Annotated in this window: 111 protein-coding genes, 2 pseudogenes and 1 riboswitch (1 of these 114 running past the window's edge); of the genes and pseudogenes, 26 read left to right on the top strand and 87 right to left on the bottom strand. The window is 44.4% G+C overall.

Annotated elements, in window-relative coordinates; all coding sequences use genetic code 11:
• The 35 genes from ACGTNI_RS09320 to ACGTNI_RS09150 all read right to left on the bottom strand — a co-directional run.
• Positions 1–839 carry the 5' portion of an NADH-quinone oxidoreductase subunit D gene (locus ACGTNI_RS09320; protein WP_394461833.1) on the bottom strand. The gene continues 262 nt to the left of window position 1, outside the view, so only the first 839 of its 1101 coding nucleotides appear in the window; its start codon is at positions 837–839; its stop codon lies off the left edge, out of view.
• A gap of 3 nt (positions 840–842) precedes the next feature.
• Entirely contained in the window at positions 843–1964 is a 1122-nt protein-coding gene (locus ACGTNI_RS09315) for an NADH-quinone oxidoreductase subunit C (protein WP_394461831.1), read from the bottom strand.
• Entirely contained in the window at positions 1961–2479 is a 519-nt protein-coding gene (locus tag ACGTNI_RS09310; protein WP_062442412.1) for a NuoB/complex I 20 kDa subunit family protein, read from the bottom strand. The genes ACGTNI_RS09315 and ACGTNI_RS09310 overlap by 4 nt, the downstream gene beginning before the upstream one ends.
• Positions 2470–2844: an NADH-quinone oxidoreductase subunit A gene (locus ACGTNI_RS09305; RefSeq protein WP_085506253.1), complete on the bottom strand. Its 375-nt coding sequence runs from the start codon at positions 2842–2844 to the stop codon at positions 2470–2472. The genes ACGTNI_RS09310 and ACGTNI_RS09305 overlap by 10 nt, the downstream gene beginning before the upstream one ends.
• A 484-nt stretch (positions 2845–3328) precedes the next feature.
• Positions 3329–3730 carry a F0F1 ATP synthase subunit epsilon gene (locus tag ACGTNI_RS09300; RefSeq protein WP_139823759.1) on the bottom strand — a complete coding sequence of 134 codons (402 nt, stop codon included), beginning with the start codon at positions 3728–3730 and terminating at the stop codon, positions 3329–3331.
• A gap of 96 nt (positions 3731–3826) precedes the next feature.
• Entirely contained in the window at positions 3827–5239 is a 1413-nt protein-coding gene (gene atpD / locus ACGTNI_RS09295; protein ID WP_085506255.1) for a F0F1 ATP synthase subunit beta, read from the bottom strand.
• Positions 5240–5281: 42 nt separating this feature from the next.
• Positions 5282–6145: a F0F1 ATP synthase subunit gamma gene (locus ACGTNI_RS09290; RefSeq protein WP_394461828.1), complete on the bottom strand. Its 864-nt coding sequence runs from the start codon at positions 6143–6145 to the stop codon at positions 5282–5284.
• A 39-nt stretch (positions 6146–6184) separates the two neighbouring features.
• The gene (gene atpA, locus ACGTNI_RS09285; RefSeq protein WP_085506257.1) at positions 6185–7693 is read right to left on the bottom strand and encodes a F0F1 ATP synthase subunit alpha; all 1509 of its coding nucleotides are present in this window, start codon (positions 7691–7693) and stop codon (positions 6185–6187) included.
• Positions 7694–7708: 15 nt separating this feature from the next.
• A complete protein-coding gene (locus tag ACGTNI_RS09280; RefSeq protein WP_062442425.1) occupies positions 7709–8257 on the bottom strand; it encodes a F0F1 ATP synthase subunit delta in 549 nt (182 codons plus the stop codon).
• A complete protein-coding gene (gene atpF / locus ACGTNI_RS09275; RefSeq protein WP_085506258.1) occupies positions 8254–8778 on the bottom strand; it encodes a F0F1 ATP synthase subunit B in 525 nt (174 codons plus the stop codon). Before atpF ends, ACGTNI_RS09280 begins: the two co-directional genes overlap by 4 nt.
• Positions 8779–8966: 188 nt before the next feature.
• Positions 8967–9179, bottom strand: a complete 213-nt coding sequence (gene atpE / locus ACGTNI_RS09270; RefSeq protein WP_062442430.1) for a F0F1 ATP synthase subunit C — start codon at positions 9177–9179, stop codon at positions 8967–8969.
• 51 nt (positions 9180–9230) lie between these two features.
• The gene (gene atpB, locus ACGTNI_RS09265) at positions 9231–9953 is read right to left on the bottom strand and encodes a F0F1 ATP synthase subunit A (protein ID WP_062442433.1); all 723 of its coding nucleotides are present in this window, start codon (positions 9951–9953) and stop codon (positions 9231–9233) included.
• Positions 9954–9975: 22 nt separating this feature from the next.
• Entirely contained in the window at positions 9976–10344 is a 369-nt protein-coding gene (locus tag ACGTNI_RS09260) for an ATP synthase subunit I (protein WP_085506259.1), read from the bottom strand.
• A 1-nt stretch (position 10345) separates the two neighbouring features.
• Entirely contained in the window at positions 10346–10564 is a 219-nt protein-coding gene (locus ACGTNI_RS09255; RefSeq protein ID WP_229717845.1) for an AtpZ/AtpI family protein, read from the bottom strand.
• Positions 10565–10816: 252 nt separating this feature from the next.
• Positions 10817–12994, bottom strand: a complete 2178-nt coding sequence (locus tag ACGTNI_RS09250) for a S8 family serine peptidase (protein ID WP_394461824.1) — start codon at positions 12992–12994, stop codon at positions 10817–10819.
• 177 nt (positions 12995–13171) lie between these two features.
• Positions 13172–13804: a uracil phosphoribosyltransferase gene (gene upp, locus ACGTNI_RS09245; protein ID WP_062442441.1), complete on the bottom strand. Its 633-nt coding sequence runs from the start codon at positions 13802–13804 to the stop codon at positions 13172–13174.
• A gap of 411 nt (positions 13805–14215) precedes the next feature.
• A complete protein-coding gene (gene glyA / locus ACGTNI_RS09240) occupies positions 14216–15451 on the bottom strand; it encodes a serine hydroxymethyltransferase (protein WP_394461822.1) in 1236 nt (411 codons plus the stop codon).
• A 35-nt stretch (positions 15452–15486) separates the two neighbouring features.
• Entirely contained in the window at positions 15487–16056 is a 570-nt protein-coding gene (locus tag ACGTNI_RS09235; protein WP_394461820.1) for a TIGR01440 family protein, read from the bottom strand.
• A gap of 250 nt (positions 16057–16306) precedes the next feature.
• The gene (gene rpiB / locus ACGTNI_RS09230) at positions 16307–16747 is read right to left on the bottom strand and encodes a ribose 5-phosphate isomerase B (protein WP_085506264.1); all 441 of its coding nucleotides are present in this window, start codon (positions 16745–16747) and stop codon (positions 16307–16309) included.
• A gap of 74 nt (positions 16748–16821) precedes the next feature.
• Complete coding sequence (locus ACGTNI_RS09225; RefSeq protein ID WP_394461818.1) at positions 16822–17445, bottom strand: low molecular weight protein arginine phosphatase; 624 nt, start codon at positions 17443–17445, stop codon at positions 16822–16824.
• 67 nt (positions 17446–17512) lie between these two features.
• Positions 17513–18061 carry a manganese efflux pump MntP gene (locus ACGTNI_RS09220; RefSeq protein ID WP_394461816.1) on the bottom strand — a complete coding sequence of 183 codons (549 nt, stop codon included), beginning with the start codon at positions 18059–18061 and terminating at the stop codon, positions 17513–17515.
• Positions 18062–18123: 62 nt separating this feature from the next.
• Positions 18124–19170, bottom strand: a complete 1047-nt coding sequence (locus ACGTNI_RS09215; protein ID WP_394461814.1) for an L-threonylcarbamoyladenylate synthase — start codon at positions 19168–19170, stop codon at positions 18124–18126.
• Between the two features lie 203 nt (positions 19171–19373).
• Positions 19374–19784, bottom strand: a complete 411-nt coding sequence (locus ACGTNI_RS09210; protein WP_394461812.1) for a hypothetical protein — start codon at positions 19782–19784, stop codon at positions 19374–19376.
• Positions 19785–19841: 57 nt separating this feature from the next.
• Positions 19842–20459, bottom strand: a complete 618-nt coding sequence (spoIIR, locus tag ACGTNI_RS09205; RefSeq protein ID WP_394461810.1) for a stage II sporulation protein R — start codon at positions 20457–20459, stop codon at positions 19842–19844.
• Positions 20460–20523: 64 nt separating this feature from the next.
• The gene (prmC, locus tag ACGTNI_RS09200) at positions 20524–21390 is read right to left on the bottom strand and encodes a peptide chain release factor N(5)-glutamine methyltransferase (protein WP_394461808.1); all 867 of its coding nucleotides are present in this window, start codon (positions 21388–21390) and stop codon (positions 20524–20526) included.
• Between the two features lies 1 nt (position 21391).
• Positions 21392–22462 (bottom strand): peptide chain release factor 1, encoded by a 1071-nt coding sequence (gene prfA, locus ACGTNI_RS09195; protein ID WP_394461806.1) that lies wholly within the window; start codon positions 22460–22462, stop codon positions 21392–21394.
• Between the two features lie 118 nt (positions 22463–22580).
• A complete protein-coding gene (locus tag ACGTNI_RS09190) occupies positions 22581–22976 on the bottom strand; it encodes a hypothetical protein (protein WP_394461804.1) in 396 nt (131 codons plus the stop codon).
• Between the two features lie 112 nt (positions 22977–23088).
• Positions 23089–23694 carry a thymidine kinase gene (locus ACGTNI_RS09185; protein ID WP_394461802.1) on the bottom strand — a complete coding sequence of 202 codons (606 nt, stop codon included), beginning with the start codon at positions 23692–23694 and terminating at the stop codon, positions 23089–23091.
• A 173-nt stretch (positions 23695–23867) separates the two neighbouring features.
• A complete protein-coding gene (locus tag ACGTNI_RS09180) occupies positions 23868–24113 on the bottom strand; it encodes a type B 50S ribosomal protein L31 (protein ID WP_394461800.1) in 246 nt (81 codons plus the stop codon).
• Positions 24114–24250: 137 nt separating this feature from the next.
• A complete protein-coding gene (gene rho, locus ACGTNI_RS09175; protein ID WP_085506274.1) occupies positions 24251–25552 on the bottom strand; it encodes a transcription termination factor Rho in 1302 nt (433 codons plus the stop codon).
• A gap of 356 nt (positions 25553–25908) precedes the next feature.
• Entirely contained in the window at positions 25909–26877 is a 969-nt protein-coding gene (gene glpX / locus ACGTNI_RS09170; RefSeq protein WP_394461798.1) for a class II fructose-bisphosphatase, read from the bottom strand.
• A gap of 57 nt (positions 26878–26934) precedes the next feature.
• Positions 26935–28221: a UDP-N-acetylglucosamine 1-carboxyvinyltransferase gene (gene murA / locus ACGTNI_RS09165; RefSeq protein ID WP_394461796.1), complete on the bottom strand. Its 1287-nt coding sequence runs from the start codon at positions 28219–28221 to the stop codon at positions 26935–26937.
• 171 nt (positions 28222–28392) lie between these two features.
• Positions 28393–29040, bottom strand: coding sequence for a fructose-6-phosphate aldolase (fsa, locus tag ACGTNI_RS09160; protein WP_394461794.1), 648 nt, complete (start codon positions 29038–29040; stop codon positions 28393–28395).
• A gap of 94 nt (positions 29041–29134) precedes the next feature.
• Complete coding sequence (gene fba, locus ACGTNI_RS09155; protein WP_394461792.1) at positions 29135–29998, bottom strand: class II fructose-1,6-bisphosphate aldolase; 864 nt, start codon at positions 29996–29998, stop codon at positions 29135–29137.
• Positions 29999–30180: 182 nt separating this feature from the next.
• A complete protein-coding gene (locus tag ACGTNI_RS09150) occupies positions 30181–30540 on the bottom strand; it encodes a response regulator (protein WP_394461790.1) in 360 nt (119 codons plus the stop codon).
• Between the two features lie 172 nt (positions 30541–30712).
• Between ACGTNI_RS09150 and ACGTNI_RS09145 the strand changes: the two genes are divergently transcribed.
• Positions 30713–31228 carry a DUF2529 family protein gene (locus tag ACGTNI_RS09145; protein ID WP_394461788.1) on the top strand — a complete coding sequence of 172 codons (516 nt, stop codon included), beginning with the start codon at positions 30713–30715 and terminating at the stop codon, positions 31226–31228.
• 77 nt (positions 31229–31305) lie between these two features.
• Here the strand turns inward: ACGTNI_RS09145 and pyrG are convergent, their stop codons facing one another.
• Entirely contained in the window at positions 31306–32907 is a 1602-nt protein-coding gene (gene pyrG, locus ACGTNI_RS09140; protein ID WP_394461786.1) for a CTP synthase, read from the bottom strand.
• A gap of 517 nt (positions 32908–33424) precedes the next feature.
• Positions 33425–33646 (bottom strand): annotated as a pseudogene (gene rpoE, locus ACGTNI_RS09135) (DNA-directed RNA polymerase subunit delta); the annotation flags it as partial.
• 283 nt (positions 33647–33929) lie between these two features.
• Here rpoE and ACGTNI_RS09130 point away from each other — a divergent pair.
• Positions 33930–34241, top strand: a complete 312-nt coding sequence (locus ACGTNI_RS09130) for a hypothetical protein (RefSeq protein ID WP_394461784.1) — start codon at positions 33930–33932, stop codon at positions 34239–34241.
• A 350-nt stretch (positions 34242–34591) separates the two neighbouring features.
• Here ACGTNI_RS09130 and icmF read toward each other — a convergent pair whose 3' ends face one another.
• From icmF to ACGTNI_RS09090, 8 genes are all read right to left on the bottom strand, one after another.
• Positions 34592–37837 (bottom strand): fused isobutyryl-CoA mutase/GTPase IcmF, encoded by a 3246-nt coding sequence (icmF, locus tag ACGTNI_RS09125; protein WP_394461782.1) that lies wholly within the window; start codon positions 37835–37837, stop codon positions 34592–34594.
• A 15-nt stretch (positions 37838–37852) separates the two neighbouring features.
• On the bottom strand, positions 37853–38494 hold the full coding sequence (locus tag ACGTNI_RS09120) for a TetR/AcrR family transcriptional regulator (RefSeq protein ID WP_394461780.1): 642 nt from the start codon (positions 38492–38494) through the stop codon (positions 37853–37855).
• Positions 38487–39437 carry a methylmalonyl Co-A mutase-associated GTPase MeaB gene (meaB, locus tag ACGTNI_RS09115; RefSeq protein ID WP_394461778.1) on the bottom strand — a complete coding sequence of 317 codons (951 nt, stop codon included), beginning with the start codon at positions 39435–39437 and terminating at the stop codon, positions 38487–38489. Before meaB ends, ACGTNI_RS09120 begins: the two co-directional genes overlap by 8 nt.
• Before the next feature lie 16 nt (positions 39438–39453).
• A complete protein-coding gene (locus ACGTNI_RS09110; protein ID WP_394461776.1) occupies positions 39454–40596 on the bottom strand; it encodes an acyl-CoA dehydrogenase in 1143 nt (380 codons plus the stop codon).
• Between the two features lie 21 nt (positions 40597–40617).
• Complete coding sequence (locus ACGTNI_RS09105; protein WP_394461775.1) at positions 40618–41763, bottom strand: acyl-CoA dehydrogenase; 1146 nt, start codon at positions 41761–41763, stop codon at positions 40618–40620.
• A gap of 21 nt (positions 41764–41784) precedes the next feature.
• Positions 41785–42639, bottom strand: a complete 855-nt coding sequence (locus tag ACGTNI_RS09100; protein WP_394461773.1) for a 3-hydroxybutyryl-CoA dehydrogenase — start codon at positions 42637–42639, stop codon at positions 41785–41787.
• 37 nt (positions 42640–42676) lie between these two features.
• Entirely contained in the window at positions 42677–43864 is a 1188-nt protein-coding gene (locus ACGTNI_RS09095; RefSeq protein WP_394461771.1) for an acetyl-CoA C-acetyltransferase, read from the bottom strand.
• 193 nt (positions 43865–44057) lie between these two features.
• The gene (locus tag ACGTNI_RS09090) at positions 44058–46190 is read right to left on the bottom strand and encodes a heterodisulfide reductase-related iron-sulfur binding cluster (protein ID WP_394461769.1); all 2133 of its coding nucleotides are present in this window, start codon (positions 46188–46190) and stop codon (positions 44058–44060) included.
• Between the two features lie 205 nt (positions 46191–46395).
• Between ACGTNI_RS09090 and cls the strand changes: the two genes are divergently transcribed.
• A complete protein-coding gene (gene cls, locus ACGTNI_RS09085; protein ID WP_394461767.1) occupies positions 46396–47586 on the top strand; it encodes a cardiolipin synthase in 1191 nt (396 codons plus the stop codon).
• A gap of 2 nt (positions 47587–47588) precedes the next feature.
• Here cls and ACGTNI_RS09080 read toward each other — a convergent pair whose 3' ends face one another.
• From ACGTNI_RS09080 to speE, 5 genes are all read right to left on the bottom strand, one after another.
• A complete protein-coding gene (locus tag ACGTNI_RS09080) occupies positions 47589–47768 on the bottom strand; it encodes a XapX domain-containing protein (protein ID WP_085506293.1) in 180 nt (59 codons plus the stop codon).
• 200 nt (positions 47769–47968) lie between these two features.
• The gene (gene argS, locus ACGTNI_RS09075; protein WP_394461765.1) at positions 47969–49639 is read right to left on the bottom strand and encodes an arginine--tRNA ligase; all 1671 of its coding nucleotides are present in this window, start codon (positions 49637–49639) and stop codon (positions 47969–47971) included.
• A complete protein-coding gene (locus ACGTNI_RS09070) occupies positions 49636–50079 on the bottom strand; it encodes a YwiB family protein (RefSeq protein ID WP_062442531.1) in 444 nt (147 codons plus the stop codon). The genes argS and ACGTNI_RS09070 overlap by 4 nt, the downstream gene beginning before the upstream one ends.
• Before the next feature lie 658 nt (positions 50080–50737).
• Positions 50738–51610, bottom strand: coding sequence for an agmatinase (gene speB / locus ACGTNI_RS09065; protein WP_394461762.1), 873 nt, complete (start codon positions 51608–51610; stop codon positions 50738–50740).
• A gap of 11 nt (positions 51611–51621) precedes the next feature.
• Complete coding sequence (gene speE, locus ACGTNI_RS09060; protein WP_394461761.1) at positions 51622–52449, bottom strand: polyamine aminopropyltransferase; 828 nt, start codon at positions 52447–52449, stop codon at positions 51622–51624.
• A gap of 198 nt (positions 52450–52647) precedes the next feature.
• Between speE and ACGTNI_RS09055 the strand changes: the two genes are divergently transcribed.
• Complete coding sequence (locus tag ACGTNI_RS09055; RefSeq protein ID WP_394461759.1) at positions 52648–54696, top strand: transglycosylase domain-containing protein; 2049 nt, start codon at positions 52648–52650, stop codon at positions 54694–54696.
• A gap of 158 nt (positions 54697–54854) precedes the next feature.
• Here the strand turns inward: ACGTNI_RS09055 and ACGTNI_RS09050 are convergent, their stop codons facing one another.
• On the bottom strand, positions 54855–55397 hold the full coding sequence (locus tag ACGTNI_RS09050) for a YwhD family protein (RefSeq protein WP_394461757.1): 543 nt from the start codon (positions 55395–55397) through the stop codon (positions 54855–54857).
• A gap of 160 nt (positions 55398–55557) precedes the next feature.
• On the opposite strand from ACGTNI_RS09050, the gene thmT reads away from it, so the two are divergent.
• A complete protein-coding gene (gene thmT / locus ACGTNI_RS09045) occupies positions 55558–55740 on the top strand; it encodes a 2-hydroxymuconate tautomerase (protein WP_394461755.1) in 183 nt (60 codons plus the stop codon).
• An 84-nt stretch (positions 55741–55824) separates the two neighbouring features.
• Here the strand turns inward: thmT and ACGTNI_RS09040 are convergent, their stop codons facing one another.
• On the bottom strand, positions 55825–56700 hold the full coding sequence (locus ACGTNI_RS09040) for a dimethylarginine dimethylaminohydrolase family protein (protein WP_394461753.1): 876 nt from the start codon (positions 56698–56700) through the stop codon (positions 55825–55827).
• Positions 56701–56916: 216 nt separating this feature from the next.
• On the opposite strand from ACGTNI_RS09040, the gene ACGTNI_RS09035 reads away from it, so the two are divergent.
• The 3 genes from ACGTNI_RS09035 (at position 56917) to ACGTNI_RS09025 (ending at position 57910) form a co-directional block, all read left to right on the top strand.
• Positions 56917–57114 (top strand): hypothetical protein, encoded by a 198-nt coding sequence (locus tag ACGTNI_RS09035; RefSeq protein ID WP_394461751.1) that lies wholly within the window; start codon positions 56917–56919, stop codon positions 57112–57114.
• A 104-nt stretch (positions 57115–57218) separates the two neighbouring features.
• Positions 57219–57431 (top strand): stress-induced protein, KGG, repeat-containing protein, encoded by a 213-nt coding sequence (locus ACGTNI_RS09030; RefSeq protein ID WP_394461749.1) that lies wholly within the window; start codon positions 57219–57221, stop codon positions 57429–57431.
• Between the two features lie 89 nt (positions 57432–57520).
• Positions 57521–57910, top strand: a complete 390-nt coding sequence (locus tag ACGTNI_RS09025; protein WP_394461747.1) for a KGG domain-containing protein — start codon at positions 57521–57523, stop codon at positions 57908–57910.
• 134 nt (positions 57911–58044) lie between these two features.
• Here the strand turns inward: ACGTNI_RS09025 and ACGTNI_RS09020 are convergent, their stop codons facing one another.
• Positions 58045–58548: a YwgA family protein gene (locus ACGTNI_RS09020; RefSeq protein ID WP_394461745.1), complete on the bottom strand. Its 504-nt coding sequence runs from the start codon at positions 58546–58548 to the stop codon at positions 58045–58047.
• A 13-nt stretch (positions 58549–58561) separates the two neighbouring features.
• Positions 58562–59857: an HD domain-containing protein gene (locus tag ACGTNI_RS09015; protein WP_394461743.1), complete on the bottom strand. Its 1296-nt coding sequence runs from the start codon at positions 59855–59857 to the stop codon at positions 58562–58564.
• A 242-nt stretch (positions 59858–60099) separates the two neighbouring features.
• Here ACGTNI_RS09015 and lipL point away from each other — a divergent pair, with 242 nt between their 5' ends.
• Together lipL and ACGTNI_RS09005 are read left to right on the top strand one after the other, a co-directional pair.
• Positions 60100–60939, top strand: coding sequence for an octanoyl-[GcvH]:protein N-octanoyltransferase (gene lipL / locus ACGTNI_RS09010; protein WP_394461741.1), 840 nt, complete (start codon positions 60100–60102; stop codon positions 60937–60939).
• Positions 60940–61059: 120 nt separating this feature from the next.
• Complete coding sequence (locus ACGTNI_RS09005) at positions 61060–61302, top strand: hypothetical protein (protein ID WP_394461739.1); 243 nt, start codon at positions 61060–61062, stop codon at positions 61300–61302.
• Positions 61303–61720: 418 nt separating this feature from the next.
• Here the strand turns inward: ACGTNI_RS09005 and pta are convergent, their stop codons facing one another.
• Positions 61721–62692, bottom strand: coding sequence for a phosphate acetyltransferase (pta, locus tag ACGTNI_RS09000; protein WP_394461737.1), 972 nt, complete (start codon positions 62690–62692; stop codon positions 61721–61723).
• Between the two features lie 220 nt (positions 62693–62912).
• On the opposite strand from pta, the gene hemQ reads away from it, so the two are divergent.
• From hemQ to ACGTNI_RS08985, 3 genes are all read left to right on the top strand, one after another.
• On the top strand, positions 62913–63656 hold the full coding sequence (gene hemQ / locus ACGTNI_RS08995) for a hydrogen peroxide-dependent heme synthase (RefSeq protein WP_394461735.1): 744 nt from the start codon (positions 62913–62915) through the stop codon (positions 63654–63656).
• Between the two features lie 209 nt (positions 63657–63865).
• Positions 63866–64465: a spore coat protein GerQ gene (gene gerQ / locus ACGTNI_RS08990; protein ID WP_394461733.1), complete on the top strand. Its 600-nt coding sequence runs from the start codon at positions 63866–63868 to the stop codon at positions 64463–64465.
• Positions 64466–64592: 127 nt separating this feature from the next.
• Entirely contained in the window at positions 64593–64841 is a 249-nt protein-coding gene (locus tag ACGTNI_RS08985) for a hypothetical protein (protein ID WP_394461731.1), read from the top strand.
• A 2-nt stretch (positions 64842–64843) separates the two neighbouring features.
• Here ACGTNI_RS08985 and ACGTNI_RS08980 read toward each other — a convergent pair whose 3' ends face one another.
• From ACGTNI_RS08980 to ACGTNI_RS08965, 4 genes are all read right to left on the bottom strand, one after another.
• The gene (locus tag ACGTNI_RS08980; protein WP_394461730.1) at positions 64844–65212 is read right to left on the bottom strand and encodes a DUF423 domain-containing protein; all 369 of its coding nucleotides are present in this window, start codon (positions 65210–65212) and stop codon (positions 64844–64846) included.
• A 12-nt stretch (positions 65213–65224) separates the two neighbouring features.
• On the bottom strand, positions 65225–65551 hold the full coding sequence (locus tag ACGTNI_RS08975) for a YwdI family protein (protein ID WP_394461728.1): 327 nt from the start codon (positions 65549–65551) through the stop codon (positions 65225–65227).
• A gap of 270 nt (positions 65552–65821) precedes the next feature.
• Positions 65822–66277, bottom strand: coding sequence for a GNAT family N-acetyltransferase (locus ACGTNI_RS08970; RefSeq protein WP_394461726.1), 456 nt, complete (start codon positions 66275–66277; stop codon positions 65822–65824).
• A 4-nt stretch (positions 66278–66281) separates the two neighbouring features.
• Positions 66282–67625: a sodium-dependent transporter gene (locus ACGTNI_RS08965; RefSeq protein ID WP_394461724.1), complete on the bottom strand. Its 1344-nt coding sequence runs from the start codon at positions 67623–67625 to the stop codon at positions 66282–66284.
• A 399-nt stretch (positions 67626–68024) separates the two neighbouring features.
• Here ACGTNI_RS08965 and ACGTNI_RS08960 point away from each other — a divergent pair, with 399 nt between their 5' ends.
• The gene (locus ACGTNI_RS08960; protein ID WP_394461723.1) at positions 68025–68741 is read left to right on the top strand and encodes a YwaF family protein; all 717 of its coding nucleotides are present in this window, start codon (positions 68025–68027) and stop codon (positions 68739–68741) included.
• A gap of 563 nt (positions 68742–69304) precedes the next feature.
• Here ACGTNI_RS08960 and ACGTNI_RS08955 read toward each other — a convergent pair.
• From ACGTNI_RS08955 to coxB, 3 genes are read right to left on the bottom strand one after another with little or no spacing between them, the layout of a single operon-like run.
• On the bottom strand, positions 69305–69880 hold the full coding sequence (locus ACGTNI_RS08955) for a cytochrome c oxidase subunit 3 (RefSeq protein WP_394461721.1): 576 nt from the start codon (positions 69878–69880) through the stop codon (positions 69305–69307).
• A complete protein-coding gene (locus ACGTNI_RS08950; RefSeq protein ID WP_394461719.1) occupies positions 69873–71798 on the bottom strand; it encodes a cytochrome c oxidase subunit I in 1926 nt (641 codons plus the stop codon). Before ACGTNI_RS08950 ends, ACGTNI_RS08955 begins: the two co-directional genes overlap by 8 nt.
• A gap of 23 nt (positions 71799–71821) precedes the next feature.
• Positions 71822–72499, bottom strand: a complete 678-nt coding sequence (gene coxB / locus ACGTNI_RS08945) for a cytochrome c oxidase subunit II (protein ID WP_394461717.1) — start codon at positions 72497–72499, stop codon at positions 71822–71824.
• Positions 72500–72841: 342 nt separating this feature from the next.
• Between coxB and ACGTNI_RS08940 the strand changes: the two genes are divergently transcribed.
• Positions 72842–73615: an STAS domain-containing protein gene (locus ACGTNI_RS08940; RefSeq protein ID WP_394461716.1), complete on the top strand. Its 774-nt coding sequence runs from the start codon at positions 72842–72844 to the stop codon at positions 73613–73615.
• Positions 73616–73654: 39 nt separating this feature from the next.
• Here ACGTNI_RS08940 and ACGTNI_RS08935 read toward each other — a convergent pair whose 3' ends face one another.
• Positions 73655–73963: a phasin family protein gene (locus ACGTNI_RS08935; protein ID WP_394461714.1), complete on the bottom strand. Its 309-nt coding sequence runs from the start codon at positions 73961–73963 to the stop codon at positions 73655–73657.
• The gene (locus ACGTNI_RS08930; protein ID WP_394461712.1) at positions 73963–75624 is read right to left on the bottom strand and encodes an ABC1 kinase family protein; all 1662 of its coding nucleotides are present in this window, start codon (positions 75622–75624) and stop codon (positions 73963–73965) included. The genes ACGTNI_RS08935 and ACGTNI_RS08930 overlap by 1 nt, the downstream gene beginning before the upstream one ends.
• A gap of 313 nt (positions 75625–75937) precedes the next feature.
• Here ACGTNI_RS08930 and ACGTNI_RS08925 point away from each other — a divergent pair, with 313 nt between their 5' ends.
• Positions 75938–78052, top strand: coding sequence for a peptidase M6 (locus tag ACGTNI_RS08925; protein ID WP_394461710.1), 2115 nt, complete (start codon positions 75938–75940; stop codon positions 78050–78052).
• A 93-nt stretch (positions 78053–78145) separates the two neighbouring features.
• Positions 78146–79024, top strand: a complete 879-nt coding sequence (locus ACGTNI_RS08920; protein WP_394461708.1) for a GNAT family N-acetyltransferase — start codon at positions 78146–78148, stop codon at positions 79022–79024.
• 85 nt (positions 79025–79109) lie between these two features.
• Here ACGTNI_RS08920 and ACGTNI_RS08915 read toward each other — a convergent pair whose 3' ends face one another.
• A complete protein-coding gene (locus ACGTNI_RS08915; RefSeq protein ID WP_394461706.1) occupies positions 79110–81404 on the bottom strand; it encodes a glycoside hydrolase family 65 protein in 2295 nt (764 codons plus the stop codon).
• A gap of 188 nt (positions 81405–81592) precedes the next feature.
• Between ACGTNI_RS08915 and ACGTNI_RS08910 the strand changes: the two genes are divergently transcribed.
• Both ACGTNI_RS08910 and ACGTNI_RS08905 read left to right on the top strand, forming a co-directional pair.
• On the top strand, positions 81593–82342 hold the full coding sequence (locus tag ACGTNI_RS08910) for a helix-turn-helix transcriptional regulator (protein WP_394461704.1): 750 nt from the start codon (positions 81593–81595) through the stop codon (positions 82340–82342).
• Between the two features lie 38 nt (positions 82343–82380).
• Positions 82381–83250 carry a fructosamine kinase family protein gene (locus tag ACGTNI_RS08905; RefSeq protein WP_394461702.1) on the top strand — a complete coding sequence of 290 codons (870 nt, stop codon included), beginning with the start codon at positions 82381–82383 and terminating at the stop codon, positions 83248–83250.
• A 4-nt stretch (positions 83251–83254) separates the two neighbouring features.
• Here ACGTNI_RS08905 and ACGTNI_RS08900 read toward each other — a convergent pair whose 3' ends face one another.
• Positions 83255–84226, bottom strand: a complete 972-nt coding sequence (locus tag ACGTNI_RS08900; protein WP_394461700.1) for a YbgA family protein — start codon at positions 84224–84226, stop codon at positions 83255–83257.
• 133 nt (positions 84227–84359) lie between these two features.
• On the opposite strand from ACGTNI_RS08900, the gene ACGTNI_RS08895 reads away from it, so the two are divergent.
• On the top strand, positions 84360–85709 hold the full coding sequence (locus ACGTNI_RS08895; protein WP_394461698.1) for a YjiH family protein: 1350 nt from the start codon (positions 84360–84362) through the stop codon (positions 85707–85709).
• A 65-nt stretch (positions 85710–85774) separates the two neighbouring features.
• On the opposite strand, the gene ACGTNI_RS08890 is transcribed toward ACGTNI_RS08895, so the two are convergent.
• The 8 genes from ACGTNI_RS08890 to ribD all read right to left on the bottom strand — a co-directional run bounded on the left by ACGTNI_RS08890 (position 85775) and on the right by ribD (position 94418).
• Positions 85775–86440, bottom strand: a complete 666-nt coding sequence (locus ACGTNI_RS08890) for a type 1 glutamine amidotransferase domain-containing protein (protein WP_085506329.1) — start codon at positions 86438–86440, stop codon at positions 85775–85777.
• A 131-nt stretch (positions 86441–86571) separates the two neighbouring features.
• Entirely contained in the window at positions 86572–87561 is a 990-nt protein-coding gene (locus tag ACGTNI_RS08885; RefSeq protein WP_394461696.1) for an acyltransferase family protein, read from the bottom strand.
• 220 nt (positions 87562–87781) lie between these two features.
• The gene (locus ACGTNI_RS08880) at positions 87782–89023 is read right to left on the bottom strand and encodes an aminopeptidase (RefSeq protein WP_394461694.1); all 1242 of its coding nucleotides are present in this window, start codon (positions 89021–89023) and stop codon (positions 87782–87784) included.
• Between the two features lie 358 nt (positions 89024–89381).
• Positions 89382–90776, bottom strand: coding sequence for an L-cystine transporter (locus tag ACGTNI_RS08875; protein ID WP_394461692.1), 1395 nt, complete (start codon positions 90774–90776; stop codon positions 89382–89384).
• Positions 90777–90960: 184 nt separating this feature from the next.
• Positions 90961–91431 carry a 6,7-dimethyl-8-ribityllumazine synthase gene (gene ribH / locus ACGTNI_RS08870; protein ID WP_394461690.1) on the bottom strand — a complete coding sequence of 157 codons (471 nt, stop codon included), beginning with the start codon at positions 91429–91431 and terminating at the stop codon, positions 90961–90963.
• A gap of 21 nt (positions 91432–91452) precedes the next feature.
• Complete coding sequence (locus ACGTNI_RS08865; RefSeq protein ID WP_394461688.1) at positions 91453–92646, bottom strand: bifunctional 3,4-dihydroxy-2-butanone-4-phosphate synthase/GTP cyclohydrolase II; 1194 nt, start codon at positions 92644–92646, stop codon at positions 91453–91455.
• Positions 92647–92660: 14 nt separating this feature from the next.
• On the bottom strand, positions 92661–93320 hold the full coding sequence (gene ribE / locus ACGTNI_RS08860) for a riboflavin synthase (RefSeq protein WP_394461686.1): 660 nt from the start codon (positions 93318–93320) through the stop codon (positions 92661–92663).
• On the bottom strand, positions 93321–94418 hold the full coding sequence (ribD, locus tag ACGTNI_RS08855) for a bifunctional diaminohydroxyphosphoribosylaminopyrimidine deaminase/5-amino-6-(5-phosphoribosylamino)uracil reductase RibD (protein WP_394461852.1): 1098 nt from the start codon (positions 94416–94418) through the stop codon (positions 93321–93323).
• A gap of 141 nt (positions 94419–94559) precedes the next feature.
• Positions 94560–94738, bottom strand: a riboswitch (FMN riboswitch).
• A 151-nt stretch (positions 94739–94889) separates the two neighbouring features.
• Between ribD and ACGTNI_RS08850 the strand changes: the two genes are divergently transcribed.
• Positions 94890–95204 carry a hypothetical protein gene (locus ACGTNI_RS08850; protein ID WP_062442641.1) on the top strand — a complete coding sequence of 105 codons (315 nt, stop codon included), beginning with the start codon at positions 94890–94892 and terminating at the stop codon, positions 95202–95204.
• Positions 95205–95246: 42 nt separating this feature from the next.
• On the opposite strand, the gene ACGTNI_RS08845 is transcribed toward ACGTNI_RS08850, so the two are convergent.
• The 4 genes from ACGTNI_RS08845 to ACGTNI_RS08830 form a co-directional block, all read right to left on the bottom strand.
• Positions 95247–95699: an OsmC family protein gene (locus ACGTNI_RS08845; RefSeq protein ID WP_085506336.1), complete on the bottom strand. Its 453-nt coding sequence runs from the start codon at positions 95697–95699 to the stop codon at positions 95247–95249.
• Positions 95700–95785: 86 nt separating this feature from the next.
• Positions 95786–96145 (bottom strand): DUF488 domain-containing protein, encoded by a 360-nt coding sequence (locus tag ACGTNI_RS08840; RefSeq protein WP_085506337.1) that lies wholly within the window; start codon positions 96143–96145, stop codon positions 95786–95788.
• 153 nt (positions 96146–96298) lie between these two features.
• The gene (locus tag ACGTNI_RS08835; RefSeq protein WP_085506338.1) at positions 96299–96487 is read right to left on the bottom strand and encodes an SE1561 family protein; all 189 of its coding nucleotides are present in this window, start codon (positions 96485–96487) and stop codon (positions 96299–96301) included.
• Positions 96488–96666: 179 nt separating this feature from the next.
• Positions 96667–97434: a TerC family protein gene (locus ACGTNI_RS08830; protein WP_394461683.1), complete on the bottom strand. Its 768-nt coding sequence runs from the start codon at positions 97432–97434 to the stop codon at positions 96667–96669.
• Positions 97435–97934: 500 nt separating this feature from the next.
• Between ACGTNI_RS08830 and ACGTNI_RS08825 the strand changes: the two genes are divergently transcribed.
• Entirely contained in the window at positions 97935–99026 is a 1092-nt protein-coding gene (locus tag ACGTNI_RS08825; protein ID WP_394461681.1) for an AI-2E family transporter, read from the top strand.
• Between the two features lie 74 nt (positions 99027–99100).
• Entirely contained in the window at positions 99101–100288 is a 1188-nt protein-coding gene (locus ACGTNI_RS08820; RefSeq protein ID WP_394461679.1) for an MFS transporter, read from the top strand.
• Positions 100289–100341: 53 nt separating this feature from the next.
• Here ACGTNI_RS08820 and ACGTNI_RS08815 read toward each other — a convergent pair whose 3' ends face one another.
• The 4 genes from ACGTNI_RS08815 to ACGTNI_RS08800 all read right to left on the bottom strand — a co-directional run bounded on the left by ACGTNI_RS08815 (position 100342) and on the right by ACGTNI_RS08800 (position 104448).
• Positions 100342–101418 (bottom strand): DctP family TRAP transporter solute-binding subunit, encoded by a 1077-nt coding sequence (locus ACGTNI_RS08815; protein ID WP_394461677.1) that lies wholly within the window; start codon positions 101416–101418, stop codon positions 100342–100344.
• A 36-nt stretch (positions 101419–101454) separates the two neighbouring features.
• Positions 101455–102720: a TRAP transporter large permease gene (locus tag ACGTNI_RS08810; RefSeq protein ID WP_394461675.1), complete on the bottom strand. Its 1266-nt coding sequence runs from the start codon at positions 102718–102720 to the stop codon at positions 101455–101457.
• A 49-nt stretch (positions 102721–102769) separates the two neighbouring features.
• Positions 102770–103333 (bottom strand): TRAP transporter small permease, encoded by a 564-nt coding sequence (locus ACGTNI_RS08805; protein ID WP_394461673.1) that lies wholly within the window; start codon positions 103331–103333, stop codon positions 102770–102772.
• Positions 103334–103608: 275 nt separating this feature from the next.
• Positions 103609–104448 (bottom strand): GNAT family N-acetyltransferase, encoded by an 840-nt coding sequence (locus tag ACGTNI_RS08800; protein WP_394461671.1) that lies wholly within the window; start codon positions 104446–104448, stop codon positions 103609–103611.
• Positions 104449–104531: 83 nt separating this feature from the next.
• On the opposite strand from ACGTNI_RS08800, the gene ACGTNI_RS08795 reads away from it, so the two are divergent.
• Positions 104532–104711 (top strand): SE1832 family protein, encoded by a 180-nt coding sequence (locus ACGTNI_RS08795; protein WP_062442668.1) that lies wholly within the window; start codon positions 104532–104534, stop codon positions 104709–104711.
• Positions 104712–104752: 41 nt separating this feature from the next.
• On the opposite strand, the gene ACGTNI_RS08790 is transcribed toward ACGTNI_RS08795, so the two are convergent.
• Positions 104753–106606, bottom strand: coding sequence for a cation:proton antiporter (locus ACGTNI_RS08790; protein ID WP_394461668.1), 1854 nt, complete (start codon positions 106604–106606; stop codon positions 104753–104755).
• A 397-nt stretch (positions 106607–107003) separates the two neighbouring features.
• Between ACGTNI_RS08790 and brnQ the strand changes: the two genes are divergently transcribed.
• Positions 107004–108302, top strand: coding sequence for a branched-chain amino acid transport system II carrier protein (brnQ, locus tag ACGTNI_RS08785; protein ID WP_394461666.1), 1299 nt, complete (start codon positions 107004–107006; stop codon positions 108300–108302).
• A 142-nt stretch (positions 108303–108444) separates the two neighbouring features.
• Here brnQ and ACGTNI_RS08780 read toward each other — a convergent pair whose 3' ends face one another.
• From ACGTNI_RS08780 to ACGTNI_RS08765, 4 genes and pseudogenes are all read right to left on the bottom strand, one after another.
• Positions 108445–109296 (bottom strand): transglutaminase family protein, encoded by an 852-nt coding sequence (locus ACGTNI_RS08780; RefSeq protein ID WP_254901751.1) that lies wholly within the window; start codon positions 109294–109296, stop codon positions 108445–108447.
• Positions 109297–109392: 96 nt separating this feature from the next.
• Positions 109393–110355: an alpha-E domain-containing protein gene (locus tag ACGTNI_RS08775; RefSeq protein WP_394461664.1), complete on the bottom strand. Its 963-nt coding sequence runs from the start codon at positions 110353–110355 to the stop codon at positions 109393–109395.
• On the bottom strand, positions 110348–111808 hold the full coding sequence (locus tag ACGTNI_RS08770) for a circularly permuted type 2 ATP-grasp protein (RefSeq protein WP_394461662.1): 1461 nt from the start codon (positions 111806–111808) through the stop codon (positions 110348–110350). The genes ACGTNI_RS08775 and ACGTNI_RS08770 overlap by 8 nt, the downstream gene beginning before the upstream one ends.
• A 99-nt stretch (positions 111809–111907) precedes the next feature.
• Positions 111908–112844: pseudogene (locus ACGTNI_RS08765) on the bottom strand (NADP-dependent oxidoreductase).
• A 100-nt stretch (positions 112845–112944) separates the two neighbouring features.
• Between ACGTNI_RS08765 and recQ the strand changes: the two are divergent.
• Positions 112945–115089, top strand: a complete 2145-nt coding sequence (recQ, locus tag ACGTNI_RS08760) for a DNA helicase RecQ (RefSeq protein ID WP_394461660.1) — start codon at positions 112945–112947, stop codon at positions 115087–115089.
• The last annotated feature ends 254 nt before the right edge of the window (positions 115090–115343 follow it).

Raw genomic sequence — 115343 nt, 5'->3', positions numbered from 1 at the left:
TCCGGAATCTGCTCGACAGCCTGTTCAATTATTTTCAAGGACTCTTCGATTTCTGCCAGCCGGCATTGGTAGCGCGCCCAGGCATCTCCTCCATCTCGTGTGATGACGTCGAAGTCGAAGCGATCATAGATGGAATACGGTTCGTGCTTCCTGAGATCCCAATCGACCCCGGTACATCTCAAGTTTGCTCCGCTTAGCGAATATTGCAGGGCATCTTCCTGGGTGTAGCGCCCGACCCCCTTCACGCGGTTTAAAAAGATTTCGTTGCCTGTCACCAGGTCATGATAGCCAGACAGCTGTTCTCTCATATAAGGAACGAAATCGCGTACTTTATCAATCCAGCCTTCTGGTGCGTCCCATTTGACCCCGCCGACACGCATATAATTGAATGTCAGCCTGCCACCGGAAAGTTCATTCAACAGGTTAATGATCGCTTCCCGTTCTCGGAAAGCATAAAGGAAAGGGCTTACCGCCCCGATATCCAATAAATATGTACCGAACCAGACCAGATGACTGGCTACTCTGCCGAGTTCCATTGCCAACACCCGTAAATATTCGGCGTGATCCGGAAGTTCAAGACCCATCATCGTTTCAACGGCGTGGCAAATGACATAGTTATTTGTCATTGCTGATAGGTAATCCATCCGGTCTGTATATGGAATGATTTGTGTATATTGTAAGTCCTCCGCAAGCTTTTCTGTCCCCCGGTGAAGATAACCGATGACCGGTGTCGCTTCCTTGATGGTCTCCCCATCGACTTTGATGACAAGACGGAACACACCATGGGTGCTCGGGTGCTGCGGGCCTACATTAAGCATCATTTCTTCTGTTCTGATCATTGCCTACACCTCCACATCATGGGGCTCGTAATCTTTTCTCATCGGATAGCCGACCCAATCTTCTCCAAGCAGAATCCGCTTTAAATCCGGGTGGTTAAGGAACTTGATTCCGAATAAATCGTATGCCTCGCATTCCGGCCAATTCGCACCCTTCCACAGGTCCGTCACCGACTCGATTTCCGGCTGGTCCCTGTCAATTTTTACTTTGAGGGCAACCGACTGTTTGTTTCGGAACGAGAAGAGATGTAAGTAAACTTCCATATGCGTTTCAAAATCGGTTCCATGCAGTTCTGATAGATAATCGAACCCAAGCTGTTCATTGAATTTTAGAAACTCCGCGATTTTATGATAGGTATCTCTTTTTGCTACCAATGTCGGTACGTGTTTGGATAAGCGATTGATATAGGCATCCTCAAATACACCTTCCCCGAGATGCTCCTTAATGACTTTCGTATATTTATCAAGGAGAGGCTGGTTCGGAGACGGCTTCTCTTCTTCGGTTTCCTCTTTTTTGTCAGCCCCTGCTTTTTTCTTAGCTCTGGCTGCCGCAGCTTTTGCTTTAGCGGCTGCTACTGCTTTTGCTTTTTCATCGTCTTCGGCCGACTCGCCGTCAGATGCTTCACGTTTTTTCCTGGCTGCTGCAGCTGCATTTGCTTTAGCAGCTGCTGCCGCTTTCTTCTTAGCTGAATCATCTTTATCAGAGGTTGAATCACTTTCGGTTTTCGATGACTCTTCCTGATTTCTTTTCTGTTTGGCTAAAGCAGCTGCTTTCGCTTTGGCTGCGGCCGCTGCTTTCTTTTTTGCTAGGTCATCCGGCTTTTCGGATGTCTTCTCTTCCGGATTAGCCGCTTCTTCCTGCTTTCGCTTCTGCTTGGCTAAGGCTGCAGCTTTTGCTTTAGCCGCGGCTGCTGCTTTTTTCTTTGCCAGGTCTTCATCAGTATCTGAGGTTTGCTTTTCCTGACTGTCTTTATCAGAGGTTTGGGATGCTTTTTCCTTATCTTTGACTGTGGCATCTTCTTCTCCCTCAGCCGCTTTTTCTTTCTCCTTCTTTTTCCTCAATGCCTCCGCCTTAGCTTTTGCCGCTGCGGCGGCTTTCTGCTTTTCCAAGTCTTTTTCATCACTCATCGACTGGTCACCCGCTTTCCGGTTTTGGCTTCATAGCGGATTTTCTCCTGTAATTTGTTGATTCCATAAATAAGCGCAGCTGGGTTTGGAGGACATCCCGGGATATATACATCAACTGGGACGATTTGGTCGACTCCTTTCACAACTGCATAGGATTTTATATAAGGGCCTCCTGCTGTTGCACAGGATCCCATGGCAATCACATATTTGGGTTCCGGCATCTGATCGTACAAACGGCGTAATACCGGCGCCATTTTTTTCGTAACGGTGCCCGATACTATCATGACATCCGAATGACGTGGAGATGTTCGGAAAAAGGATCCAAAACGATCCAGGTCATAATGTGAGGATCCGACCCCCATCATTTCAATCGCACAGCAGGCAAGACCGAAAGTCATCGGCCATAACGAATTGCTCCTTGCCCAGGCTTTGACTTGTTCTAATGTCGTCAAAAAGACATTTCGTTCCATTTCTGCTTTTTCTTGAGGGGAAACATTTTCTAAATTTAAATCCATCGTAGCACCTTCTTTTTCCAAGCATAGATGAGGCCAATCAAAAGCATGACGACAAAAATAAGCATTTCAATCAATGCGAAGACGCCCAGTTCTTCATAGGCAACGGCCCACGGGTACAAGAAAATGGTCTCCACATCAAATATGACGAACATCAAAGCGAAGATATAATAGCGGGCGTTGAACTGGACACGTGCATCCTGGAAAGGGTCAATCCCACTTTCATACGTCGTCCGTTTCTGTTCCGTCGGTTTATTTGGACGGAGCAGCCTCCCAAGTGATAAAGCCACAATCGGAAGCAAAATACCAAGCGCCAAAAAGATAGCTACCACTAAATAACTGTTCTGATATGTAAAAAGATCCGCCATTTCCCCTCCCCCTTCTAAATAAAAATTTTAGAAGATTAGCAATTTTGTAATCGCTATCATTATAGCAAATCCTGTATATAGTGTCGATATGACCCGAGTGATATATATCCAGAATTTACTATCTTTCGTTTTCTTCCCATCTTTACTTTAAATCAAATACAGTTTTCGTGCGATGACAAACGTGGTTGCCGGCAAAGGTTTTTTCAATTATAATGTTTGTTTAAGTTTTATGAGTTGTCCTGCTGAATCATGAATTATTCTTTTGTTATAAAACAAAGAAATCCTGCTGCTCTCCCAAAATATATCTGGCTCCTCACCTGTATATGCTACAGTTGGGGAGCCAGTTGCTTTTACCGAAATTAGAAATTCTATTAAATTTGCTGGATTGTCACAAAAAAGATAAGTAGTTTTCAAATCGATTTATATTAAAGATTTCTTAGACTACAAAAAAACTGCTTTCCAAATGGAAAGCAGCTTTTTGTTATTAATTATTTTGATATACATCTAAACGGTTGATCGCACGTTTTAGTGCCATTTCAGCCCGTTTGAAATCAACATCTTCCTGCTTCGTTTGCAGACGGCGCTCAGCACGCTCCTTCGCCTTCCGTGCACGTTCTACATCAATCTCAGAAGGCATTTCTGCCGATTGTGCCAGAATCGTCACTTTGTCCGGACGAACCTCTAAAAATCCGCCGTTGACAGCGATACGCTCGGAGCTGCCTTCTTTTTTCAGACGGACGGCACTGATCGTCAAAGGAGCGACCATTGGGATATGCCCAGGAAGCACCCCGAGTTCACCGCTTTCCGCCTTACAGCTCACCATTTCAAATGCATCTTCCAAAACCGGGCCATCAGGAGTGACAACACTCACCGTTAGTGTCTTCATGATTACCCCTCCTTGGGCTAACTCGACCTATAGGGATGGGCTGGCAAAGAGGCATCCGCACCCTTTTGCCTGCCCTTCCTTCAGGTAAGAAAATTCTTATTGCATCTGTTTCGCTTTTTCAACGACATCTTCGATACGTCCGACTAGGCGGAAAGCATCCTCTGGAAGGTCATCATATTTGCCATCGAGGATTTCTCTGAAGCCTTTGACCGTTTCCTGAACAGGTACATAAGAACCTTTTTGGCCTGTGAACTGTTCGGCAACGTGGAAGTTCTGAGAAAGGAAGAACTGGATACGACGAGCACGAGAAACTGTTTGCTTGTCTTCATCCGATAGTTCATCCATACCAAGTATCGCAATAATATCCTGAAGTTCCTTGTAACGCTGCAGGGTACGCTGCACTTCTCGAGCTACCTCATAGTGCTCCTGACCAACAATTTCAGGGTCAAGGGCACGGGAGGTAGATGCAAGTGGATCCACCGCAGGGTAAATACCTTGCTCGGAAAGTTTACGTTCCAGGTTAGTAGTTGCATCCAAGTGGGCGAATGTCGTTGCTGGTGCCGGGTCTGTGTAGTCATCGGCAGGGACATAGATCGCCTGAATGGATGTTACGGAACCTTTATCTGTGGATGTAATACGTTCCTGCAATTGACCCATTTCCGTCGCAAGTGTCGGCTGGTAACCAACGGCAGATGGCATACGGCCAAGCAACGCGGATACTTCCAGACCACCCTGGGTGAAACGGAAAATATTATCGATGAAGAACAATACGTCCTGCCCTTGTTCATCACGGAAGTATTCAGCCATAGTAAGACCTGTCAGCGCCACACGCATACGTGCTCCAGGCGGCTCGTTCATCTGACCGAATACCATCGCTGTACGGGAAATAACTCCGGAGTCCTTCATTTCAAAGTACAGGTCATTTCCTTCACGGGTACGCTCACCAACACCGGCGAATACGGAAATACCACCGTGCTCCTGGGCGATGTTGTTGATCAATTCCTGGATTAGTACAGTTTTACCTACACCTGCACCACCAAATAAACCGATCTTACCACCTTTAACGTAAGGTGCCAGCAAGTCTACGACTTTGATTCCTGTTTCCAGGATTTCCGTTTCTGTTGCCAGGTTTTCGAATTTTGGAGCCTGGCGGTGGATTGGATCGCGGCGAACGTCCGCTCCTAATGGCTCATCAAGGTCGATATTTTCACCTAACACGTTGAATACACGTCCAAGTGTTACTTCACCGACCGGCACAGAAATCGGGCCGCCTTTATCATTGACTTCCATTCCGCGCTGCACACCTTCAGTAGATGCCATAGCAACGGTACGGACTGCGTTGTCCCCTAAATGAAGGGCAACTTCCAATGTAAGGTCGACGTTTACTTCATATTCGTTTTGCGCGGGTGAATACACGTGCAAAGCGTTATTGATATCAGGGAGTTGTCCGTCTTCGAAAGAAACATCGACAACCGGTCCCATGACTTGGATTACGCGTCCTTTACTCATCGATTTCCCTCCTAACTAACTATTCGAAGTCCAGGAAGCTTACTACTCGAGAGCAGCTGCTCCACCGACAATTTCGGTGATTTCCTGGGTGATGGCTGCTTGACGGGCCCGGTTGTATTTAAGTGACAGGTCACCGATAAGATCATCGGCATTATCTGTAGCACTCTTCATAGCAGTCATACGGGCTGCATGTTCACTGGCTTTACCGTCGAGCAAAGCGCCATATATCAAGCTTTCAGCATATTGAGGCAGCAATACTTCCAGAATTTCTTCCTGGTTCGGCTCATATTCATAGGAGCTTGTCGTTGCTTTGACCCCTTCGCTCAAATCTGTCAACGGCAGAAGCTTTTTCTCAGTCACTTCCTGAGTAATAGCACTGACGTAGTGGTTGTAATAAAGATAAAGCTCATCGATCACTTCATCGGTAAATAGCTGCACCGTTTCCGAAGCGATATCTTTGATATCGGCGAAGTCAGGCTGATCTGCAATAGCAACAATCTCTTTATCGATCGGCATGTTTCGCTTACGGAAAAAGTCACGACCCATTTTCCCGATGGTGATAAGTGTATATTCATCAGCCGAAACGTGGCGCTTTTGGATCGTTTGATAAACAGCACGAAGAACACTGCTGTTATAGGCTCCTGCAAGGCCGCGGTCGGAAGTGATAACAACGTATCCAGTACGTTTTACGTCGCGTGACTTAAGCATCGGATGGTCAGCGTCACCGCCGCCAGTGGCGATACTTGCCACGACTTCCTGGATCTTTTCGCTATATGGTACGAATGCTTTGGCATTTTCTTCTGCACGATTCAATTTCGCAGCAGAAACCATTTCCATCGCCTTCGTAATTTGCTTCGTTTTTTTCGTGGAGTCTATCCGGCCTTTAATATCTCTAAGGGATGCCACGCTATTTCACCACCCTTTCTAACAAAGGTTGCGTTCCAATTATTCAGAAACGACGAACGTCTTTTTGAACGCTTCGACCGCTTCTTTCATATCTTCTTCATCTGCAAGCTTTCCGGTTTCACGGATTTGCTTAAGAAGTTCTTTGCGGTTGCTTTCTGTCCAGTTGTGGAATTCTTCTTCAAAACGTGTAATGTCCTCAACCGGGATATCATCTAAGAACCCTTTGATCAATGCGAAGATGATCATAACCTGCTTCTCTACAGCGAGCGGCTTATGAAGACCCTGCTTCAATACTTCTACCGTACGGGCACCACGGTTCAGCTTAGCCTGGGTAGCTTTATCCAGGTCAGAACCGAACTGTGCGAATGCTTCCAGTTCACGGTAGGATGCCAGGTCAAGACGCAGTGTACCTGCAACCTTCTTCATCGCTTTGATTTGGGCAGAACCACCAACACGAGATACAGAAAGACCTGCGTTAATCGCCGGACGTACACCGGAGAAGAACAAATCAGACTGCAAGAAGATCTGTCCATCTGTGATGGAAATTACGTTGGTCGGGATATAAGCGGAAATGTCCCCGGCTTGTGTTTCTACGAAAGGAAGGGCTGTCAAGGAGCCTCCACCTTTTGCATCACTAAGTTTCGCTGCACGTTCTAACAGACGGGAGTGAAGGTAGAATACATCACCCGGGAATGCTTCACGACCTGGCGGGCGGCGTAGCAATAGGGAAAGTTCACGATAGGCAGCAGCCTGTTTGGAAAGGTCATCATAGACCACCAATACGTGCTTGCCGTTATGCATGAATTCTTCACCCATGGACACCCCTGCATATGGTGCTAAGTATAGAAGTGGAGCCGGCTGGGAGGCACTTGCCGTTACAACGATCGTGTAATCCAAGGCACCATGGCGGCGTAAGGTTTCTACTGTTCCACGAACGGTAGATTCTTTCTGACCGATAGCGACATAGATACAAATCATGTCCTGGTCAGCCTGGTTCAAAATTGTATCGATGGCAACTGTGGTCTTACCAGTCTGACGGTCTCCGATGATCAACTCACGCTGTCCACGACCAATCGGTACCAGTGCGTCAATCGCTTTAATACCAGTTTGAAGCGGTTCATCGACCGATTTACGATCCATAACACCTGGTGCAGGTGATTCAATCGGACGTGTTTTTGATGTTTCAATCGCTCCTCTGCCGTCTACCGGCTGACCGAGCGGGTTTACAACACGGCCCAGCAATTCTTCCCCTACAGGTACTTGCATGATGCGGCCGGTACGACGAACTTCGTCGCCCTCTTTAATATCTGTGAATGGTCCCAAAATGACAAGACCGACGTTGTTTTCTTCCAGGTTCTGGGCAAGGCCCATCACACCATTCGAAAATTCAACCAACTCACCGGACATGACGTTGTCAAGTCCATGAGCACGCGCGATACCATCACCGACTTCGATGACCGTACCTACATCGTTGACTTCAATATCAGATTCATAGTTCTCAATTTGCTGTTTTATCAGTGAACTGATTTCTTCAGCTTTGATGCTCATGCCATTTCACCCCTATCATCTATTGTTTCCAGATACCAATTTCCGTTCGATGCGCTCGAGTTTTCCACTGATAGAACCATCATAGATACGGTTTCCAATGCGGATTTTGATACCGCCGAGGATAGAACGATCGATGATGTTCGTAATTTTCAGGGTGTTCTTTCCAATCTTCTTGGCAAAAACATTTGAAATCTGGAGCTTTTCATCTTCGGACAGTTCTCGAACAGAATATACTTTTGCTTCCGCAATTCCTTTTGCATCATTCACCTTTTCGATAAAATGATCGATCAGATCAGGAATAATGTCCTCACGGTGTCGATCCAGCAATAACATCAGCGTATTCAACACTTCGGAGGAATAACCTGCAAAGCCGGTCGCAATGGTTTGCTTTTTCTTATCGATGGAGACGCGTGGATGCTTCAGGAATGTCAGCAGTTCTTTATTCGTAACCCAGACCGCGCGGATGTTGCGCAGTTCTTCTTCGAATTGTTCCAGCTTGTTTCTTTCTTTACCGAGTTGAAAAAGAGCATTGGCATAGCGTCTTGATACCACAGATTCACTCATCGCTCTTCTCCTACTTCTTTAATGTAGTCATTGATCAATTGCTGCTGGTCCTGCTCAGACAATTCTTTTTCGATGACTTTGCTGGCAACCAGTACAGATAAGGATGCCACCTGGTCTTTCAAAGTCTGAACGGCTTTTTCTTTTTCCTGCTCAATTTCCTGGCGAGCAGAAAGTTTCAGGCGCTCTGCTTCGGTACGTGCTGATTCCATGATCGCACGCTCCTGCTGTCCAGCAGTTTTCTTGGCTTCATCAATAATCGCTTGCGCTTCTTGTCTTGTCTTTTTCAACTCTTCGGAAGCTTCACGCTGCATGCGTGCGGCTTCTTCCCGACTTTTTTCAGCTGTATCTATTTCATTGGCGATATGTTCTTCACGTTCTTTCATGATGTTCATGAGCGGTCCCCAGGCGAATTTAGCAAGGAGTGCCAAAAGAACAAGGAAGAAGAACAATTGAGCCAACATATCTCCTACCATGAGGCCGCCTTCAGCGCCGACCATCAACCAACCAGTATATGCTTGCACAGTGTCCACTCCTTTCCACAACGTTACCGTAATAGGCTCTACATGAGAAAAACCCGGCTATGACAAGGTGTCATCAGTCGAATTCTCTTAATTTGAACATGTACAAATTCCCTATCAATCCGTTACAAAGTACAAAGCAATGGCGAAGACCTGCTTAGATGCCCTTCGCCATCACTGAAACTGCTATATTATCCACCCATTACGATAAACGCGATAACAACCGCGATGATTGGAATCGCCTCTACCAACGCTACCCCGATAAACATTGTAGTTTGAAGACCGCCGCGTAATTCTGGCTGACGCGCAATCCCTTCAACTGTACGACTAACAATCAAACCGTTACCAATACCAGCACCAAGTGCCGCCAAACCTACTGCAATTGCAGCTGCTAATAGACCCATAATGAAAATCCTCCTCTTATTTGTGAAAAAAATTATTTTTTAAAACTTATATTAATGGTCGGTGCTAACCTTGTGAGATAGATAGACCATTGTCAACATGGTGAAAATAAATGCCTGGATAAACCCGATGAATGTACTGAAACCTTGCCATGCAAGCATCGGGATAGCTGCTCCGAAGAATCCTCCGAAGCCGGAAACTGCAGTGGCTGCTAACATCGTTAACAGTACCTCACCTGCAAAAATGTTACCGTAAAGTCGCAAACCGAGAGTCAACGTGTTGGCAAACTCTTCAATGATTTTAAATGGAAGTAAAAATGGCAATGGACGGACAAATTGCTTTCCGTACTCTTTCACTCCATTCAGTTTAATACCATAATAATGGCTCAATACGACAACCATCGTCGCTAAAGTCAAGGTAATGCCGGCATCTGATGTCGGTGATTTCCACCATAAATCATTTCCGACGACTACCATCAAAATGACCCCGAGCATGTTCGCTACAAATATGTAGGTGAAAAGCGTCAGTCCAAGCGGCAAAAACCGTTTACCGGTACGCCAATCCATGTTCGAGCCAATAATACCTTTGACGAAGTCAATCAACCACTCAATGAAGTTCTGATACCCCGTGGGCTTTCGCTGCATATTGCGTGTTGCTGCTACACCGATGATGAAAACAATCAACGATGCAATAAACATCATCAACACGTTGGATAAGTTAAAATCCAGCCACGAAATCCCAAAAGCATCATTCCAAATCGGTGCTCCGTGATCCAACCTGTTCACCTCTCTTCTAATGCTAGTCTCTGGTTCTAAAAAATAAAAAATCTATCATAATGACAACGTAGGCTGTCATTAAACCCAATACAACTGCATGCAAATGGAAATATTCTTCAAACTGAAGAGCGATCAATACAGCCAGTGCCCCAGCCATTAATCGCGAAAAAGAGCCAATCCCCTTCACTGATTTAAGCTGGGCGGTAGCTTCGCCAAACTTGTCCACTTTCCGCTGCATCAACCAGAGATTGTAAAAACTGAGTGAACCTCCAAGAAGAAGTCCGAGGAATATACTGGTATAAGGGGTCAATCCCCAACCCAGTACAAATAATGCCAGAAGATAGAACATCCATTTCCGTTGACGGGTGATCATTTGCTGATACGCTTCCATGCTATTCGTCTCCCGTATATTCTCGTACTAAATGAATCGTTCCGTATGTACCTGCTCCTACCCCTAAAAATATACCGAGGATCAGAAAGAGTGGTTGAACAGCAAACTGTTCGTCGAGCCACTTCCCGAGGAATGCTCCAGCAAGTGGTCCGCCAGCCAACTGCGATACGATTGCACTCGTCAGCGCCATCGCTCGTAATGGATTTTTCGGTACCTTCAAACCCAACGCTCCCATCATTATTAGTGGATGGAAAACACAGTAGAATACAGTTATGAAAACCTTATCATTCCACACTAAGTAAGCATACAATAGGGGTTTTGGGATGTCAATGTGTTTGTGAGCAAAAATACATAAGAATTGACAATTTTCAACAGGAAATCCTCTTCCTGAAAAATGCCCTTTTAACATTATATAAGATTTTTGAAATTTGAAAAGAGACACCATAAAAAAAAGGACCTGTAAAGCCCTTTTTTAATGGAAATTATTGATTTCGACAGGAACGCCGTAGCTATAATGTTTATTTTCGTTTTCAACTGTGATGACAGCGATATAGCGCCCATCTTTCCCGATTTCCTGGCTGGAAAGCTCCCCTTCTACGACTCCTTGCTGCTGATCTGACAGCTCGAACAGCGTCCGTTCATGCATAAGCGTATCAGGGTTATACAGGTCCACCTTCACGTTGTCGGCGTCTTCAGGCAAGTAAAATTGGTAGTCATAAGTGGAAGAATCAAAGTCTGAAACTGCTATTTCAAAGCCCATGGCGCGCGGGTAATCACTCGTTTCCATCATGAATAAATAAGGTAGATCAAACGTTTGATCAGGGACAGCCATGCGGATCCAGCCCTGATGGAGGCCTTTATCAAGGAAAGCAGGCGTCACATTCAGTCCGATTTCGATGCTTTTCGACTGCTCAGGCGCCAGTGTAAAAGCTTTTGGAAGATCCCAAATTAAGCCATGTTTTTTCTTCGGAAGTGAAAAATGAACTTTTTGTGAACTTTTGCTGGTGTTCTTAATTTGGACCTTTATTTTCTTTTTTGGAAAGCTGCTGTTGAAGCGACCGAAGTTCAATTGGGCAGGTTCAATTTGCAGTTTCGGCTCTACCGCCGATGGAACATTCACCTTCCCCATCCCCTGTTCCGTGGGAGCAAGCAGATGCCCTTTTTTGTTTTTTAAGGGCGTGGCGGTCGATAGTAAAGCTGTTTTAATATCTTCCGGCTGCCATTCCGGATGTGCTTCTTTGATTAAAGCTGCCACTCCGGCAATATGAGGCGCGGCCATACTTGTACCCTGAAGCTCCTGATAGCCGCCGGGAATTGTGCTGTTGATAGCTACTCCAGGAGCCAGAATATCCGGTTTAATCGCCCAATTGGCCGTAACAGGACCCCGGGAGCTGAATGGTGCCAATGAATCGACGATATCCACATACTCTGTGTCCACCCAACCTGCTTTTGGGGAGTCACTCTGCTGCTTCAGCCATTCACCATCTTCTTCAGACACAGCTACTACAGGTATGTTAATCGAGCCATCATCAATCGTTCCCTGAAACTCTCCCGCTTCATTATTATATACAATCAATGCAATTGCTCCGTTTTTCTCAGCTAACTCAGCTTTTTCCGTGAATGGGACTTTTCCACGTTTCATAACGACAATTTTACCCTGGGCATTTTCGATTGGCTTATCACCCAGCCCGCCGTATACCAGTTGATAACGTTTGTCCAGCTTCCAATCGGTCGATCCCATCATCGGGATAAGTGGAATCTCTTTTTTTGCAAAACGATCGATCAATACGGGTATCTTCAAAGGCGGAGTCGATGCCCCAACCGTAATAGCCTTAGTAGCTGTAGCTGGTGAGCCGACTGTCCAATCATCCGGTCCTGTATTGCCGGCTGCTACGACAACAGTTGTTCCAAGTTCAACCGCTTTATCCACTGCAACACTTGTCGGCCAGTCTGGTCCGTTGACATCATTTCCGAGCGAGAGGTTGATGATGTCCATGTTATCTTTAACTGCTTCCTCCATGGCAGCAATGACATGGACTGAAGTTCCGAACCCTCCTGGACCAAGCGCTCGATATCCGTATAACTCCGCATCCGGTGCGATTCCTTTCATCTTACCATTAGCCCCAATTACCCCGGCAACATGTGTGCCGTGAATGGTCGGGCTTTCTTCTGTACTTTCCATCGGATCGTCATCGAAATCAAATACGTCAAAGCCGCCTTTGTAATTGGCAGCAAGGTCAGGGTGGGTATAATCAAGACCAGTATCAATGACCCCAACCTTCACCCCTTTTCCTGTAAAAGGAACAGTTCGTTTTTCACGGTTTTCCTGCAGCAAAAATGGCACCGATTCGTTTAGATTCTCATCCATCGTTCGATAGGTCTGAACCGGATGCTGGTTGACAATCGCTTCTATTTTGCTCAGTTTGGACAGGTGAGCAGGCTTTCCTTTTACTGCTATGCCATTAAAAACGGTGTCATATACTGCCATCACTTCCAAACGAGGGAGCATTCGCTCTATATCTCTTTTGACAAAATGAGGATCACCATCGACCTCAATGATTCTCGTGACTTCCTCTTTATCCTCTGGTTGTTCAAATCCGAGTAGTATGATAAATGTTACACAAAATAGTATCAGGTACAGAAATCGCAATGTCGTCAAGCCCCTTTCGTTGCTTCTATTATTTGAAAAAACAAGCGGGCTATACTTGCGAGAGGTTATAAATAAGTAAAATTGGCAGGTGGCTTATTGGCTGCACAGGCCTTTCACCGTATAAAAAAAGCCCTGCCTCCCTAGTAGGGGCGGCAAGGCTCTGAGTGAATATAAAATTTATTTCGTTCCGAACAAACGGTCGCCGGCATCGCCAAGACCTGGGACGATATAGCCTTTTTCGTTCAACTTTTCGTCAAGAGCAGCGAGATAGATATCTACATCCGGGTGCTCTTTCTGTACAGCTTCGACACCTTCAGGAGCAGCAACGATACACATCAGGCGAATCTGGCGTGCGCCGCGTTTCTTCAAGGACTCGATAGCCGCATTCGCAGAACCACCTGTTGCGAGCATCGGGTCGAGAACGATCAGTTCACGCTCTTCAATATCGCTTGGGAGTTTCACATAGTATTCAACAGGCTGGAGTGTTTCTGGATCCCGGTACAACCCGACGTGTCCTACTTTAGCAGCCGGAATAAGCTGGAGCATTCCGTCCACCATGCCAAGCCCTGCACGTAAAATCGGTACGAGTCCGATTTTCTTTCCGCTCAATGCTTTCGCCTTCGCTCCGTCCACGACTGGTGTATCGATTTCCACTTCTTCAAGAGGCAGGTCACGTGTAATTTCAAAAGCCATCAAGGCAGCCACTTCATCTACCAATTCACGGAAATCTTTCGTACCTGTGCTCTTTTTCCGTATGTATGTCAACTTATGCTGGATTAACGGGTGATCCAATACGTACACTTTTCCCATTGCCGATCCACTCCTTATTAAATAGTAATTTTCCATAATCCCTTAAATTTTGCATCCTTCAAATTGTACATAATAATATGCATTCCTGCAAGGCACATCACAAAGGAAAATATCCCCTTATTCAACACAACGAATGGAAAGTCGAAGACTTGATTTTGAGATTTTTTGGATCCGTTGCCTAGTCAAGAGAAAGGGTGACTGGGAAACGGTTCGCTTTCCTGCGGGGGAGCCGCCGAGACTCCGATGGGAGTATAGTACATGGTGAGATCCCGCAGGGCTTTAGCCCGAGGAAGCTCACCGTACGCCCATGGAAAGCGAGTGATTTCCCGGACCTCCAGGGGCGCTCAACCGTAACGGAAACATCATAAGAAAGTCCCGCTGCCGATAAACGGAGCGGGACTTGGTTCTACGTTATTGATAAAGCGGGAATTGATTCGTCAAACGAAGCACGCGGTCTTCTGCTTCTTTCAGCTTCGCTTCATCTTCATGGTTTTTCAATGTGAAAGCGATGATTTCTGCGATTTCGTCCATTTCCTTTTCACCAAAGCCACGGGAAGTGACAGCGGCTGTACCAATACGGACACCACTAGTTACAAACGGACTTTCCGGATCGAATGGAATGGTATTTTTATTGGTTGTAACACCAATATCATCCAGTGCTTTTTCCGCTACTTTACCCGTCAGGTTCAACGGGCGAACATCTAATAGAAGCAAGTGGTTATCCGTGCCACCAGATACGATGCGGATCCCATGCTTTTGTAACGACTCGCCAAGGCGCTTGGCATTTTTAACCACCTGTTCCGAGTAAGCTTTGAAATCTTCCTGCAGTGCTTCATAGAAGGAAACAGCTTTCGCAGCAATAACATGCATCAATGGACCACCCTGCATACCTGGGAAAACGGACTTATCAATTTTCTTAGCGAATTCTTCTTTGCAAAGAATCATACCGCCACGAGGTCCGCGCAATGTCTTATGCGTGGTTGTGGTAACAAAATGAGCATGAGGAACAGGGTTCGGATGGTGACCGGTAGCCACTAAACCAGCGATATGAGCCATATCAACAAGTAAATAGGCATCTACCTCATCAGCAATCTCACGGAATTTAGCAAAATCAATCTTGCGGGAATACGCACTGGCGCCAGCAACGATCATTTTCGGCTTCAATTCCTTCGCGCGTTCCAGAACAGCATCATAATCGATTTGTTCTGTCTCTTTATCAACACCATAATCTTCGAAATTGTAAAGCTTACCACTGAAGTTGACAGAGCTTCCGTGCGTCAAGTGACCACCATGATTCAGGTTCATACCAAGTACAGTATCGCCAGGTTCAAGGACAGTGAAATAGACTGCCATGTTCGCCTGCGCACCGGAATGTGCCTGCACATTGACATGGTCAGCTCCAAACAATTTTTTCGCGCGGTCACGGGCAAGATTTTCGACAACATCTACATGTTCACAGCCACCATAATAGCGGCGGCCAGGATAGCCTTCCGCATATTTATTGGTCAGTACTGATCCCATCGCTTCCATGACTGCTTCAGAAACGAAGTTCTCCGATGCGATCAGTTCGATTTTTTCCTGCTGGCGTTTCTTTTCCGCTTCCATTGCCTCGAATACTTCTAAATCCCTTTGTTTGACTTGTTGCATGTTCAGTTCCCCTCTCTATTTCCATCAAATTTGATTTAATCACAATCTGCTTCCACTTGAGGTTTCTTATAAACCGCACGTTCGCCGCCAATCAGACGGGGTCTCGTCCGGGCAGCTGTCAGGTGAGCTTTCCCGATCGTCTTCTGGTTAAACCGAAGCGGGACGGCCACACGCTTTAAATGCATACCGATCATCGTATCACCGATGTCGATACCGGACTCAGCTTTGATTTCCTCGACAACGACTGGGTCTTCCATATGGTTATAGGCGTAAGCAGCCATCGCTCCTCCCGCTTTTGGGACCGGGATAGCCGATACTTGCTCGTACCCTCGTTTTTCCATCGTCGTTCGTTCCATCACAAGGGCTCGATTCAAATGTTCACAACATTGGAAGACGAGCTCGACTCCTTCGTTCTCTTTCAATCCCTGAAGTTCTTCAAACAACACAGCAGCAATTTCTTCACTCCCGGAAGTGCCGATCCGCTCGCCGGCGATTTCGCTGGTCGAGCAGCCAATGACGAATTGTTCCCCAGCTTTCAAATAATTACTGGCGGACAGTTCCTCTACAAGCTTCTGGACATCTTGCCGGATGGATTCCTTACTCATGATGCAGGAACACCTCCATGAGGATATAATATAAAGCTTTGTTATATTTTAGCATTGACCGGGATCCATTTCCAAAAGGAAACCATAGATTTATCCTCTATCGCCATGGCCAATGTAGAATAACTTTGTGCTTATCGCCAATTAATTTTTGGGAAAACCGACTTTACCCCTTTAAAATGTTAAATTTTCTTAAAGCGGAAAAGGAGAAGCGTATCCCTAAGGCTTCTCCAACACTCTATTTTCTATTCTATTATTTATTTTCGTATTCGGCAATCTTTCCTACGCGGTTGGCATGACGACCACCTTCATAGTCAGTCGACACCCAGGTACGGACGATTTCTTCGGCAAGGCCCGGTCCGATGACACGCTCGCCCATGCACAGGACATTGGAGTCATTGTGCTCCCGTGTTGCTTTGGCGCTGAACAAGTCATGGACAAGGGCAGCACGGATGCCTTTCACTTTATTGGCAGAAATGGTCATACCAATGCCTGTACCACAAATCAGGATCCCTTTATCGAATTCGCCACTTGCGACACGCTCTGCCGCCGGCAAAGCGTAATCGGGATAGTCGACAGAACCTTCACAGTCGCATCCGATATCTTCATATTGAATGCCCAACTCTTCCAGTACCGCTGCTGCTTGTTTTCGTAAGTTTGTTCCTCCATGGTCGGAGGCAAGGATAATTTTCATGCTGACACCACTCCTTCATCTACTAACAGTATTGTAACGTGTCAGACGATCAAATGGAAGCGGTGAAAAATTACTTATTTATCGTCATTCTGGTTCTTCTCCAGTACTTCTAAAAGCAGAACGACATTCTTCTCTATCTCTTTCATCGTTTCGTGATAGATTGTTTCATTTCCCCCAAATGGGTCACTGATATCAAAACTCGGGAGGTTACTTTCCATCTTACGGATTTCTTCCAAATCATCTTTTAATGCTTCATATAGTTTTTCCTGCATTGTTTCTTCATCATAGTCATTCCGGTGTTTGTTGATAAACTGGATCCGTTTCTCTTCAATTTCCGTATAAGCCTGTTTCAGATCTTCCCAATCGGAAGACTTATCCTTGGCTGCATATTCTTTCAGAGTAAAATATTTATCCTGCCACTGATCGTATTGCATGGCGAGTGATTGTTTATGCTGTTCGCTCATCGTCAAAACGAGGTCCGCCCATTCCAGCAGCTCTGGTGTTACAGGCTGGGATTGATGTTCGAAGTCGATTCCTTGTTTATTCAGCACTTGTTTCGCTCCATCAGAAATGGGCATTCCATTTCCGGCAAAAATACCTGCGGATTGAACGGTTACATTGCCGGTTCTATTTTTGAGTAATGCTTCTGCCATCGGGCTGCGGCATGTATTTCCGGTGCAGACGAACAGTATATTCATGTCCTGAACTCCTCCTAGTATCCCTGTTTCTATCCTTCTATTTTACCATAGGAGAAAGGTTGAAACATTAGAACAGCATGTTGAGACCGATGGCACACAATATGCTGCCGCCAAGCAATTCACTATATACACCAAGAAAGCCTTTCGCTTTCCGCCCTAGCAGGAAGCCTGTCCATGTAAGAATCATGCTCATTACTCCAAACATCAATACTGCCATCAGAACCCCGACACCGGAGATGCCTAGGCTCAGACCGGCGGAAAAACTGTCGAGACTGACACTGAAAGCGAATAGGACGACACCGATCCCGATAGGCGACTGAGGCTTTTTATCATCCCGGAAGGAAGAAAAAAACATGTGAGCGCCAATCCCCATCAACAACAGTCCTCCAACCAGCATGGTCATATCATTCAACGGCGCAGACACAAGCTTGCCGATAATTATTCCGATAAATGGCATGAGGATGTGGAAAATACCCACTAACATACCTAAGAAAAATATTCGTTTCAATCGCATCCGCTGCATTCCCATGCCCAACGACACCGAAAACGCATCCAATCCGAGTGCGAATGCGAGTATAAATAAGGATGTGAACTCCCCTAACCAAACGGTTTCCATAGAAAAACCTCCCCGGACATGCTATCTCACTATATGCGGGGAGGTGCTTCGATATGCTTTTATCAAAATTGGTTAATTTTCTTAACAGCCGCTTTTTGCAGGCGGTTCATAATTGCTTCACCATAATCTTTTTCCGGAAAAGCTTCGCAAAGAATGACATCGACATCCGCTTTTTTGAATTCGCGGAGCGCGCTATATAGATGTACGGCAACTTCTTTCAAATTTTCCCGGGAGCCGCAAGCAAGAACACGCTGATCTGGCAGCTGCCCGGCCAATTCATTGCTGGCGATAATCCCGACACGGCTGCCGTCCTGTTCAATGGTATAAAGCTGATCCTTAAAAAACTGGTCGTCTCCATCAATCAACCATAGTGGTGCTTCTGGAGCATAATGGGTGTATTTCATTCCGGGGGATTTCGGAGCTTCCTGTTGAGAAGCAAGAGCAGGGTCCATCATAGTCGTGCCGACAGCTGCTTCCATTTGCTGCCTAGTAATGCCACCGGGACGCAGAATGATTGGGATTTCACTGGTACAGTCGACTACCGTGGACTCAAGACCAACCCCCGTTGCACCACCATCAATCAAACCCGCTATCCTTCCGTTTAAATCCTGATAGACATGATCGGCAGTCGTCGGGCTCGGCCGCCCTGAGCGGTTGGCACTTGGAGCCGCCAGTGGTACTTTACATGCTTCCAATAACGAAAGGGCGACAGGATGGTCAGGTATTCGTACGGCTACTGTTGATAACCCGGCTGTAACATTTTGGGCAGCGGCGCCACTGCTTTCCATGACCAATGTCAGTGGCCCCGGCATGAACGCTTTCATCAATTTTTTAGCCATCTCCGGAATTTCAGTTACCAGCTGGTGCACTTGTTCAGGCTGTGCCACATGAACAATAAGCGGGTTGTCCGAAGGCCGTCCTTTGGCTTCAAATATACGTCGCACCGCCTGTTCACTGGTTGCATCAGCGCCCAGTCCATACACGGTTTCTGTCGGAAAGGCTACTACCTCCTGTTGTTTCAGTAGTTCAGCTGCTCGATTTATATCGTTTTGGTGCGCCTCTATACGCATCGGATCTATTTTCCACACTTTTGTTTCTGCAGGCATCATTCTTTATGCTCCTTCACAAATCGTCTATTGCTATTATGCGACGGGAGCTCTCAGGAAGCAAGTAAAGGAGTTAATCACAAGTTATTCACATTTTGTATACACCACCATAATTACAAAAGCCTGTAATTCCATGTTTTGTGTAAGTTTTACACAGGTCACTCCACTTATCCACACAATTTACCCACAGACGTGCATAAATTTTCTCAATTGGATACATAAATCCAGGAATTCTCTGTGGATAAGTTAGCACCTGTTGGTAACTGCTCAGAACCTGAGGGCTTGAAATCGAAATGCCTCAACAATGTGTCCAGCTGTTGTGAGTGACTGTTTACGACAACTGACTCATATTCTGATTGGTTAATGTCTGCAATGATGGCTTGAAAAATCACCAGTAATAACTCTGGTGTCGCCTCGCTGAATAAGGTCAGCTGTTTCAACTGCACCGTCGATTGTCCCATTGGTTTCAGCAAATAGCTGCCAAGCAGCATCTGGCCTTCCTGGATCAAGAATCCATCCGAAAGGAGTTCGTCACGATTCCAGGTAACATTTGCCGGGTGGTTATACTTATTTTTTAATAGTTTCCAGTGTTTTTCTTCCAGCTTAATAATTTCCATAACAAAAACACACTCCTTTTCTATCACTAATCTATGAAAAGGAGTGTGCGAATTATGCTAAGAAAATAGAGATTTAATCTGATTCCAGACTTTTACGAGGAAAAATTCTACTTCTACTTCCTGTGTTCCTGGCTGCACGCTTGTTTCCTGACCTGTGTCTGCAGCGGACGCTGTGGAAGTACCGTTGCCAAAATCGAGGAAACATAGCGGCGGGAATAATACGCACCACCAATTATCGCCTTTGCCTGCTCCCAGCGTAATCAAAATAGCTTCATACGTGCCAGCCGGGTAGATAAAATTACCGTACAGCTTAGTCGGGAATTCCACCCGATCATCGTATTTTACCTGATAGGCCTGATCCACTTCAGCATCTTCCAGTGTGTCAGCAACGATCTTCTCTACCTCTCCAATTCGCCGTTCGATCAGTGTCCTTGCTGTTTCGATCGATGTCAGCTTTTCAACCCAGGTGGTAATTTCCTCATTGACTTTGTCGCGGATCTCCCGCTTCAATTCCTGATCGGCTTCTCCATTGCTGTTAGCCAGTATCCGAAGACGAATCGCCTCATCCGGGATAACCTGGTATTCCGGTCCAGTAGTTGTTGCCCCTGTTGTTGTTATCGGTGAAGCTGTTATAAAAATCGTAATAATAATAAGCGATATAAGTGCTTTTTTCATTGTTCCTGCCCCCTTCTTGTTTTCAAGTATGGGCAGGATAATCTGTTTTTAAACTCTTAATCTATTAATTTTCTGCTATTGCGAAAATCATGCGTGGCTTTCCATTGATATCAGTACGTATTTCAACTTGATAGACAGGCAGCTCCTCTTCCATAATCGCTCTGACTGCTTCCCCCTGTTGATGGCCGATTTCGAAGACGATCAGCTGAGGACTGGAAGCTGATTGCTTTATCTGTCTGGCGATTGTCCGATAGGCAGCAAGACCTTCGTCCTCTGCAAATAACGCCAGGTGAGGATCGAATTGACTGACTGTTTCGGAAAGCTCTTCCTGTTCGACATAGGAGATATACGGCGGATTGGAAACAATGATATCAAATTCCTGGCTGGCGACCGGTGAAAGGAAATCTCCTTGGTGAAAGATGACTTCCGCACCAAGGTTCTTCGCATTTTGACCGGCCACTTGTAAGGCTTCTGCCGAGATGTCTGTTGCATGCACCTCAACATTTTCCGCTTCAAGAGCGAGTGTACAGGCAATCGCCCCACTCCCGGTTCCAAGATCTACGATTTTCAAAGGATTGGAGCGGGATGTCTGGTGAAGCAATTGCAGCACTCCCTCAACCAGCTCTTCTGTCTCCGGTCTTGGCACTAGGACATCAGCGTTGACCGTAAATCGTCGTCCATAAAATTCCGCCCAGCCAGTCAAGTGCTGGACCGGTATCCCCGTTTCCGCATGCTGCTCAACATCCTTTACAAAAGGTTTCCGTTTATCATCCGGAAAAGGGTCGCGTCCATGGACAAGCAGTCCGGTATAGGTCATATCGAGATGATGCTCGAGCAGCCAGTCTGCGACACGCTCTTCGCGGTAATGTGTTTTTAAAAAAAGAGAAGCCCAACGCCGGGCTTCCTCAATAGTGGTAAAAGCTCTTTCCATGTTATTCACCAATCTGTTCCAGTTTTTTCGTCTGTTCTTCCACAATTAAAGCATCAAGAATTTCATCCAGCTTGCCTTCAAGAATCTGATCAAGCTTTTGGATCGTCAAGCCAATTCGGTGATCAGTGACACGGCTTTGCGGGAAGTTATACGTACGGATTCGTTCGGAACGGTCTCCGGATCCGACAGCAGATTTACGGTTCTCATCATACTCCGCCTGTGCTTCCTGCTGGAACTTATCGTAAATACGGGCACGGAGGACCTTCATCGCTTTTTCTTTGTTCTTAATCTGTGACTTTTCATCCTGACACGAAACGACAACTCCCGTAGGTTCGTGTGTCAGACGCACGGCAGACATGGTCGTGTTAACACTCTGACCGCCTGGACCACTGGATGCGAATGTATCGACACGGATATCCTTATCATGAATTTCCACTTCGACTTCTTCTGCTTCCGGAAGTACCGCTACAGTCGCTGTCGAGGTGTGAATACGACCGCCGGATTCTGTTTCCGGTACACGCTGGACACGGTGAGCACCATTTTCATATTTTAGCTTGGAGTATGCCCCCTGTCCATTCACCATAAAAATGACTTCCTTATAGCCGCCGACATCATTTTGATGAGATTCGATGACCTCGACTTTCCACCCCTGTGTCTCTGCGTAGCGGGTATACATACGGAATAAATCCCCAGCAAATAAAGCTGCTTCATCACCACCGGCTGCCCCGCGAACTTCCATAATGACGTTTTTATCATCATTAGGGTCTTTCGGCAGCATCAGGAACTTCAACCGTTCCTCGAGTTCTTCTTTTTGCGGGTTCAATTCATCGATTTCTTCTTTTACCATTTCATGCATATCATCATCCAGGTTATCCTTCAGCATCACTTTTGCATCGTCCAATTGGGTGCTGATCTCTTTATATTCCCGATAAGCCTGAACAGTTTCCTCGAGGTCCGACTGCTCTTTGGAATACTCGCGCAATTTATTAGGATCACTGATGACCTCCGGATCACTGAGGAGTTCATTCAATTTTTCATAACGATCTTCAAGGGATTGCAAACGTTCTAACATGTTGATCCACCTCTTTCTCTATAACAGTCTAATTATATTATAGAGACCTGGCACTTACAAGATGACGGGTTAAACTAAAAAAAGAAAGGCAGCTTTTTAGCCGCCTGGAGATGATATATCAGCGTACTCGCACTTCGATATCGTATCGTGGTACGGCACGGTATATTGCCTGCTCAATTTGCTCTTCCCACTCTTCGCGTTCACCGTCTGCCAAACGGCCATTATCCACATTTGCCGTTACTCGGACGATCGGACCTTCTAATATGACGCGTTCTACTTCGACTCCCGGGACACTTTCAGCAGCCTGTTTGACTTTTTCCCTATCCTGCTTTAACCCCCAGCTGTCACCGACGTTATTGATTGTACGAGGGTTATCGATTTGCGAGCCTCTTTCTTCTGGATGCTGTGTATCCATCAGGTCCTGGGTAGGTCCCTGGCCTTGTTCATCCGCTCCTCCGCATGCGGCGAGGAGAATCGCTGTAAAAGCCAGTATTGCAGTCACATGATATTTCATGAATTTCCACTCCTTGCACTTTTTCTTAGCATGCCCGCGGAGTTGAATAATATGAATGTATAGCCATCAAAAAAGCACCAAAACCGATAAAGGGCTTTGGTGCTTTGGTTGTTTAATTGGAAATTTTGGCTTTCAGCTGCGATTGCCTGGGCTTGTTTGGTACCTCATGGTGGTGACGGCAGCGGGGCTCGTATGATTCTGATGCTCCGACCAGGATGATCGGGTCGTCATAGGAAGCTGGCTTTCCATCAATCAAACGCTGCGTACGGCTCGCCGGTGAACCACAAACCGGGCAGATCGCATTCAGCTTTGTTACCATTTCACTCAATGCCATCAATTCCGGCATACACCAGAATGGTACACCACGGAAGTCGGTATCAAGGCCTGCGACTATGACACGGATACCTTTATCTGCAAGCTCCTCCACGACGTCTACTACTTCCTCATCAAAAAATTGCACTTCATCAATACCGACAATATCGATGGTATCATCGACCGCCTTCAAAATTTCTCTGGAGTGCTCTACAGGGCGGGCGAGCACGGAGGTGCCATTATGAGAGACGATTGCATCTTCGGAATAACGATCGTCGATCAAGGGCTTGAACACCCGAACAGACAGATTGCCATATGTAGCACGGCGAACACGACGAATCAACTCTTCGGACTTACCACTGAACATACTGCCACAAATCACTTCTACCCAACCGCTTTGCTTCATCACATACTCGCTCCCTTCCCGAATCTCCATCTCGAACAAACAGGCTTTAACACAGAAGAAGAGGGCTGACGGCATTCCTGCGACAGCCCTCTTTCGTACAAAAAAACAGGCAAAGTTAGACAATTTGCCTGTTTTTCGCGTGAATTCGTCTATCCCTATCAGGATAACGAAGATTACTTAATGTTATATTTTTTCTTAAAGCGATCGACACGTCCGCCTTCTTTGTCAGCTTTTTGCTTACCTGTGTAGAACGGGTGAGAAGCTGAGCTGATCTCCACGCGGATCAATGGGTAAGTGTTGCCATCTTCCCATTCGATAGTTTCGCTGGATTCCTTAGTGGAACCAGTTAGAAACTTGTAATCAGAACTTGTGTCTTGAAATACGACTTTGCGGTATTCTGGATGAATGCCGTTTTTCATGTTCTTCCACTCCTTTTTGCCCTGAATCCTTTGGAAACAGAGTTATTGTAAGAGCCGTATCAGGCAGAATCTACCCTGTCTCGAAACTCACATAGAATGATTATAACAGGGGCATTTTTGCAATGCAAGAACTTGTTTTATTTTCCTGAAGTCTGTGTCCTTCTCCCTGTCGATTTGCCTTTCATCTCTTTATCCATGATATCGAAAAACTCTTCGTTATTCTTTGAAGTTCTCAACCTTCGTAAGAAACGCTCCGCGAAATCAGGCGTATCGGACAATGTTTTGCGGACCGCCCACATTTTTTCCAGATGCGCTTTCGGAAGCAGCAATTCCTCTTTCCGTGTACCGGAGCGAAGAATATCAATTGCCGGGAAGATACGGCGCTGGGCCAGGCTGCGATCCAAATGAAGTTCCATGTTCCCGGTACCTTTGAATTCCTCATAGATGACATCATCCATGCGGGAACCCGTATCGACGAGTGCGGTAGCTAAAATCGTAAAGCTCCCGCCTTCTTCAATATTACGGGCAGCCCCAAAGAATCGCTTCGGACGGTGGAACGCTGCCGGGTCGATTCCTCCGGAAAGCGTACGGCCGCTCGGCGGTATTACCAGGTTGTAGGCACGTGCCAGACGTGTGATGCTGTCCATCAAAACGATGACATCACGCTTTTGTTCTACGAGACGCATGGCACGCTCGAGTACCAGCTCAGAGACTTTGATATGGTTTTCCGGTACCTCATCAAATGTTGAGCTGACGACATCGACATCGGCAGCTACAGAACGTTCGATGTCTGTTACTTCCTCCGGTCGTTCATCGACGAGCAGAATGATCAGCTTGGCATCGGGATGGTTTTTCGAAACACTGTCTGCGATTTCCTTCAGCAGCATCGTTTTCCCTGCTTTTGGTGGTGCCACAATCAGTCCACGCTGTCCGAACCCGACAGGAGCCATCATATCCATCACTCGGGTTGAAATGTTCTTGCTTTTTGTTTCCAGCTTCATCATTCGATCCGGATATAGCGGCGTCAATGCCGGGAAGTGGACACGTTCTTTCGCTGTCTCGGGATCTTCGCCATTGACGGCATCGACATGCAGGAGGCCGTAATAACGTTCATTTTCTTTTGGTGGACGGACTTTACCAGATACTTTATCTCCGTTCCGCAAATCAAAACGACGAATTTGGGACGCAGAAATATAGATATCCTCCGCGCTAGGTGAGTAATTGATCGGACGCAAGAAACCGAACCCTTCTGATGGGATGATTTCCAGGATCCCGTCCATGAATAAATAGCCGCCTTTTTCGGCCTGTGCTTTCAAAATCGCAAAAATCAGTTCGCGTTTTGTGAGTTTAGCGTAATAAGACACTTTGAACTGCCGTGCCAGTGCATATAAATCTTTGAGAGTCAACGTTTCTAAATGAGAGATTGTCAATTCAGCCACAAAATCACCACACTATTATATTTTTGTTACTTGTCCGTCTGCCGTCTCGAGCCCTGCAACACTATCTATCTAACGAAAAATGAAACGTAGGAGGGGACAGCCATACACTTAGCAAAAGATGCTGTACTTTTAGCAGAACACTTCTTAGGAAGTGAGAGAAGATATTCTCGAAGCTATAATCAGAAGCTTACAGAGGTTTTTCACTATTAACGGGTTGATTAAACTTTAATCATTTTAACTCTTTTCCATGAAACTATTCAATATAAAACATAAAAAAAATCAAATTACTTTCCTATACGTTTGTTTTGCGGCTTTTATAAGGGAAAAGGAAGCCGTCAGGACGGCTCCCTTGCCAGTTATGGTCTCATTACTAGATTCGGTTTCTTTTTCAAACTGTGGTCACCGTCGATAAAACGGACAGTCCCTGATTTGGCACGCATGACGACAGTCTGGGTCGTTGCTTTCGTTCCTTTGAACTGGACACCTTGCAGCAATTCGCCGTCTGTTACGCCGGTAGCGGCAAAAATCGCGTCATCACCGGAACAAAAATCGTCCATGTACAGGACTTTGTCGATGTCTGCAATGCCCATGCTTTTGCAGCGCTCCAGCTCCTCATCGTTAGCAGGGAGCAGCTTGCCTTGTATTTCTCCTCCAAGGCACTTCAATGCCGCGGCAGCAAGTACTCCTTCCGGGGCGCCGCCAGAGCCAAACAGAATATCAACGCCGGTATGATCAAATGCCGTGTTGATGGCTGCTGCTACGTCACCATCCGGGATCAGTTTGATCCTTGCGCCAGCTTGACGGATTTCTTCAATGATCCCTTCATGGCGTTTTCGGTTCAAAACAATAGCAACAACATCTTCCACATCTTTATTCTTCGCCTCAGCTACCGCCTTCAGGTTGTCCGCAATCGAAGCATTGATATCTACTTTTCCTACTGCTTCCGGGCCGACTGCGATTTTATCCATATACATATCAGGGGCATGAAGCAGGGCACCATGATCGGCAATCGCAATTACCGCGAGAGCATTCCATGTCCCCTGTGCCACAATGTTGGTCCCTTCCAGAGGGTCGACAGCAACGTCGACACGTGGACCGTATCCATTACCGAGCTTCTCCCCAATATAAAGCATCGGCGCCTCATCCATTTCCCCTTCACCAATAACAACAGTACCTTTCATCGGGATGGTATCAAAGACGTCGCGCATGGCAGATGTCGCTGCGTCATCCGCTTCCTCTTTTTTCCCTCTTCCCATCCATCGTGCCGATTTAAGTGCCGCCGCTTCAGTGACACGTACTAATTCCATTGTCAAACTTCTTTCCATGGTTTTTCCTCTCCATTCATATCTGAATTTTTCCTCATCTCCATGGAAACTAAGATCCTATGAATTCTGGAACTGCTCTACTTCTTCTTCGGTCATTTTTTCATGCCAGATGGTCGCACCAAGATTCGTGAGCTTCTCTACGAGGTCCTCATATCCTCGCTCGATATGCTCGATTCCGGTGACTTCTGTAATCCCCTTTGCCATCAGACCAGCAATAACAAGTGCTGCTCCGGCACGGAGGTCGGTCGCTTTGACTTTCGCCCCTTGTAACGGAGATGGACCTGCCACAATCGCGGCTCCACCTTCCACTTTAATGTGGGCATTCATACGTCGTAGTTCATCGATATGCTTGAAACGCGCCTGATAGATTGTATCAGTGACGACACCTGTTCCGTATGCTTTTGTTAAAAGCGACGTAAACGGCTGCTGTAAATCCGTTGGAAAACCTGGATGCACGAGTGTTTTGATATCGACGCTCTTCAGCTTTTCGCTCGTTTTGATGAACAATTGCTCATCGCTTTCTTCCACCGTGACTCCCATCTCACGCAATTTGGCAAGCAGGGATTCCAAGTGTTGAGGAATAACGTTGTCGATCAGGATTCCATCCCCAAGCGCTGCTGCAAGAATCGTATAGGTTCCCGCTTCGATACGATCAGGAATAATGGTGTGGTTACAGCCGCTAAGTTGATCCACACCTTCAATCCGGATGACATCGGTTCCTGCACCTTTGATCTTCGCCCCCATACTGGTAAGCAATGTCGCTACATCAATGATTTCCGGTTCCTTGGCAGCATTTTCGATAACCGTTTTCCCTTTAGCCCTTACCGCTGCCAGCATAATATTGATGGTCGCGCCGACACTGACGACATCCAGATAGATCCGTGCCCCGCGCAACTCTTCTGCACGCAGATAGATAGCCCCCTGCTCATTGGTCACCTGCGCCCCAAGCGCTTCAAAGCCTTTGATATGCTGATCGATTGGGCGAGGTCCAAGATGACAGCCGCCTGGAAGACCAATGACTGCTTTTTTGAACCGGCCAAGCATCGCTCCCATGAAATAGTAGGATGCTCGCAGCTTTTTCACTTTTCCATTCGGCAATGGCATAGAAATCATTTCACTCGGATCGATTTCAATCGTCTGCCCTTCTTTTTTCACTGTACCGCCGATTTCCTCGAGCAGGTCGCCCAAGATCTGCAGGTCAGAAATTTTCGGCAGGCCTTCGATCGTGACTGGAGAATCCGCCAGAATCGCCGCCGGAAGCAAAGCAACCGCGCTGTTTTTCGCACCACCGATTCTGACTGTCCCCTCTAATCTTTTTCCGCCTTCTACAAGTAATTTTTGCATGGCTAACTCCTCGCTTTTAAGTCCTGCAATCCACCCGCAAATGTCAGGCTGTTAGCAAGCATTCACCGGCGATTGTCCGATTGATTGACTTCCCGGTACTCTTAATAGAATCCAGATTTCAGTCAACTTATTCCTGCGCTGTTAGTTTGTACAATTTTACCAATTTCATGCTTATTTTTGTTGACTCTGATTCCAATCCGAAAGAAACTTTTCAATTCCCTGGTCTGTCAATGGATGTTTGACCAATTGGCTTAATACTTTGAAAGGAACCGTAGCGATATGTGCGCCGTTCAGTGCCGCTTCTGTGACGTGGACTGGGTGGCGGACGGATGCGGCGATGATTTCCGTTTCAATTCCATGACGATCGAAAATTTCCGCGATCTGCGCAATCAGATCCATCCCGTTATGCCCGATATCATCCAGACGGCCTAAGAACGGGGAAACGTAAGCCGCGCCTGCTCTTGCCGCCAGCAATGCCTGATTGGCAGAAAAAATCAATGTAACGTTGACTTTGATGTTAAGTTCAGACAAGGCTTTAACTGCTTTCAAACCTTCCAGCGTCATTGGCACCTTAACGGTAATATTCGGTGCGATGGCTGCCAGTTCCTTCCCTTCCCGGATCATTCCTTCTGCATCTTCAGAAACAACTTCCGCACTGACAGAACCGTCGACTTCCTTTGTGATCTCCTGCAAACGTTCATGAAAAGAAACACCTTCTTTAGCTACCAGACTAGGATTGGTCGTAACCCCCGCCAGCACGCCTAAAGCATTGGCTTCTTTGATATCGTCAATATTCGCTGTATCAATAAAAAATTTCATGTAAATAATCCTCCCCATCGATGGTTGCGTTTTCATAAGATTGTTAAAAGGAAACCGTTTCTAGCAACGGCTTCCTTTGGACATACTTCATTATTTACGCTTTGTTAGAAGAACCGAATTCACGCATTTTACCAATGACTGTTTCTTTGATGGCGTCGCGTCCTGGTCCAAGGTACTTACGCGGATCGTAAAGGTCAGGCTTTTCAGCCAGTACTTCACGTACTGCTTTCCCCTGGGCAACCTGGTTTTCTGTGTTGACATTAATCTTTGCAGTACCGAAAGAAATAGCTTTTTTGATATCATGAGTCGGGATGCCAGTACCACCGTGAAGTACAAGCGGCTTATCGACAAGACCCATGATTTCTTCCATACGGTCGAAACCTAGGTTAGGCTCCCCTTTGTATGGCCCATGTACAGAACCAAGTGCTGGCGCAAATACGTCAACATTGGTTTCATCAACCAGCTGTTTGCATTCAGACGGAATAGCATAAGCTGCTTCTGCATCATCAACAATCAAGTCATCTTCTTGTCCACCGACACGGCCAAGTTCTGCTTCAACAGATACGCCATGCATATGTGCAAGCTCGACTACTTTCTTAGTAACAGCAATGTTTTCTTCAAGCGGGTCATGGGATGCATCGATCATGACAGAAGTGAATCCGGCATGAATCGCTTTTGCACAGCTTTCGAAGCTGGAACCATGGTCCAGATGAATCGCAACAGGAACAGTAGTTCCATAAGAATCCATCAGTGCTTGTACCATGGATACCACGACATTGAAACCACCCATATATCTTGCTGCACCTTCGGATACACCGAGGATGACTGGTGATTTTTCTTCTTCGGCTGCTTGAAGAATCGCTTGCGCGTATTCTAAGTTATTCAGGTTAAACTGCCCAACGCCGTAGCGCTGTTCCTTCGCAGTTTCGAGCATTTCCTTCATTGATACTAAAGGCATGAAAGCTCCTCCTTCGATAGGTATATTATTTACTAGCACATTTGCAAGACGTAACACAGATATGCTATGTAAGTTTAATCACAGTATAAGAATACCAATACCCAGAAGAAGGTGCAACAACCGGAGAACGAAAGAGCGCTTACATCAATAATTTTCTCAAAAAGTCATTTTTTGTACAACTATTATTGCAAGATTTTGGAGATTTCTTCCCGGATATCCATGATATTGAAGGGTTTAGACACCACTTTCTTCACAAAGTGGAAATCCTTCTCTTCCCCGAGGCTTTCCACGGATAATCCAGTCATCAGAATGGCTGGTTTGTCGTATCCTGTCTCATTCAAACGGTGCAGCAGTTCCCCGCCATTCATGACCGGAAGATTATAGTCAACCACCAGCAGGCTCGGGTCATTTTTCTCAATATAGTCAAGGGCTTCCTTTCCGGTTTCCGCAGTGGCTACCGCGTACCCTTCTCCTTTGACCACTTCTTCCAGTAATAGCCTGATCCCTGGCTGGTCGTCTACAATCAACACTTCTTTGGCCATGATTGCTCGCCTACCTTTCTGCAGTTAAATTACGCTTCATCCGATACCTCCTTCTCTTTCCATTCGATATAAATTGACTTATTTCCTGCTTATTAGCCGGTTAATTTGTTCTCAAGCTTTGGGATTTATGCTAAGCTATGAAAACTGAATGGAAAAATAAAGGGGGATGTTCATGTTAAAAATGCTAACGACCCAGTTGACTGGTAAATTTCAGCAAATTCAGGAGAAGGAAGCATTAGCTATCGAAGATGCAGCGCGTGCATTAGCTCAGGCTATTATAGGCGATGGCAGCATCTATGTAAAAGGCTTTGAGGAAATGGTGGCGATTGAAGCGGAAATGATCGACGGAAAAGAAACATTGCCGAGATGCCGACGCTATGAACCTCACACTGCATTGACTTCCATTGACCGGGTGATTGTGGCTTCCAGGTTTGCCGATCATGAAGAAGCAATTGCCATCATGAAGGAAGCACAGGAGCAAGGTGCCCAGGTCATCACCCTTTCTGCTGTAAATACGAATGATGATCCTTTATATAAGCAAGCGGACTTCCCGATTGATACACAGGTGACCGAACCCCTGCTTCCTTTTGATATGGAACGAATCTGTTTTCCAAGCGCGATGGCGGGTCTATACAGCTACTACGCTATCTATGTTACAGCAAAAGAAATCCTATCCGAATACGAATAAGTCCTGCTCTGCACCCCAGGGGTGTCCAGGAAATGGAAAAAGCGCGAAACCTTCGATGAAGGTTCGCGCTTTTTTTATTATTTTTTATGGGTGGAAGCTGCTCCGATAAATCCGTAGAACAACTCTTGCGGACGAGTTGGACGGGATTTGAATTCTGGATGGAATTGGCTTGCCACAAACCAAGGGTGATCTTCCACCTCAATGATTTCAATCAAACGGCCATCCGGGCTTGTACCAGTGAAGGAGAATCCTTTTTCCTCCATTTGTTCCCGGTAATGGTTATTGAACTCGAAGCGGTGGCGGTGGCGTTCATAAATAACTTCTTCGCCATAGGCTTCTTTGGCTTTGGAACCTTCTGTCAGCTTACATGGATAGATACCAAGACGCAGTGTTCCCCCGAGGTCGGACACTTCTTTTTGTTCCGGCAGAAGGTCGATGATCGCATGCGGTGTCGCAGGATCGATTTCGGCAGAATGAGCACCTTCCAGGCCGAGTACGTTTCTTGCAAATTCCACAGTAGCCAATTGCATCCCCAGGCAAATGCCAAGGAACGGCACTTTATTTTCTCGTGCATAACGAATCGCTTCAATTTTCCCTTCAATACCACGATCGCCGAAGCCGCCAGGTACAAGAATGCCATCTACTCCAGCAAGTTTATCTTCCACATTGGAAGGGTCTATCTCTTCGGAATTGACCCAGTTGATATTGACATCGGCATCATATGGGTAACCGGCATGCTTCATCGCCTCGACAACGGAAATATAAGCATCTGGCAATTCCACATATTTACCGACGAGGGCGATGTTCACCTTTTTGGATAAATGGGTTACTTTATCGACAAGCTGGTTCCACTCTGCCATCTCTGCCGGCTTGCAATCCAATCCAAAATGCTCGCACGTCAGCTGGTCCAGTTTCTGATCCTGAAGAATCAACGGAATTTTATATAATGTATCTGCATCCGGACACTCGATAACTGCTTGTTTATTGAGATCGCAGAATAGTGCGATTTTCTCTTTCATTTCTTCTGATATTTCCATTTCGGTACGTAATACAATTACATCCGGCTGGATACCAAGCGAGCGCAGTTCTTTAACGCTATGCTGAGTCGGCTTTGTCTTCATTTCCCCTGCAGCCTTGATGTATGGAACAAGGGTACAATGCAGGTACATGACATGGTCTCGTCCAATGTCACTTTTGATTTGGCGAATCGCTTCCAGGAACGGAAGGGATTCAATATCTCCTACTGTTCCGCCGATTTCTGTAATGACGACATCCGCATTGGTTTCATGGCCGGCACGGAAAACACGTTCTTTAATTTCATTGGTGATATGCGGAATGACCTGCACGGTTCCACCCAAGTAGTCCCCGCGTCGTTCTTTTTTAATAACATGGGAATATACTTTCCCAGTTGTCACATTACTGAATTTATTCAAGTTGATATCAATGAAACGCTCATAGTGTCCCAGGTCCAGGTCTGTCTCGGCACCATCTTCCGTTACGAAAACTTCCCCATGCTGGTAGGGACTCATCGTCCCAGGGTCTACGTTCAAATATGGATCAAATTTTTGGATAGTCACTTTCAATCCACGGTTTTTCAATAAGCGGCCAAGTGAAGCGGCAGTAATACCTTTACCTAAGGAAGATACAACCCCACCTGTTACAAAAATGTACTTTGTCACGGTCATCCCTCTTTCTTCTTTAATCTTTCTTATATCATGACCTGCTGGTTACTTCAGCAGTCATAGAAATCCTGTTTTATAGGCTGGAGCAATTTAGAAAAACCTGGCTATCGCCAAATACTTATGGCGAGAGCTTAATTTTTCATAGTAAAAAATAAAAAGCGCTCCCCTATTATGGGGAGCGCTTTTGAAATTCGTTCAACGTAATTTTAAGAGCCCAAATAGAATTGTACTGATTTACGATTTGAAAGTCAAGGAGCAATTAGAGGTCGTCATCGTCCTCTTCATCATCACCTACAAAGCTGATATCATCCTCAATAACTTCTTCATCTTCTTCGTCGAGATCCTCATTTTCATAATCGCCTTCGAAGTCATTATCGCTCTCATCAAGGTCCAGATCCTCATCGTCCAAATCGAGTTCTTCATCCAAATCTTCTTCGAACAATGCTTCATCAGCTGTTACTTCTTTACGCTTCGCTTTTTTCTTCTTACGCTTCTTCGGAAGGTTGGAAATTTCTTCTTCCATCTGCTCCACTGGATACCAGCGTTTCAACCCCCACTTATTCGTACCAATGGTCATGAAGCCACCATCAATATTCATATCCGTATAAAACTGGGCGATAAAATCTTCTTTCTCCTTTTCCGTGTAGCCCTTCATATCTGCAATCTCGTGGAATAGGTCATTGAAGTCGACTGCCTCTCTTTTTTCTTCCAGCATGACTGCTGCAAGATCGATCATAGACATTTCTTCAATCTGATCTTTACTATACTGTTTCAAGCTCAAGGTTCAGCACTCCTTTAATGAAAATTAAGGTATATATGTGTACATTCATTAAGTCATACGTATCTCATATTTAACCATACCTCATATTATATGGTTAGCGTATATAAAAATCAATGATTGGCCGGTTTTCCTTTCCACCCTTACATTTTCCTTACCCTTTGAGTTGGTTTCCCACCTGTTTTTATCGTAAAATAAGTCTATCCGACTTACAGCTATCATAAACAAAGGAGAGAGAATCATGCGGACATCAAAGTGGCTGCTTATCATTGTGGCCGTCCTTATTGGCGGGGTCTACTTTTATAATAATTACGGCATGCTGCACAGCGAAGAAATGAGCGATGCCCAAATCGAGAAAAAGGATCATTCGGAGGACGACTATTATATTTATGTAGACGGTGAGAAATATAAAGTCAAAGACGAAAATACATGGATGCTTTTAGATGAAGAAAAAAATTATGATTTTACTTACGAATGGTACGGACAAAAGACGCCTTACATCAAAGAAATCAATCAAACCGGTGACCACGACAACGTAGGCGGCGGGCATTAATGACAACTAACACTCCCACTCAGTTTGGGAGTGTTTTTGCGCATTTTGCATACATGTCACGAGCCGGGTGAGTGTCTCTCTTATAATATTTAATTCTCTATTTTTTAAAAATTTGTCTCTATTTTTTTCGTTTTTGTCTCTCTTTTTCTCAAAATTGTCTCCTATCGATAGGAGAGTTTCACTCTTCCTTAGGGGGGTGTCTCCCATATTTACAGATTGTCTCTTATCCCGATCAAAAGCAGGGCAGCACGAGTCCGCAGAAAGCGACCCGTTCCCTCAATCCCCCTGATGCTATCTAAAAAAATCGAGTATGATACCTTTTCGGTTTCATACTCGACTTCGATGCTATCTTACATATTCCGGCGGTATTGGCCGCCTACTTCGTAGAGGGCGTTGGTGATTTGGCCAAGGCTCGCTACCTTTACGGTTTCCATCAATTCAGCAAAAATGTTACCGTTGCTTGCTGCTACCTCTTTCAAGCGCTGCAAGGCTGCTTCTGTTTCGTCTTCATTCGATTGTTGGAATGCGCGCAAGGACTGGATTTGATGTTCTTTTTCCTCTTTGGTCGCACGCGCGATTTCCATTGAATTGATTTCATCTTCCGAAGGCGGTGTCGGATTCAAGTAAGTGTTTACGCCGACGATCGGTAGTTCGCCGGTATGCTTTTTGCTTTCATAGTATAGCGATTCTTCCTGAATTTTACCGCGTTGGTATTGGCGTTCCATGGCGCCAAGTACTCCGCCGCGATCGTTGATGCGTTCAAATTCCTGAAGTACCGCTTCCTCCACCATATCAGTCAACTGCTCGATGATATACGCTCCTTGCAGAGAGTTTTCATTTTTGGTCAGACCGAATTCCTTGCTGATGATCATCTGGATCGCCATGGCACGACGGACAGATTCCTCTGTCGGTGTGGTGATCGCCTCATCATAAGAGTTGGTGTGAAGCGAATTACAGTTATCCTGGATAGCAATCAACGCCTGCAATGTCGTACGGATATCATTAAAGTTGATTTCCTGGGCGTGCAGGGAACGTCCAGACGTCTGGATATGGTACTTCAGCTTCTGGCTTCGCTCATTGGCACCATATTTTTCTTTCATAATGATTGCCCAGATTCTGCGGGCAACACGGCCCATGACTGTATATTCCGGATCAAGACCATTAGAGAAGAAGAATGATAAGTTTGGCGCGAACTTATTGATATCCATCCCACGGCTTAAATAATACTCGACGTAAGTGAATCCGTTTGCCAGCGTGAACGCGAGCTGGGTAATCGGGTTAGCGCCTGCTTCAGCAATATGGTACCCGGAAATAGAAACAGAATAATAGTTGCGGACATCATGGTCGATGAAATACTGCTGAATATCCCCCATCATGCGCAATGCGAATTCCGTTGAGAAAATACACGTGTTCTGTCCCTGATCTTCTTTCAAAATGTCAGCCTGGACGGTACCCCGGACAACGTGAAGCGTTTCCGCTTTAATTTGCTCTGCTTCCTTTGCGTTAGGTTTACGTCCATTCTCTTCTTCAAATTTTTCAAGCTGCTGATCGATTGCCGTGTTCATAAACATGGCTAAAATGATTGGCGCAGGACCATTGATCGTCATGGAAACAGATGTCAAAGGATTGGTCAAATCAAAGCCGTCATACAGCTTTTTCATATCTTCCAATGTACAGATGCTGACACCGCTTTCCCCGACTTTTCCGTAGATGTCGGGACGTTCATCCGGGTCTTCCCCGTACAATGTTACCGAATCAAATGCGGTGCTCAGACGCTTCGCATCATCATCTTTAGATAAGTAATGGAAGCGCCGGTTGGTACGTTCCGGTGTTCCTTCACCTGCAAACTGTCTCTTTGGATCTTCCCCTTTTCGCTTGAACGGGAACACCCCTGCGGTAAATGGAAAAGCTCCTGGTACGTTTTCTTTTAACAGCCAGACGAGGCGATCGCCCCAATCGGTGTAAGATGGCAAGGCGACTTTCGGGATTTTCAGACCGGCAAGGCTTTCTGTCGTCAAATCCATCGTGATTTCCTTGTCACGGACCTTAAACGTATACGTATCTCCGCTGTAGCGCTCATGGAGATCATCCCAATCATCCAGCTTTTCTTTCGCTTTCGGGTCGATACCCTGTTCATACTGCTCGATTAGTGCCTCGATTTTTTCTTTCGCTTCCTCATCATCCAGCGCTTCCGCCGTGCCCTTCAATTGATAGAGTTTGCGGGCTTTTTCGGCCTGTTGCTCGGCATTATCATGATAGTTGCGCACCAGCATGGCAATGTCGCGCAAGTATTGCTTCCGCTCAATCGGAATAATGACATTCTGCTTTTCCACATTGGCTGTTCTTTCAAAGGAAGTGGTGTCCTCCCAGGCATAGTCTTCATTCAGCTTATCAACGATCGCAGCAAAAAGGGTGTTTGTTCCCGGATCATTGAACTGGCTTGCAATCGTTCCAAATACCGGGAATGTCGACGGATCTTCATGGAAGAGCATATGACTGCGCTCATATTGCTTCCGCACTTGCTGGAACGCATCCTCCGAGCCCTTCTGTTCGAATTTATTAATAACGATGAAGTCAGCAAAATCGATCATATCGATTTTCTCAAGCTGGGAAGGAGCACCGAATTCGGCGGTCATCACATACATGGACAAATCGGAAACATCTGTGACAGCCGCATTCCCTTGACCGATACCGCTAGTTTCGACGATGACAAAATCCACACCTGCCGCTTTCACGACCTGGATCGCTTCTTCAATCGCTTTTGATAATTCAGACCTGGAATCACGTGTTGCCAGCGAGCGCATGTAGACGCGAGGGTTAAAAATTGCGTTCATACGAATACGGTCACCTAGTAAGGCCCCGCCTGTCTTTTTCTTCGTCGGGTCAATCGACAGGATGGCCACTTTCTTATCCGGAATCTCATTAAGGAAGCGGCGGATCAATTCGTCTGTCAGTGAGCTTTTCCCCGCTCCTCCTGTACCTGTAATCCCTAAGACCGGGATATTTTTCGTTTCGCTTTGTTTCACGGCAGCTTCAAACTGGGCAGCCGCTTCCCGTTCCTGTTCCGGTGTATTCTCCACGTAAGTGATGAACCGGGCAATCGCCTGATGGTTTCCGCTTTCCAGTTCCTTGACGGTTTCTTCGGGTACTAGTGGTGGAAGGAAGTCGCATTCTTCTATCATCTGATTGATCATGCCTTGAAGACCGTTCTCCCTGCCATCCTCCGGTGAGAAAATGCGGGCGACACCATAATCATGGAGCTCTTTGATTTCACGTGGCAGAATGACACCACCGCCACCTCCGTACACTCGGATATGGCCCGCTCCTTTTTCATTCAATAAGTCAATCATATACTTGAAGTATTCGACGTGTCCCCCCTGATAGGAAGAAACGGCGATCCCTTGGACATCCTCCTGTATCGCTGCATTGACGACCTCTTCGACTGAGCGGTTATGACCAAGGTGGATCACTTCGGCACCAGTTGATTGGAGAATACGGCGCATGATATTGATCGAAGCATCGTGACCGTCGAATAAGCTGGAAGCTGTCACGAATCGGACGGGATACTTCGGCTGATAAACCTTTGGTTGTTCCATCGTTCCATCCCCCTTTTAGTTAGGAAGTTTGTGATTCTTTAAGCTGTTGACGTTGAGACCTTCTAATAAAAAATGAACCTGGCGTTCGGTATAGCTCTCGAGCGTGAACTCTTTTTGCAGCATCCAGCGCCGGAACCCCCACATTTGGCCCTGAATGAAAATATTGTTGGCAACGATCGAAATGTCCTGCTCCGACATTGGTGTAGAGATGCTGTTGCGTATTACCTGCGTCAGCATTTCGAGCATATCTTTCTCTTTTTGCAACACATATTCCTGAGAATCACGAGGAAGAGACTTGACTTCCTGATACATGACTACGACTTCATCCTGCATATCGTCCATGAGTTGGAAGTAAGAAGTGACCGCATGGATCAGGCTGTCGATCGTCTTTTTTTCCGTATCGATCACCTGCTCCATCCTGTCCTTCACTCGTTCATAAATCGAATCACAGACAAGAAACAGCACATCTTCCTTGGTACGGATATATTCATAGAGAGTACCGATGCTGAAACCGGATGCTTTCGCGATTTCCCTTGTCGTCGTTTTATGGAACCCTTTTTCGATGAAAAGAGATACGGCACCCTTGATCATCTGGTTGCGTCTTTTTTCAACGAGGTTCTGATCCTTGATGGAAGAGGGAACCTGTTGATCAGTCATGGCTATTCCCTCCTTTCCCTTTCCACTCCTGAAACCATTCCTTAGCCAACTGATACGGGTCGGCACTGGCATTATGAAAAACCTGCTGTTTCTCATGGTCGCTTTCTATCGTTTGTTCGACATCGCGCCAGATTTCTTCCCGGATTAAATCATAGACTTCCAGTTTCAACTGCTGCTGGCGCTGTTCTTCCCCTTTGGCTGTTTGATACAAATAATCATGATGCCGACGGATTTCACTCCATAGCTCACCAATTCCTTCATTTTGAGTGGAAATCGTCTGGACGATCGGCGGCACCCAGCCTTTCGGGTTGGCGATCATCATGTATTCTTCCAGTGTCGTCTTTAACCGCTGTACCCCTGGCAGATCAGCTTTATTAATAATAAAAAGGTTGGCGATTTCCATGATTCCTGCCTTGAAAATCTGTAAGACGTCGCCACTGTTAGGCGTAAGCACAAGCCCTGTCGTATCGGCAACTTTCATAATATCCAGCTCGGACTGGCCGACACCCACTGTTTCTACGAGAATGACGTCAAATCCATAAGCATCACAGACACGGATCGTATCCTTGGTAGCCCGGGCAAGACCACCGAGGCTCCCCCTGGTTGCCATACTGCGGATAAAAATACCGGGATCCGTAAAATGCTGGTTCATACGGACACGGTCCCCTAACAGGGCACCGCCGCTGAACGGACTGGTCGGGTCCACCGCGATGACTGCCACCGTCAGGTCTTGCTCACGCAGGTGGGTAAGCAGCCGGTTGACGAGCGAGCTCTTACCGGCTCCTGGTGAGCCGGTAATACCGATATAGTGAGCGTTCTTTTTCAAGGAAAATATATCACTCAGCATATCCAATTTTTCCGGCGCATCATTTTCTACGAGTGTGATAGCTCTCGCCAGCGCTCTCATATCCTGTTGTTGGATCCGTTCAGCTAATGGGTGCATAATAGCTTCCTTTCTACTATTCTTTCGTCAGCATCCGTCCGATGACGAGACGTTGGATTTCATTCGTACCTTCATAGATTTGGGTGATTTTCGCGTCGCGCATATAGCGCTCGACCGGATAGTCCTTTGTATAGCCATAGCCGCCGTAAACCTGGACAGCTTCGACTGTAATCCGCATTGCTGCGTCACCAGCGTATAACTTAGCCATGGCAGATGCTTTGGCATATGGCTTACCTTCTGACTCCAGGTAAGCTGCCTGATAAGTCAACAGACGAGCAGCTTCGACTTCTGTCGCCATATCCGCCAGTTTAAAAGAAATACCCTGATTCTGAGCGATCGGCTTACCGAACTGTTCGCGCTCTTTCGCATAGCCGACAGATGCATCCAAGGCTCCCTGGGCAATACCGACAGCCTGTGCTGCGATGCCGTTACGGCCGCCATCCAAGGTCATCATCGCAATTTTGAACCCTTTTCCCTCTTCACCTAATAGATTTTCTTTTGGAACCTTGCAATCTTCAAAAATCAATTCTGTGGTTGGAGAGGAACGAATGCCAAGTTTCTTTTCTTTTTTACCAAACGTAAAGCCAGGTGTACCTTTTTCTACGATGAAGGCACTGATTCCGCGGCTCCCTGCGTCCGGGTCGGTTTTAGCGAATACAATGTAGATATCCGCTACCCCGCCATTGGTAATCCAGACCTTGCTTCCATTCAGGACATAATGATCGCCGTCCAGTTTCGCCTGTGTGCGCATCGATGACACGTCACTGCCGGCGCCGGGCTCAGACAACGCGTAAGCTCCAAGTTTCTCACCGGAAGCGAGCTGAGCAAGAAATGTCTTTTTCTGGTCCTCGTTCCCAAACTTATAAATCGGCCAGCTGGCAAGGGAAATATGGGCAGACAGTGTTACACCGGTAGATGCACATACACGGGATAATTCTTCTACTGCAATGACATAGCTGACAAAGTCTGATCCGATTCCATTGTATTCCTCCGGCCAAGGTATACCGGTCAGTCCGAGTTCTGCCATCTTATCGAAAATTTCCCGGTCGAAGCGTTCTTCTTCATCCCGCTCAGCAGCTGTCGGCTCCACTTCATTTTTTGCGAAGTCGCGCACCATTTTACGGAGCATTTCTTGTTCTTCTGTCAATTGAAAATTCATGTCGGTATCCCCCTTGATATATTAGTCCTTCAGTAGATGTTTGCTGATGACGATATGCTGTATTTCATTCGTTCCTTCATAGATTTCACAAACTTTGGCATCACGGAAAAGCCGTTCAACTGGATAATCTTCCGTATATCCATATCCCCCATAAACCTGAACAGCTTCAATGGCATTTTTCATTGCTGTTTTCGAAGCGTACATTTTCGCCATCGATACTTCTTTGTTGCACGGAGCACCAGCTTCTTTCAGAGCAGCAGCATGATAGGTCAATAGTTTTGCCGCCTCCACTTCAGTTGCCATGTCGGCAAGCTTGAAGGAAAGTCCCTGCTGTTTAGCAATTGGCTTTCCGAATTGCTCCCGCTCTTTTGCATAATCGACTGCATGTTCCATGGCAGCTTCAGCGATACCAAGTGACTGTGCAGCAATTCCAATTCGCCCGGAGTTGAGGTTAGACATCGCTATCTTGAAGCCTTCACCTTCATTACCAAGCATCTGCTCTGCCGGGACCTCACAGTTATCGAAAGTCAATTGAACCGTATTTGACCCGTGAAGGCCCATCTTTTTCTCCTTTTTGCCGATGACAAGTCCCGGGGTATCTTTTTCGACAATGAACGTGCTGACTCCCTGATAGCCGCTTTCCTCCATATTCGTCCGTGCGAACACAATATAGGTGTCCGCTTCTCCCCCATTGGTGATGAACACTTTCGAGCCATTCAGAATGTATTTGTCACCCTGTTTGACTGCACGCGTTTTCAGACTTCCAGCATCAGAACCGGCGCTCGGTTCTGTCAGCGCGAAAGCTCCGAGATATTCCCCTGACGCCAGCTTCGGAATATATTTCTGCTTTTGCTCCTCGGTTCCAAAGTTAAGAATCGGCAGCGTCCCTACAGAGGTGTGTACCGACAGGATGACACCGACCGTTGCACTCACTTTCGACAATTCGTGGATGGCAATGATATAGGACGTATAATCCATCTCAGAGCCACCGTATTTTTCCGGGATCGGAATCCCCATTAAACCCAATTCCCCCATTTTGGTGACAACTTCCCTAGGAAAGTGGTCCTCCGTTTCCATTCTCTCTATAGCTGGAGCCACTTCTTTTTGAGCAAAGTCGCGCACCATTTTACGCATCATTTCCTGTTCATCTGTAAAATGTAGATTCATTGTTGTTCTCTCCCCTGAGAATCAATTTTCATACGTATAGAAGCCGCGTCCCGATTTCTTACCTAGCCAGCCAGCTTTGACATATTTACGGAGCAATGGACATGGCCGGTATTTGCTGTCGCCGAAACCTTCATGCAATACTTCCATGATGTATAAACATGTATCGAGTCCGATAAAATCAGCCAACGTCAGTGGTCCCATTGGATGGTTCATGCCTAGCTTCATGACCGTATCCACGTCTTCCGGTGTCGCGACCCCTTCATAGACCGTGTAGATGGCCTCGTTGATCATTGGCATAAGTACGCGGTTGGATACGAAACCAGGAAAGTCACTGACTTCTACTGGTGACTTGCATATTTTTTCTGTCATATCTTTGATAGATTGATAGGTTTCATCACTTGTCTGCAAGCCACGAATGATTTCTACCAGTTTCATGACAGGAACCGGGTTCATGAAATGCATGCCAATCACCTGTGAAGGACGGTTAGTGACTGCCGCGATTTCTGTAATTGGAAGGGATGATGTATTGGATGCAAGAATCGCGTGCTCTGGGGCAATCTCATCCAATTTTTTAAACAGGCTCGTTTTGACGTCCATATTTTCCACAATCGCTTCAATGACAAGGTCACAGGATGAAGCCTCATTCAGGTCGGTTGTATAAGACAGGTTTTCCAGCGTCTTTTGCTGCTCTTCTTCTGCAAGGCGGCCTTTTTCCACCGAGCGTGCCAGCCGTTTTTCAATGCCTGCCTTCCCTTTTTCCAATGCTTCATCTGCAATATCATTCAACTTTACGGAAAAGCCGTACTGGGCACACACTTGCGCGATTCCTGCCCCCATTTGTCCGGATCCGACTACCATTACTTGTTTAATTGACATAGAAAAACTCCTCCCTGACTAACGTGTTCGACATTAATTATTGCTTGGGAACTTCGATCAGGACAGCATCACCCTGGCCGCCGCCACTGCAGATAGCTGCGATACCAAGACCACCGCCACGGCGCTTCAATTCATATGCGAGTGTCAGGATAATACGCGCCCCACTGGCACCGATCGGATGACCCAAAGCCACGGCTCCACCATTGACGTTAACTTTTTCTTCGTCCAGACCGGCGATTTTCCCACTGGCGAGTGATACTGCAGCAAATGCCTCGTTCACTTCGAAAAGATCGATATCATCCAACGATTTTCCTGCCTTTTTCAATAGAGAATTGATGACAATCCCTGGCGTTTTCGGGAAATCCTTCGCTTCGACAGCCACTTCATCGTGTGCGAGGATGGTTGCCAATGTTTCTGCTCCCATCTCTTTCGCTTTTTCATCAGACATCAACAGCATCGCACAAGCACCATCGTTGACCCCTGGCGCGTTACCAGCTGTGATTGTTCCATTCGAACCGAATACCGGACGAAGTTTTGCCAAGGATTCCTTTGTAGTATCTTTGCGAGGAGCTTCATCGTTTTCGACAACGACCGGATCGCCTTTTCGCTGTGGCACATCAACAGCAACAATTTCTTCTGCCAGCTTGCCTTCTTCCATGGCCTGTACGGCACGCTGGTGGCTGCGATAAGCCCATTCATCCTGTGCTTCACGGCTCAACTCATATTCATCAGCGACATTGTTTCCATAGTTGCCCATATGCACCCCATCAAACGAACATGTCAGACCATCGTGTACCATCAAATCCTTCACAGCTGCATCGCCCATACGTAATCCCCAGCGTGCTTTTGGCATGAAGTAAGGCGCGTTACTCATGCTCTCCATTCCTCCAGCGACAACAACATCCTCATCACCAAGACGAATGAATTGATCAGCCATCGTGACACTGCGCATGCCGGAAGCACAGACTTTATTGATCGTTTCTGTCTTCACTTCCCATGGAATTCCTGCTTCACGTGCTGCCTGACGGGAAGGTATCTGTCCCTGGCCTCCCTGCAGAACGGTCCCCATGATCACTTCATTGATATCTTCCGCTTTGAAGTTGGCGCGATCCAATGCAGCTTTGATCGCTTTGCCTCCAAGCTGGGATGCAGTCAATGTACTCAATGCTCCTCCGAACTTTGCAAATGGCGTTCTTGCTCCTGAAACAATCACCGTTTTTGTCATAATAAAAATCCTCCCTTATGTGATAACGCTTTCAAAACTTATAGTATTAAAAGAGAGGTGGAAACAGTTCGTAACGCCTGCTGCAGCCTCTCTTGCAAAAACTTCCCCTGTACGATTGAACGCTCGCTCAATATACCCTCATAAGGAAAGTGTACAAAACTTTCTGTACACTTTCCACTAAAAATTCAAAATATCAGGCTGATTTTTCCTGTTTTTCTTCAAAAATCGACTTAGCCAAAATCTCCGCAATATCCATCGTTCCAACGGATTCTTCCACTTCCTTCGCTTTCGTTCCATCGGAAAGCATCGTCAGGCAGTAAGGGCATCCACTGGAAATCATCGTCGGACTGGTTTCTAACGCCTGTTCTGTTCGTGCCACATTGACGCGGTGTCCTGCTTTTTCTTCCATCCACATCATACCGCCGCCGGCTCCACAGCACATGCCATTTTCGCGGTTACGCTTCATTTCAACCAGTTTGACACCTGGAATCATTTCCAGCACTTCCCTAGGCGGCTGATATACCTCGTTGTAACGTCCGAGGTAGCAGCTGTCATGGTAGGTGATCGTTTCTTTCACTTCATTGACAGGCTTCAAACGGCCATCCTTCAGCCATTCGGCAAGCAATTCGGTATGATGATAGACTTCTGCTTCAAAGCCAAAGTCCGGATATTCATTTTTGAATGTGTTATAAGCATGAGGGTCGATGGTAATAATCTTCTTCACATCATTCTTCTCGAATTCTTTGATATTCTTTTCCACAAGCTCCTGGTATAAGAACTCATTCCCCATCCGGCGCGCAGTGTCCCCGGAGTTACGTTCTTTGTTACCAAGAATGGCGAACTTGATTCCCGCTTCATTCATCAGCTTAGCAAAAGCAAGCGCGATTTTCTGACTGCGGTTATCATAGGCACCCATGGAACTTACCCAGAATAGATAGTCAAATTCTTCGCCTTCTTTTTTCAATTCTTTTACCGTCGGAATCCGGACATCCGGTTCCTGGTCACGCCAGTCTTCCCGCTCTTTCTTAGACAACCCCCATGGATTACCCTGGCGCTCGATATTCGTCATCGCACGTTGTGCATCCGGATCCATTTTCCCTTCCGTCAACACCAGATAACGGCGAAGGTCGATGATTTTATCCACATGTTCATTCATCACCGGACACTGGTCTTCACAGTTACGGCAAGTGGTACATGCCCACAGCTCTTCCTCTGTGATGACATCGCCGATCAGGTTATGGTTCTGCGCAGCCTCTACAGAAGCCGCCGCTTCTCCACCACCTTGAGTCTGAGCCATTTTGGCAAGTTGATTTCCCTGTGTATTGGAAAAGGCATAGGCCGGTACCCACGGTGATTTTCCAGTTACCGCTGCTCCTTTTTCCGTCAGCTGATCACGCAATTTGATGATCAGGTCCATCGGTGACAACATTTTTCCTGTACCAGTTGCTGGACAGACATTGGTACAACGGCCGCATTCGACACATGCATAAAAGTCGATCATTTGCAGCTGGCTGAAGTCCTCGATTTTGCCGACCCCAAAGGAAACATCTTCTTCAGCAGTCTCATCATCGACATCAAAATCGATTTTAGAAAGCTTTCCGGGCAGTGTCTGGCGAGTCAAGAAGACATTGACCGGAGCCGCCAGCAGGTGGGCGTGCTTGGATTGTGGTACATAGACAAGGAAGCTTAATAACACCAATAGATGAATCCACCACATGACGAAAAACACAACAGCTGCAGCAGTCGGACTCATCCAACCGAAAGCGTTTGCAATCAAGGTCGCAACAGGTTCTGTCCATGCGCCTTCATGGCCGTGCCAGATTAAGCCCATACCATTACCAATCAATACACTTAACATTAATGCTCCGATAAATAATAGTACAAGCCCTGCTTTAAAGCCTCGCTTCAAACGGACAAGCTTTTCCACGTAACGGCGGTGGAACGCCCATACGACAGCGACCAGGATCATCAATGTGACCAGTTCCTGGAAGAATGTGAACCCTGGATAAAAAGGTCCTAACGGAAGATGACTGTCAGGAGCCAGACCTTTCCAGATAAAATCAATGGCACCGAACTGTACCAAAATAAAACCGTAGAACATCATCACATGGATGATTCCGGACTTTTTATCTTTCAATAACTTCTTTTGACCAAAAACATAAATCCAAATATTTTTCAATCTTTCTTTGATTTCGCCATCGAACTCGAATTTTCTTCCGAGCTTGATATAGGCGATCCTCGTCATGACGACGCGCACGAATAAATAAAATCCATAAATGGTTACGCCTAAAAATAACATCCAATTCAATAATAACAGCGTGCTCATCCGTCTTACCCCCTCGTTAAGTATGAATCTCTCTCACTTGCTGTCTCGTGATTTTCAGGAAACGAGCCGTGAAAATTCTGAATCTTATAGCTTTACTATAAAATATGAATGAACATTCAGTCAACATATTTTCTTTGCTTTTATGTACAAATTTTGGTGGATTTGGGGAAGCTAAGGGCATGAGAAGCGATGGAGGAGGAAAAAAATGACTATTTTACTATGGTTTCTCGTCATCATTTTAATTGTCTTTCTTTTAGTTATATTAGATTTTCAGGCGGGGAAGAAAAACCACAAAAAGAACCTTAGAAAGCTCACTTTCCCAGAGACTACTGGCAGCTACCGTTTCTTTCAAAGTGGTAATCGTCTGTTCGAGGCCATGTTTACCGATATCAAAAACGCGGAAGCCCACATTGATATTCTTTTTTTCATTATCAAAAAGGATGAAACCAGCCAGCGCTTCTTTAAATTGCTCCAGCAGAAAGCGGAGGAAGGTGTGACTGTCAGGCTGATGGTGGACCGGCTTGGAGGATTTCGGATTGACAAGTCACTGCAAACCCAATTAGAAAATTCAGGTATACGATTTATATTCGCCGCAAAGCCTGAATTTCCTTTTTTTATTTACAAATTGAATCGTCGAAACCACCGGAAAATTGTTGTAATCGATGGAAAAATCGCCTATGCCGGCGGCTATAACATTGCTGACGAGTATGCCAGCAAAGATGCGGAAATGGGGGATTGGCGCGACTATCACTTGCGATTTACCGGGGAAATTGTAGAACAGCTGCATGCCGTCTTCTTAGATGATTGGTTTTTGAATACAAATGAGAAATTATTTCCGACTGAAAACAAAGAAAAAGGCAGCCATGCGCTCCAAATACTGCCGACAGAATACGGAGAATTAGAGGAAGTACTCGTGAAAAAGTTCTCTGAAGCCAAAGGGGAGATTCTGCTTGGAAGCCCCTATTTCATCCCACCACGCACGGTGATGGACGCACTTATACAGGCTGTAGAGCGAGGTATTACAGTCAAATTGCTCTGTCCGTTGAAATCGGATCACCCCTTCGTGAAAGAAGGCGGCATCCCTTTTTATGAAGAATTATATCAGGCCGGTGGAGATGTGCGCTTCTACGACGCAGGCTTCTATCATACGAAAGTGTTTATTATTGATGGAAACATCTGCGATATTGGTACTTCTAACTTAGATTTAAGAAGTTTTTATCTCAACAAAGAAATCAATGTTTTTTTCTATGACAAGGCATTCATTGAGGAAATGAGACAGCGCTTCATGAAGGATTTCGACATGGGATTACCTTTTGATGAAAATTGGCTTGCGAAGCGCTCCATCGGTACAAAAATCAATATAAAAATCGCGCGGCTGCTCCGCCCGATTTTATAATGTCATCGTATTAAATTTGAGAGCATCGGCCCTACCCATGCAAATACTTTAAAACCCATGTAGATACCAATGATTCCGGCAACTCCGGCAAAAGCAGGCGGTGCTGGAATCGGAAGTTTAAATAAAGCGAATAAAAAACCTACGATAAACCCTGTCAGCAGCGCTAAAATGACTTCTTTCATGACATAGCTCCTTTCCAGTGACACAATCACTCTTAGTATAACGCTTACACAGGATATTAAAAAAAGATTTTCTCACATCGTGGGAAAATCTTTTTTTCGGTTCACCATGCGCTCGAACCAGTAATTATTACTACTGCTAATAAAGCTTGCAGATAACCAATTCCGGGTTTTCTGCAAGCTTTAACCAAGCATTTATGAAATTACATCCGTTCTGGTGCGGAAACGCCGATTAGTTCCAGCGCATTAGATAACGTTGTGCGGACAGCCTTCATTAGACCAACACGAGCTTTGGTGCGTTCTGGCTGCTCTTGATCCAATACTTTTTCAGCATTGTAGAAGCTGTGCAAGTTAGAAGCCAGGTCGAATACATACTGCGTTACCCGATGAGGCGTGCGTTTTTCCGCTGCATCGGCTACTACTTGTGGAAATTCACCCAGCCGTTTCAGCAAATCTTCTTCTTTTTCAGAATCAAGCAACGTGGCATCGAAGTTCTGATCGAACGTGACACCCTTTTCTTCTGCCTGGCGAAGCATCGAGCAAATACGCGCATGGGCATACTGGACATAATAGACCGGGTTTTCGTTCGATTCGGAACGTGCCAGATCCATATCGAAGTCCAGGTGAGAGTCCGCCGAACGCATCGAGAAGAAATAGCGCATGGCATCGATGCCCACTTCCTCCATCAATTCGCGAAGCGTGACAGCTTTCCCCGTACGCTTACTCATCTTCACTTTTTCACCGTCCTGGAACAGGTTGACCATCTGGATAATCGCTACTTCCAATGTATCTTTTTTGTAACCAAGTGCCTGGATAGCCGCTTTCATACGCGGGATATATCCATGGTGGTCTGCTCCCCAGATATTGATCAGCGTATTGAAACCGCGATCCATCTTATTTTTATGGTAAGCGATATCCGGTGTCAGATACGTGTAGCTCCCATCCTGTTTGATCAAAACACGGTCTTTGTCATCCCCAAATTCCGTAGTCTTGAACCATGTTGCGCCATCCTGCTCATATGTGTAGCCCTGATCTTCCAGCACTTTCAACGCTTCATCAATTTTCCCATCCTCGTATAGAGAGGTTTCGGAAAACCACTCATCAAAAGGGACACGGAAATCTTCCAGGTCTACTTTGATTTTGTCGAGCTCAAACTTCAAACCGTACTCACGGAAGTAAGTGAGGCGTTCCTGTTCCGGTTTATCTGCCCACTCGGAACCATGTTCTTCTGCAAGCTTTTTACCTAGTTCAATGATATCCTTCCCATGGTACCCATCTTCCGGCATCTCCCACTCCTTACCAAGTGCCTGCATATAACGTGCTTCGACGGAATAAGCCAGGTTATTGATCTGGTTTCCGGCATCATTGATATAGTACTCACGGGAAACGTCATACCCCGCTTTTTCCAGAATATTGGAAAGAGAATCACCCACTGCAGCACCGCGCGCGTGTCCCAGATGAAGAGTGCCTGTCGGGTTAGCTGAAACGAATTCGACCTGGATTTTTTCGCCTTTTCCAGTATCGCTTTCTCCATAAGCATCTCCTGCTTCCAAAATAGTGGATACAAGGTTAGTCAAATACTGATTGTCCATATAGAAATTGATGAAACCGGGACCGGCAATCTCAATTTTATCGATGGAGGCTTTGGTATTATCAAAATTCGCAACGATATCCTCCGCGATCATGCGCGGAGCTTTTTTGGCGATTCTTGCCAGCTGCATCGCCATGTTAGTCGCATAATCACCGTGCGCTTTATCTTTCGGCTGCTCGAGTACGACTTCCGGCATTTCCTCCTCGGTCGCCAATTCCGCCTTTAATACCGCCTGCTGGATCTCCTGTTTCAGTTTCGCTTCCGTCTGCTCCACAATATTCATTGAGCTGTTTCCTCCTTACGATATGTCAAAGTTAATCGATGACGCTGGGTGATTTCCTGATTAAGGGTCAACTGGTAGCTGATGAACAGCCGTCCTTTTGCTCCCTGGGATAAGGATTGGTGTTCAATCTGATCCGTAAACGTGTTCATATGAAAAATACCATACGTATGATGGTAGTTGTTCTCTGTTGTATGTTTTTTTCGGAAAATCTGATGCATTTTGACAGCACCAGAGCGTTTGATGCTGACTTTTCCAGGCTGGATGGTAATCATGGTATCGATCGGTCCGCCTTCGTCGGGATGTTCGGTGAACTTGAGGACTTGTGTGTTTCCCCGTTCGAATAGTCCTCCCTGTTCTTCCATGACGACTGTTTCTTTTCGTCCGCTGTCCCTGATCTCTGTCACAAGGCGAATGGATACCGGTGTCTCGGCAGCACTCATACTATCTCTCCTTACGTTCCTCTTAACCTATCCATTATAAAAACTAAAAAAGAAAAGCGCAAGCCCTCCATAAATAACTCTTTGATTGTTGATTATTTATACCCGAAAAGTTGAAGACTTGATTTCGAGATATTTGCCTGCATAACGGTCCGGTGGGGAACGACTCCCTTTCCGCGGACATGCGCTGAGCCTCCTCGAGCTTACCGCTCTGCGGGGTCTCACCTGTCATGCTCATCCCGCAGGAGTCTCGCCGTTCCCCACCGAACCTCGCCATAGAATTTTCTCGAAATCACACGTGTAGAAATCGCCCAGTGATGCCACACCTGAGGATGACAAATACTTGGTTTCTTTTACATTCTTTATAAATGCGTATTGATGGAAGGATTAGTTATACACTTTTTGAAGGGTCCGTTTATACACCTAATAGTTGGATGGGCAGGGAAACGGGGAGACTCCCGCGGGAGAAGGGACTAGGCGAGATCCCACAGGGCTTTAGCCCGAGGAAGCTTGCCAGGTCCCCCGCAGGAAAGCGAGTCATTTTCCAGCCCATCCCTTTCCTCCCATGGTAACAAACCCAACTATCTTGAAAATGAGCCTTCAGTAAAGGGAGGTTATGTAAAAAACTGCCGCATGTGGGGGGGGCGGCAGTTTGCTGTTGTTATTTCACCCAGCCAAGCAGCATTTCGCGGATGAATTTGCTGGCTGCAATGGCAGTCTGTTCTGTTGGATCGTATGCGGGCGCTACTTCTACAAGGTCGCCGCCAACCACCTGAATATCCGAATCGGCAATCATATGGATGGCTTCCAGCAGTTCCTTAGAAGAAATCCCCCCTGCTTCAGCTGTTCCTGTTCCGGGAGCGAACGCAGGGTCCAGCACATCGATGTCAATCGTGACATAGACAGGCCGGCCCGCCAGTTTTGGCAGTACTCCTTTCAGTGGTTCGACGACGTCATACTTTGCCAGGTACATGCCGCTCTCTTTCGCGTACTGGAACTCTTCGCGCATGCCGGAGCGGATACCAAAGGAATAAACTTGTTCAGGCCCCATCAGTTCACATGCTTTTCTAATTGGGGTCGAATGGGAAAGCGGCTCCCCTTCATATTCCTCCCTTAAATCAGTATGGGCATCAATATGGATGACAGCAAGATCGGGATATTTACGATACATTGCTTTCAACACTGGCCAGGTAACCAGATGCTCCCCGCCCAGCCCTAAAGGAAACTTTCCTTTTTCTAATAGTGTTCCGATATACTCTTCGATCATATCAATGCTCCGCTGCGGGTTCCCGAATGGCAGCGGAATGTCCCCGGCATCAAAAAAATTCACTTCTTCCAGGTGACGATCCAGGTATGGGCTGTATTCCTCAAGACCAATGGATGCTTCCCGTATTCGGTTCGGCCCGAAACGGGACCCAGGACGGAAGCTGACAGTCCAGTCCATCGGCATCCCATAGATGACGGCGTCAGCTGCTTCACCGTCCTCCCTGCTCATAATAAAAACTTTGCCTGAGTAAGCCTCGTCAAAGCGCATGGAATTCCTCCTCACTCGGTCAGATCTTTCACGAATTTCGGCAGAGCAAATGCCGCTTGATGCAACTCTTTTGTATAATACTTCGTCTCAATTTCATGGAAACGTTCGTTTGGCACTTCCAGTGGATCATGCTGTTTGCTTCCAATCGTGAAGGTCCATAGTCCGCTTGGATAGGTCGGAATATTAGCCGTATACACCCGTGTGATCGGGAAGGTTTCTTTTACATCATGGTAGACTTGTCGAATCAAATCGGCTTTGAACCATGGGTTGTCGGTCTGAGCGACGAAAATGCCATCACTCTTCAAAGCTTTGGCGATCCCCTCATAAAAACCTCTGCTGAACAAGTTGACTGCCGGTCCTACGGGTTCAGTAGAATCTACCATGATTACGTCATATTCATTCTCACTCTCCGCAATATGCATGAAGCCATCTGCCACCTTCACTTCGACGCGAGGGTCTTCCAGCTGTCCGGCGATCTCTGGCAGATACTCTTTGGAATACTCAATTACTTTACCGTCGATTTCTACGAGGGTCGCTTTTTCCACTTCCGGGTGCTTTAACACCTCACGGATAACCCCGCCGTCTCCCCCGCCGACTACGAGTACATTCTTAGGCTTCGGATGGGTAAACAACGGCACGTGGGCTACCATTTCGTGGTAGACGAACTCATCTTTCTGCGTTGTCATCACCATATCGTCCAGAACAAGCATGTTGCCCCACTCTTCTGTTTCAAGCATGTCCAGCTGTTGGAAATCTGTTTTTTCTGTATGAAGCAACCGTTTGATTTTCGCTGTGATTCCGAAATTTTCGGTCTGTTTCTCCGTAAACCAAGTGCTCATCTATTGTAACTCCTTTCGTTTATAAGACAGGTATCCTTCTATTTATTCCAGTAAACAATCAAATTATAGAGAATTCCAGAAAAAAAGCAATAGTTTTTTTAGAAAACGCCGATGATCAGCCTGATGTTTAAATTCTTACCCATTATCCCATAATGTTAAAAAAACATTCGAAAAACTCGGATAACGGGAGCGCTTATGATGAAAAAATGGTTCCACCGTCAAAACAAGTGGATACAGAGGGGGCTTTTGCTCGGCTCATTTTCCATCGCATTGATTGCGATAGCAATGACGCTGATTCTTTTGTATGCGCTCATCAGCGGTCCCCCATCTTTGACGACAGAGCAAAATACGATTTATTACAGCCAGGATGGCAGTGTTATTGAAGAAGATTTCGGAAGCAAGCGTCGATACTGGGTCGATTTGGATGACATTTCCCCGTATATCATTCAGGCGACGCTCACTTCCGAAGACCAGCATTTCTATGACCATTCCGGATTTGATATGAAACGGATCGGAGCAGCGGTATTGAAGAATATCCGCAACCTGGCCAAGGTCGAAGGTGCAAGTACAATCACCCAGCAATACGCTCGCAACCTTTATTTATCCCATGAAAAAACGTGGGTTCGAAAAACCAAAGAAGCCATCTACGCTCTTAGACTTGAAATGTTCTATGATAAAGATGAAATACTTGCCGGTTACTTGAACACCATTTATTACGGACATGGCGCCTACGGTATAGAAGCAGCCAGCCGTTACTTTTTTGACAAGCATGCCAATGAGCTTTCACTCTCAGAAGCTGCTATGCTTGCCGGTATCCCAAAAGGGCCAAGCTATTATTCTCCTTTTAATAATGAGGAGAATGCCAACGACAGGCAGAAGCACATATTGGCCAGCATGGAAGCAGCGGGCCATATTGATGCCAGTAAAAGTACACTGGCCTCCCAGGAGAAACTGGAGTATCACGAGCCGAACGAAGAAGTTGCCCCCGATATTGCTCCCTATTTTCAAGATGCAGTAGCTGTAGAAGCCATGAACAGGCTGGATATCGACCGGGAGCAGCTCACAGTAGGCGGTTATCATATTTATACGACACTCGATATTCCAACACAAAAAGTATTAGAAAAATCCATGGAGCAGCACATCGATAAAAATTCGGAAATTCAAGCTGCTGGTATTGTTTTACAACCAAAAACAGGGTCGATTCAGGCTTTGGCGGGAGGCCGCGATTATGAAGACAGTTCATTCAACCGGGTGACCCAGGCAAAACGAATGGTCGGGTCCACCATCAAACCATTTTTATATTACGAAGCATTAGGCAGTGGGTTCACACCGACGACCCAACTGGTCAGTAAACCAACAAAATTTGAGCTTGGTAATGGAGAAGTTTATGCGCCGAGCAACTTCGACGGATATTATGCCAACGAACCGATTACGATGGCACAGGCACTCGCTCTCTCGGATAATATTTATGCTGTGAAGACCAATGTCTACCTTGGTCCCGAGCGGTTAAAGGAAACGCTTGGGAAGTTTGGAATTTCAGGAAAGATTCCTGCTGTACCTTCCCTTGCGTTAGGAACAGCCACCCTTTCCTTATATGATATGACGAAAGCCTATAGCAAACTTGCTCACCCGGAAGAAGAAAATGTACCGCACACCATTACGAAAATAACGGACAGTCATGGAAATATGCTATACGAATACGAACCACCCGATAATGAGAGCATGATTGACCCTAAGCGAGCCTTTTTGACCGCTCATATGATGACAGGGATGTTTGATTCATCTCTCGACGGCTATATGCGCGTTACTGGTTCAAGTATTGCCGGCAAACTAAGCCGCCCATACTCCGGAAAATCAGGAACAACCAACACAGACAGCTGGATGATCGGGTTCAGCCCTGAGCTTGTGACGGGCATATGGACAGGATATGATCAAGGAAAACAAATTACTCGAACGAGTGAACTGCAATATTCGAAAGACATTTGGGCCGATGTGATGGAACAGTCTCATCAGGATAGAACATTCTCCACGCTGAAAGCACCTGAGGGAGTCGTGGGTGTATATGTAGACCCGGCAACAGGACTGCGGGCAACACCATACTGTGACACCCAGCGTTTAATGTATTTTGAAGAAGACAAGATTCCGGAAAGTTTTTGTACAGAGCATACGTTTGAGGAGAATAGAAATCCGCGGGACAAGGTAAAAGATAAAGGTGGCTGGAAAGATTTACTGGAGTGGTTATTTTAAGGAGGTCAAAAAGAAGAAGGTCGAGGGTTACATCCCCGACCTTCTTCTTTGTCCTAGTAAAACATGTATAACCCATGTGATACACATTTTACAAATTTCACAAAAAAACCTCAAGATTTTCACACATCATTCACAATTTAGACACATTTTCTATACTTTTATACACTTAACCCTTGCTTTAATTCGTCAGAAGAATTCTTCCACATTTCTTCGCTGTGTTCTTGTAGGAATTTTTTAAGAACAGCTTTGGATTTATCATCCATATGCTCGACAACAAACTTTCCTTTCAAGGATTTGTCCATGTGGTTGACGTGTTCAGGAAGCAGTTTATATCCCCGGCGAATTTCTCGGTCCACAAGAATTTCACTGCTGGCGACACCATAATAATACGGGCCTTGCTCGCCTCTCTCGATTGTCACCCATGTAATCCAATACAGCAACCCATTAGGCACTTCTGATTTATCGGTAAGGAATTTAATCCGCTTTTCTACAGCACTGCGGGCATGCATCGCACCCATATCGACATAAGCTTTTTCTTCATTTGGATCCACAATTACCGGTGACATATTTTCTAATGTAACCGCCCCGACCCCATAGCCACCGTGTCCATCGGTAGAGTCATCTTTTAATATAGTAAATTGATTTTTCTTTTTGTCTTTTTCATTATCATTGCCTTTTTTGAACTGATCGAACTCTTTCATTGTGTGGTTCCTCCTTTTTCCGTTCGGTTTGTTTATTTTTTCATTCTAACATAATGTCCCTATTTTCTTCAGATTATAAAACTTGTCATTCTTCTAATGGCGTTGCTTATAATTTATTGCTACGATTGATAGTGAATGACTAATGGAGGGAGCGGATATTATGCCGATTATAACTGTACAAATGCTGGAAGGTCGCTCAGATGAGCAAAAAAAAGCTTTAGTGGAAGAAGTGACGAATGCGGTGACTAATACCACCGGAGCAAGAAAGGAAGCAGTCACGGTTGTCATTGAAGAAATGGCTAAGAATCATTATGCTGTTGGTGGTAAACGCTTGAGTGACTGAACCTGGTTTGTCGCCAAGTTTAAACTTTATTAAAGTAGAAATATATAAAAACCCGGGCTGCACAGATGCCCGGGATTATTATAATCATTTATTTGCAGAGCGTTGTAACGGCATGGTACAGCAACGGAAAGACCCGCCAGATTTGATAATTTCCGAAAAGTCAACTTCAATGACTTCAAAACCTTTAGCCTTCATAGCTTTATTCACCTTTTCATTTTGAGGCAGGCTGATGACTTTACCGGGCGCGATCGATAATACATTCACTCCCATTGTAAACTGTTCATCTTCCTCTACTTCGATCAACTCATAATTATGACTTAGCATATCATATTCTTCTTGCCGCAAGGCCCCAGGAAAAATCAACGCATACTCAGGAGAGAGAATGTTGAACACACAATCAAGATGAAGGTATTCTTCTTTTATCGGTACAGCTGTCACCTGATGATTGGGCAGCAGCTCCTGAAGACTTTTCACTCCAGATTCATTGGTACGGTCACTTATCCCAACCCACACCTTGTTCTTATCAAGAATGATGTCCCCGCCTTCAATCGTCCCCGTTTGAATTTTTTCCCAATGAGACTTTTCCTGCTGCAAGGTTTCCTCCAGTAACTCCTCTTCTCCTTTGCGCACTTCGCTACCCATATTGGATACAATAACTTTGCTATCGGTACATATTCCGATGTCTCTCGTAAAAACTTGTTCATGATATTGTTGTTCCGGCTCTAATTCTAACACTTCTATATTGTAGTTACGCATCACTTCCACAAATGAGTGGTGCTGGCTGCAGGCTTTTTCAATATCTATATTTTCATCGACATATTTTTTTTGCGTTTCATTTATTGCTTCTTCAATTCTCATATATGCAGGCGAGCAGACAACCACTCGTTTTAATGTATCGAATTCTGACCGGCATCCGATTTGTTGGTTCCTTTTATCATTATTCCTGAATACTACGGACAACATTACCACCTCTATACGATTTATTATTCACAATAATTCCCTGTTTCGGATGAAACAAACCATCTGCATCATTCCATACCATTTATTTTGTCCTAAACCGTCTGATTCATTATTCACATCTTTCACATTGACCGGTTTAAATATGTAGAATATTGGCAATTGAACTTGTGTAGCATTCAAGAAATCCAAATTTTCTAAGAAAAGGAGGTAACCTGATTGACAAAGGATAAAAACGACCAAAAGCAAATGGGCTATGATGAAGCAGGTCCTAAAAAACGTAAACCCGAAGAAAAATATAACCCATCCAGACTTTCTGATATTGCAGATAAAGATGAACAGGATCCTGTCAGTCACAAATATAAACAGGATAATTTCAAAGATGTCAGAAAGAATAACGACCCTTCAGACACGTAACAATTACAAAATAATTACAAATGAGTAAAAAAAAGGTTTTTGGGTTTTGAGTTTTAAATTAGGTGGTAACTTTAACAACAACTACTCAAAAGGAGGTTTCATCAATGGCGAACAACAAGAACAATAATCAAAAAATGAGTTATGAAAAAGCTGGTCAAAAAGGCGGCGAGAAAACAAGCAACAAATACAGCCAGGAACACTTTGAGGAAATCGGTAAAAAAGGCGGAGAAAAAGTAAGCGAAAAGTACAGCAAGAAGCATTTCGAAGAGATTGGCAAAAAAGGCGGCAGAAATTCCAACTCTAATAACAACTCTTAATAGCGAAGAGTCTCTACAGAATTTTCAAGCAATTGTACGACACCTGATTCCGGAAAGACATCACGAAATTTCTAAAGGAGGTTTTTCCATTGGCTAACAACAATAAAAACAACAACCAAAAGATAAGTTATGAACAAGCTGGTCAAAAAGGCGGCGAGAAGGTAAGCAACAAGTACAACCAGAAACACTTTGAAGAAATCGGCCAAAAAGGCGGAGAAAAAACGAGCGAGAAGTATAGTCAGGAACATTTCGAGGATATTGGTCAAAAGGGTGGCAAAACAACAAGCAACAAATACAACCAAGACCACTTTGAAGAGATCGGGAAAAAAGGTGGAGAATCCACCAGCCAGAACAAAGATAAAGATTTTTATCAGGAAATCGGTAAAAAAGGCGGAGAAACAACAAGTGAGAAGCACGGAGAGGAATTCTACGAAGATATCGGTAAAAAAGGCGGTAGAAATTCCAACTCCAACCGTTAATACTTCCCACCTGATGATATAGAGGGCTGTCCTGTGACGAGGGCAGTCCTCTTTTGCATAAGGTTATCCCCTGATGCGCCTTCATTATAACAGAATTAAGTTCAGGTGCAAACAAAAGGCCATACCGCCCATTATCAATGGGTGGTATGGCGCATTTCTTCGATAAAGTCCCAGGCTTCTTCCATTTCTTCCTCACTATAGTTCTGTTTACTTTTGACAGTAAGTACCTTTTCCTCTACTTCTTCTCGTGGAAGATGCTCAAAATATAACATCGTAGAAACAAGTTCCAAAAAGCGCGAACTTCTTTCTTTCATCTTCGCCACCGGTTCTCCGATATCCGGGAATTCGACCTGGTAATGATTTAAAAAATCTACTCCAGCATCCGTCAATCGGTAACGGTATTGATAATAGTTCTTCTTTTCTTCTCTCGTCTCATTAATAAAACCTAAATTACACAATTCCTCAATTCTCAATGTCAATTCCTCGGAATAAGGACCATAAAAATGAAACTGATAGCGCTCTTCAAAAGGTACATTGCACTTCTTCAGTATATAAATAATCTTCTGCAGCTTCTTTCTCCCTATAATTTCATCAGAGCTTGCGAAGAAGTGCATTAATTTCGCATGATTTTCTAACACAACGGCTCATCCCCTATCCGTACAAAATTTCCAGGATCCGCTTTTTAGTCTTACTACGATTGGACATTTCCTCCAGGCGATCTAGCGGAAAATATAGTTTATGATCGGTCCGCTTCTTCCCTGAGATCGATTCGACGATTTCTGATTGACGGGAAAGTTCTTTTAATTCCTGATTCGGCATCAATAAATGAATCGGCAGACGTTCCTCTTCCTCTCCCGGACGATAAAAATCATATGGTAAATCAGAGCTTGAATCGACGACAAGATAATAATCCGGATTGAGACCGGCTTTGTTAAATAAACGATACAGCTCCATCCACTCACTCATTTGGAGGTTCGGATTGAACTCAATATATTTAAATAGGCGCCGATTCACGAAACGTTCGCATAAATCACTCAGAATCGGATCTTCTTCATTGATCCAGATCTGAAAATAATACATCGCGACCGCTTCATCTAATTCTAAGTACTCTTTCAAAGTAGGTTTTTCTTTGAAAAAAGATAAAAAATGCGTCGGTTTAAGCGAGAACTCGTATCCTGTTTCATGAAGTTCTTTGGCACGGTGAAGGATTTTTGAAAGAATCACTTCCGCACTACGGGTCACTGGATGAAAATAGACCTGCCAGTACATCTGATAGCGGCTCATGATATAATCTTCAACCGCATGCATGCCACTTTCTTTAATGACTACCTGATCTTCCATCGGACGCATCACCCTCAAAATCCGCTCCATATCGAAGTGGCCATAACTGACACCAGTAAAATAGGCATCACGCTGCAGGTAATCCATCCGATCCGCATCGATTTGACTGGAGATCAAACTGACGACTAATTTATTATGGTAAGTCTTGTTGATGACATCGGCTACTTTTTTGGGAAAGCCATTTTCCACTCTGTTAAGTATAGCGTTGATCGTCGTATCTCCCAGCAGTATTTCCTGAGTAAAATCCTCATGATCGAGCTTGAAGACTTTTTCGAAGGAATGGGAAAATGGCCCGTGTCCTAAATCATGTAACAAAGCGGCACATAAACACAGCAGCCGTTCATTCGGATCCCAATTCGGGCGGTCTTCGAAGTTATGAATAATCCGGCGCACAATTTCATAGACACCAAGCGAATGGTTAAAACGGCTATGTTCAGCCCCATGAAAAGTTAAATATGAGGTACCCAGCTGTTTGATACGGCGCAGACGTTGAAACTCAGGGGCTCCGACTAAATCCCAAATGACACGATCCCTAATATGTACATACCTGTGAACGGGGTCTTTAAAAACCTTTTCTTCATTTAATTTTTCATCTTTATAAGCCATCGGCTACCCCTTCCAATCGCCATTTTTTTCTATTATAGCTGTTTTCTGCATTTAAAAAAACACCTTGACAGGCAAGGTGCGTATTATTTTTGTCAGGGTATAGACTCCTGACGGAATTCATTACCCATGTTCTTCTTTCCTTTGAACCAATACAATATTTTACCGAGAATCCAGGATACATGCAAGCCAGTTGTTCTGTTATACTAGGAAAGGTTGAATGTGAACGGAAGGAGCATATCGCAATGTCTGAAATCCATCCTTTATTGAAAACAAAACAGTACCGCTTCATCGACCAAAGTACCCTTGGGCCTGAATTCTCGGCGCTGCAGTCCTTCGCTATGGATGATGCGTTATGCATGTCCGTTGGGCAGGGTGCCTCTCCCACTACGGCTCGCCTATGGGTGCACCATAACACAGTAGTTCTTGGCATACCTGATGCCAGGCTTCCTTATATTGCGGAAAGCGTCGAATATTTAAAAAATCAAGGCTACCAGGTGATTGTCAGGAATTCTGGAGGTCTTGGAGTGGTGCTTGATGAAGGCGTTTTGAATCTGTCTCTGATCTTTCCAGATTCAAAAACTGTAAATATTCATGAGGGATATGATGCGATGGTGGCTTTTGTCCGGTATTTATTTAAAGATTATACAGACCGGATTGAAGCGTATGAAATCACCCAATCCTACTGCCCCGGCACCTATGATTTAAGCATCAACGGAAAAAAGTTCGCCGGCATTTCTCAGCGCCGCGTCAAAAATGGTTCGGCTGTACAGGTTTATTTAGATATTACCGGTAATGGTTCGGCACGTGGCCGTATTATGCGTGACTTCTATAAAATTGGAAAACAAGATGAAATGACACGCTTCCATTATCCTGATATCGATCCGGAGGTCATGGCTTCATTAAATGAACTGCTGAATACGGACTTCACTGTTTCCAAGGTTCGTGACATGATTCTAATGACACTGCATGAATGGAGCGGAGATATTTCTATGCAGCAGCTCGATGGCGCGGAAATTGAATGGTTCCATAAACGTTTCGAGCAAATGATCGAACGGAATAAGAAAGCGTTGGAATCTTTGTAACAGCCGCTTATCCGCACTACCCCCTCTATTCCTGTAACGATACGAATACTTTCTTGTGAATACACCTTATACTGCTGGGTCATGTTAAAATAGAAGTAAACATTCAGGGGGTGTAGGGTTATGTTCACGATTTTTGTAATCATAGCTATTATTTTAAGTGTTATCGCATTGGTCGCTACGGTTTATGTAGGAAAGGATATCAATAAGACGATTGATATGTATGAGCGGGAAGGTGACACACCGGAGAATGAATTAGCCAGATCGCATGAATATGAAAAAGCTTCTAACCTTCGCACCTTATCGGTTATTTATATTATAACTTTTATCGTTACGATTGCGTTAGTATTCATATTTATCCTTTAAGCTACCTTTAATTGAAGACTCAATTTCGAGACATATTGTTTCCGTTACGGTAGTAACGGTATGGAGGTTCGGGAAATTACTCGCTTTCCATGGGTGTACGGTGAGCTTCCTCGGGCTAAAGCCCTGCGGGATCTCACTATGTACTATCCTCCCATAGGAGTCTCGCAATTTCCCGGACCTCCTTGCGTTTAAGAGAGAAACGGTAACATCGATATAAATCACTTCAAACTTAGAAAGTGTACTTCTCAGAAAATGCCTACTACCTGAATCCTTGTTTACAGTTCGAAAACGGAGGACATCTTCATCCATGGTAGTAGCCCGTACATAATAAATTAATTAATAGAACACTTTAATTATTAAATTCACACCTAATAAAGCTTTATAAAAACGAGCCCCCATGGGAGGCTCGTTTTGTTTGTTATAGTGATTGGGCTGCTGTGATTAGGGCTAGTTTGTAGACGTCATCTGCGTTGCAGCCTCGGGATAGGTCGTTAACTGGCTGGTTCAGACCTTGAAGCACCGGTCCCACGGCATCAAATCCACCGAGACGCTGGGCAATTTTATAGCCGATGTTTCCTGCTTCCAGGCTCGGGAAAATAAACGTGTTCGCTTCCCCTTTTAATGGAGAATCTGGTGCTTTTTTCTCCGCTACTGATGGAACAAAAGCAGCATCGAACTGGAACTCGCCATCGATCATCAAATCTGGATTCTTTTCTTTTGCCATCTTCACTGCTTCTGCTACTTTTTCCGTTTCCGGAGACTTGGCTGATCCTTTCGTGGAAAAGCTGAGCATCGCGACTTTTGGATCAACATCGAATAGTTTCGCTGTTTCGGAGCTTGCAAGTGCAATTTCTGCAAGATCGACGCTGTCTGGAGTCATATTGATGGCGCAATCCGCAAACACATACTTTTCCTCTTCACGGACCATGATGAAGACTCCGGATGTCTTCTTGATACCAGGCTTTGTTTTAATGATTTGCAGTGCCGGACGCACCGTATCCGCAGTTGAATGCACCGCACCACTGACAAGGCCATCTGCTTTGCCCATATAGACAAGCATGGTTCCGAAATAGTTGCCATCCTTCAGAATTTCTTTCGCATCTGCTTCTGTCGCTTTCCCTTTTCTGCGTTCAACAAAGCTTTGAACCATTTCCTCCGTACCTTCGTAGCTCTCCGGATCGAGAATCTCTGCGGCAGAAATATCAAGTCCCAGTTCGCCCGCCTTCTGTTTCACTTCATCTTCATTCCCAACTAGTACAGGAATCACTAACCCTTTCGTTGCCAATCGGCTGGCCGCTGTCAGGATTCTTTCATCTAATGCTTCTGGAAGTACAATTCGCTTACCTTTACCATGAACTTTATCTGTCAATGTCTCAAAAAGATCACTCATATTTTTCCCTCCAATATCTTATCCTGTTATATATGATAAGACAATTTGTGTGTGAATGAAAGTGTTATGTAGCTGAAACCGGTTTCCTCTATAAAATGTGTCAAAAGCGTGAAATCATACCAGATAATTACTTCTGGCATGAAGGGGAGTTTTGATTATGTTATATTAATGAAGGAGAATATTACTAATAGTAGTTTATTAATAAAGGAGCGTATGATCTATGCCAGAACCAGCGATCACCCTTGATGGATGGTATTGCCTTCACGATTTCCGTTCCATCGACTGGACTGCCTGGAAGATGGTTTCCAGCGATGAGCGTGAAAGCGCCATTCACGAGTTCAATCAATTAATCAGCAAATGGGGAAAAACAGAAAGCAACAAAGCAGGAAGCCATGCCATCTATTCCATCGTCGGACAGAAAGCAGACTTCATGATGATGATTCTCAGACCAACCATGGAAGAATTGAATGAAATTGAATTGGAATTCAATAAGACCAAATTGGCAGAATTCACTATTCCTACTTATTCCTACGTGTCTGTCGTTGAACTTTCCAACTATATGGCTCAAGGCAAAGACCCGGAGACAGACCCTGAAATTCAGGCCCGTTTGAAACCAATCCTTCCTAAATGGAAATACGCTTGCTTCTATCCAATGGACAAGCGCCGCCAGGGTAATGACAACTGGTACATGCTTGAAAAAGAAGACCGCGGAAAAATGATGTACTCACACGGGATGATCGGACGGCAGTACGCCGGTAAAGTGCGACAGATCATTACCGGTTCCGTAGGCTTCGATGATTGGGAGTGGGGCGTCACCCTATTTGCACATGATGTCCTTCAATTCAAAAAGTTAGTCTATGAGATGCGCTTTGATGAAGTGAGTGCCCGCTTCGGTGAATTTGGCTCTTTCTATGTGGGGCATCTGCTTGAAAAAGAAGCACTCCCTAAATTTCTTTCTGTTTGAATATAATATTTCTAAAGCACACAGCCTTTTCGGCTGGGTGCTTTTTTATTTTCATAAACGATTAACCCGTACATATATATTTACAGAGAAGCTCATCTTGTGGAATCGAAGCGGGGTGAAATGATGGCGGTGATTCCTTCCACTGTTTCTTTTCCCCACTACAAAACGAGTGCCCAAACGTTTATTAATCACAAAAAGGAGTGATTGTATTGTCACAAAATAATAAGGAGAATAAAACTTCTTCTAACACGCAACAAAACCAGCCTTATTATGCAGCAAACCCATACCTTTATTATTATCCATCCTCTCCCGCACAGACAGGATATTATAAAGCCGCCAGATCTGACGGTGGGCAGCAAGGCATGGGAATGATGGATATGGCAGGTGCAGGTCAACAAGGAATGATGCCGGGAATGATGTGGGCAGGTCAACAGGGAATGACGCCTGGAATGATGGGGGCAGGTCAACAGGGAATGATGCCGGGAATGATGGGCGGTACTGGTAATCAAGGAGGTATGGCACCACCTGGCACACCAGGAGGTACGCTACAGACAGAAGAATCGTACATTGAAAATATTCTTCGGTTGAACCGCGGAAAAGAAGCTACTGTGTATATGACTTTTGAAAATAATGACCAATGGAATGCGAAGATTTTCAAGGGTATCATTGAAGCTGCCGGAAGAGACCATATTATTTTAAGCGATCCGCAATCAGGAAAACGATACTTATTATTAATGGTTTACCTGGATTATATCACTTTCGATGAAGAGATTGAGTACAGCTATCCCTTCAACAATACCGGAAGATAACTGGCGAATTACTCTCCAATATAAACCATAAGTAATCATTGTTCGTTTATATTCTTCCTACTCGTTGAAAAAAGCCACGCCGAATTCTCGTGCGTGGCTTTACCTTATCCAAGGTGGTGACATACTAGTGAAACACCCCTATGAAAAAATGCAGCGCTTCCAAGTATTAGCAATGGTGATTGCGCTCGTACTCGCTATCGTAGCACTTGCTCAACAGGCCTTTTCCTGGACCGTTCTAGCGATGTTTTACGCTCTATCTCTAAGCTTTATGTTCGAAGCATTAGTAGAAATGCAAAAGAAAAATCCGTTCAATTTCATCTCTCAGATCATCCGCGCATTCCTGATTGCTATCTTTTCCACCTTATTATTTTTCTAAATTCATAGCATTCGTGTTACAGCTATTCCCAGCAGCACCCATCCTACTAAAAAGGTCAAGCCGCCGAACGGGGTGATCATAGCCAAAGCCTTGATTCCGGTCGGCGCATATATATACAAGCTTCCTGAAAATAATACGATCCCTATAAAAAACAGCCATCCAGCTCCTGTAAGCAACCCAGACTGGGTTTTCATCATCAATATACCGACAGCCAAAAGCGCTCCGGTATGAAACATTTGATAGGTTACTGCTTTTTCCCAGGTCTTCAATGCTTTTTCAGTTATCTTGCCTTCCAGCCCATGGGCACCGAATGCGCCAAGCGCTACAGCTAGAAACCCATTAATTACAGCCAATAAGAAAATTAATTTCATGTTACTCTCCCCTTAAAAATCGAATATAGAATCACCATTTGCTTCATCATGCTCGTCTTTCTGCTTTTTCTTTTCTTTTTTTTGATAGCTGGAGCCGGCCATATCGCCCATCATCGCCCGTACTTCATCAGTGGTTGGTTCCGATACATCCGTCGGATTGGGGTAACTTGACACGCTTTCCTTTGTATCTGGAGCAGGCCGGTCATCCAGCATTAAATCACACAACAAGCGGACGGCACGCACGTGTTCACGAACCGATGCTGTTTCTCCGTGATTCGCCATCGCTTCCTGTATCTCGTTCATCATTTTCTTTAATACAGTTTCGTTTGAAATAGCCATCGCTATGACTCCTTTTGTTATACTCCAATATTTTTACTGGGTTAAATAAAAGAAATACCAGGTCTTCACCATAGGCCACTAGCTACGTATTTCTAATGACAATCTCCCATTATGTAGTTTAACACGTTCCTGCATTTTCGCACTAGAAAGAAGATAAACCCAAATCAATTTATAGGATATCATTTACTTGTCAGGAAGAAATATGAGGATTCTATAGGAAAGACAAATGAAGGGGTGGAAAATACGTCTTCCACCCCTTCAGCTCAAATTTTATTGTTCATAACAAAGAAGGGCTAGTGTGATCCCTTCTTCTGTCTTTATTTCTTGTATTTGTTGAAAACCGTTCTTTTGGTAGAATTGCATCGCCGGCTCGTTCTTAGCCCCAGTTGTAACCCAGCATTTATTAGCGGGATTCAAGAACAATACACGGGAAAGAAGTTCTTTTCCCAGTCCCTGCCGCATCCACCGTGGATGTACGGCGAGCCTGGTAATCCAAAAGTCTCCAGCTTCCAATGTATAGGCGACAAGACCTACCAATTTCCTTTCTTTATAAATACCTAAAAAAGTTTCTTCTGCCCGGATGATATCTTTATACGTTTCGATCAACGGAGGCAGTTTACGGTTATGGACATACCTCGCCTCCTGATGATAAGAAAGCTGCTGCAACGCTTCGATTTCTATAGCAACCTCTTCTCTGGTATGGTCCAATTCAAAAATGATAGCCATCTGCTTACATTCCCAGAAGACCGATAGCATTCAAGAAGATCAAAATGATCAAAACAGGAGCGATATATTTCACGATTCCATACCAGATGGGACCGAATGCGTTCCCGGTCAAATCCGTTGCTTCTAAAGCTGTGGCTTTTTTGAAATACCAGCCCACAAACAAAGCCATCGCTAAACCGCCAAGTGGCAGCAGAATATTAGAAGCGATAAAATCCATTGATTCCTGGATGTCCCGGTCACCAATTGGGGATACACCGGCCAATACACCGTACCCAAGCGAGACAACCAGCCCAAGAAGGAACATGATAGAACCGGTCAGGACGCTCGCCATTTTACGGCTCCAATGAAAAATGCGCATGAAATAAGCGACAGGTACCTCGAGAATAGAGATAGCTGAAGACAAAGATGCCAAGGCTAATGCAAAGAAGAAAACCAGTCCGACAATCCCACCAAACGGCATCTGATCAAAGATACCAGGTAGTGTTATAAATACGAGTGGTGGTCCTGAACTTGGATTGATACCAAACGCGAAAACCGCTGGAAATATGACAATACCTGAAATGACGGCAAAGAAGCTGTCCATAACGCCGATACCAATTGTAGCACTAGGCAGTTTATTCTCTTTTGACAAGTAACTACCGTAAGTAAGCATGGCTCCCATACCAAGACTTAATGAGAAGAATGCCTGTCCCAATGCGGCTAAATAAACTGCCGGATTCGTTAATGCAGACCAGTTCGGCTGGAACAGAAAGCGCACGCCTTCCATTGCACCTTCCAGGGTCAGGCTGTAAGCAGCTAATCCAATTAACAGAATAGCCAATGTTGGCATGAAAATTTTATTCGCTGCTTCAATTCCTTTTTTTATCCCTACCAGAACAATTCCGATGGTCATCACCATGAACAATGCATGCCAGAACAACGGCTGCCATGTGTGAGAAATAAAGCCGCCAAACGCTGCTTCATATCCGCCCTCCGGAGTAGTGAAGAAATCGCCGCTCACATATTTCCATAAATAATACACAGACCAGCCTGCTACCACGCTATAAAAACTTAATATTAAGAAGGACGCGGCCACCCCAAAGAATCCTGAAAAGAACCAAGGCGTCCCTGGTGATAATTTCGCAAAAGAGCCAACGACATCACTTTGCGCTTTTCTTCCAATACTTACTTCTGTCAATAGCAATGGGATGCCAATTACGAATACAAAAAATAAGTACACAAGCAAGAAGGCTCCCCCGCCATTTTCGCCGGCAACATAGGAAAATCGCCATATATTGCCAAGTCCGACAGCTGACCCCATAGCCGCGAGCATAAACCCGAGCTTGGAGGCCCATTTTTCCCTAGCCAATAGTATTCAACTCCCTCACTCAATTTTCTAATCTTTGTTAAATATGCCTCAGCATATCATAAAAATATCATTCCGACGACCTATATTCTGAAATTTCATATTATTTACAGGTGTTATATCCTATAATCCAAAGAAGAACTCTTGGATGCCGACTTGTCGGTTATCTTTTTTTCTCTGAATTGTAAACACATCGTTCCAGTCGTTTTCTTAACAAATTCAGCTGGCATTTCTCTCGTTTTAAAACCATAAGCCCTGCATCCTCTAGGAAAATCAGTATTCCAGGTAGTGAAGAAAAATTCACAGCGGAAGCAGTTGATCATCTTGACCACTTGTCGCCCTCCTTTTAGCCTATGGTAGAATGATAGCATAACAGCATTTATGATAATAGGATGATTAGCTATGAATCAATGGTTCAGCAGTTACATGGATCACCCCTTTTCTATGTTCGGCGTTAGTCATATTGCCATGCTGATGATTTATTCAGCTGGGTTAGCGCTAATAGTATTCACGCATAAACCGCTTCAAAAACAGCAGACGAACTACCAGATTGTCCGGTGGGTGCTATTCGCCCTTTTAATCGTTTCTGAATTCTCTTATCAGACTTGGGCTGCTGTCCACGGCTTATGGAATATGAAGGAATACCTTCCGCTTCACTTATGCGGCATTGCTTCTCTGGTGGCTGCAGCTGCACTAGTTACCCAGCATCATTACCTGATAAAAGTCACCTATTTCATTGCTGTTATTCCAGCTCTCATGGCCCTGGTAACACCTGATCTCCCTCATGACTACCTTCATTACCGATTTTGGAAGTTTTTCTTTCATCACATGGCGATATCCTGGGCAGGAGTTCTGCTCATCCTTGTTCACCCGGTTACAATAACATGGAAAACTACTATAAAGGTGTTTGGGCTGCTGGTTTTGTACGCTATAGCGATGGGCTTCGTCAATCAAGCACTCGGTGCGAATTATTTATATTTATCCAGAACTCCGTATGTCGAGACTCCTCTCGACTGGTTAGGGAGTGGATTCTGGTATTATATTAATCTCGGTCTCCTTGCTTTTGGATCCTTTTGGCTCCTTTACTTCATCTACCGAATTTTTTCGAAACGCGTTTAAGCTACCTCAATAAATAAAGACCCGTAGATTCGGGTCTTTTTAAATTTGGCTCTGTTAATCCTTGTTGATCTAATCGCTTACTCAATAATAAGGCCGAAAAGTCGAAAACTTGATTTCGAGATGATTATAGGAGTTAAGGGACGTTGGGGAAGGATTCGCTTTCCGCGGGGAAGACGGCAAGCCTCCTCGAGCTAAAAGCTCTGCGGGGTCTTTCCAGTCTATTCTTTCCCGCAGGAGTCTCAACCTTCCCCCACGCCCCTTACCATAAAAGTTCTCGAAATCACCTTTTGAACAGGCCCATCAAATGAGAAAAGACGTTTTTCCTTTTATATATGCGTCTAGATGAAGGTTTTAGTTATACACCTCCTGAAGGGTCCGTTTATAACAAAAATAGCTGGATGGTCAGGGAAACGGGGAGACTCCCGCGGGAGAAGGGGCTAGGCAAGATCCCACAGGGCTTTAGCCCGAGGAAGCTTGCCAGGTCCCCCGCAGGAAAGCGAGTCGTTTCCCTGCCCATCCTATTCCTTTCATAGTGACGGACCTAACTATCTTGTACCTGAGCTTTATATTAAATAAGGAATATAGACGATGATGAGAATGCCTACCCAGATGATATCGACAAAGTGCCAGTAGTAATTGAAGATCTTATGCTTTTCTTTGAAGAGATTATAAGGCAAAAGCTTCCGTTGGATTAACAGGACAATCATCCAGAAAAGCCCGAACAGAACATGGGAGGCATGGAGACCGACCAGCACATAGAAAGAAGATAAAAAGTTATTGGTCGAAATGGTATGCCCTTCTGTGACAAACGTGTAGAATTCATGCACTTCAAAATACATAAAGATAGCACCGAAAGTGAATGTGATCAATAAGCCAGAAAGAATCATCTTTATATTCCGGCGATCCAGCCCTTTTTCAGCAATCATTAATGTGCCACTGCTCGACAAAAGGAAGATAGAAGCCAGGACTACCGTTTTCACTTCGAAGACTTCACTTGGATGTGGTCCTTGCGGAGCTGGGGTGTAAATCAAGTATGTTGCAAATAACGTCGCAAACATGACCGCTTCTACAAAAAGGTAGATAAAAAACCCCATCCGTTTATCACCAAACAAGTCTTTAGACATGGTTTTACTATTCATCGTCCTGTTCCTCCTTCCTATAAGCCTCTGTCCGTTCATCATTAAATGCACGTAATAGGAAGAACCCTAACGAAGCGGCGCCGCCTAAGATCTGCATCCATACCCATCCATAAATGAACCCGAAACTCAGAATCGTCAGTGCTGCTGACAGGACAAGTGGCTGAACTGTACGGACGGCTATCGGGGAAGCGCGTGGATGGTCTTCCACAGGAAGCGACCTTCCTTCCTGTTTCGCCCACCATAGCGCATCGCGACGATCAATAACCGGCATTTTTTCGAATGGGTGTTCAGGTACAGGTGATGGGACCGACCATTCCAGTGTCCGTCCATCCCATGGGTCCGGACCTACATTTTCCTCTTTCGTCCGGTGCGTTTTGTAAATGTTCCAAAGCACAAACAGCATGCTTGCTCCCATTAAAAACGCTCCGATCGTACTGATGAAATTATAGACAAAAACGCCATCTTCCCACGTATAGTCATAGACACGACGAGGCATGCCGTTCAAACCAGCTAAATGCTGCGGGAAGAAAGTCAGGTGGAAACCGATCAGGAACAACCAGAAATGCCATTTACCTAACTTATCATCGAGGACTTTACCAGTCATTTTCGGATACCAGTAATACAGCCCGGCGAACGCCCCGAGCACCGTTGAGCCAATAATGACGTAATGGAAGTGAGCAACTACAAAGTAAGTATCGTGATATTGCATATCCGCTGCGGCAGACGCCAGCATAACACCAGTCACCCCACCCATAACAAAAGTCGGGATGAAACCTAAGGCAAACAGCATCGGAGTTTGCAGTCGTATGACGCCCCGCCTCATCGTAAACAGCCAGTTGAAGACTTTTATACCGGTAGGAACGGCAATCATCATCGTTGTAATTGCAAAAAACGTGTTTGCGAAAGGCCCCAGGCCAACCGTGAACATATGATGGGCCCATACCATGAAGCCTAGCAGCCCGATCAGCGCAAGGGCGATAACCATGGATGTGTATCCAAACACATTTTTCCGGGAAAAATTAGATATGATATCAGAAAAAATACCGAACGCCGGCAGTGCCAGGATATATACTTCAGGATGACCGAAAATCCAAAAAAGGTGCTGCCAATAAACAGGATGTCCCATTTCTCCAAGGAAAAAAGTTGCCCCGTAAAAACGGTCGAACTGTAATAACAGCAAAGCGATTGCCAATACCGGAAAGGCAACCAGAATTAAGAACGACGTAATCAAACTCGCCCATGGGAATAAAGGCATCCGTGTCAATTTAAGCCCTGGTGCCCGCAGCCTGAGAATCGTCACAATCATATTGATGGCTGCAAATATAGTCCCCAGCCCCGACACTTGCAGTCCGAATATATAGTAATTATTGTTTGGCCCGCTCGTAAATTCATAGGTCGATAATGGCGCGTAAGCAGTCCATCCGGCATTGGGTGCAGCATTGAAAAAGAAAGCCGCGAAGAATATCATCCCGCCAGTTAAAAATAAGTAGAAACCAATAGAATTCAAAAATGGAAATGCCAGGTCATTCGCTCCGATCTGTAGGGGAACAGCGACGTTCATGAGTCCAATCAGTAAAGGCATGGCTACAAAAAATATCATCATCGTACCATGCGTGGTGAATACTTCATTATATTTATCACCTTGGAAAACCCAGAATTCGTTCTCTGCTGTGACTAGCTGCATCCGGATAAACAAGGCATCTATTCCGGCACGAAAAAAGAATAACAAGGCAAAGATGATATATAACATGCCAATTTTCCGGTGGTTCGTGCTGGTGGCAAAACCCCACACAACGGGCCAGTAGCGCTTCTTGGTAAACCAGTATAAGACAAGCGGAGCTCCAATTATGACGGAAACCCAGGCGGCTATAACGTCAGTCGGTAATACAATCAATTCCCCGAATAAGTAAAATTGCATATTTTCACCCTTTTCTCCCCCGATTATTCTTCAAGCCACTGTTGAAATTCTTCCTGATCAACCACTTCGGTTTCAAAGCGCATGTCTGTATGGAGAGTTCCACAATATTCCGCGCACTTTCCCTGGTACGTTCCCTCTTCGCTTGGAGTGATCTTCATTTGATTTTCTTCGCCAGGTATCATATCCATTTTGCCTCCTAAATTAGGCACCCAAAATGAATGGATAACATCTTTTGAAGTTAAATGTAAAACGACCTCCTGGTCGACTGGAAGAACTAAATTTTTGTGTGTTTCCTTGCCATTTTCATATTCAAAGGTCCATCGGTACTGCTCCGCTACCACATTCACATGCATCGTCTCCTCAGATGAGGCACCTATATTCGAGACATCATACGTGATCATTACAGTAGGGACAGCTAGTCCGATCAGCAGAATGATTGGCAGCACCGTCCAAATGATTTCGAGTGTCCGATTCCCTTCTTCATGCTTTGGAACATCATTACGTTTTTTTTCAGTCTCTCTGTATTTCCATGTAAACCCGATAAAAAGGACAGCCACTACAAGTACGACGAACATCATAATGCCAAAACTTAAATAAATTAAAAAAGCCTGATCAGAAGCTGTTTGGCTTTTCGGATCAAGCACACGCAGATTGCACCCAGACAGGATCAGCAACACTGCCACCATCGCAAGTTTTTTCATAATGCCACGCAACCTTTGCCGATAAATTTTATTAGGAAAACGCTGAATAAGACTTATCTTTCTTAGGAAAAACGTTATTATCCTTTTAACCTATCTATTTAGCTATCAAACATGTATTCTAAGCAATAATTGGATATATTCGGATGGAAACCCATTGAAATAACCAGCACATTTACAATTGTTATGATGATTTAAATTTACTTAATTACGGTGACAATATATAATAATAGTAATTTATTGCTAAAGGGACTGAATTGCTTTATGGTGCAAAAAGAACATGTGGTATTCTTCCAAAAGAAAATATCCGAGAATGTTGATGAGTTGACTGAAAGAATATTCACTATGTCGCAACATAGATATCCAGAAGAACTTGCAACCTTGCCTGAAGAAGAGCTCGAGAATAGTAAAAGAGTTGTACATCAACTATTCGAAACCATAGCAAAGACCATGCTGCACGTGGAAAAATCAAACGAAATCGCGACTCAATGGGGAGAAGAAATCGGAAAGAACTCTGTATCCCGAGGCGGCTCTCTGAGCCAGGCACTAGAAAGAATTGGAATATATAAAGAAGTACTATGGACGTTCATCGAGGAGCAATCCCATGAAACGAATTATGAATTCAAACATATCATCGAAGTAGTGACACGTACGGATGATATTTTTAATCATATCGTTCATGGATTCAGCCTGAGCTTCGCCAGAGAAGAAGAACGCATCCTTAAGAATTATGAAGAAAAATACTTAAAGCTTTCCACACCAATCGTCCCCATTAAGGATACCGTTGCCATCCTGCCGATCATCGGGGAAATCGATCAAATGCGGGCCGACGTGTTGATGGATGAAACCTTAAAAGAAGTAAGCAACTGGAATATCGAATGGCTGATCATCGATTTGTCTGGCGTTTATGACGTCAATAATTCGTTTATGAGTCATTTGTACCGCCTGCTTGATTCCTTGACTTTACTTGGAATCACACCACTTCTTACCGGTATGCGGCCGGACCTCAGTATGCAGGCAACTAAGCTTGGAATATTTCAGTCCAGTAAAAACCGGGTAACGACTTGCTCTTCATTGAAACAAGCTATTGAATTGCTCGACAAGAAAAATGTATCCTAAATTAAACAAGCCAGCCCATCTGTATAGGCTGGCTTTCTTCTATTGTTGATTATCACTCTGATGAAGCTTCTCTAAACGCTGAACACGGGCTTCTAACAGTTCATATTCATCACGGGTAACAAAACCCATCTCTTTCGCGCGCTGCTGCATTTTTGCCTTTCCCTGCTCGCTCCATTCTGCGTCTTTCTGCATTCCTTTTGCTATGAATTCATCGAACATTTCACGGGCCTGCGATGGACTGATATCCCCGCGCTGTACGAGATCATCCAATAATTTTTCCGCTTTTTCTTTCCCACTAAGAGCAGCTCCAAGCCCTAAATAAAATCCTTTTTTTAATAGATCACTCATCATGAACCCCTCCTGTTAGTATTGATGGCCTGCATCATTTTGACATGTTTCCTTCCAAAAGACAGCAACCCTGCTGCCCCCATCAAACCGATAGCGAACCCTATCCACATCAGCAGCAGATCAGCAGATCGGTACCAATATAAACCAAATACTCCTCCGGCTATCATAGTGAAAAAGGATAAGCTTGTGTAAAATAAATAAAATTGGTGGAACATATGATTTTGCTGCTTTTCAGCAGCCCATTCCCGATCCCTGTCGCCACTCTCCAAGAAGCTTACCAGAGCCCTTGGAAGAGACAACAATGGCCTGGCTGTATCGGCTGCTATATCCTTGTAAAAACCATACTTGGAATCCGCCCCGCTCATCCATTCCCTGATGACCGGCTTTCCCCACGCCATCAAGTCGATTTGCGGATAGACTGCCGTCAATACCCCGATAATAATAGATGTCGCCCTTCCTAAAAAAGCGTAATCCGCCGGCAGCTGGATCGGCTGGTTTTTAACGAATTGCTGGATATCCTCCATAATGTCGTTCATTATGGTGGCGTCAAGCTTTGTAAAATCACCTTCTAAATACATATCAACGGTTTCCCGCAGCATCTTCTTCACACGTTCTGTATCCGCATTGTCTAAAAGAAAATTCATTTTAAATAATGCATCAATGACCTGATCATAATCATCAAGTATGAAGCCTTGAATCATCATACGAAGGTAACTGGCATCCCGCTTCTTTATTTCCCCTACCATACCAAAATCAATCACGACGACTGTGCCATCAGCTTTAAGCATCAGGTTTCCAGAATGAGGATCCGAGTGGAACATACCGGTATATAAAAACTGTTCGACGCACAGATCAAACAATGTCCTTGCCACCTGCTCCCGACTGATACCATTTTCCTTAATGAATGGGATGTCGGTGACCCTGGCACCTTCAATCCACTCCATTACCAGCACGCGTTGGGTCGAAAGATCATTATAATATTCCGGAATATAAACATTCTCCATATCCTTGAACCGCTTTTTGAAGTGGTTGCCGTTTTGGAGTTCCTTCTTAAAATCCAATTCATTGCTCATCACTGTGACAATTTCACGGTACAATGCCTGCAAATCTGCTTTTTTCCCATAGCTTGAGAACCGGCGGAGCATCCAGAAAACAATCCTCAGTGCTTTAAAATCCATCTGGAAAATCTCTTTGACTCGATAACGCTGCACTTTGATAGCAACTGGCGTACCATCTTTTAGCGATGCTTTATAAACCTCGCCAATCGAGGCGGATGCGACAGGTTCTTCCTCCATATCCTCGAGAAATTCTTCCAGATCCCCTCCCCATTCTTCCTCAATTATCTTCTTGGAATAGAAAAAGGGTACCGGTTTGACGCGATCGACCAGCCCTTCCAATTCTTTTATAAATACTTGGGGAAGCAAGTCAGCCCTTGAACTGAGGAACTGGCCAAACTTTATCAGCAGCCCGCCCAATCGGATGGATTTAATTCTATATTCACGTGCTTGTTTTGCCATCATGTCGTCCCATTTACGCTTTGTTTCCTCATCCCAGATCCGGTTGGTCTTCTGGAACCAGAATAATTGCAGCATGAACTTGGCTGACATCCAGACAATAACGAACACCCGATAAAACCCTATGTATTTCATCCGATCCCGCACGGCCTCTCACCCCCCTGCTTTTTCTCTCTACTTATTAGTACCCTATTTCTTATCACTCAATCTTAGAATTAAGCAGACATTTATGAGCTAAATAAAGTAGCATTTCTTTTTTATCGGTGACAAAAATAATTGATTACTTACATAATTTTCTTCTTGTATGGTTCCAAACAGGACTTACGTCTCGACAAAACATGACTTATATACCATTTATGAGATGAAATCCCTCCTAAATTACCATTCACAATTTTCCGAATTTTGCCGATAATTATAAACATATGGAAAATATCCATGAATTTTAGGGGGAGGAATCACATTGAATAAAAAGTTTACAGCTTTGCTGTCGGCTAGTGCGTTAACATTATCGTTGTTCGCACCAGCTGCTGGAGCAGGAGACGTAAGTGCAACAAGCAAGTACAGCAACTTTGACACGGAGCGGTACACCGACCGCATCGACATCGACGGATTGCTAGATAAGCAGTCACAGGATGAAGAATTCCAGAAGGAAGCGAAGCAGAAGATTAAGGAAGAAGCAGAAGGAATCAATTTTAATGAAACCGAGACTTCTGCCTCTGAAGAATCTGATAGCAATTTCACTTTTGATGGGGGAACCAAACAGTTCTTGGACCGCAACCTTGGTTTCAAACCATTCACTCTTCGCAGCGAAGGTGAACACGTGGAAATTTGGGTAGCTAATGATCTAGGTTTCCCTGAAGGAGACCCACGCGACCCACATGTAGTGACACAAGAGCAAGTGGACAAGCTGTCTGCAGAGTTTGATAATAACATTTATCCCGTAAGTACAGAGTTTTTTGGTGTACCAAACACGCATGATGGAAGTAACTCTTTACTAGAAGAGTTGGGCTATGTACCGGAAGGATATTACGACGGTGATGGCGACAAGATCGTTATGCTTGTAGATAACATCGAGGATGACAACTTCACTGATCCAGATTATCCGTTCTTTGTTGCCGGTTTCTACTGGAGCACATTAGAAATGTATATGGACCGCAACATTATAACTATTGATACAAATAACTGGGAAGAACGCCTTGAAAGTACTTTCTTCGGAACCACCATACATGAACTCCAGCACTTGATTCATGACGATAATGATTCTGATGAAACTACATGGCTGAATGAGGGAATGTCTACTTTCTCTGAATACCTCGGTGGTTATGGGATGGATGCTGGTTCGATCAACTTCCTTCTTGATCACCCAGAGAACTCCTTAACTAACTGGGACGAACACCAAGGTGCTGAAACTGGCCCTGAAACAATCGCAGACTACGGCTTGGTACAGTTATTCACTCTTTACAGCTATGAGCAATTCGGACAGGAATTCATCCGTGCACTTGCTAAGAGTGAAGATAACAGTATTGAAAGCTTCAATACTGTATTAAAAGATTTTGGATATAATACAAGCTTTACTGAAGTTTATCAAAACTTCTCTACTGCATTGGCTATTGATGAAGATAAATTCAAAGGCGGTATATATGGATTTGAAAACATCAACCTCCGTGATCTCCCTGTAGGAGATGGAGAAACTCGTGGACAAACAGTAAACTTTGAAAAGGCGAAGGAATATGAAAAAGATGGCGTTCCTGCTTGGGGAACCGACTATAAAGTCTTCGATTTTGATAAAAACCAAAAAATTGATACTATCAATTTTGATGGCATAGACTTCTTCCCTACTAAATGGGAAACCGTTGCTGATCCATTGGGTTCTAATAATCAAGTCTTTTGGGCTAATGAAGGACATGAGATGGATAATAGCATTATTTTCGAAGCTGATCTGACTAATATCGATGAAGCGACACTTCAATTCGATAACTTTATCGATATCGAAGAAGGATGGGACTTTGGAATGGTCCAGGTGACTACGGATAATGGTCAAACTTGGACATCTCTGGAGAACGAAAGCACTAGCTCTGATGTTGTAGAACAAGGCTATCCTAAAATCAAAGCAAACGTTCCTGGCTTTACCGGTCACTATGAAGACTGGCAAGAAGAAACGTTTAACCTTTCTGACTTTGCTGGCGAGAAAGTACACATCGCTTTCCGCTACCTCACAGACTGGGGGTACAATGATTCTGGCTGGTTCGTTGATAATATCGAAATTCCTGAAATCGGACTCAGCTATGATGGTTCTTCGATTAAACCATTTATGTCTATGGATAAACTACAGGAAAACTATGTTGAATATGGTGTAAGCTTCATTAACGAGAAGAAGAATGGCAAACACCGTGTCCTTCATGTTGATCCGTTTAATGTTACTGAAGAAGATGCTCTGCAATTGAGACAATTGTTCAAAAGCGGGAAGACTTACATGACTACTTACTATGCTGCTCCGCAAGACAGCCTGAACCCTGTTCCATTTGATTATAATATAGATTTTAAAGACAATGGTAAGGGTAAAGGTAATAATTAATTGAGACTTTGAAAACCAACCGGAGACACATTCTCTGGTTGGTTTTTTCTTTATTCTATGGCATGCTTAAAGAAAAAAGGCAGGCGAATACCTTTGCATATAAAAGAATTAGAAGTAAAAGATTTACAGAAGGTTTCGGAATGGCTTTATCATATGAATGAGCAGGACAAGCATTTTGTTGCCTGGCTGGCATCGGACCAAAACGAAATCTATGAACAAATCTGGACCTTGACGCAATTCACTGATCCATTAGCTTACGTAGCATGGGAAAACGAGCAGATTATTGGTTTTCTTGGCATCCTGCCGTTTTTCGAACAGAAGCTATGCCGTCTGCTTGGCCCGTTCGCCATCGATCAGGAAGCGGAAGTGATGGAGGGATTATGGGAGAAAGCATCGTTAACGATGGAACTCCATTTCAAGGCTGTAAAAGTAGCCAGCTTCAAAGCGAACAAGCATTTGATCGATTTTTGTGAGCGACACCGCTTCCACCTGTATAACATTGAAAAAACAATGGTGCTCTACCGGGATGACTATCGCTCTGGTGAGTACGAAGCCCGTAATATCGTAGAAGTGACCGATCAGGACGAAGCGGAAATTAGCCGACTTCATCCAGAAGGTGCCTATTACACCACTTCCGAGATGATGACCCTGTCCCGTAAAGAATCGAACAAATTATGGGGCTATCAGAGTGGCGGCGAGCTGAAAGGCTATCTATATTTTGAAACGATCATCCCAGGAATTGAGGGAGAAATCTGTTTCGTAAACGTTGATCAAAGCGAACGCAGTCAGGGGATTGGCTCTGTCTTGATCGATCATGCCCTTCAATACGCATTCCTGGCACTTGATTTAGAAGAAGTGACGATTTCGGTACGAACGAATAATGATGGAGCCGAAAGTCTCTATCGCGAGCTTGGTTTGAAGAAGCTCAAACCATTTATGCTTACGAAAAATTGTTCCAGGAACCGGTTCTGAAAAACCCTTTCCATTAAACACAAAAAGCCGCAGCTACCCTAATCCAGGTTGCTGCGGCTTTTTTTACATGTACAGGCCAACTCGCTTATAACTCTAACTTTCTAGTTTGACCAGGTACGATTTCTATTTTCTCTTCCTTTACAAACAGCTCTACACTGTCTCCTTCAACAACCTCCAATTCTACGCCTTCCCAGGAAACCTGTACTTTTATTGCACTCCCGTGATCATGCAGATGGAAGGCATAACTCTCCCATTGTTCCGGAAGCTGTGGTGACAAATGCAAGCCGTCCTCTTTGATACGCAATCCGGCAAACCCAAAAACAATAGCCATCCAGGTGCCGCCCATATTGGCCATATGAAGACCGTCTTTTGTATTCCCATGGGTATTGTCCAAATCAAGACGGGCTGTTTCTTCAAAATAATGATAGGCTTTCTCGATATTCCCCAGCTTAGCTGCCATCATACTGTACACACAGGAAGACAACGAAGAATCATGAGTCGTAATTGCTTCATAGTAGTCATAGGAATTTCGAATTGTTTCATTATCGCTGTAATCTTCCAATAGAAAATGGGCCAGTACGGTATCTGCCTGTTTGCAAACCTGGTAACGGTATAATGTCAAAGGATGATAGTTCAATAACAGCGGATAATGTTGTTTCGGTGTATTTTCAAAATCCCAGACCGCCTTATTTAAAAAGCTGTCATCCTGCGCATTGATCTGCAGCTTGTCATCATATGGCAGGTACATGGCTTCGGCAGCCTGCCTGAAGTAGTCAGCTTCTTCTTCCTGAAAATCAAGACGGGCAAATATCGTACCGGACTCGTCCTTTTCCCAGTCCTTCATTTTTTCATAGATTCGATAAGCCCACTCCAGATTATATTTCGCCATGGCATTTGTATAATAGTTATTGTTAACAACGCAAGTATACTCGTCAGGACCTGTCACATTATCAATGGCAAAAGTTCCATCGTCACGGAAATGACCCATATCCATCCATAGTCGTGCCGTTTCCAATAGTACCTCCGCCCCGTAATCTTTCAGGAAATCGTCATCTCCGGTGACATGGTAATATTGGATATAGCTATAGGCAATATCAGCGCTGATATGATATTGCGCTGTTCCAGCCGGAAAATAACTGGAGCACTCCCCGCCATTGATTGTTCGCCATGGAAACAACGCCCCTTTTTCATGCCCCATCTCTTTCGCTCGCTCCCTGGCACGGTCAAGGATCGAGTGCCGGTAAATCAGCAGCTGCTTGGCTAATTCTGGAGCGGTCATCAAAAAGACTGGAATCATATAAATTTCGGTGTCCCAGAAATAGTGTCCTTCATAGCCTTCACCACTTAACCCTTTTGCTGAAATGTTACTGAATTTATCACGACCGGCAGATTGTAATAAATGGTACAGGTTAAAGCGAATCCCCTCCTGCAAAGCATCGTCCCCTTGCACCTCAACATCACTATGCTTCCAGAACTGGTGCAGATATTTTTCCTGTGCTTCCTTCAGCTGTTCTGCATCCATTGTGTCCAGTTGACCTTTGACACGCAGTGCTTTTTGGCGTAAATCTCCATTGTGCCGCAGATCATCGACGTAGATGTTCCATTTACTGAACGCCAGGGACTGCCCCTCTTCTGCCTGCATCTCGTAAGTATACACGAGCCTTTGGTCATCTGCCTCTTTTTCAATATCCACCAGTTTTCCATCGAGCCCTTTATGATAACTTAGACAGGCCATTTCCAGTTCCGATCTTTCTGCTTTACTTTTTATAAACGTGTTCGCTTCGAAAGCATCTGCTTCCTGTACATGCAGCAGCTTGGCATGCCCTGCGCCTACACGTGGGTCTGTCGGATCGACATGGTTTTCCACTTCTCCATCCACCGTAGAAACAATGGTGATGACATCACTGAAGTTCAACGGGGTAATTGTTACCTGGATCAAAAACAATTCTCGGTGTACAAACGAGACCACTCGTTCAAAATAGATTTCCACTTCTTTTCCCAGCGGTGATTTCCATGTGACCCTCCGGTCTGTTTTTCCTTGATCAAGATGGAGTTTCCTTGCGTATTCCAGCACCTCTCCTTCCTGAATTGAAAAATGTTCTTTTTCTTTTCCCAGATAAATGTGAATGGTTTGGCTATCAATGACATTCAGCATTTTTTGCTGCGTATCAGGAAAGGCGAATAGTTTTTCCCCATAAGGGATATCAATGACATCATGAAAAGCGTTCAGATACGTCCCGCGTACGGTGGGTACCGCTCGTCCATATGATTCTTCAAAGTTACCTCTAACGCCTATATAGCCATTTCCAAGGAAAAACAAGCTTTCTTCATTATTTAAATCTAATTCTTTCAAAGAATGCCGTTCAATTGTCCAACTCATTTTCTCACTCCTCCTTCTAATTAATCCAATGGAGCTATCCGTCCAATCTTTTTCACAGCTATCATTGTTCCCGTTATACTTAACCAGCAAACACCGCCAAAGGACGGGTTTAAAAATATGTTGAAATCGCTTACAATGGTGATGGAATCATTACATAGCGAGATATTTTATGCTTAGGGGGCATCACGATGTTGACAATTAAGCAAACGATGATCGACCAGTTTATGAGCATTCGCACAGCTAATACGAACCAGTACGCCCACCCACCCTACTTGATGGAACAACAATTGTTAGAGGCTATCACAAACAAAGATAGAGAACGGGCGATTCTGCTTTTGAAAAACATCAACCAATCGGATCGCATTACCCAGTCTAAGCAGCACTTGCGATCATGGAAAAATTCGGTGATAAGCTCGTGTACTCTCTTTACAAGAGCGGTCATCAAGGGGGGAGTCGATCCGGATACAGCCTTCCGCTTGAACGATGCTTATCTCAATAAAATAGAAGCCATCAGGGCTCCTCGGGATATTTCTGAACTCGAGCATAGGATGCTGGAAGATTTTATATATACCGTCGAACAAGCAGATAATCTCCCCTACAGCCCGGTTATCAACAAAGCCATCGCTTATATTCACGATCATATATTATCCGACTTAACGTTAGAGGAGATTTCCAGAGAATGTTATGTAAGCCCAAGCTATTTGTCCCACCTGTTCAAAAGAGAAGTCGGCGTTTCGATTGTCCAATTCATCAACGAAAAAAGAATCGATGAATCCAAATATTTCTTACTTCATACTTCTACATCCATTTCAGATATCGCCAAGCTGTTTCAGTTTTGCAATCAAAGCTACTATACCTCTGTGTTCAAAAAGTATGTCAAGCAAACCCCCAGGCAATACCGCGAAGATCTGGCAACACCCATACAAGAGGAGTGCTGAACAACAATTCAGGGTATGAGTTTTGGTGGAGGGATAATATGAGAGAATTAATACAAGCCGCATTGGCTAAAGCTGGAGACAACCAGGAGATCAACACATTTAAGAAAATCTCTGGAGGAGATATCAACGAAGCTTTTCAAGTGACTACTTCAGAAAACAGCTATTTTATTAAAGCCAATCAGCAAGTACCTCGCCACTTTTTTCAAATGGAAGCAAAGGGACTGGAGCTTATCCGCGCAACTGAAACCATCCCCACCCCGACCGTCTACCATTATGACCTTCCAGAAAATGGAGGGCCTGGGGTGATGGTGATGGAGTGGATACATGGTACTCGAAAAGATGATACAGGTGAACGGTTAGGGAGACAGCTGGCGGCCATGCACCAATCCCAACATGACTATTATGGATTGGATGGTGACACATTTGTCGGGACGCTTACTCAGCCAAATGGCTGGTATGAAGACTGGCCAAGTTATTATCGTGAGCAAAGACTGCTTCCCCAGATGAAATTAGCAGACAGTCAAAGCCTGCTCCATGATGGACGCAGAAAAAGGCTAGAACAACTGATCACAAAGCTGGACGAATGGCTTCCAAAGCAACCTGGTGCCTCACTGCTCCATGGGGACCTTTGGGGCGGAAATTGGATGGCAGGTCCCGGTGGGCAGCCATATCTGATTGATCCTTCTGTGTTGTATGGAGACCGGTCATTCGAGCTGGCCTTCACCGAACTGTTCGGTGGGTTTCCTGAAGACTTTTATAATGCCTACAACGAAGGCTATCCACTGCCGGACAGCTATGTTGATCGGAAAGAAATTTATCAGTTATTCTACTTGTTAGTACACTTGAACTTATTTGGAGAAAGTTACGGGCCGTCCGTAGATCGTGTCCTGCAGCATTACATTGGCTGACGATTTACGTGTAAGCCCTTCCCTTGCCGGAGTCTGATATTTCTACCAGTTCGAGCGGGTATGGTTCGAAATACGTCTGCCGCTTCAGATATTTTTGATCAAATCGGATGGTCCAGGCCTTCAAAATAGCCAGCACCGTGCTGAGCGGGACTTTTTCTTCTTCATACTGACGCAGTTCGTCGAGGAAGTAACGTTTCTCATCGCCGCTCAATTCTTTTTTAAAGTAGCCGAAAATATGCTGACACACATTGACGTGTGATTGCGGGGCTGCAGGATTCGCCATCAGCTCCATCAATTTCTGTTCGTACTTATTATAAACGGTGGGGACCGGTAGTGAATCATGGTTGGCTGTCAGCTGTCCCATCTCCTTTAAAATTTTAGGCTGATAGGCCATGAATAAATACTTATTATTGGAATGAAAATCGATGAGCCTGCTTAATTGACCGGAATTTTTTTGTTCGCGGAAGGAAGCAATCGTAAACAGTTTAGTCAAAAAATGCTCTCTTAGTGTGAAGTTCTTCAACCTTCCTTCCTCTTCAATCGCTAATCCGCCAAAGGTATCAAGCACCTCTTTGGCGAATAACCCATCGGTTTTCTTTATGACCTGAGCATTATCACTCTGGTTATATACTTTAACGTCCGCAATTCCGCAAGTTGGGGACCGGCCTTTTAAAAGAAACCCATCAACATCAGATAAACTGTCCAGATAGCCTCTGGTGAAACGGACCATTGTTTCCGTAAGGTCTTTCTCCGTCGCAGGCTGGACAAGCCGTGGTCCATTCTCTGCATCAACAAGACGAATGACATCACGAGGAATACCAAGCCCAATTTCAACTTCCGGACATACCGGCATAAATTCAACAAATTCATCCAGTCGCTGTACTACCTTGTCCGGGATTGCTTCCCCATTGTACCGGACAGGACCAAACTCTAAACATTTGCTCACTACGACTATTGGGGTAGGAAAGTAACGCATTTTTGCATATCCTCCTCAGAAACTATGATGCTCGTTTTATCGCTTCTAAATTTTTCTATTGGCAATTCATATATTTTGTATTAAAATAAATCGTGCTGTATTTTTATGAATAATCTTATAGGAGTGTACAATCATGAAAAACTATCGCGCTGTCGATCACTTGAAATTTATTATTCCATCCTTAATCGGTATCATCCTGTTTATGGTGCCTTTTTATGATAAAAACCAAGAAGTTGTCACCATTCCAATCGCTATTTTATCCGGGTGGCTGGAAACCGCACTTGCGGATCATCTCTCCTTCATTATGATGATTATTATTTCCATCACTGCAATCGGTTCGATTGTCATAAGGCTGACAGGTCCGTCGTTGCTCGACCAATTCCCTTTTTTCCAATCTTTATTCTATGTGTCTCCTGTTTGGCTGATTACAAGGATTCTGGGAATGGTTTTTGCCATCATGGTTTATTATCAAATCGGACCGGAGGCGATCATCTCAGAAAATACAGGTGGATTACTCCTGGACTCACTGCTTCATGTCCTGTTTGCTGTATTTTTGTTCGCCGGTTTATTCCTGCCTTTATTACTTAACTATGGACTATTAGAGCTTGTCGGTGTGTTATTGACAAAAGTCATGCGGCCACTTTTCACACTGCCAGGACGCTCATCCATCGATTCCATTGCCTCCTGGCTTGGCGACGGTACGATCGGTGTTCTTTTGACAAGCAAGCAATATGAGGAAGGTTATTATTCCAAACGTGAAGCAGCAGTTATCGGGACAACCTTCTCTGTCGTTTCCATCACGTTCAGTCTGGTGGTTATCAGTGAAGTCGGTTTATCCCATATGTTCGTTCCATTTTATTTAACAGTGGCCTTTGCCGGGTTCGTAGCAGCCCTGATCATGCCAAGGATCCCGCCGCTATCCCGTAAACCTCGGACGTATGTAACCGAAGAAGCAGAAGATATCGAAGAGGAAATTCCTGAAGAACATAGTATGTTCAGCTATGCCTACCAACAGGCAGTGGAACGTGGAAGTAAAGAAACCAGTGTTAAGAAATTCTTTAAACAAGGGGCCCAGAACATCCTCGATATGTGGATGGGGGTAGCACCGATTGTAATGGCGCTTGGGACGATCGCACTCGTCATTGCTGAATTCACTCCATTTTTCACATGGCTCGGCTACCCGTTCATTCCATTGTTGGAATTAATGCAGGTACCATATGCAGCGGAAGCATCCGAAACGATTCTCGTCGGTTTTGCTGACATGTTCCTGCCTGCAATCATTGGTGCCTCCATTGAAAGTGAAATGACACGATTCATCATCGCTACTTTGTCGGTCACCCAGTTGATTTATATGTCTGAGGTCGGTGGCTTGTTGCTCGGTTCCAAAATACCAGTGAATATGAAGGATCTATTCATCATCTTCCTTCTACGTACTCTGATCACGCTGCCGATCATCGTCCTTGCCGCTCACCTGATATTTTGATTGATAAAACACACCCCGGAGCCCTCCAAAATCTGGAGGCTCCGGGGTGTTCAATTTATTCCGGTTTATTTATTCATTTCATCAACGAAGGCCCGACCAGCGCTTAGGCTGGATTGTGGGTTTTGTCCAGTGATGAAATTTCCATCTACTCGAATATGGTCTTCCCAATTTTCCTTCGTTACAAACTCTGCACCTTCTTCACGGAGTTTGCTTTCCAGCATGAATGGCATTAATCCATCAAGTCCTGTATCACGTTCTTCCGCGTCCGTAAATCCTGTGATTGTTTTTCCTTTCACAATAGAATCTCCATTGCTGTCTTTCACACCGACAAAGCCAGCTGGCCCGTGGCATACCGCACCGATCAGCTTACTGTTATCGGCAAAATGCCTGAGCACGGACTGTAATGTTTCATTCTCAGGGAAATCGAACATGGTACCATGTCCACCCGGAAGAAAAACGCCATCGTAATTCTCAGGTGTAATATCATCCAGCTTCACGGTGCTGTTCAGGGGATCCATTACGCTGTCATCCCACTCATCCGGCAGCTCGTTGGAGTAGCTGTTCGGGTCAATATGAATCTTCCCTCCCTTAGGGCTTGCAGTTGTTACATCATATCCCGCTTGCGTAAATTCCATATAAGGCTCAACAAACTCAGAAAGCCAAAGACCTGTTTCATGTTCTTCATCAATTTTTTGGGTACTTGTTACAATCATTAATACTTTCTTAGCCATGGCGTCGCCATCTCCTCCTTTATAATTGAAACTTTCTCTACTTACTATTTCACATTTCCTGTTATTTCAAACAAATGAAAAACCGTACCTGCCCGGACGGATACCGGAAGATACGGTTTAATGTTTTTCTTTTATGAGGTTTGCTGTCTTTTACTCAGGAATGCAAACTTACCTTCGATAAATGGCTGCGCAAGTGTCAATGCAGGTTTGCTGGATAATAACAACACAATCAGCATGGATAACACGGCTAAACCGAAAACATCCAGAATACCGTCGACCTTGAAAGCGTCAATTTGCCGGAAATATTGGATAAAAAATCCATGGAGCAAATAGACATACAACGTGCGTTGACCTAAGCTGGTCCACCGTATTTCTCGCCCTGGCATCCAGGCGATTACACTAACAATCATCAGACCAGCAAGCATATAGATGCCTAAGCGAATTAAACCGCCCCAATTTTCCATATTCAATACCGCATAAGATTTAGAACCTAACAGCCAGCCTGAGTTGATTTCAGGCAATGTTATTAACAGTCCTGCCACTACTGCCATGACTGCTAATGAGACGATTCTTACAGGAACGGTCCGCCATTGGGCGATATTTTGTTTCGACAGCCAGTAGCCCGCCAGGAAAAATGGGAAAAACACGAATGTCCGTGACAAACTGTAAGCGTGGCCAATGGTATCAAAGTACCCGACCAACACCCCAATGCTTACGGTTATAGCCATCCCGGCAAGCGGCGGTATTCTGCTGAATAACTGTAAAAGAAGATGCCAGCAGAACATACTCACTAAGAACCATAGTGACCAATGGGGATAAAAAAGCCCCGTTGCCCAGCTTTCTTTTCCTATAAAAAAGAAATAACCGGTATAAATGGTCTGGAAGATTAAATATGGGAAAAGCAGCTTTTTAGCTAATTTAGCTATATAGCCTTTATTGCCTGCACCTTTTGCAAAGAATCCTGCCAACAGGATGAAAGCCGGCATGTGAAATGTGTAAATCCACATATACAGGGTATACATCGGTTTGGATCCATCCGTAAACGGCTGAATCATGTGACCGAATACCACAAGAAATATCAAAATGAATTTGGCATTATCAAACAATGCATCGCGCTTCATACGCCTCAGTCCTTTTTTGCTTCATAAGTGTTCGCTTTCCTATTCACCGTTTCGCTTATTTCTAAACGGCTATTCTTCACTATTTTATAAGAAAAGAACAATGGGTAGTGCATTTTGAGTAAGATGTTATGAGATTTTAAGCAGGTTGACAAACTATGTAAATAACCTGTAACAGAAAGAAAAGCAGCTGATGCTCTACCAGCTGCTTTCGTCATTCTTATTATTCGAAGTCAATTGCCCAGGAGCCGTCGATGAACAGGGGCTCCGTATGTCCATTCTCTGTTTCCCCCTGAATTTGCAGATCTGCTGATCCCATCATGAAGTCCACATGGATGAGGCTGTCATTGACCCCATGCTTGTCCATTTGTTCCTTGCTCATATCGGATCCGCCTTCGATATTGGTCGGATATGCCTTCCCAAGTGCCAGGTGGCAGGAAGCATTTTCGTCATACAACGTATTGAAAAAGATATGACCGGACTGGGATATTGGTGATTCATGCGGAACTAAAGCGACTTCACCCAATCGTTTAGCGCCTTCGTCGGTGTCGAGCAGGTGCTTCAAGGTATCTTCTCCTGCTTCTGCTGAGTAATCAACCACTTTTCCCTCTTCAAATGTAAGTGTAAAGTTTTCTATTAAGCTTCCACCATAGTTTAATGGTTTCGTGCTGGTCACTTTACCATTTACTCCATACTTATGAGGCATTGTGAATACTTCTTCGGTTGGAATATTAGGGTTGAATTCAACCCCATTGTTCGTCTTTGTGGAACCGCCATGCCAGATATGCCCTTCCGGCAAGTCGATGGTCAAATCGGTTCCGGGCGCTTTGTAATGGAGCTTCCGATATTGCTTTTTATTTAAAAATTCTCTGGCATGGCGCAGGTTTTCATTGTGCTGGTTCCAGGCCTCTAATGGATCCTCTTGATCGACGCGCGAAATTTTGAAGATTTGGTTCCACATCTTGTTGATGGCCATCTTCTCCGGAAGGTTCGGAAATACCTTTTTCGCCCATGCCGTTTGCGGAAAGGCGATAATACTCCATGAAACCTTATCATTCATGACATAATCGCGGTAGTTGCTTAAGGCTTGAGCACTTGCTTTGTTAGCTTCTGCAATTCGTTCGGAATCTACGTCATTCATCAAGTCAGGATCTGGACCATAAATAGTCAACAAGGAGTAACCATCCTGGACCATTGCTTCTAGTCCTTCTGCTTTCCACTTTGGATAATTTTTCAGGACATCTAATGGAGCATTTTTCATCTTCATGTAGGAAACCAGTTCATCATTCCATTCTACATGAACGTTTTTTGCTCCTTTCCCATATGCCTTCGCTACAATCACACGTGCGAGATCGGAGGCTTCTATGGGTGCATTCACGATTAACCCTTGTCCTTTTTGTAAGTTGACTCCCTTGGTAAGAGCTAAGTCTGCATATTTTTCAAGATTTTTCTGGTGGTTTTTCATCTTTTTACCTCCATTAATCCGTTTTTCTTTCTATCTATAATTATTTCATAATTTTAGCTTCTTTCCCAGCAAGAGCCTCAGCAACATTTCCCCCTTAAAACCTCCGTGTTGGTTTTCTGATAAAGTTCCTTTTAATTGAAGACTCAGTTTCGAGAGAAACTGTTTCCGTTATACGGGCTTCTTACCCCATCCGAAGGATTGGAGAAAAAGGAAAGCGAGTAGTTTTCCTGCCAACCCCGACGCTATTATGGTAAAGAACCCTTGTTATCTTGAAATCAAGTCTTCGACTTTTCTGGACTTTTGGTGAATAAAAAAACTCCTGTTGATCAAACGTTTGATCAACAGGAGTTCTGTTCATTTAAACAGCAATATCTTTATCAATGGCTGCTTTGTCATTGAACATTTCGTTATTGAATTTACCAAGAATACGTGAGGTTAATGTACCCGATGTCATGGCTCCATTAACATTCAAAGCGGTTCTTCCCATATCGATCAGTGGCTCTACAGAGATAAGGAGCCCAGCCAGATATACAGGGAGATTCATGGAAGACAAAACAATCAAGGCTGCAAAGGTTGCCCCTCCCCCTACTCCGGCAACACCGAATGAGCTGATTCCAACTAACAAAATCAGTTGGATGAGGAACCCGGGACTGAGTGGATCAATACCTACTGTAGGGGCTATCATGACAGCAAGCATAGCAGGATAAATTCCGGCACAGCCATTTTGACCGATCGTAGCTCCGAATGAAGCCGACATGTTTGCAGTTCCTTCATCCACTCCCAAACTGTTCTTTTGAGCAGAAATGTTTAATGGAATGGTTCCGGCACTCGAACGGGACGTGAAAGCGAAGCCTAATACCGGCAAAACTTTTTTCAAATAAGTCAACGGGTTCAAACCGCTTAATGCTATTAATGACAAATGAAGTAAAAACATGACGAGTAAAGCTACATAGGAAGCCAGCACAAACTTCCCAAGCTCCATTATTCCGGCAACGTTTGTTTGTGCAACAGTGTTGGCCATCAATCCCATGATTCCAAATGGAGTTAAACGAAGAACGAGTGTAACGATTCGCATGACTACGGCATAAATCGCATTGATTCCTTTAATGAAAACCGCTGCCTGTTCCGGGTTCTTATGCCTTACCCCAAGGACCGCTACCCCGACGAAAGCAGAAAATATGACAACCGCAATCGTTGAGGTGGCCCTATCACCCGTCATATCCAGGAATGGGTTGGCAGGAATAAATTGTAGTATCTTTTGCGGAGTACTCATTCCTTCCACATCCGCAAGCCGCTCTTCCATAAAGCTGCCACGTTCCTGTTCCGCCTGGCCTGCTTCAATTTGATCTGCGTTCAAATCGAAGGCAAGGGAACTGCCAATTCCAACAACCGCGGCAACCATGGCTGTTGCTACTAATATACCGATAATCCATCCAGACATTTTTCCTAATTCCGATGATTTTTCAAGATTTATAATCGATTGAATAATGGAAACCATAACAAGCGGAATAACAATCATCATCAATAATCGAACATACCCGCTCCCCAGTATACTGTACCAGTCTGTCGTTTGAGCTACGACATTTGAATCCGCCCCATAAATCACTTGCATAGCGATTCCCAGCAAAATACCGAAGCCTAAACCAGCAAACACTCGCTTGCTGAAAGAAAAATGTTTTTGCTGCATTTTCACGAGAATACCGATAAGGACAAGTAAAACGGCAACATTCAAGCCTACTAACATATGAATCATCCCTTTCTCACCTAAAACTTTATAATCCCTATAAGTTTAATTGGTGTTAAATAAGATACACTCATTTTATGCAGTTGTCAATAAATAGTTTCCTGCTTTATCCTATGAAAATTTGGTCTTGTCCTAGTCTTACTAAAAATAAAAAAAGCCCACGCAGATAAGCGTGAGCCATATGAAGCCATTATTATTGGTCGAACATTTTATTCAAATTAGCCATTTCAATAGCAGCAGATGCTGCCTCCCAGCCTTTGTTTCCGGCTTTTGTACCAGCACGTTCAATCGCCTGCTCAATTGTGTCGGTTGTAATAACACCGAAAATGACTGGAATACCGCTCTTGCTGGCAGCCTGGGAAACACCTTTTGCAGCTTCACTGCAGACATAATCAAAATGAGGCGTTGAGCCACGGATGACCGCGCCTAATGTGATGACTGCATCATATTTCCCGGACTCAGCCATACGGGAAGCAATCATCGGGATTTCGAATGCACCCGGGACCCAGGCAGCCTCTACCTGTTCCAGATCAACTCCGTGTCGCTTCAAGCCATCCAGAGCTCCTTCATAAAGTTTGCTTGTGATGAAATCATTGAAGCGTCCGACGACGATTCCTATTTTCAAGTCTGACCCTACCAGATTACCTTCATATTGTTTTACCATATCCTTTTCCTCCTTCAACCCTTAAAAGTGAAATAGATGACCTAGTTTTGATTTTTTCGTTTGTAAATATTTTTCATTTTCTGTACGGCTTGGCATCTCAATCGGAAGCCGTTCTACTACTTCTAATCCATGTCCGCCTAAACCGGATATTTTTCTTGGATTATTGGTAAGGAGGCGCAACTTTGTAATACCCAAATCCTTTAATATTTGTGCACCAATGCCATAGTCCCGGAGGTCAGGTGCAAAACCCAGCTTCTGGTTGGCTTCTACGGTATCAAGTCCTTGTTCCTGTAATTTATAGGCGTGCATTTTATTCAAAAGACCAATTCCGCGGCCTTCCTGGCGCATATATAGCAGTACTCCGTTGCCATTTTCATCAATTTGACGGAGTGCCGCTTCAAGCTGCGGTCCACAGTCACAACGGTAGGAACCAAAAACATCACCGGTCAAACACTCGGAGTGTACCCTTACCAACGTCGGTTCATCCGGACTTATTTCTCCTTTGACCAATGCCACATGTTCACGAAAATCAACGTCATTGGTATAGCCATAAGCTTTAAAGTCCCCATATTCTGTCGGAAGATTGATTTCTACCTCTCGTTTTACATGATTCTCATAACGGTTACGGTATTTAATCAAGTCAGCAATCGTAATCATGGTGAGATCGAATTCATCTGCCATCTTACGCAAGTCGGGGACCCTGGCCATTGTTCCATCTTCTTTAATGATTTCACAAATTACACCTGCAGGAGCTGCTCCCGATAGCTTAGCCAAATCGACAGCGGCTTCCGTATGACCGGCCCGGCGCATAACGCCTCCGTCTTTTGCCAGCAAAGGGAAAATATGACCTGGTTTATTGAAATCTTCAGGTCGGGATTCCGGATTCAGTAACTGCTTGATGGTTTCAGCGCGTTCTGCAGCTGAGATTCCTGTTGTCGTATTTTTATGATCTATACTGACGGTGAACGCAGTAGCAAGAGAATCCGTGTTTTTCTCCACCATCGGGAATAAATTTAATTTTTCAGCAATCGGCTGACTGACAGGGGCACAAACTAACCCTTTTCCATAGGTTATCATGAAATTGATCATTTCCGGTGTCGCATATTCGGCCAGCCCGATGAGATCCCCTTCATTTTCCCTATCCTCATCATCACATACAATGACTACTTTACCTTGTTTCAAGTCTTCCAGCGCTTGCTCTATCTTATCAAACATCTCGGTCACCTCTCTCAATTTCCTCCAAATCCGTGCTCATCCAGGAATGCCTTCGTCAAGTTTGAAGATTGGCTCTTTTGGCTTTGCTGTCCTGATAGAAAATGTGCCACATACTTACTGATCATGTCACATTCTATGTTCACACTGTCTCCGACACCTTTTGCCCCAAGTACGGTATGTTCCATCGTGTGCGGGATTAATGAAATGGTGATGGTGTCCTCACTTACACCAAACACCGTCAAGCTGGTTCCATCCACTGCAACAGAACCTTTATAAACAAAATATCCAAGTAAATCATCCGATAAGGAAATATCATAATATACCGCATTAGACCGGTTATTTTTGCTTACTATCGTTCCTTTACCATCAATATGACCGGAAACTAAATGGCCACCGAAACGGCCGTCAGCTGCCATCGCCCTCTCTAAATTAACCTTACTGCCTTTTTTCAGTTCATTTAAATTCGTTGCATGATACGTTTCCGGCATCACATCGAAGGAAAGGTTGTTATTTTTGATATCAGTAATCGTCAAACATACCCCGTTAATCGAAATACTGTCGCCCAGTTTGGCGTCTATTACAATAGTATTAGCAGTTATCGTCAGTTCCATCGCTTCTGTTTTTGATGTAATCGCCTGAATTTCACCAATTTCTTCTACAATACCTGTAAACATTTATGTTCTCCCCTTTGGAATGGCTGTCAATTTGATATCTTCGCCCACCATCTCTGTCGATTGAATACGTAAATCCAGGGCCTGCTTTAATTGCTCGAAGCCTTTTCCTTCTACGGGAGTAAGAGCGTTTTTACCACCTAGCAGTTTCGGAGCGATGTAGGTGATTAATTCGTTAATTTCACCTGAGCGTACAAATGCATCGGCTATCGTCCCTCCGCCTTCTACCAGCAGGGAGGTGACCTCTTTCTCCCCTAAATAGCTGAGAACTTCCGCAATTTTAATGGCAGGAGATTTAAGGGAAATTACTTCGACATGATTTTTAGAGCGATATGCTTTCAATTGATGAGGAGAGACTCTGCTGCTTGTAATAATCCAGGTCGGGGCCTCATCATTTTGAAGCAATTGAGAAGAAAGCGGCGTCCTTAAATGGTTATCCAGAATAATACGAATTGGATTCTTACCGTTTCCATCGATTCGGGTAGTCAACTTCGGATCATCGTTGATAACCGTCTGCACGCCGACCAGGATAGCATCACAGCGGCGACGGTAATTATGGCCGTCGTTCCTTGCCACCTCTCCGGTTATCCATTTACTTTCCCCGGAGGAGGTAGCAATTTTTCCATCCAGCGTCATCGCGGTTTTTAAAAATACATACGGTGTGCCCGTTTCAATGTAATGAAAAAAGTCGGTGTTCAGGTGGTCTGCCTGTTCCTTCAATACGCCGGTCACTACTTCAATCCCGGCATTTTCCAACATCTTCACGCCTCTTCCCGCCACTTGGGGATTCGGATCGTTTGATGCGATGACCACCCGCTTCATACCAGCGTCAATGATAGCCTGGGCGCACGGCGGAGTTTTTCCATAATGGCTGCAAGGTTCCAATGTCACATAAATGGTAGCGTCTTTTGCCTTATCTCCAGCCATCTTTAATGCGTTTATCTCCGCATGGGCTTCCCCCGCTTTAATATGGACACCAAGCCCGACTACTTCATTATCTTTAACGACTACCGCTCCTACAGCGGGGTTCGGCGAGGTCTGGCCTACTGTAGGTTTCGCCATATCAATGGCAAGCTTGATATATTGTTCATCTCTCTCCATCATTTCCTCACTCCACATCTTTGCTGCAGAAATTCTACAAAGAAAAACCCTGAAGAAGGCATACTTCTCCAGGGTCTGTAAACGTCTTTATTTTTGAGTATGCTAAAGAAGCCATACTAACAGAATTTATGACCATTTACTTTTTTCCTTCTCCCATCCAGACTGTCACTGTCGGCTTTGGAATTTCACCAAATCAGGGGGAGAACCAGATGCAAAAGCACTTTTTCCATAGCCATTTATGGAGGTACTCCCCGTCGCGGGCTGAAAGCAATACGCTTATAACCGCCGGTTGAGAATTTCACTCGACCCCGAAGGAACTTGATACGTATTCGATTGACTTATACTAAATATAAAGGAAAAAGTCGTATTTAGCAATTCATTAGTTTAATTAAGGCTTTACACATATATTTCCACTATATTTTTCTTTTACACGGCTACACTAAACATAAACATCATGAAGAGGTGCTGAGTATGAAGCATAAAGAAAAACGAAAAGAACAAAAGTATACGGACTTCTCTAACGTAGAAACACAACGCAACTTTCTGGTACCAGAGGACTTTCCAGATGGCCCTTACGGTTCACCAATTCGAAAAGACGAGCCGGTGGAATATAAAAGCACCCCTTGGAAAGAGGGTCAACAATATTATAGTAATTTCGCTTATGAAAATCGCAATTTGCACGAGGATTTGCCCCGGCAATATCCAGGAGCACATCCGACTCATGACGATAAAGAAATGGACAGTGAAGCCCCTTACGACAATGCTTCAAATAAAGGAGATAGTTAAAAAAAGTGCAAAGAGGGATTATTCCTTCTTTGCACTTAGCATTTACGATTCAGCTATAAACGTGTCTGCTTCCAGGGTAAGTTTCACATTTCCCTGGATTGCTTTTGAAATCATGCAGCTGGTTTCCGCTTTTTTCACCAACTTATCCAGTTTCATTAGATCATTTCTTGCTGCTTCTTTTTTTAATGCAACTTTAGGACGGTGGATAATCTCCTGATAGGTAAAAATACCATCTGTCACATCGACAATCCCTTCTGATGTCAAACCCATTTCCTTTAATGGCAAACCGGCTCGTTCAATCATAGCTGCAAGAGTAATGATATAGCAAGTAGACGCAGCCCCCAATAGCATTTCGTCCGGATTTGTTCCAATATCAGGACCATCCATTTCTTTTGGAATCGATATTTCTGTTTTAAGTTTTCCAGCATCTATATAACCGACATTATTTCTTCCCCCAGGCCAATCTGCCTTTAAATGAAAATGATGTTCTGCCATTATATCCCCTCCACTTCTTTCTTCTATTGTATACAGGAACAAATTGTTATTCAAAAAAACAACCATGCCTCAAAGACATGATTGTATCATTCATCATTTTCAATTAGTTCTTTTAATACAAGCGCGTGATTATAATCTTCATTCTTTGCCCCGAACAATAACACCAGTCGTTCGTTTTGCGCCATTTCCTTTAACTGATCGAGCTGTTGTTTACGTTCCTTACTGTTATCAATCTGTTCTTTGTAATAGTTTTTAAACTCTTCATATTTTTCAGGATCATGGTCGAACCACTGTCTTAGTTCCTTGCTTGGAGCTATTTCTTTCATCCATTCGTCTACTTTGGCTTTTTCTTTAGAAATGCCACGCGGCCAGATGCCATCGACCAGGACACGGTTACCTCCTAATGGTTCGGATTCATCATAAATCCGTTGTAAAACTACAGACATTTCTCTAACCCCTTTCTCTTCCTTATCCTTTTCTTATAACCGGTTTACACACCAAATAAACTACTTTTTTAAAAATAATTTTAGTAGTTCAGCATCGGGAGAAAGATCCCCCTTTTGGTGTTTTATTTTTGAGAAAGGATAGTCTGGGGTTCGTTACGCTTGCCAATCTTTTTGGAATCGTTCGATTTTGATCTGGAGGTCTTTCAGCATGCGTGATAATTGTTCCAGCTCAGCACTGCCTGCTTCCTTTTCGTCCATCGAGTCTGCCACTTCATGAAGCATTTTTATTCGGTTTTTAATATATTTCATTTGTTCGCTTGGCTGATCAGCCGCTTTCCCCATCGTGCCACCTCCAAACCGTTACTACCTTAGTTTTATTTTAAAACGGGGCTGTCCCATAAGTCTGTAAGAGACTTATAGGGGCAGCCTTTTTTCGTTATTGTTGATACCGGAAAAGTCCAAACCGTTACTACCTTAGTTTTATTTTAAAACAGCCGCACCATTAGGGTGCGGCTGATATATTACTCCTCCGGGAGTTCTCTTTTGCTGGATAGGAACCAGCCTGCTGCTGCAATTAATACCAATACAGAATAGAAGATAACTTTCCATAAGGTTGAATGAGCAAAGTGCTCATCCAGGATTTGGATGTTCGGATGCGCCAGCACCGATACAACCAGCTTAATACCGACCCAGCCGACAATAACGAAGGCTGCGATTTCAAGCCCAGGACGGGTCTGCAGCAGTTTGACAAAGACATTGGCAGCAAAACGCATAATGATGATTCCAATCATTCCTCCTGCCAATACGACTGCAAACTGCCCGCCATCCAAACTACCTACGTTCGGGAGACCAGTTTCCGGCAGCGCAACCGCCAAAGCCACCGCTGCAAGAATGGAGTCGACAGCGAACGCCAAGTCTGCAATTTCCACTTTCAAGACAGTTGTCCAAAAACCACTGCCAGATTCCGGCGCTTTATCCTTCTCTTCTCTTTCGGCATCCGTTTCCCGCCATTTATCATACAGGTGCTTGACGGAAATGAAAATCAGGTAAGCAGCACCCAGTGCTTGTACCTGCCATACATCCACAAGGAATGAAATGACAAATAAAGAGCCAAAACGTAATACGAACGCTCCTGCCAACCCATAGAAGAGCGCTTTTTTTCGTTTTTCTTCTGGAAGGTGTTTGACCATAATGGCAAGCACTAAGGCGTTGTCTGCTGCCAATATGCCTTCCAAACCAATGAGTACAATCAGTACCCATCCATATTCAATCAATAATTGCGTTTCCATGCTAACTCCAGCTCCTCCAAATAAAAAATGATCTTCACCTCATGGCAAAGATCATAAAAACAGACCTTTACCATGAGTGGTAAAGGTCTCGCTCACAACGAATGTTGCCAATAAAGCCGGGGAATACATCCCGAAATGACGACTTTACTGTTTAAAGCTACTCCCCTTTAAGGAAATACTAATGTACTGAATATAATACCACGAAGCGACTGAAAGTCAATTACTCTCTATCGCTTGTAGTGGCTTTATTTTTTTATCATAGCTGCTATATTCTTCCTATACCCATATCCAGCTATAATAATCCTATTATTAATATTTTTTTAGAACGACCTACCACTATCATTATTGTTTACAGGAAGTCTATAATGGATACATAAGGAAAGTATTATCTACATAGAAAAACACCGTTACTCGATAAGTGCTTATGGCGATTGCTTTCGTTTTTTCTCAAACGTTCATTCTTTGAGTAAGTTAAACTTTTATAAAGTATAAAAAGGTGTGTGTATAGCTTGTTGGATAAAACGTGGTTTAAAGTACTGGTTGCTGCTATCCTTATTTCTTTATTGATTTTCTTGTTGGCTAAAATCGATTTCATCTTTGATCCGCTCTGGTCTACTATTGGTGCCGTAGGTGTTCCGATAATTGGTGCAGGGATACTCTTTTATGTAACGCGCCCTATCATGCATTTATTGGAACGATATAAATTTCCAAGGCTGCTTGCTATATTAACTGTCTATTTAATTCTTATATTCATCGGATTTATCATATCTAAGTTTATTGCACCGATTGCTCAGGAGCAGTTCTCCCGTCTGATTGATAATCTGCCTAAGATGATGGAGAGCGCCCAGGAATTTATTGTGTATTGGCAGACGAACCAATCCCTTCTTCCTGCACAGGTCACGGAAACCATTAATCCAGATAACATCATGGAAAATATTGAGAAATATTCAGAAAGTGTTACTACTGCGATCATCAACTTTATCACCTACCTTGTCAGCTTTGTCATCGCATTGGTTTTGGTTCCATTCTTCTTATTTTTCATGCTGAAGGATGGCGAAAAATTAGTCCCATTTATTCGACAGTACCTGAACAAACGTGTTGGTGACAGCTTCGCACGATTAGCAAGCTCTGTCGATCACACGCTGCAGGCTTTCATTCAGGGTCAGCTGATAGTCAGCTTCTTTGTCGGTGTATTGCTGTTCATCGGTTATGCGATCATAGGTTTGCAGTATTCTCTTACCCTGGCATTATTCGGGATGGTAACTAACGTTATTCCATTTGTCGGTCCATTTTTAGCAGTCATTCCTGCGATACTGGTTGCTTTATTTCAGGATCCCATCATGGCGGTTTATGTAGCCATTATCATGCTTGTCGCCCAGCAGATCGAAAGCAACTTAATTTCCCCGAATGTCATGGGAAAAGCACTCAGCATCCACCCGCTTACCATCATTACGATTATATTAGCGGCGGGAAGTATTGCAGGTTTCCTTGGAATCCTGTTCGCAATCCCGGTTTATGCTGTTTTTAAAACTATCATCCATCATCTTTACCAGGAATGGCTGACAAGTAAAGAAAAACAGTACACGGATTAAATTTCTCCCTGCAGCTCCTGCAGGGAGAAATTTAATGCCAGGCCTCAGCAAAAATAGAAAGAAGGAGAATCACTATGCAAGAGACACCCCGACTTTGGACAAGGCCGTTTATTTTTCTTTTACTAGGAAACTTGTTCACTTTTATGAGCTTCCAAATGCTGCTGCCCAACCTTCCTCCTTACATTGAAGCCATAGGTGGAAACAAAATGGAAATCGGCCTTGTCACCACCATGTTTTCCATTGCAGCTATTTTAATCCGGCCTTTTATCGGACATATTTTAATGACCAAAGAACGAAAGGCACTTATACTTGCCGGTGCCATTTCCCTATTGTTGATGACACTGCTTTACCCGGTAACCCAGGTTGTTCTCATCGTTTTGCTGCTCCGGTTCGCCCACGGACTGGCATGGGGGTGGTCGACCACTACAAACGGAACCGCCGCTGTAGATATTGTACCCAGAAAGCGGGTCGGAGAAGGTATGGGGTATTTCGGATTATCGATTACAGTCGGGATGATTATTGCCCCCAGTCTTGGAATTTATATTTATCAGAACTATACTTTCCATTTATTGATATGGATTTCTGCAGCACTTGGTATTATATCCATTCTTTTATTTACACTAACCACCTTTCATACTCCGGAAAGTGTAAAAGAAAATCAGGAAGCTCCTCCTAAGTTTTCGTTTATCGGTTCCCTTGTTGAAAAAAGAAGCTGGTATCCAGCTTTCGTCACTTTTCTCACTACATTTGGTTATGGGTCGATTGTTACCTATATCGTAATATTCGGAAACGAACGAGGGTTAAGCGGCACCTATTTGTTCTATTTATTTAATGCTTTGCTTGCTACCATTTCACGTCCGGTTACTGGTCGATATTTTGATAAGCGTGGACCGTGGAACCTGATTATGTTCTGTACATCCATCACTTTCATAGCTATGTGGATTCTTGCCAGTGCGGATACTAATATGGATTTAATTATCGCCGGAGCTTTATTTGGTCTTGGTTATGGTTCCATGATGCCAGCCTTCCAGGCCTGGGTCATCTCTAAAACGACTACTGCAAGAAGCGGGATAGCTAATGGGATGTTTTATTCTTCCATCGACCTTGGCATCGGCTTAAGCGCTGTAGTATTAGGGGTAATCTATCAATTTGTTGAAACAGCTTCATTATTTAAAATATCCAGCTTTTTATTTATTCTTGTCTTCATCCTGACCTGGCTGGATGCCAGAAAGCAGACAGAGACCTGGCAGCCTGTCAGTTAAATCAAATGAAAAGGGCGTCTCCATTGAAGGAGACGCCCTTTTCTTATCCAATATTATTCACCAGTTACTTCTTTGATTTCCTGCTCAAGTTTATCAAGGATTGCGCCGTCTACAGTTGAAACTTCCTCACGATAGAAATCACGTACAGGCATTGCTTTTTCCTTGAACTGATCACGTTGTTCTTCTGTCAATTCGATGATTTCCGTCTTGTTTTCTTCATCGTTTTTAATGGTTTCGAGATACTCTTCATTTTGCTTCTTCTGTTCTTCAAATACCCATTCCTGCATCTCTTCTGTTGTTTCTGTCACCATGTTCTGCAGATCCTCTGATAGCCCATCAAACCAATCACTATTTACAGTAGTCATGGCTACGTAGTTGTTATGATTAGAAATGGTCATATAATCTTGAACTTCATGGAAAGAAGCATCTCCAATGAAAAAGATCGGGTTTTCCTGACCTTCTACAGTGCCACGGTCAAGAGCTGTGTACAGTTCAGACCAGGACATTGGAGTCGGCTGCGCACCATAAGCCTTATAGGATTCAAGAATCAATGGAGACGTCTGGGTACGCATTTTGAAGTTTTGGAAGTCTTCAGGTGTTTCAATTTTCTTGCTGGAAGTCCACTGCATCGCACCTTCCGTCCAGAAAGATAGCGGTGTAATGGAATGTTCCTTATACTTTTCAACTAAATCCGTGTTCAATGCTTCACTCGTATTCAATACTTCCTGTGTCTTTTCTACACTGTCCGGGAACAAAAAGTGCAGGGCGAAAACTTGTCCTTCTTTTACCATGTTACCAGTGAACCCTGGAGACATAACAGCCATCTCTACAGCCCCGCCCTGCAGCTGCTCGACCTGGTCACTTTCTGTTCCAAGTCCACCGTACTCATACACTTCAATGTTCACCTGTCCGTCGGACTTTTCATTCATACGATCCGCAAATTCCTGGGCATATTCATACTGAACCTGACCTTCAACTTCTTCCGTAACGAATTTCCAGTTTTGTGTGCCTTCACCACCAGATTCGCCACCATCTCCGCCGCCTTCATTACCTCCACAAGCAGCTAAAACCATACCAATCGACAACAACAGTATGAAACTAAGTAACCCTTTTTTGTTAAAAATAATCATTACCCCCTACAAGTTTTTTATATTATCCCCCACTCCTTACAATAAAATGAGTGAGAGCTCCTCAAAGAAAATCAGCAGGAACGAAACAAATACCAGCATGATGATGTATGGCGGTGTTCCTTTGATAACTTCCAGGTACGGCTTATTGAACACCGCACTGGCTGTAAATATGTCGACACCGAATGGTGGTGTTGCAGATCCTAGTGCTGCCTGGAATGTGATAACTACTCCTAAATGAATAGGGTCGATACCTGCACTCATTGCAGCCGGATAGAAGATCGGTGTCAATACCAGAATGACGACGATTGGATCGACGAACATACATCCGATGAAGAAAAATAAGGTAACCATAAGTAATACGAAAATCGCACTAGGTTCCGGGCCAAGGACAGCCTCGGTGATCATCTGAGGTATCCTCGCAAACGAGATGACCCACGTGAATGCCTGTCCACCTGCTACCAGCACAAATACAGCAGAGGTTACCAAACCGGTGGAACGTGCAATCTTCGGCAATTCTTTTATATGGATGGAACGGTAAATCAATACTTCCAGAACAAAAGCATAAAGGACAGAAACCCCTGCCGCCTCTGTAGGACTAAAGATCCCTGCGTAGATACCACCAATGATGATGATCGGGAAGCCTAAGGGAAGCAAAGCTTTACGAAAGGTACGGAATCGTTCCCCCCAGTTTGCTTTCGCTGTCAACGGAATGTCAGTAACTTTAGCATAAATAATACTATAAATGGCAAATAATAGAAAGACGATAACACCTGGAACAATACCGGCGATAAACAAGTCACCAACAGATGTACCGGATACAAGACCATACATGATCATTCCGATACTTGGAGGAACGAGCAATGCGATATCACTGGAGTTAATAATCAGTGCTATTGCAGTGGGATCTTTGTAGCCCACTTTCAATAATCTTTCCCTCATTGGTGTACCGATTGCAACAACTGTCGCCTGTGTCGATCCTGAAATAGCACCGAACAACGTACAGGCAGCCGCGGTGGTAATCGCATATCCCCCGCGCAGATGACCAATGAAAGAACTGATGAAATCCAACAGCCGGTTAGAAGTTTTACCAGTCGTCATGATGTCAGCAGCGAATATGAACAATGGGACAGCCAATAGTACATAAGGCTCAATTCCTGTAGCGAACTGCTTCATCAATAGCATAGGATCTAAATTTGGAAAATATAAGAATAGGACAACCATTGGTGCCGCCATAAGCGGAATCATCATTGGGAAGTTCAATAACAATAGTACAACCATGATTGTTAACAGAGTAGCTACCATATTGTTTTCCTTTCCTGAACAGATTTGTTTGCATCAATTTAATTATCGTCTACAAATGAACTTCATCCTGGACGTCCCGTTCACCCAATTCTTTATCATTGTAATCTGTAGCATCTGTGCCCAGGTAAACGGTATCCCTGTCTGTTATATTGATTAACATATTCCGGATAAATTGGATTCCTCCCAGCGCGAAACCGATCGGAATGGCAATGTACATATAATATAAAGGTGTTTGCATCGCTGAAGTTACTCGTCCTGAATTTTTGATATCGATTACATATAAATAAGAATAATAAGCGAGTACAAACAAGAAAAGAGCTGTAACCGCGGGGATGAGAATCATAAGTATCTTTCTTATTTTAAACGGAGCCAAATCGTAAAATGCCGACATACTGATATGCCTGCCTTTGCGTGTGGCGTAACTGATACCCATAAAAGTTGCGATAATGACGGAAAACTGACTGACCTCGTCAGCAAATGGAGGGGAATAAGTAAACAGCGCTCTCATCAGAGCTTTACCGACAACCATAACTGCAATGATGATTACTGCATAGCTTAATATGAATTCTTCTAATTTAAGTATAAAATTGTCTAGCATCCTAAGTAATTTCAATGTAAGTATTCCTCCTAATAAATTGCAGGAATTATCTAAAAAAGCTCATGTATTCTTTATCATACCGAATGGATTTCCTACATTCAAACTCCCCACTTCGCTATAATACGCTTTCACTACATAAATATTGGCATATATAGCAGTTACGTCGCATATAGTTATATATTATCTCAAATGCTGGGTAATAATGCTTACTCTATATATTATCAGAAAATTCACTATAATTCTACCTAAAATATGACAGCTTCTAAAGGATGGAAGATGATAGGGCGTTATTATTCAAGCGAAAAGCGATAGACAACCGATTCCCCGATAGGATAATATCCTATTTTCTTATAAATTGAATTAGATGTGGGATTTTCCGCATCGGTATAAAGGCTGCAAAACCGGTAACCTTGATCTAATAGTTTTTCCGTCAATGCCCAGACCGCTTGGGTAGCGTATCCTTTCCGTTTGTATTCATCAGGAGTATAAACAGCGTTGACTGTCGCACCATGTTTCGTACTCCTTGATTGATTAACCATTGATACCGGGATGCCATTCACAATCCATAAGTGCATGGAACCAGACTTAACCATATGGTCCGCCAGCGTTTCGGCGTCCTCCATAATCGACCTTTCTCCTGCTTCTCTTCCAAAGAAACGCAGCCATTCCGCAATCAAGGCTTTATCGCTTTCTTCTGCAACTTTTAGCTTTCCTCCATTTACATGAATTTGTTCAAGCTGGTCTAACCGATAGACAAGCTGTTTCATATGGATGTAGCTCGTACGTCTGCTCTTTTTAGAATAAGCATTCTTAAACACGGCAGCACCCTCTGCTTTCCCTACTATCCCATCAACCGGATAGCCATTATCGTATAGATAGCAGGCAGCCATTTCGATGACTGATTGATCGGTATCACATGCAGGAAGCACCCACTGATTCCGCATCGTATGTAACAGGGTATAGACTGCCTCGCCGCCATCTTCAATCGTAATCAAGTCCGCTTCAGCAGGCTGTTTCTTTAAACGTTCTGCAATACCTAAAGGCAAATTATTCATCGCCTCCTGTTTCATCAGCAGAGGCTCTACCTTATGTAAATACTCCTTTGGATCTTTGTATTCCTTTACCTCCATGTTACCCTCCCCCTTTTGGCTAAAAGTGCACTTACTATACCACACTTGACAGCTCCTCTACAATGGAATTAGAGGTGATGACAGTGACAAATAATGAAATCAAAGATCAGATTGCCGAGCTGAAATCCGATTACGTCCGCATCCAGGGTGATTTAGATAAAATAGAAGCTACTGGTGGAAATGTCACGAATGCGGAAAAGCAGCTTCATCATATTGAAGAAGAGTTGAAACGTCTGAATCATAAACTTGCTGAAAACAAATAGAGCAAAAAACGGCAGTCCGTAACGTGACGGACTGCCGTTTTTTATGACTCATCCCTACCGTTCCGCTGTTCTTCCAGTCGGGATTGAATTTTATCTTTTTCTTTATCAGGCGGCATCAAACTGACGACAGTATCGCCCTGTTCTGCCTTCGTGGGGAAATCTTCCGTAAAGAAATCAATTTTACCTGATGGCTTTTTAATAAATAACAGAATGGCATCGGGATTTTTGTTCTCTAAATAATCTTTAAAGGTAAACTTCTGCGTAATACTTGTTTTCCGGAATTTATACCCTTCCTTTGCCAACTCGTTCAGTTTTTCCCAGGAAGCTCCTTCCTCAAAAAGGATACGGCCACCGATGGAGTGTACCAAACCTTCTAAATTATCTCCACTTTGGTTGCGCAAGCTTAATTGATAGAGGTTATTCCTGCCGAAAGTCGGTACAAAGGTAGTACAAATCAGAGCGTTATACGAATCAAGCTCCGACGCGGCAATCAAGTATTCGAACGGGGTCATATCCATCGTATATTCCGTCTGTTCAGACAGAATTTCTCCATGGTAGATTGGTACCCCTGCCTGCCTTGCTATTGATAAACGTTCCCATGAAGAATCAATAATCATTACTGGCACTTTTAATTCTTCCAGCGTTTTCGCTAAGGTTACCGTAAAAGAGCTGCTCCCGTTAATCAGGACACCTGGAGGCCCCTCCATGGATAAATTCAGTTTCTTTGCAAGCCATTGGATAGAAAAACCATGGGCAACCACGGTAGAAAACACAAGAGCAAAAGTAATCGAAAGCAGTAAGTTCGCATCTTCATACCCCTCATCCAGCAGGGCACTGGCGAAATAACTGGATACGGTCAACGCGACTATTCCTCGGGGAGCAATCCAGCCGACAAGCAGCTTCTCCGATTTGGTCAGGTCCGTTCCCATAGTAGAAATCCAAATAGAAAGCGGCCTTACGACAAATAACATTAACAGCACAAAACCGATGATTTGGAAATTGAGTATTTGAAATAAGGTATCTGTCGTCAAAGAAGCCGTCAGCATGATAAAGATTGTCGATATCAATAGCAAAGAAATATTTTCTTTAAAGTGTCTCATATCTGAAATAGATGGGATATGAAGATTAGCGAGTGTCATCCCCATCGCCGTCACAGCCAGCAACCCTGTCTCATGCATGATTTCATCCGATATGGTAAAGCAGGCGATGACGACCGTAAACACAACAGGTGATTTTAAATATTCCGGCACATAGCCGGTCTCGAACATCCACCCGACTCCTTTTCCGCAGGCCCAACCAAGCACAGCGGCGAACAGGGATGCAAGGAAAAACGCCAGCAGCGCCGGTACGCCAACTTCATCACTGAGAATAAATTGTATGAATTCAAAAGCGAAAACGGCTAACAAGGCTCCAATAGGATCGACGATAATACCTTCCCACTTCAGAATCTTAGCGGGTCGGGCTTTCAGTTTCGCTTGTCTTAATAAGGGTAAAATTACGGTCGGACCAGTAACAATGAATAACCCCGCGATGACAATAGCTACGGTCCAGGACAATCCGGCAACGTAATGGGCAGCGAGTGCACCTAAAATCCAGCCAAGAAAGGCTCCAAATGTCACTATCCTGACAACCGGGCGGCCGAGACCTTTAATTTCTTTAATATCGAGGTTAAGACTTCCCTCAAACAGGATGATCGCTACCGCCATCGCAATGATTGGACGGTATACATCGCCAAAATCCTGCTCCGGGTTAATCAATCCCAGAATAGGACCGGCCAGTAAACCCGCAATAGACATTAGTACGATTGCGGGCAGCCGGAACCGCCATGCCGCCCATTGGGAGCCTATTCCAAGCAGACCTATCAGCATGAATTGTAGTAAAATTGAATCAATCATCACACAACTCCTTTTCTATCACCAAAAACAGCACCCTTCTCCACCGTTTCTATCAACTTAAAATCATTCTATATTTCTATGATTCTACTGTAAATCATGTTGTTTAAGACTCTTTCCTTTACCCAAACGGAACTCCTTCTAACCATCCGGTTAAAATTGTCAACAAAGCAATATAAAAATATATTGACATCGAATTTCGCCCCTGATAATATTAGCTCGTCTTATAAATATTCAAAAAAATCAGAGCTGGTGCAACAGTTTGAAGATAACTATTCTTAGTCCTATCGTAATACATGAAAATTATAGGTAAGGGTTAAAGTAAGTAGAGGGTCGTCCCTGCGGTCAGGGGCGGTTTTTTTACGCCTTCACCCTTTTGCCCATAAAGGAGGAAATATAAGTGAAAACAAGAGATACGGTCTTTATTGGTTTTATGTTATTTGCATTATTTTTCGGGGCAGGAAACCTCATTTATCCGCCTACGCTGGGGATAGAAGCAGGCACTTCTTACTGGCCCGCTATTTTTGGTTTTGTATTGACCGGAGTAGGAATCCCAGTATTGACAGTTACCGCCCTTTCTTTAGTAAACAATGGAACCATAGAATTAGGGGCGAGAGTACATCCCTTATTCGGACTAATCTTCACTTCCGTCGTATACCTTGCTATCGGACCCTTTTTTGGCATACCACGAGCTGCCAATGTAGCTTATGAAATGGGCGTGCAGCCGTTGGTTAATGGAGGGAACTCCGGCGTATTATTGGTATTTACGCTTATCTTTTTTGCCCTCGTATTCTGGATAAGCCTAAATCCATCTAAACTCGTGGACCGTGTCGGTCAATGGCTTACACCGCTATTGTTAGCCGCCATTATAGCGTTAGTGATTGGAAGCTTCTTTTTATTGGATGGTACTGTTCAGCAGCCAGTTGAGAAGTATCAGTCTTCCCCATTTACCACTGGCTTTCTTGAAGGGTATTTAACCATGGACGCGATTGCGGCGCTTGCATTCGGTATCCTTGTGATTACCGCTTTAAAAGATCGCGGGGTAACAGACCGCCGACAACTCACCCGCTTCACCTTAAAAGTGGGAGCCGTAACAGCCATTGGTCTCACAGCAGTCTATACAGCGATTGGGTGGATTGGAGCGAAAATGGCTACGGAAGGCTCCTATACCAATGGCGGAGAAATTTTATCCGGAGCAGCGCAATTCATGTATGGACAGCCAGGGACGCTTCTCCTCGGAATCATTGTAGCACTGGCTTGTTTCACGACATCTGTCGGTTTGACGGTTGCCTGCGGACAATTTTTCAGCAAAACCTTTTCCGGTCTTTCTTATAAATTAGTTATTTCTATCGTGATCATCGGCAGTTTTGCTGCGGCCAATTTAGGGTTGGAGCAGATCATCGCATTTTCCGTTCCGGTGTTGGTCTTCATCTATCCGATTGCCATCGTACTGATTGCGCTTGCCTTTGCCAACAGGGTGTTTAACGGTTCTACCTTTGTTTATCAAGGCGCTATTTTGCTTACAGCAATCACCAGCTTATATGATGGGTTAGTAGCATTCGGGTTGGACTTATCCAATTTGGAACCATTGATGCAGCAATTACCTTTCTTTTCGCTTGGACTCGGCTGGGTTTTCCCTGCCCTCGCAGGAGCGTTAGCAGGCGGACTAATACAATTCACTTGTAACGTCCAACGATAAAAAACTAACAAACTAACCTTTGGACTCAATTATTAAAAGGGCTGTCCTGCTGGTCTTCAAAAGACTTCCAGGACAGCCCTTTTGGTTATGATTATATTTGAGAACAGAACACGAAATAGTTGATCAAAACTTTCTTATCACATCATTGCTCTAATAATGTGACACTGACTTTTACATCGAGCGTCTGCTGACCGCCCCGATATACACCCTGCAGCGGACTGACATCGGCATAGTCACGTCCCGTTCCAATACGGACATGCTGCTCAAGAGCCTCTACGTTATTCGTCGGATCAAGGCCGACCCAGCCGATGCCGGGAACCATTACTTCCACCCAGGCATGAGTAGCAGCATCCCCTATTAGCGCAGAATCTTCCCCAACATACAAATAACCGCTGACATATCGTGCCGGAATCCCTTTGGCCCGCAACACTGCCAGCATGATATGTGCATAATCCTGGCAGACACCTTTTTTATTCGGCCAGCTTTCATACGCCTTCGTATCTACATGGGTGGCTGTTCCATCATAAACAATCAATTGATGGATATAGGCCATCAAATCGAGCGAAAATCTGACCGGATCAGCGGGGTCTCCGACAGCTTGCGTAATCTCCTCTATCTGTTCTTTATACAAAAACGTATAGGGCGTCTCATTCAAGTATGCCAAATAATGTTTATGAAACAGGTCCGAGTGGAAAATCTCTCTCATTTCATCTGTGAAATGAATCATTCGGATAAACGGACTTTTCTGAATACTGACGATCGAATTCGTCTTCACTTCTAAATGTTCATGTTTCTCCGGTATGAAAAACGTCTCGACGTGGTTTCCCCACAAATCAATGTGTTCCTTTGTCATGGAAGCAGGCGTGATTTCAGTACGATAAGACAATAGCCGCTGACACTCATCTGTTCTCGGCTTAAGCCTGATATGGTTCATACTTTGGTCCACGAAACTTTCATAATAAAAGATATTCGTATGTTCAATTTTATACTTCATGATGCCATCCCCCAACCGCGAAAAAATTCGTTACGTACTAATTTATGATAAGCGTACTCTTATAGTACCCGCTCTTTGTCGTGAAACCCTTACCTTCTATTTTATTTCAACTGGCTCAATCAAATAGTAAGTTTCCGAGAAGACCCTGCTCACCTGTATACAGCGGTTTTGGAAGTGATCCAGAAAGCCCATCAGCTCTTCCATTGCCATTGCCTCGAGGTTGAAATCAGATACTTCCTGCTGGATCGTTTCAAGCAGGTGGAACAACCTTTCTGAATAATGGTGGATTTCCCCTTTTTCTAATTTGCGAATGGTTTCCATTACATGATCAACACAGTAACGGATCGAGCGTGGGAACCTTTCTTCTTCAATGATGAAATGAAGGACGTGCATTGCATTCATTTTAGGAGGAAATTCTTTGATATAGGCATCATATCCGTTTACCAGCCTTAAAGCAGCGAGCCAGTAATAATGATGATTGACCGACCCCTGTTTTTCCTTTCTTGCTTTCTCGCATATGACGTTCAAAATTCTCGCCGTCTTCTCTGCCCGCTCCAGCCATTTACCGATTTTTATGAAGGAATAAGGGACGCCGCGAGTCATTGTTGATTCAATGACACCCTGGGCGGTCATCGATGTCATTGTAATTGTGTTTACGAAATTTTGAATTTCCTGGATCGTAAACTCATTTCGGCGGACTGCCGGCAGTTCCAGATAAAAACGGTTCAGCCCTTCCCAAACTCCTTCAGGAATAATGTCCCTTGTAGCACGAGCGTTCTCACGCGCATAAGTCATGCAATTGACGAGCGAATTAAAATTTCCCGGTTCAAACGCCACGTAATGGATAATCTCTTCTGACTTCAAGTTTGGATACTGGACTTGATAATCCGCTAAAGAAGCAGTGATTTCCAATACTTCCTCCCAGTCACGATTCAGTACCTCTCTGTCGTTCGCTTCCAGCATATTAATCAACTGAACATCGAGAACCCGGGCATTATTTTCCGAGCGTTCCAGGTTACGCGCCATCCAATATAACGAGTCAGCCACTCGACTAAGCATAGCCATTCCCCCTCTTTTGCAATACCCATGTGTCTTTCCCGCCGCCACCTTGGGAAGAATTGACGACAAGCGATCCTTCTTTCAAGGCTACCCGGGATAACCCGCCAGGCAATACATGACTTTCCTGCCCGCTCATGACAAATACCCGCAGGTCGACATGGCATGGATAAAAGCGTCCTTTCTGAAAAGCCGGAGCCCGTGACAATTTAATGGTTGGCTGGGCGATATATTGATTCGGTTTTTCTAAAATCTTTTCACGGAAGACAGCAATTTCTTCCTTACCCGCATGAGGACCGATCAGCATATCATAACCGCCGGATGCTCCCACATTCTTCACTACTAATTCATCCAGATGATCCAGCACATAAGTACGCTGTTCCTCATTACGCAAAAAGTATGTTTCTACATTTGGAATGATTGGTTCCTCATCTAAGTAATAGCGAATCATGTCGGGCACGTACGCATACATAGCTTTATCATCGGCTACTCCATTACCGATGCCATTTACGATTGCTACATTGCCTTTACGATAGGCATTTAACAGTCCTCGTACACCTAACACAGATTTAGGGTCGAAAGTTTCGGGATCCAGAAAATCATCATCGATCCGACGATATATAATATCGACTCGCTTCAATCCTCGAATCGTTTTCATGTACACGGCGTCATCCCTGACAAGCAGGTCGCGTCCTTCGACAAGCTCAATGCCCATTTGCTGGGCAAGGAACACATGATCATAATACGCAGAATTATAGCTTCCCGGTGTTAAAAGGACAGCACAGGGGTTGTCCGGTGAGGTAGAGTTAGCTGGAACATGGGCCATCAGTGCCTGATGAAGTTCCGACAACTGATGCTCGAGTGTTTCGATGGCATGCTCAAAAAATAATTCCGGGTAGACCTGGCGCATGACATAGCGGTTTTGAAATACATAGGATAAGCCTGATGGGTTGCGCAGGTTATCTTCGAGTACCCGGTATTCCCCATGCTCATCACGAATTAAGTCGATTCCAGCGAGGAAAATATGGTTTTGGTAAGGTATATCAAGCCCTGATGCTTGCTGGCGATAGTAATAAGGGTTTTGTTCTACTAATTCTCCAGGAATGATACCATCTTTGATAATCTCCTGATTCCGGTAAATATCTTCCAAGAATAGATTTAGTGCTTTGACACGCTGCTTCATTCCTTTTTCTATGCGCTGCCAATTTTCAGAGGGAATGATGATCGGCACGAAATCAAACGGCATGGTACGTTCCGTGCCGACAGTGTCGTTATAAACGGTAAAAGTGATTCCTTTTCGTAAGAAGCTTAATTGGGCTGTTTCATTTTTTTCATGGAGGTTATCAATCGAAAAGCGGCGAAGCATTTGGTAGAAGTGTTCATAATGAGGCTTAGGCTGTTCTTTATCTTCCATCATTTCATCAAAAAAACTTTCCATTTCATATTGATCCATCATAAAATCCCCCCTATTTTAAATGGTATAAGGTCTTATACCCTAAAAAAGCACCAAGTAGTCAGAAAATTATCCAAACTACCTGGTGCTTCTGTTATACTATTATTTGATAGAAATAGCAATCTTTCCTTGCGCGTGGTGCGTTTCACTCAGTTCATGCGCCTGTTTCAGCCCTTCTTCGGAAAAGTCGAATTGATGGCCGACAACCGCTCTTACCTTTCCTTTCTTAATCAGGTCCGCGATTTTGGCAAGCTGCTCTCCTTTTGGTTCCAGCCAGTGGAAGCCTGCTTTGATTCCTCTTTCTTTTGCTTTTTCTTTTTCAGGCGGCTGCACGATTGAAACAAGCTTTCCGCCCTCTTTCAAGACTTCATAGCTTTTCTCCTGAAACCTCTCCACCGATCGTATCAACTACAATGTCAAAATCTTCGAGTACTTCACTGAAATCTTCTTCCTGATAATTGATGAAGCGATCAACGCCAAGCTCCGTAACCCATTCCTGGTTCTTGCCGCTCGCTGTTGTAGCGACATAGGCACCGAAATGCTTCGCAAGCTGGATCGCATAGCTTCCTACTCCGCCAGAGCCGGCGTGGATCAATACTTTATCCCCATCCTTAATTTCAGAGAAGTCAACGAGACACTGCCATGCAGTGAGTCCTGCCAATGGCACAGATGCTGCTTCTTCATAAGTGATATTTTCCGGCATGTGGGCAAGCAGCCGCTCATCGACTGCTGCATATTCCGCATATGTTCCAAGTCGTGTTAAATCCGGTCGTGCGAACACATTGTCACCCTTTTTAAATTTTGTTACATTCTTACCTGTCTCTGCGACAACACCAGCCAAGTCCCAGCCAAGGATAATTGGAAAATCAAAGTCAGCTTTTTCTTTTAAATATCCTTGCCGCAGCTTCCAGTCAATCGGGTTGATCGAGGCCGCATGAAGTTCAACAAGCACTTGATCGTCTGTGATTTCCGGTTTACCTATCTCTCTCATTTTCAGTTGTTCTTTATCGCCATAATTGTCAATGACAATTGCTTTCATGAATGATCCCTCCAGAATTGAAATTCTTACATCATTTTTCCCCTGTCAGATCGAACTAAACATGATACGATTAACAAAGGATTTATAAAGGAGATACACTATGTTAGAACAAGCACGTAAAAAACTACAAGAATACTTCGGATACCCAACCTTCCGCCCCGGCCAGGAGGATGCCATCAGCCAGATTCTACAAGGGAATAATACCCTTGCTGTCATGCCGACCGGTGGCGGGAAATCAATCTGTTATCAGATACCAGGGCTCATTCAGCCTGGAACAGCTATTATCATTTCCCCATTGATTTCATTAATGAAAGATCAGGTTGATGCGCTTACTTCTATGGGGGTAGCCGCAACCTATATCAACAGTTCTCTAAGTATGGAAGAACAGCAGGAACGCCTGCGCGCAATGAGACAGGGACGTTATCATTTTGTCTATGTCGCACCGGAACGCTTTGATTCTTCCAACTTCTTTTATGCGATTCAGTCGATTCCGTTGTCCTTGATCGCATTTGATGAAGCCCACTGTATCTCACAGTGGGGGCACGATTTCCGGCCGAGCTACCGATCGATTGTTCCATTACTGAAAAAACTCACGAACCTTCCAACCATGATGGCTTTAACTGCCACAGCCACCAAGGAAGTCATCAACGACATACAGCATTTGCTGCATGTTCCTGAAACCTCGGTTATCAACACAGGGTTTGCACGGAGTAATCTATCCTTCCGCTTGATCAAAGGGCAGGATAAGCGTGATTTCCTGCTGAATTATGCTACGGAACGAAAAAGTGAGTCCGGAATCATTTATGCAGCAACTCGAAAAGACGTCGATTTTATCCACCAATTTTTACTGAGAAAAGGGTTCCAGGCAGGCAAATATCACGCCGGCCTTTCGGAAGACGAACGAAAAGAAGCCCAAAACAGCTTTATTCAGGATGAAACGCTGATAATGGTGGCGACCAATGCATTTGGTATGGGGATCGATAAATCAAACGTCCGCTACGTCATCCACTACTCGATGCCGATGAACATTGAATCCTACTACCAGGAAGCGGGGCGCGCCGGAAGAGACGGTGAACCGAGTGAGTGCATCCTGCTATTCTCGGGACAGGACGTCAACTTGCAGAAATATATGATCGAGCAGTCGACCTTGCCTGAAGACAAAAAAGCAAAAGAATACGAAAAGCTCCAGTCGATGGTGAATTACTGTCATACCCACCATTGTCTGCAACAGTATATCCTAGATTATTTCCATGACCCGACAGGCAGTGAGCCATGCGGCCGTTGTTCGAACTGCTTGTACGATGGTGAGCGGGAGGATATGACGAAGGAAGCACAAATGGTTTTATCCTGTGTGAAACGGATGGGGGAACGATTTGGAGCAGGCTTAACCGCCAAGGTGCTCCGCGGGTCCTCTGACCAAAAGGTAAAAGAGTTCGGTTTTAACCGGCTGAGTACTTACGGGTTAATGTCGCAATACACAGAAAAGGAACTGACGAGCTTCATTCACTTTTTGACAGCAGAGGAATTGTTGAACCCTGGTCAGGGTAAATTCCCAACATTACAGCTGACACCAAAAGCAGTCGAGGTTTTGAAAGGGGAAAAGCAGGTCTGGATGAAAATCGAAAAAACAGCCAGGAGAACGGAAGTGGATTACCACGAAGAACTGTTCGAGTCCCTGCGCAGCCTGAGGAAAGAAATTGCTGATGAGCATAACCTGCCGCCATATGTCATCTTTTCTGATGCTACCCTTAAAGATTTGGCTCGCTATTTACCAGCATCCAAGTCAGAGATGCTATCCATAAAAGGTGTGGGTGAACGGAAATACGAACAATACGGAGAGACATTCCTGGCTGCTATCGAGCCATTTAAAGAACGACAGCCAGCCAATAAATCTGTCAAAGGGCCGACGCCGATTTTCCAAAAGAAAACCGAGCAGGATAAAGAACCTAGTTATATGATTTCTTACCGGTTGTGGAAAGAAAAAGGAAAGGATCTTCCGGCAATCGCCCGCGATCGAGGAATGAGTGAAATCACCATCGAAAACCATCTGTTCCGCGCTGCCAGCGAGGGTCACGAGTTTGACTGGAGTCAATGGTTTGACGAACAAACCGAAGCAGAAGTGCTTCGGGCACGGGAAACGTTGGACGAGGATGAAGGTTTAAAAGTATTAAGAGAAGCGTTGGATCATGCTTACGATTACACCACGATTAAAGGTGTACTTGTCAAAAACGGATTAGCCAAATAACAAGAGCCCCGGCAAATGGCGCCGGGGCTACTTTGCATTTATTTGTCTCATATATGCTTAGCTTTTCTCATTTACATTTGAAATTGTCTCTCATAATTTTAATATTGTCTCGTTTATTTTAAAAATTTGGAACTAGTATAGAAAGTGGACACAGGTAGTGAGCCATGTTTTAATCGACCTAAAGCTTAAATTAAGGACGTGTTCACTTGACTAAAAAAATGAAGAGTTACAGTTCGGAATTTAAAGAGTATGTA

It is taken from the genome of Thalassobacillus sp. B23F22_16, assembly GCF_043496955.1.
In the GTDB taxonomy this organism is placed as follows: domain Bacteria; phylum Bacillota; class Bacilli; order Bacillales; family Halobacillaceae; genus Thalassobacillus; species Thalassobacillus devorans_A.
Note: the sequence above shows the minus strand (reverse complement) of the source record. Positions and strands in the feature narration are given on the sequence as shown.

Bases quoted from the DNA above. Each gene is read 5' to 3' on its own strand.
- ACGTNI_RS09315 (WP_394461831.1), bottom strand. From the start codon at position 1,964: ATGAGTGATGAAAAAGACTTGGAAAAGCAGAAAGCCGCCGCAGCGGCA.
- ACGTNI_RS09310 (WP_062442412.1), bottom strand. From the start codon at position 2,479: ATGGATTTAAATTTAGAAAATGTTTCCCCTCAAGAAAAAGCAGAAATG.
- ACGTNI_RS09305 (WP_085506253.1), bottom strand. From the start codon at position 2,844: ATGGCGGATCTTTTTACATATCAGAACAGTTATTTAGTGGTAGCTATC.
- ACGTNI_RS09300 (WP_139823759.1), bottom strand. From the start codon at position 3,730: ATGAAGACACTAACGGTGAGTGTTGTCACTCCTGATGGCCCGGTTTTG.
- atpD (WP_085506255.1), bottom strand. From the start codon at position 5,239: ATGAGTAAAGGACGCGTAATCCAAGTCATGGGACCGGTTGTCGATGTT.
- atpA (WP_085506257.1), bottom strand. From the start codon at position 7,693: ATGAGCATCAAAGCTGAAGAAATCAGTTCACTGATAAAACAGCAAATT.
- ACGTNI_RS09280 (WP_062442425.1), bottom strand. From the start codon at position 8,257: ATGAGTGAATCTGTGGTATCAAGACGCTATGCCAATGCTCTTTTTCAA.
- atpE (WP_062442430.1), bottom strand. From the start codon at position 9,179: ATGGGTCTATTAGCAGCTGCAATTGCAGTAGGTTTGGCGGCACTTGGT.
- ACGTNI_RS09260 (WP_085506259.1), bottom strand. From the start codon at position 10,344: ATGGAAGCGTATCAGCAAATGATCACCCGTCAACGGAAATGGATGTTC.
- upp (WP_062442441.1), bottom strand. From the start codon at position 13,804: ATGGGAAAAGTGTACGTATTGGATCACCCGTTAATCCAGCATAAGTTG.
- glyA (WP_394461822.1), bottom strand. From the start codon at position 15,451: ATGCAACAAGTCAAACAAAGGGATTTAGAAGTATTCGAGGCAATGGAA.
- ACGTNI_RS09235 (WP_394461820.1), bottom strand. From the start codon at position 16,056: ATGAGTAAGGAATCCATCCGGCAAGATGTCCAGAAGCTTGTAGAGGAA.
- rpiB (WP_085506264.1), bottom strand. From the start codon at position 16,747: ATGAAAATTATCCTTGCCTCCGACCATGGAGGAACAAACTTACGAAAA.
- ACGTNI_RS09225 (WP_394461818.1), bottom strand. From the start codon at position 17,445: ATGAATATACTGTTCGTCTGCACCGGAAATACATGCCGCAGCCCGATG.
- ACGTNI_RS09220 (WP_394461816.1), bottom strand. From the start codon at position 18,061: ATGGAAACCGTTTGGTTAGGGGAGTTCACATCCTTATTTATACTCGCA.
- ACGTNI_RS09215 (WP_394461814.1), bottom strand. From the start codon at position 19,170: ATGATGCCTGCAGAAACAAAAGTGTGGAAAATAGATCCGATGCGTATA.
- ACGTNI_RS09210 (WP_394461812.1), bottom strand. From the start codon at position 19,784: ATGGAAATTATTAAGCTGGAAGAAAAACACTGGAAACTATTAAAAAAT.
- spoIIR (WP_394461810.1), bottom strand. From the start codon at position 20,459: ATGAAAAAAGCACTTATATCGCTTATTATTATTACGATTTTTATAACA.
- prmC (WP_394461808.1), bottom strand. From the start codon at position 21,390: ATGGAAAGAGCTTTTACCACTATTGAGGAAGCCCGGCGTTGGGCTTCT.
- prfA (WP_394461806.1), bottom strand. From the start codon at position 22,462: ATGTTAGAACGTTTGCAATCCCTTGAAGATCGTTATGAAAAATTGAAT.
- ACGTNI_RS09190 (WP_394461804.1), bottom strand. From the start codon at position 22,976: ATGAAATATCATGTGACTGCAATACTGGCTTTTACAGCGATTCTCCTC.
- ACGTNI_RS09185 (WP_394461802.1), bottom strand. From the start codon at position 23,694: ATGAAGCAAAGCGGTTGGGTAGAAGTGATTTGTGGCAGTATGTTCAGT.
- ACGTNI_RS09180 (WP_394461800.1), bottom strand. From the start codon at position 24,113: ATGAAAAACGGCATTCATCCAGAATACCGCAAAGTCGTATTTCAAGAC.
- glpX (WP_394461798.1), bottom strand. From the start codon at position 26,877: ATGGAAAGAAGTTTGACAATGGAATTAGTACGTGTCACTGAAGCGGCG.
- murA (WP_394461796.1), bottom strand. From the start codon at position 28,221: ATGCAAAAATTACTTGTAGAAGGCGGAAAAAGATTAGAGGGGACAGTC.
- fsa (WP_394461794.1), bottom strand. From the start codon at position 29,040: ATGAAATTTTTTATTGATACAGCGAATATTGACGATATCAAAGAAGCC.
- fba (WP_394461792.1), bottom strand. From the start codon at position 29,998: ATGCCTTTAGTATCAATGAAGGAAATGCTCGAAACTGCGAAGGAACAG.
- ACGTNI_RS09150 (WP_394461790.1), bottom strand. From the start codon at position 30,540: ATGGCCAAAGAAGTGTTGATTGTAGACGACCAGCCAGGGATCAGGCTA.
- ACGTNI_RS09145 (WP_394461788.1), top strand. From the start codon at position 30,713: ATGTTAAAAATGCTAACGACCCAGTTGACTGGTAAATTTCAGCAAATT.
- ACGTNI_RS09130 (WP_394461784.1), top strand. From the start codon at position 33,930: ATGCGGACATCAAAGTGGCTGCTTATCATTGTGGCCGTCCTTATTGGC.
- icmF (WP_394461782.1), bottom strand. From the start codon at position 37,837: ATGGAACAACCAAAGGTTTATCAGCCGAAGTATCCCGTCCGATTCGTG.
- ACGTNI_RS09120 (WP_394461780.1), bottom strand. From the start codon at position 38,494: ATGACTGATCAACAGGTTCCCTCTTCCATCAAGGATCAGAACCTCGTT.
- meaB (WP_394461778.1), bottom strand. From the start codon at position 39,437: ATGCACCCATTAGCTGAACGGATCCAACAACAGGATATGAGAGCGCTG.
- ACGTNI_RS09110 (WP_394461776.1), bottom strand. From the start codon at position 40,596: ATGAATTTTCAATTGACAGAAGAACAAGAAATGCTCCGTAAAATGGTG.
- ACGTNI_RS09105 (WP_394461775.1), bottom strand. From the start codon at position 41,763: ATGAATCTACATTTTACAGATGAACAGGAAATGATGCGTAAAATGGTG.
- ACGTNI_RS09100 (WP_394461773.1), bottom strand. From the start codon at position 42,639: ATGTCAATTAAACAAGTAATGGTAGTCGGATCCGGACAAATGGGGGCA.
- ACGTNI_RS09095 (WP_394461771.1), bottom strand. From the start codon at position 43,864: ATGACAAAAACGGTGATTGTTTCAGGAGCAAGAACGCCATTTGCAAAG.
- ACGTNI_RS09090 (WP_394461769.1), bottom strand. From the start codon at position 46,190: ATGAGCACGCTGTTATTATTGAATTGGATGTTATTTTTAGGCGTAACC.
- cls (WP_394461767.1), top strand. From the start codon at position 46,396: ATGACTATTTTACTATGGTTTCTCGTCATCATTTTAATTGTCTTTCTT.
- ACGTNI_RS09080 (WP_085506293.1), bottom strand. From the start codon at position 47,768: ATGAAAGAAGTCATTTTAGCGCTGCTGACAGGGTTTATCGTAGGTTTT.
- argS (WP_394461765.1), bottom strand. From the start codon at position 49,639: ATGAATATTGTGGAGCAGACGGAAGCGAAACTGAAACAGGAGATCCAG.
- ACGTNI_RS09070 (WP_062442531.1), bottom strand. From the start codon at position 50,079: ATGAGTGCTGCCGAGACACCGGTATCCATTCGCCTTGTGACAGAGATC.
- speB (WP_394461762.1), bottom strand. From the start codon at position 51,610: ATGCGCTTTGACGAGGCTTACTCAGGCAAAGTTTTTATTATGAGCAGG.
- speE (WP_394461761.1), bottom strand. From the start codon at position 52,449: ATGAGCACTTGGTTTACGGAGAAACAGACCGAAAATTTCGGAATCACA.
- ACGTNI_RS09055 (WP_394461759.1), top strand. From the start codon at position 52,648: ATGAAAAAATGGTTCCACCGTCAAAACAAGTGGATACAGAGGGGGCTT.
- ACGTNI_RS09050 (WP_394461757.1), bottom strand. From the start codon at position 55,397: ATGAAAGAGTTCGATCAGTTCAAAAAAGGCAATGATAATGAAAAAGAC.
- thmT (WP_394461755.1), top strand. From the start codon at position 55,558: ATGCCGATTATAACTGTACAAATGCTGGAAGGTCGCTCAGATGAGCAA.
- ACGTNI_RS09030 (WP_394461749.1), top strand. From the start codon at position 57,219: ATGGCGAACAACAAGAACAATAATCAAAAAATGAGTTATGAAAAAGCT.
- ACGTNI_RS09015 (WP_394461743.1), bottom strand. From the start codon at position 59,857: ATGGCTTATAAAGATGAAAAATTAAATGAAGAAAAGGTTTTTAAAGAC.
- lipL (WP_394461741.1), top strand. From the start codon at position 60,100: ATGTCTGAAATCCATCCTTTATTGAAAACAAAACAGTACCGCTTCATC.
- ACGTNI_RS09005 (WP_394461739.1), top strand. From the start codon at position 61,060: ATGTTCACGATTTTTGTAATCATAGCTATTATTTTAAGTGTTATCGCA.
- pta (WP_394461737.1), bottom strand. From the start codon at position 62,692: ATGAGTGATCTTTTTGAGACATTGACAGATAAAGTTCATGGTAAAGGT.
- hemQ (WP_394461735.1), top strand. From the start codon at position 62,913: ATGCCAGAACCAGCGATCACCCTTGATGGATGGTATTGCCTTCACGAT.
- ACGTNI_RS08980 (WP_394461730.1), bottom strand. From the start codon at position 65,212: ATGAAATTAATTTTCTTATTGGCTGTAATTAATGGGTTTCTAGCTGTA.
- ACGTNI_RS08975 (WP_394461728.1), bottom strand. From the start codon at position 65,551: ATGGCTATTTCAAACGAAACTGTATTAAAGAAAATGATGAACGAGATA.
- ACGTNI_RS08970 (WP_394461726.1), bottom strand. From the start codon at position 66,277: ATGGCTATCATTTTTGAATTGGACCATACCAGAGAAGAGGTTGCTATA.
- ACGTNI_RS08960 (WP_394461723.1), top strand. From the start codon at position 68,025: ATGAATCAATGGTTCAGCAGTTACATGGATCACCCCTTTTCTATGTTC.
- ACGTNI_RS08955 (WP_394461721.1), bottom strand. From the start codon at position 69,880: ATGAATAGTAAAACCATGTCTAAAGACTTGTTTGGTGATAAACGGATG.
- ACGTNI_RS08950 (WP_394461719.1), bottom strand. From the start codon at position 71,798: ATGCAATTTTACTTATTCGGGGAATTGATTGTATTACCGACTGACGTT.
- coxB (WP_394461717.1), bottom strand. From the start codon at position 72,499: ATGAAAAAACTTGCGATGGTGGCAGTGTTGCTGATCCTGTCTGGGTGC.
- ACGTNI_RS08940 (WP_394461716.1), top strand. From the start codon at position 72,842: ATGTCGCAACATAGATATCCAGAAGAACTTGCAACCTTGCCTGAAGAA.
- ACGTNI_RS08935 (WP_394461714.1), bottom strand. From the start codon at position 73,963: ATGAGTGATCTATTAAAAAAAGGATTTTATTTAGGGCTTGGAGCTGCT.
- ACGTNI_RS08915 (WP_394461706.1), bottom strand. From the start codon at position 81,404: ATGAGTTGGACAATTGAACGGCATTCTTTGAAAGAATTAGATTTAAAT.
- ACGTNI_RS08910 (WP_394461704.1), top strand. From the start codon at position 81,593: ATGTTGACAATTAAGCAAACGATGATCGACCAGTTTATGAGCATTCGC.
- ACGTNI_RS08905 (WP_394461702.1), top strand. From the start codon at position 82,381: ATGAGAGAATTAATACAAGCCGCATTGGCTAAAGCTGGAGACAACCAG.
- ACGTNI_RS08900 (WP_394461700.1), bottom strand. From the start codon at position 84,226: ATGCGTTACTTTCCTACCCCAATAGTCGTAGTGAGCAAATGTTTAGAG.
- ACGTNI_RS08895 (WP_394461698.1), top strand. From the start codon at position 84,360: ATGAAAAACTATCGCGCTGTCGATCACTTGAAATTTATTATTCCATCC.
- ACGTNI_RS08890 (WP_085506329.1), bottom strand. From the start codon at position 86,440: ATGGCTAAGAAAGTATTAATGATTGTAACAAGTACCCAAAAAATTGAT.
- ACGTNI_RS08885 (WP_394461696.1), bottom strand. From the start codon at position 87,561: ATGAAGCGCGATGCATTGTTTGATAATGCCAAATTCATTTTGATATTT.
- ACGTNI_RS08880 (WP_394461694.1), bottom strand. From the start codon at position 89,023: ATGAAAAACCACCAGAAAAATCTTGAAAAATATGCAGACTTAGCTCTT.
- ACGTNI_RS08875 (WP_394461692.1), bottom strand. From the start codon at position 90,776: ATGATTCATATGTTAGTAGGCTTGAATGTTGCCGTTTTACTTGTCCTT.
- ribH (WP_394461690.1), bottom strand. From the start codon at position 91,431: ATGGTAAAACAATATGAAGGTAATCTGGTAGGGTCAGACTTGAAAATA.
- ACGTNI_RS08865 (WP_394461688.1), bottom strand. From the start codon at position 92,646: ATGTTTGATAAGATAGAGCAAGCGCTGGAAGACTTGAAACAAGGTAAA.
- ribE (WP_394461686.1), bottom strand. From the start codon at position 93,320: ATGTTTACAGGTATTGTAGAAGAAATTGGTGAAATTCAGGCGATTACA.
- ribD (WP_394461852.1), bottom strand. From the start codon at position 94,418: ATGGAGAGAGATGAACAATATATCAAGCTTGCCATTGATATGGCGAAA.
- ACGTNI_RS08850 (WP_062442641.1), top strand. From the start codon at position 94,890: ATGAAGCATAAAGAAAAACGAAAAGAACAAAAGTATACGGACTTCTCT.
- ACGTNI_RS08845 (WP_085506336.1), bottom strand. From the start codon at position 95,699: ATGGCAGAACATCATTTTCATTTAAAGGCAGATTGGCCTGGGGGAAGA.
- ACGTNI_RS08840 (WP_085506337.1), bottom strand. From the start codon at position 96,145: ATGTCTGTAGTTTTACAACGGATTTATGATGAATCCGAACCATTAGGA.
- ACGTNI_RS08835 (WP_085506338.1), bottom strand. From the start codon at position 96,487: ATGGGGAAAGCGGCTGATCAGCCAAGCGAACAAATGAAATATATTAAA.
- ACGTNI_RS08830 (WP_394461683.1), bottom strand. From the start codon at position 97,434: ATGGAAACGCAATTATTGATTGAATATGGATGGGTACTGATTGTACTC.
- ACGTNI_RS08820 (WP_394461679.1), top strand. From the start codon at position 99,101: ATGCAAGAGACACCCCGACTTTGGACAAGGCCGTTTATTTTTCTTTTA.
- ACGTNI_RS08815 (WP_394461677.1), bottom strand. From the start codon at position 101,418: ATGATTATTTTTAACAAAAAAGGGTTACTTAGTTTCATACTGTTGTTG.
- ACGTNI_RS08810 (WP_394461675.1), bottom strand. From the start codon at position 102,720: ATGGTAGCTACTCTGTTAACAATCATGGTTGTACTATTGTTATTGAAC.
- ACGTNI_RS08800 (WP_394461671.1), bottom strand. From the start codon at position 104,448: ATGGAGGTAAAGGAATACAAAGATCCAAAGGAGTATTTACATAAGGTA.
- ACGTNI_RS08790 (WP_394461668.1), bottom strand. From the start codon at position 106,606: ATGATTGATTCAATTTTACTACAATTCATGCTGATAGGTCTGCTTGGA.
- ACGTNI_RS08780 (WP_254901751.1), bottom strand. From the start codon at position 109,296: ATGAAGTATAAAATTGAACATACGAATATCTTTTATTATGAAAGTTTC.
- ACGTNI_RS08775 (WP_394461664.1), bottom strand. From the start codon at position 110,355: ATGCTTAGTCGAGTGGCTGACTCGTTATATTGGATGGCGCGTAACCTG.
- ACGTNI_RS08770 (WP_394461662.1), bottom strand. From the start codon at position 111,808: ATGATGGATCAATATGAAATGGAAAGTTTTTTTGATGAAATGATGGAA.
- recQ (WP_394461660.1), top strand. From the start codon at position 112,945: ATGTTAGAACAAGCACGTAAAAAACTACAAGAATACTTCGGATACCCA.